The organism is Streptomyces sp. NPDC008150 (assembly GCF_042956945.1).
Classification (GTDB): Bacteria; Actinomycetota; Actinomycetes; order Streptomycetales; family Streptomycetaceae; genus Streptomyces.
The window spans coordinates 115,343-226,319 of record NZ_JBIBHJ010000014.1 but is presented as its reverse complement, the minus strand read 5'-3'; the positions used below and the strand labels follow the sequence as shown (position 1 = coordinate 226,319).

General features: G+C 71.8%; 105 protein-coding genes, 3 tRNA genes and 1 riboswitch (1 of these 109 only partly in view). Of the genes, 51 read left to right on the top strand and 57 right to left on the bottom strand.

The window, feature by feature from the left end; genetic code table 11:
- Both ACFZA0_RS29895 and ACFZA0_RS29890 read right to left on the bottom strand, forming a co-directional pair.
- Window positions 1–846 carry the 5' portion of an AarF/UbiB family protein gene (locus ACFZA0_RS29895; protein WP_391022681.1) on the bottom strand. The gene continues 657 nt to the left of window position 1, outside the view, so only the first 846 of its 1,503 coding nucleotides appear in the window; the start codon lies at window positions 844–846; the stop codon falls past the left edge of the window.
- The gene (locus ACFZA0_RS29890; protein WP_391022679.1) at window positions 839–2,062 is read right to left on the bottom strand and encodes a TOMM precursor leader peptide-binding protein; all 1,224 of its coding nucleotides are present in this window, start codon (window positions 2,060–2,062) and stop codon (window positions 839–841) included. Before ACFZA0_RS29890 ends, ACFZA0_RS29895 begins: the two co-directional genes overlap by 8 nt.
- 224 nt (window positions 2,063–2,286) lie before the next feature.
- On the opposite strand from ACFZA0_RS29890, the gene ACFZA0_RS29885 reads away from it, so the two are divergent.
- The 4 genes from ACFZA0_RS29885 (at window position 2,287) to ACFZA0_RS29870 (ending at window position 6,202) form a co-directional block, all read left to right on the top strand.
- Complete coding sequence (locus tag ACFZA0_RS29885; RefSeq protein WP_391022678.1) at window positions 2,287–2,883, top strand: SprT-like domain-containing protein; 597 nt, start codon at window positions 2,287–2,289, stop codon at window positions 2,881–2,883.
- A 200-nt stretch (window positions 2,884–3,083) separates the two neighbouring features.
- Complete coding sequence (locus ACFZA0_RS29880) at window positions 3,084–4,739, top strand: TerD family protein (protein WP_391022677.1); 1,656 nt, start codon at window positions 3,084–3,086, stop codon at window positions 4,737–4,739.
- An 11-nt stretch (window positions 4,740–4,750) separates the two neighbouring features.
- Window positions 4,751–5,431, top strand: coding sequence for an AIM24 family protein (locus ACFZA0_RS29875; protein ID WP_391022675.1), 681 nt, complete (start codon window positions 4,751–4,753; stop codon window positions 5,429–5,431).
- Window positions 5,432–5,446: 15 nt separating this feature from the next.
- Window positions 5,447–6,202 carry an AIM24 family protein gene (locus tag ACFZA0_RS29870; RefSeq protein WP_391022673.1) on the top strand — a complete coding sequence of 252 codons (756 nt, stop codon included), beginning with the start codon at window positions 5,447–5,449 and terminating at the stop codon, window positions 6,200–6,202.
- A gap of 118 nt (window positions 6,203–6,320) precedes the next feature.
- Here the strand turns inward: ACFZA0_RS29870 and ACFZA0_RS29865 are convergent, their stop codons facing one another.
- Window positions 6,321–6,848: an NUDIX domain-containing protein gene (locus tag ACFZA0_RS29865; RefSeq protein ID WP_391022671.1), complete on the bottom strand. Its 528-nt coding sequence runs from the start codon at window positions 6,846–6,848 to the stop codon at window positions 6,321–6,323.
- Complete coding sequence (locus tag ACFZA0_RS29860; RefSeq protein ID WP_391022670.1) at window positions 6,845–8,341, bottom strand: zinc-dependent metalloprotease; 1,497 nt, start codon at window positions 8,339–8,341, stop codon at window positions 6,845–6,847. The genes ACFZA0_RS29865 and ACFZA0_RS29860 overlap by 4 nt, the downstream gene beginning before the upstream one ends.
- A 192-nt stretch (window positions 8,342–8,533) precedes the next feature.
- Between ACFZA0_RS29860 and ACFZA0_RS29855 the strand changes: the two genes are divergently transcribed.
- The 4 genes from ACFZA0_RS29855 to ACFZA0_RS29840 all read left to right on the top strand — a co-directional run bounded on the left by ACFZA0_RS29855 (window position 8,534) and on the right by ACFZA0_RS29840 (window position 11,782).
- Complete coding sequence (locus tag ACFZA0_RS29855) at window positions 8,534–9,697, top strand: NAD-dependent epimerase/dehydratase family protein (protein ID WP_391022668.1); 1,164 nt, start codon at window positions 8,534–8,536, stop codon at window positions 9,695–9,697.
- A gap of 122 nt (window positions 9,698–9,819) precedes the next feature.
- The gene (locus ACFZA0_RS29850; protein WP_391022667.1) at window positions 9,820–10,278 is read left to right on the top strand and encodes a molybdenum cofactor biosynthesis protein MoaE; all 459 of its coding nucleotides are present in this window, start codon (window positions 9,820–9,822) and stop codon (window positions 10,276–10,278) included.
- Between the two features lie 158 nt (window positions 10,279–10,436).
- Window positions 10,437–10,589, top strand: a complete 153-nt coding sequence (locus ACFZA0_RS29845; RefSeq protein ID WP_391022808.1) for a hypothetical protein — start codon at window positions 10,437–10,439, stop codon at window positions 10,587–10,589.
- A gap of 98 nt (window positions 10,590–10,687) precedes the next feature.
- The gene (locus ACFZA0_RS29840) at window positions 10,688–11,782 is read left to right on the top strand and encodes a PDZ domain-containing protein (RefSeq protein WP_391022664.1); all 1,095 of its coding nucleotides are present in this window, start codon (window positions 10,688–10,690) and stop codon (window positions 11,780–11,782) included.
- Between the two features lie 76 nt (window positions 11,783–11,858).
- On the opposite strand, the gene ACFZA0_RS29835 is transcribed toward ACFZA0_RS29840, so the two are convergent.
- Window positions 11,859–12,398 carry a PPA1309 family protein gene (locus ACFZA0_RS29835; protein WP_391022662.1) on the bottom strand — a complete coding sequence of 180 codons (540 nt, stop codon included), beginning with the start codon at window positions 12,396–12,398 and terminating at the stop codon, window positions 11,859–11,861.
- 143 nt (window positions 12,399–12,541) lie between these two features.
- On the opposite strand from ACFZA0_RS29835, the gene ACFZA0_RS29830 reads away from it, so the two are divergent.
- The 4 genes from ACFZA0_RS29830 (at window position 12,542) to ACFZA0_RS29815 (ending at window position 17,947) form a co-directional block, all read left to right on the top strand.
- A complete protein-coding gene (locus ACFZA0_RS29830) occupies window positions 12,542–15,550 on the top strand; it encodes a UPF0182 family protein (protein ID WP_391022660.1) in 3,009 nt (1,002 codons plus the stop codon).
- A 117-nt stretch (window positions 15,551–15,667) separates the two neighbouring features.
- A tRNA-Met gene (locus ACFZA0_RS29825) sits at window positions 15,668–15,741 on the top strand.
- A 217-nt stretch (window positions 15,742–15,958) separates the two neighbouring features.
- Entirely contained in the window at window positions 15,959–17,743 is a 1,785-nt protein-coding gene (locus ACFZA0_RS29820) for a sel1 repeat family protein (protein ID WP_391022659.1), read from the top strand.
- A gap of 130 nt (window positions 17,744–17,873) precedes the next feature.
- Window positions 17,874–17,947 (top strand) — tRNA-Met (locus ACFZA0_RS29815).
- Window positions 17,948–18,084: 137 nt separating this feature from the next.
- Here the strand turns inward: ACFZA0_RS29815 and ACFZA0_RS29810 are convergent.
- The 3 genes from ACFZA0_RS29810 to hisN all read right to left on the bottom strand — a co-directional run bounded on the left by ACFZA0_RS29810 (window position 18,085) and on the right by hisN (window position 20,153).
- Window positions 18,085–18,513, bottom strand: a complete 429-nt coding sequence (locus tag ACFZA0_RS29810) for a transcriptional repressor (RefSeq protein ID WP_391022657.1) — start codon at window positions 18,511–18,513, stop codon at window positions 18,085–18,087.
- 140 nt (window positions 18,514–18,653) lie between these two features.
- Window positions 18,654–19,046, bottom strand: a complete 393-nt coding sequence (locus tag ACFZA0_RS29805) for a CBS domain-containing protein (protein WP_391022655.1) — start codon at window positions 19,044–19,046, stop codon at window positions 18,654–18,656.
- A gap of 306 nt (window positions 19,047–19,352) precedes the next feature.
- On the bottom strand, window positions 19,353–20,153 hold the full coding sequence (gene hisN, locus ACFZA0_RS29800) for a histidinol-phosphatase (RefSeq protein WP_391022653.1): 801 nt from the start codon (window positions 20,151–20,153) through the stop codon (window positions 19,353–19,355).
- Window positions 20,154–20,348: 195 nt separating this feature from the next.
- Here hisN and ACFZA0_RS29795 point away from each other — a divergent pair, with 195 nt between their 5' ends.
- Complete coding sequence (locus ACFZA0_RS29795; protein WP_391022651.1) at window positions 20,349–20,957, top strand: TetR family transcriptional regulator; 609 nt, start codon at window positions 20,349–20,351, stop codon at window positions 20,955–20,957.
- Between the two features lie 45 nt (window positions 20,958–21,002).
- On the opposite strand, the gene ACFZA0_RS29790 is transcribed toward ACFZA0_RS29795, so the two are convergent.
- From ACFZA0_RS29790 to ACFZA0_RS29775, 4 genes are all read right to left on the bottom strand, one after another.
- Window positions 21,003–21,326: an SMR family transporter gene (locus ACFZA0_RS29790; protein ID WP_391022649.1), complete on the bottom strand. Its 324-nt coding sequence runs from the start codon at window positions 21,324–21,326 to the stop codon at window positions 21,003–21,005.
- Window positions 21,327–21,547: 221 nt separating this feature from the next.
- Window positions 21,548–22,558 (bottom strand): ribosome small subunit-dependent GTPase A, encoded by a 1,011-nt coding sequence (gene rsgA / locus ACFZA0_RS29785; protein WP_391022647.1) that lies wholly within the window; start codon window positions 22,556–22,558, stop codon window positions 21,548–21,550.
- Window positions 22,559–22,568: 10 nt separating this feature from the next.
- Entirely contained in the window at window positions 22,569–23,885 is a 1,317-nt protein-coding gene (gene aroA / locus ACFZA0_RS29780; RefSeq protein ID WP_391022645.1) for a 3-phosphoshikimate 1-carboxyvinyltransferase, read from the bottom strand.
- Between the two features lie 204 nt (window positions 23,886–24,089).
- A complete protein-coding gene (locus tag ACFZA0_RS29775) occupies window positions 24,090–24,812 on the bottom strand; it encodes a M50 family metallopeptidase (RefSeq protein ID WP_391022643.1) in 723 nt (240 codons plus the stop codon).
- Between the two features lie 115 nt (window positions 24,813–24,927).
- Here ACFZA0_RS29775 and ACFZA0_RS29770 point away from each other — a divergent pair, with 115 nt between their 5' ends.
- The 8 genes from ACFZA0_RS29770 to ACFZA0_RS29735 all read left to right on the top strand — a co-directional run bounded on the left by ACFZA0_RS29770 (window position 24,928) and on the right by ACFZA0_RS29735 (window position 32,486).
- Window positions 24,928–25,743 carry an SOS response-associated peptidase family protein gene (locus ACFZA0_RS29770; RefSeq protein ID WP_391022641.1) on the top strand — a complete coding sequence of 272 codons (816 nt, stop codon included), beginning with the start codon at window positions 24,928–24,930 and terminating at the stop codon, window positions 25,741–25,743.
- 82 nt (window positions 25,744–25,825) lie between these two features.
- Window positions 25,826–26,482, top strand: coding sequence for an alpha/beta family hydrolase (locus ACFZA0_RS29765; protein WP_391022639.1), 657 nt, complete (start codon window positions 25,826–25,828; stop codon window positions 26,480–26,482).
- Window positions 26,483–26,761: 279 nt separating this feature from the next.
- The gene (sigR, locus tag ACFZA0_RS29760) at window positions 26,762–27,445 is read left to right on the top strand and encodes an RNA polymerase sigma factor SigR (RefSeq protein ID WP_391022795.1); all 684 of its coding nucleotides are present in this window, start codon (window positions 26,762–26,764) and stop codon (window positions 27,443–27,445) included.
- Entirely contained in the window at window positions 27,442–27,744 is a 303-nt protein-coding gene (gene rsrA, locus ACFZA0_RS29755; RefSeq protein WP_391022637.1) for a mycothiol system anti-sigma-R factor, read from the top strand. The genes sigR and rsrA overlap by 4 nt, the downstream gene beginning before the upstream one ends.
- Before the next feature lie 289 nt (window positions 27,745–28,033).
- The gene (locus tag ACFZA0_RS29750) at window positions 28,034–29,014 is read left to right on the top strand and encodes a tetratricopeptide repeat protein (RefSeq protein ID WP_391022636.1); all 981 of its coding nucleotides are present in this window, start codon (window positions 28,034–28,036) and stop codon (window positions 29,012–29,014) included.
- A 77-nt stretch (window positions 29,015–29,091) separates the two neighbouring features.
- Entirely contained in the window at window positions 29,092–29,742 is a 651-nt protein-coding gene (gene def / locus ACFZA0_RS29745) for a peptide deformylase (RefSeq protein ID WP_391022634.1), read from the top strand.
- A gap of 291 nt (window positions 29,743–30,033) precedes the next feature.
- On the top strand, window positions 30,034–31,119 hold the full coding sequence (gene cyc1 / locus ACFZA0_RS29740) for an epi-isozizaene synthase (protein WP_391022631.1): 1,086 nt from the start codon (window positions 30,034–30,036) through the stop codon (window positions 31,117–31,119).
- Window positions 31,116–32,486 carry a cytochrome P450 gene (locus tag ACFZA0_RS29735; RefSeq protein ID WP_391022629.1) on the top strand — a complete coding sequence of 457 codons (1,371 nt, stop codon included), beginning with the start codon at window positions 31,116–31,118 and terminating at the stop codon, window positions 32,484–32,486. The genes cyc1 and ACFZA0_RS29735 overlap by 4 nt, the downstream gene beginning before the upstream one ends.
- A gap of 24 nt (window positions 32,487–32,510) precedes the next feature.
- On the opposite strand, the gene ACFZA0_RS29730 is transcribed toward ACFZA0_RS29735, so the two are convergent.
- On the bottom strand, window positions 32,511–33,473 hold the full coding sequence (locus ACFZA0_RS29730; RefSeq protein ID WP_391022627.1) for a helix-turn-helix domain-containing protein: 963 nt from the start codon (window positions 33,471–33,473) through the stop codon (window positions 32,511–32,513).
- A gap of 93 nt (window positions 33,474–33,566) precedes the next feature.
- Here ACFZA0_RS29730 and ACFZA0_RS29725 point away from each other — a divergent pair, with 93 nt between their 5' ends.
- The gene (locus ACFZA0_RS29725) at window positions 33,567–33,854 is read left to right on the top strand and encodes a hypothetical protein (protein ID WP_391022625.1); all 288 of its coding nucleotides are present in this window, start codon (window positions 33,567–33,569) and stop codon (window positions 33,852–33,854) included.
- On the opposite strand, the gene ACFZA0_RS29720 is transcribed toward ACFZA0_RS29725, so the two are convergent.
- The 6 genes from ACFZA0_RS29720 to ACFZA0_RS29695 all read right to left on the bottom strand — a co-directional run bounded on the left by ACFZA0_RS29720 (window position 33,767) and on the right by ACFZA0_RS29695 (window position 41,167).
- Window positions 33,767–34,723, bottom strand: coding sequence for a ribonucleotide-diphosphate reductase subunit beta (locus tag ACFZA0_RS29720; protein ID WP_391022792.1), 957 nt, complete (start codon window positions 34,721–34,723; stop codon window positions 33,767–33,769). The two genes, ACFZA0_RS29725 and ACFZA0_RS29720, sit on opposite strands and share 88 nt — an antisense overlap.
- A gap of 110 nt (window positions 34,724–34,833) precedes the next feature.
- Window positions 34,834–37,215, bottom strand: a complete 2,382-nt coding sequence (locus ACFZA0_RS29715; RefSeq protein ID WP_391022623.1) for a ribonucleoside-diphosphate reductase subunit alpha — start codon at window positions 37,213–37,215, stop codon at window positions 34,834–34,836.
- A gap of 119 nt (window positions 37,216–37,334) precedes the next feature.
- Window positions 37,335–37,527: riboswitch (cobalamin riboswitch) on the bottom strand.
- 59 nt (window positions 37,528–37,586) lie between these two features.
- The gene (locus tag ACFZA0_RS29710; protein ID WP_391022622.1) at window positions 37,587–38,096 is read right to left on the bottom strand and encodes a GNAT family N-acetyltransferase; all 510 of its coding nucleotides are present in this window, start codon (window positions 38,094–38,096) and stop codon (window positions 37,587–37,589) included.
- A gap of 80 nt (window positions 38,097–38,176) precedes the next feature.
- Window positions 38,177–39,787, bottom strand: a complete 1,611-nt coding sequence (gene mctP / locus ACFZA0_RS29705; RefSeq protein ID WP_391022620.1) for a monocarboxylate uptake permease MctP — start codon at window positions 39,785–39,787, stop codon at window positions 38,177–38,179.
- Window positions 39,784–40,047, bottom strand: coding sequence for a DUF3311 domain-containing protein (locus ACFZA0_RS29700; RefSeq protein ID WP_391022619.1), 264 nt, complete (start codon window positions 40,045–40,047; stop codon window positions 39,784–39,786). Before ACFZA0_RS29700 ends, mctP begins: the two co-directional genes overlap by 4 nt.
- A 355-nt stretch (window positions 40,048–40,402) precedes the next feature.
- On the bottom strand, window positions 40,403–41,167 hold the full coding sequence (locus ACFZA0_RS29695; RefSeq protein WP_391022790.1) for a UTRA domain-containing protein: 765 nt from the start codon (window positions 41,165–41,167) through the stop codon (window positions 40,403–40,405).
- A gap of 410 nt (window positions 41,168–41,577) precedes the next feature.
- On the opposite strand from ACFZA0_RS29695, the gene ACFZA0_RS29690 reads away from it, so the two are divergent.
- From ACFZA0_RS29690 to ACFZA0_RS29675, 4 genes are all read left to right on the top strand, one after another.
- The gene (locus ACFZA0_RS29690) at window positions 41,578–42,864 is read left to right on the top strand and encodes an extracellular solute-binding protein (protein WP_391022617.1); all 1,287 of its coding nucleotides are present in this window, start codon (window positions 41,578–41,580) and stop codon (window positions 42,862–42,864) included.
- A gap of 117 nt (window positions 42,865–42,981) precedes the next feature.
- Window positions 42,982–43,971 carry an ABC transporter permease subunit gene (locus ACFZA0_RS29685; protein WP_391022616.1) on the top strand — a complete coding sequence of 330 codons (990 nt, stop codon included), beginning with the start codon at window positions 42,982–42,984 and terminating at the stop codon, window positions 43,969–43,971.
- Complete coding sequence (locus ACFZA0_RS29680; RefSeq protein ID WP_391022614.1) at window positions 43,968–44,813, top strand: ABC transporter permease subunit; 846 nt, start codon at window positions 43,968–43,970, stop codon at window positions 44,811–44,813. The genes ACFZA0_RS29685 and ACFZA0_RS29680 overlap by 4 nt, the downstream gene beginning before the upstream one ends.
- A gap of 9 nt (window positions 44,814–44,822) precedes the next feature.
- Complete coding sequence (locus ACFZA0_RS29675; RefSeq protein ID WP_391022613.1) at window positions 44,823–46,334, top strand: glycoside hydrolase family 3 N-terminal domain-containing protein; 1,512 nt, start codon at window positions 44,823–44,825, stop codon at window positions 46,332–46,334.
- A gap of 846 nt (window positions 46,335–47,180) precedes the next feature.
- Here ACFZA0_RS29675 and ACFZA0_RS29670 read toward each other — a convergent pair.
- Window positions 47,181–47,543 (bottom strand): hypothetical protein, encoded by a 363-nt coding sequence (locus tag ACFZA0_RS29670; RefSeq protein ID WP_391022611.1) that lies wholly within the window; start codon window positions 47,541–47,543, stop codon window positions 47,181–47,183.
- 120 nt (window positions 47,544–47,663) lie between these two features.
- Window positions 47,664–48,449: a glucosamine-6-phosphate deaminase gene (gene nagB / locus ACFZA0_RS29665; RefSeq protein ID WP_391022609.1), complete on the bottom strand. Its 786-nt coding sequence runs from the start codon at window positions 48,447–48,449 to the stop codon at window positions 47,664–47,666.
- A 406-nt stretch (window positions 48,450–48,855) separates the two neighbouring features.
- On the opposite strand from nagB, the gene ACFZA0_RS29660 reads away from it, so the two are divergent.
- Window positions 48,856–49,509, top strand: coding sequence for a TetR family transcriptional regulator (locus ACFZA0_RS29660; RefSeq protein WP_391022608.1), 654 nt, complete (start codon window positions 48,856–48,858; stop codon window positions 49,507–49,509).
- A gap of 460 nt (window positions 49,510–49,969) precedes the next feature.
- Window positions 49,970–51,445 carry a histidine kinase N-terminal domain-containing protein gene (locus ACFZA0_RS29655; RefSeq protein WP_391022606.1) on the top strand — a complete coding sequence of 492 codons (1,476 nt, stop codon included), beginning with the start codon at window positions 49,970–49,972 and terminating at the stop codon, window positions 51,443–51,445.
- Between the two features lie 251 nt (window positions 51,446–51,696).
- On the opposite strand, the gene ACFZA0_RS29650 is transcribed toward ACFZA0_RS29655, so the two are convergent.
- Window positions 51,697–51,954: a WhiB family transcriptional regulator gene (locus ACFZA0_RS29650; protein ID WP_016639615.1), complete on the bottom strand. Its 258-nt coding sequence runs from the start codon at window positions 51,952–51,954 to the stop codon at window positions 51,697–51,699.
- 319 nt (window positions 51,955–52,273) lie between these two features.
- Window positions 52,274–53,242, bottom strand: a complete 969-nt coding sequence (locus ACFZA0_RS29645; RefSeq protein WP_391022605.1) for a diacylglycerol kinase family protein — start codon at window positions 53,240–53,242, stop codon at window positions 52,274–52,276.
- Between the two features lie 116 nt (window positions 53,243–53,358).
- Between ACFZA0_RS29645 and ACFZA0_RS29640 the strand changes: the two genes are divergently transcribed.
- Complete coding sequence (locus ACFZA0_RS29640; protein WP_391022604.1) at window positions 53,359–53,829, top strand: hypothetical protein; 471 nt, start codon at window positions 53,359–53,361, stop codon at window positions 53,827–53,829.
- Window positions 53,830–53,865: 36 nt separating this feature from the next.
- Here ACFZA0_RS29640 and ACFZA0_RS29635 read toward each other — a convergent pair whose 3' ends face one another.
- From ACFZA0_RS29635 to ACFZA0_RS29625, 3 genes are all read right to left on the bottom strand, one after another.
- Window positions 53,866–55,032, bottom strand: coding sequence for a SigB/SigF/SigG family RNA polymerase sigma factor (locus ACFZA0_RS29635; protein ID WP_391022602.1), 1,167 nt, complete (start codon window positions 55,030–55,032; stop codon window positions 53,866–53,868).
- The gene (locus tag ACFZA0_RS29630) at window positions 55,029–55,442 is read right to left on the bottom strand and encodes an anti-sigma regulatory factor (RefSeq protein ID WP_391022601.1); all 414 of its coding nucleotides are present in this window, start codon (window positions 55,440–55,442) and stop codon (window positions 55,029–55,031) included. Before ACFZA0_RS29630 ends, ACFZA0_RS29635 begins: the two co-directional genes overlap by 4 nt.
- 252 nt (window positions 55,443–55,694) lie before the next feature.
- Window positions 55,695–55,955 (bottom strand): UBP-type zinc finger domain-containing protein, encoded by a 261-nt coding sequence (locus ACFZA0_RS29625; protein WP_391022600.1) that lies wholly within the window; start codon window positions 55,953–55,955, stop codon window positions 55,695–55,697.
- Window positions 55,956–56,016: 61 nt separating this feature from the next.
- Here ACFZA0_RS29625 and ACFZA0_RS29620 point away from each other — a divergent pair, with 61 nt between their 5' ends.
- Window positions 56,017–57,612 carry a Na+/H+ antiporter gene (locus tag ACFZA0_RS29620; protein WP_391022599.1) on the top strand — a complete coding sequence of 532 codons (1,596 nt, stop codon included), beginning with the start codon at window positions 56,017–56,019 and terminating at the stop codon, window positions 57,610–57,612.
- A 76-nt stretch (window positions 57,613–57,688) separates the two neighbouring features.
- Here the strand turns inward: ACFZA0_RS29620 and ACFZA0_RS29615 are convergent, their stop codons facing one another.
- Entirely contained in the window at window positions 57,689–58,597 is a 909-nt protein-coding gene (locus tag ACFZA0_RS29615; protein WP_391022598.1) for a pyridoxal-phosphate dependent enzyme, read from the bottom strand.
- 263 nt (window positions 58,598–58,860) lie between these two features.
- Here ACFZA0_RS29615 and ACFZA0_RS29610 point away from each other — a divergent pair, with 263 nt between their 5' ends.
- From ACFZA0_RS29610 to ACFZA0_RS29595, 4 genes are all read left to right on the top strand, one after another.
- A complete protein-coding gene (locus ACFZA0_RS29610) occupies window positions 58,861–60,267 on the top strand; it encodes a family 2B encapsulin nanocompartment shell protein (protein ID WP_391022596.1) in 1,407 nt (468 codons plus the stop codon).
- Between the two features lie 112 nt (window positions 60,268–60,379).
- Window positions 60,380–61,555, top strand: a complete 1,176-nt coding sequence (locus tag ACFZA0_RS29605; protein WP_391022788.1) for a family 2 encapsulin nanocompartment cargo protein polyprenyl transferase — start codon at window positions 60,380–60,382, stop codon at window positions 61,553–61,555.
- 145 nt (window positions 61,556–61,700) lie between these two features.
- Window positions 61,701–62,855: an inorganic phosphate transporter gene (locus ACFZA0_RS29600; RefSeq protein ID WP_391022595.1), complete on the top strand. Its 1,155-nt coding sequence runs from the start codon at window positions 61,701–61,703 to the stop codon at window positions 62,853–62,855.
- Window positions 62,856–62,876: 21 nt separating this feature from the next.
- Window positions 62,877–63,110, top strand: a complete 234-nt coding sequence (locus tag ACFZA0_RS29595) for a hypothetical protein (RefSeq protein ID WP_391022593.1) — start codon at window positions 62,877–62,879, stop codon at window positions 63,108–63,110.
- On the opposite strand, the gene ACFZA0_RS29590 is transcribed toward ACFZA0_RS29595, so the two are convergent.
- Window positions 63,088–63,561, bottom strand: coding sequence for a GNAT family N-acetyltransferase (locus tag ACFZA0_RS29590; RefSeq protein WP_391022591.1), 474 nt, complete (start codon window positions 63,559–63,561; stop codon window positions 63,088–63,090). The two genes, ACFZA0_RS29595 and ACFZA0_RS29590, sit on opposite strands and share 23 nt — an antisense overlap.
- Window positions 63,562–63,803: 242 nt before the next feature.
- Window positions 63,804–64,199: a superoxide dismutase, Ni gene (gene sodN / locus ACFZA0_RS29585; protein ID WP_391022590.1), complete on the bottom strand. Its 396-nt coding sequence runs from the start codon at window positions 64,197–64,199 to the stop codon at window positions 63,804–63,806.
- Window positions 64,200–64,344: 145 nt separating this feature from the next.
- Here sodN and sodX point away from each other — a divergent pair, with 145 nt between their 5' ends.
- Entirely contained in the window at window positions 64,345–64,779 is a 435-nt protein-coding gene (gene sodX, locus ACFZA0_RS29580; RefSeq protein WP_391022787.1) for a nickel-type superoxide dismutase maturation protease, read from the top strand.
- On the opposite strand, the gene ACFZA0_RS29575 is transcribed toward sodX, so the two are convergent.
- A complete protein-coding gene (locus ACFZA0_RS29575) occupies window positions 64,683–65,312 on the bottom strand; it encodes an ABATE domain-containing protein (protein ID WP_391022588.1) in 630 nt (209 codons plus the stop codon). The genes sodX and ACFZA0_RS29575 overlap by 97 nt on opposite strands.
- Before the next feature lie 159 nt (window positions 65,313–65,471).
- On the opposite strand from ACFZA0_RS29575, the gene ACFZA0_RS29570 reads away from it, so the two are divergent.
- Window positions 65,472–66,254, top strand: a complete 783-nt coding sequence (locus ACFZA0_RS29570) for a methyltransferase (RefSeq protein WP_391022586.1) — start codon at window positions 65,472–65,474, stop codon at window positions 66,252–66,254.
- Window positions 66,255–66,346: 92 nt separating this feature from the next.
- On the opposite strand, the gene ACFZA0_RS29565 is transcribed toward ACFZA0_RS29570, so the two are convergent.
- Genes ACFZA0_RS29565 through ACFZA0_RS29555 form a run of 3 tightly spaced genes read right to left on the bottom strand, consistent with a single transcriptional unit; the run spans window position 66,347 to window position 69,080 of the window.
- Window positions 66,347–67,099 carry an ATP-binding cassette domain-containing protein gene (locus tag ACFZA0_RS29565; RefSeq protein WP_391022786.1) on the bottom strand — a complete coding sequence of 251 codons (753 nt, stop codon included), beginning with the start codon at window positions 67,097–67,099 and terminating at the stop codon, window positions 66,347–66,349.
- 53 nt (window positions 67,100–67,152) lie between these two features.
- On the bottom strand, window positions 67,153–68,082 hold the full coding sequence (locus tag ACFZA0_RS29560; protein ID WP_391022584.1) for an ABC transporter permease subunit: 930 nt from the start codon (window positions 68,080–68,082) through the stop codon (window positions 67,153–67,155).
- A gap of 35 nt (window positions 68,083–68,117) precedes the next feature.
- Window positions 68,118–69,080 carry a transporter substrate-binding domain-containing protein gene (locus ACFZA0_RS29555; RefSeq protein ID WP_391022583.1) on the bottom strand — a complete coding sequence of 321 codons (963 nt, stop codon included), beginning with the start codon at window positions 69,078–69,080 and terminating at the stop codon, window positions 68,118–68,120.
- Window positions 69,081–69,632: 552 nt separating this feature from the next.
- Between ACFZA0_RS29555 and ACFZA0_RS29550 the strand changes: the two genes are divergently transcribed.
- Entirely contained in the window at window positions 69,633–70,856 is a 1,224-nt protein-coding gene (locus ACFZA0_RS29550) for a malic enzyme-like NAD(P)-binding protein (protein ID WP_391022582.1), read from the top strand.
- Window positions 70,857–70,972: 116 nt separating this feature from the next.
- Here ACFZA0_RS29550 and ACFZA0_RS29545 read toward each other — a convergent pair whose 3' ends face one another.
- Window positions 70,973–71,248 (bottom strand): hypothetical protein, encoded by a 276-nt coding sequence (locus tag ACFZA0_RS29545; RefSeq protein ID WP_391022580.1) that lies wholly within the window; start codon window positions 71,246–71,248, stop codon window positions 70,973–70,975.
- 409 nt (window positions 71,249–71,657) lie between these two features.
- Between ACFZA0_RS29545 and ACFZA0_RS29540 the strand changes: the two genes are divergently transcribed.
- Window positions 71,658–72,623: a zinc-binding dehydrogenase gene (locus tag ACFZA0_RS29540; protein ID WP_391022579.1), complete on the top strand. Its 966-nt coding sequence runs from the start codon at window positions 71,658–71,660 to the stop codon at window positions 72,621–72,623.
- A gap of 206 nt (window positions 72,624–72,829) precedes the next feature.
- A complete protein-coding gene (locus ACFZA0_RS29535) occupies window positions 72,830–73,330 on the top strand; it encodes a Clp protease N-terminal domain-containing protein (RefSeq protein WP_391022578.1) in 501 nt (166 codons plus the stop codon).
- A gap of 137 nt (window positions 73,331–73,467) precedes the next feature.
- Here the strand turns inward: ACFZA0_RS29535 and ACFZA0_RS29530 are convergent, their stop codons facing one another.
- Window positions 73,468–74,565 carry a helix-turn-helix transcriptional regulator gene (locus tag ACFZA0_RS29530; protein ID WP_391022577.1) on the bottom strand — a complete coding sequence of 366 codons (1,098 nt, stop codon included), beginning with the start codon at window positions 74,563–74,565 and terminating at the stop codon, window positions 73,468–73,470.
- 1 nt (window position 74,566) lies between these two features.
- Window positions 74,567–75,628 carry a DUF4097 domain-containing protein gene (locus ACFZA0_RS29525; RefSeq protein WP_391022576.1) on the bottom strand — a complete coding sequence of 354 codons (1,062 nt, stop codon included), beginning with the start codon at window positions 75,626–75,628 and terminating at the stop codon, window positions 74,567–74,569.
- 233 nt (window positions 75,629–75,861) lie between these two features.
- Here ACFZA0_RS29525 and ACFZA0_RS29520 point away from each other — a divergent pair, with 233 nt between their 5' ends.
- A complete protein-coding gene (locus ACFZA0_RS29520) occupies window positions 75,862–76,719 on the top strand; it encodes a hypothetical protein (RefSeq protein ID WP_391022575.1) in 858 nt (285 codons plus the stop codon).
- A gap of 55 nt (window positions 76,720–76,774) precedes the next feature.
- Here ACFZA0_RS29520 and ACFZA0_RS29515 read toward each other — a convergent pair whose 3' ends face one another.
- The 5 genes from ACFZA0_RS29515 to ACFZA0_RS29495 all read right to left on the bottom strand — a co-directional run bounded on the left by ACFZA0_RS29515 (window position 76,775) and on the right by ACFZA0_RS29495 (window position 83,884).
- A complete protein-coding gene (locus tag ACFZA0_RS29515) occupies window positions 76,775–76,954 on the bottom strand; it encodes a DUF6104 family protein (RefSeq protein WP_046418474.1) in 180 nt (59 codons plus the stop codon).
- 152 nt (window positions 76,955–77,106) lie between these two features.
- The gene (locus tag ACFZA0_RS29510) at window positions 77,107–80,925 is read right to left on the bottom strand and encodes a multifunctional oxoglutarate decarboxylase/oxoglutarate dehydrogenase thiamine pyrophosphate-binding subunit/dihydrolipoyllysine-residue succinyltransferase subunit (RefSeq protein WP_391022574.1); all 3,819 of its coding nucleotides are present in this window, start codon (window positions 80,923–80,925) and stop codon (window positions 77,107–77,109) included.
- Window positions 80,926–81,251: 326 nt separating this feature from the next.
- A complete protein-coding gene (locus ACFZA0_RS29505) occupies window positions 81,252–82,358 on the bottom strand; it encodes an ATP-binding protein (RefSeq protein ID WP_391022573.1) in 1,107 nt (368 codons plus the stop codon).
- Entirely contained in the window at window positions 82,355–83,092 is a 738-nt protein-coding gene (locus ACFZA0_RS29500; RefSeq protein ID WP_391022571.1) for a response regulator, read from the bottom strand. The genes ACFZA0_RS29505 and ACFZA0_RS29500 overlap by 4 nt, the downstream gene beginning before the upstream one ends.
- 114 nt (window positions 83,093–83,206) lie before the next feature.
- On the bottom strand, window positions 83,207–83,884 hold the full coding sequence (locus ACFZA0_RS29495) for a spermidine synthase (protein WP_391022569.1): 678 nt from the start codon (window positions 83,882–83,884) through the stop codon (window positions 83,207–83,209).
- 498 nt (window positions 83,885–84,382) lie between these two features.
- On the opposite strand from ACFZA0_RS29495, the gene lon reads away from it, so the two are divergent.
- The gene (lon, locus tag ACFZA0_RS29490) at window positions 84,383–86,797 is read left to right on the top strand and encodes an endopeptidase La (protein ID WP_391022567.1); all 2,415 of its coding nucleotides are present in this window, start codon (window positions 84,383–84,385) and stop codon (window positions 86,795–86,797) included.
- 116 nt (window positions 86,798–86,913) lie between these two features.
- Here the strand turns inward: lon and ACFZA0_RS29485 are convergent, their stop codons facing one another.
- The gene (locus ACFZA0_RS29485; RefSeq protein ID WP_391022565.1) at window positions 86,914–87,771 is read right to left on the bottom strand and encodes a GH25 family lysozyme; all 858 of its coding nucleotides are present in this window, start codon (window positions 87,769–87,771) and stop codon (window positions 86,914–86,916) included.
- A gap of 294 nt (window positions 87,772–88,065) precedes the next feature.
- Between ACFZA0_RS29485 and ACFZA0_RS29480 the strand changes: the two genes are divergently transcribed.
- Entirely contained in the window at window positions 88,066–88,548 is a 483-nt protein-coding gene (locus ACFZA0_RS29480) for a MarR family transcriptional regulator (protein ID WP_391022564.1), read from the top strand.
- 70 nt (window positions 88,549–88,618) lie between these two features.
- On the opposite strand, the gene ACFZA0_RS29475 is transcribed toward ACFZA0_RS29480, so the two are convergent.
- Window positions 88,619–89,407, bottom strand: a complete 789-nt coding sequence (locus ACFZA0_RS29475; RefSeq protein WP_391022562.1) for a protein phosphatase 2C domain-containing protein — start codon at window positions 89,405–89,407, stop codon at window positions 88,619–88,621.
- 359 nt (window positions 89,408–89,766) lie between these two features.
- On the opposite strand from ACFZA0_RS29475, the gene ACFZA0_RS29470 reads away from it, so the two are divergent.
- Genes ACFZA0_RS29470 through ACFZA0_RS29450 form a run of 5 tightly spaced genes read left to right on the top strand, consistent with a single transcriptional unit; the run spans window position 89,767 to window position 95,606 of the window.
- A complete protein-coding gene (locus ACFZA0_RS29470) occupies window positions 89,767–92,787 on the top strand; it encodes a nitrate- and nitrite sensing domain-containing protein (RefSeq protein ID WP_391022560.1) in 3,021 nt (1,006 codons plus the stop codon).
- A complete protein-coding gene (locus ACFZA0_RS29465; RefSeq protein WP_391022558.1) occupies window positions 92,784–93,287 on the top strand; it encodes a roadblock/LC7 domain-containing protein in 504 nt (167 codons plus the stop codon). Before ACFZA0_RS29470 ends, ACFZA0_RS29465 begins: the two co-directional genes overlap by 4 nt.
- On the top strand, window positions 93,284–93,703 hold the full coding sequence (locus tag ACFZA0_RS29460; RefSeq protein ID WP_391022556.1) for a DUF742 domain-containing protein: 420 nt from the start codon (window positions 93,284–93,286) through the stop codon (window positions 93,701–93,703). Before ACFZA0_RS29465 ends, ACFZA0_RS29460 begins: the two co-directional genes overlap by 4 nt.
- Entirely contained in the window at window positions 93,684–94,325 is a 642-nt protein-coding gene (locus tag ACFZA0_RS29455) for an ATP/GTP-binding protein (protein ID WP_391022555.1), read from the top strand. The genes ACFZA0_RS29460 and ACFZA0_RS29455 overlap by 20 nt, the downstream gene beginning before the upstream one ends.
- Before the next feature lie 15 nt (window positions 94,326–94,340).
- A complete protein-coding gene (locus tag ACFZA0_RS29450; RefSeq protein WP_391022554.1) occupies window positions 94,341–95,606 on the top strand; it encodes a styrene monooxygenase/indole monooxygenase family protein in 1,266 nt (421 codons plus the stop codon).
- Between the two features lie 19 nt (window positions 95,607–95,625).
- On the opposite strand, the gene ACFZA0_RS29445 is transcribed toward ACFZA0_RS29450, so the two are convergent.
- From ACFZA0_RS29445 to ACFZA0_RS29405, 9 genes are all read right to left on the bottom strand, one after another.
- A complete protein-coding gene (locus tag ACFZA0_RS29445; RefSeq protein ID WP_391022552.1) occupies window positions 95,626–96,774 on the bottom strand; it encodes an NlpC/P60 family protein in 1,149 nt (382 codons plus the stop codon).
- Window positions 96,775–96,876: 102 nt separating this feature from the next.
- Window positions 96,877–97,206 carry a hypothetical protein gene (locus tag ACFZA0_RS29440; protein ID WP_391022551.1) on the bottom strand — a complete coding sequence of 110 codons (330 nt, stop codon included), beginning with the start codon at window positions 97,204–97,206 and terminating at the stop codon, window positions 96,877–96,879.
- An 89-nt stretch (window positions 97,207–97,295) separates the two neighbouring features.
- On the bottom strand, window positions 97,296–97,970 hold the full coding sequence (locus ACFZA0_RS29435) for a TetR family transcriptional regulator (RefSeq protein WP_391022550.1): 675 nt from the start codon (window positions 97,968–97,970) through the stop codon (window positions 97,296–97,298).
- A 116-nt stretch (window positions 97,971–98,086) separates the two neighbouring features.
- Window positions 98,087–99,025: a diiron oxygenase gene (locus tag ACFZA0_RS29430; RefSeq protein WP_391022548.1), complete on the bottom strand. Its 939-nt coding sequence runs from the start codon at window positions 99,023–99,025 to the stop codon at window positions 98,087–98,089.
- Between the two features lie 223 nt (window positions 99,026–99,248).
- Window positions 99,249–99,785 carry a DUF3291 domain-containing protein gene (locus ACFZA0_RS29425; protein WP_391022546.1) on the bottom strand — a complete coding sequence of 179 codons (537 nt, stop codon included), beginning with the start codon at window positions 99,783–99,785 and terminating at the stop codon, window positions 99,249–99,251.
- 76 nt (window positions 99,786–99,861) lie between these two features.
- Complete coding sequence (locus ACFZA0_RS29420) at window positions 99,862–101,328, bottom strand: penicillin-binding transpeptidase domain-containing protein (protein WP_391022544.1); 1,467 nt, start codon at window positions 101,326–101,328, stop codon at window positions 99,862–99,864.
- A complete protein-coding gene (locus ACFZA0_RS29415) occupies window positions 101,325–102,884 on the bottom strand; it encodes an FtsW/RodA/SpoVE family cell cycle protein (RefSeq protein ID WP_391022542.1) in 1,560 nt (519 codons plus the stop codon). The genes ACFZA0_RS29420 and ACFZA0_RS29415 overlap by 4 nt, the downstream gene beginning before the upstream one ends.
- Before the next feature lie 46 nt (window positions 102,885–102,930).
- Window positions 102,931–103,368, bottom strand: a complete 438-nt coding sequence (locus ACFZA0_RS29410) for an SH3 domain-containing protein (protein ID WP_391022540.1) — start codon at window positions 103,366–103,368, stop codon at window positions 102,931–102,933.
- A 265-nt stretch (window positions 103,369–103,633) separates the two neighbouring features.
- Window positions 103,634–104,065 (bottom strand): dual specificity protein phosphatase family protein, encoded by a 432-nt coding sequence (locus tag ACFZA0_RS29405; RefSeq protein ID WP_391022784.1) that lies wholly within the window; start codon window positions 104,063–104,065, stop codon window positions 103,634–103,636.
- Between the two features lie 176 nt (window positions 104,066–104,241).
- Here ACFZA0_RS29405 and ACFZA0_RS29400 point away from each other — a divergent pair, with 176 nt between their 5' ends.
- On the top strand, window positions 104,242–105,048 hold the full coding sequence (locus ACFZA0_RS29400; RefSeq protein WP_391022538.1) for a nuclease-related domain-containing protein: 807 nt from the start codon (window positions 104,242–104,244) through the stop codon (window positions 105,046–105,048).
- A gap of 383 nt (window positions 105,049–105,431) precedes the next feature.
- Here ACFZA0_RS29400 and ligD read toward each other — a convergent pair whose 3' ends face one another.
- On the bottom strand, window positions 105,432–106,316 hold the full coding sequence (gene ligD, locus ACFZA0_RS29395; RefSeq protein ID WP_391022536.1) for a non-homologous end-joining DNA ligase: 885 nt from the start codon (window positions 106,314–106,316) through the stop codon (window positions 105,432–105,434).
- Window positions 106,317–106,370: 54 nt separating this feature from the next.
- Between ligD and ACFZA0_RS29390 the strand changes: the two genes are divergently transcribed.
- The 3 genes from ACFZA0_RS29390 to ACFZA0_RS29380 all read left to right on the top strand — a co-directional run bounded on the left by ACFZA0_RS29390 (window position 106,371) and on the right by ACFZA0_RS29380 (window position 108,355).
- Complete coding sequence (locus tag ACFZA0_RS29390; RefSeq protein WP_391022534.1) at window positions 106,371–107,363, top strand: Ku protein; 993 nt, start codon at window positions 106,371–106,373, stop codon at window positions 107,361–107,363.
- A 141-nt stretch (window positions 107,364–107,504) separates the two neighbouring features.
- Entirely contained in the window at window positions 107,505–108,020 is a 516-nt protein-coding gene (locus ACFZA0_RS29385; RefSeq protein WP_391022532.1) for a DUF6232 family protein, read from the top strand.
- A complete protein-coding gene (locus tag ACFZA0_RS29380) occupies window positions 108,017–108,355 on the top strand; it encodes a hypothetical protein (protein ID WP_391022530.1) in 339 nt (112 codons plus the stop codon). Before ACFZA0_RS29385 ends, ACFZA0_RS29380 begins: the two co-directional genes overlap by 4 nt.
- A gap of 237 nt (window positions 108,356–108,592) precedes the next feature.
- Here ACFZA0_RS29380 and ACFZA0_RS29375 read toward each other — a convergent pair whose 3' ends face one another.
- From ACFZA0_RS29375 to ACFZA0_RS29360, 4 genes are all read right to left on the bottom strand, one after another.
- Complete coding sequence (locus tag ACFZA0_RS29375; RefSeq protein WP_391022528.1) at window positions 108,593–109,342, bottom strand: hypothetical protein; 750 nt, start codon at window positions 109,340–109,342, stop codon at window positions 108,593–108,595.
- A 42-nt stretch (window positions 109,343–109,384) separates the two neighbouring features.
- A complete protein-coding gene (locus ACFZA0_RS29370; RefSeq protein WP_391022782.1) occupies window positions 109,385–109,915 on the bottom strand; it encodes a transposase in 531 nt (176 codons plus the stop codon).
- Window positions 109,912–110,451 (bottom strand): winged helix-turn-helix domain-containing protein, encoded by a 540-nt coding sequence (locus tag ACFZA0_RS29365; RefSeq protein WP_391022526.1) that lies wholly within the window; start codon window positions 110,449–110,451, stop codon window positions 109,912–109,914. The genes ACFZA0_RS29370 and ACFZA0_RS29365 overlap by 4 nt, the downstream gene beginning before the upstream one ends.
- 225 nt (window positions 110,452–110,676) lie before the next feature.
- Window positions 110,677–110,740, bottom strand: a tRNA-Arg gene (locus ACFZA0_RS29360).
- Window positions 110,741–110,977 lie beyond the last annotated feature (237 nt).

The window sequence follows — 110,977 nt, the reverse complement described above, 5'->3', positions numbered from 1 at the left end:
GGGGTCGGCGTGCAGCAGCCCGGTCCGGGCCGGGCCCGAGAAGAGGAACCGGGTCAGCAACTGCCCGGCGCGGTCGCGTTGTTCGGGGGTGCCGTCGGCGATCACCTCCGACAGCGGGATGCCGTCGATCCACTCCGTGACCAGAACCTGCTCGGACTGGTGGACCACGTCGGGCACCAGCACGTCGGGGTCGTCCGCGAAGTCCTCGGCGTGAACGCGCTGCGCCTCGGCCTCCAGGCCGTAGTCCAGCTCCTCCGAGACCCGGTCCCGCAACTCCGTGATCAGGGGCTTGATGTCCACCCCCGGGATCAGTGGCCCCAACAGCCGGGCGAAGCGGCTCAGTTGGCTCAGGTCCGAGAGCAGTGCGTCGCCCGCACCCGGGTACTGCACCTTGACCGCGACCGCCCGGCCGTCGTGCCACACCGCGCGGTGCACCTGGCCGATGGAGGCCGCCGCCGCGGGCTTCTCGTCGAACTCCAGGAACAGGTCGCGCCAGCCCGTGCCGAGCCGTTCCTCCAGCACGGCGTGCACCGTGCGGGTGGGCATCGGCGGCGCCGCCTCCTGGAGCTTGGTCAGCGCCGCGCGGTAGGGGCCCGCGATCTCCTCCGGCAGGGCCGCCTCGAAGACGGACAGCGCCTGCCCGAACTTCATCGCCCCGCCCTTCAGTTCGCCGAGCGTCTTGAACAGCTGGTCGGCGGTGCGCTGTTGCAGCTCACGGCCGACGATCTCCGCCGACTCGCCGACGATCCGTTTGCCGAGGCCCCAGGTCGCCCGCCCGGCGAAGCCGAGTGGCAGCGCGGCCAGCTTGGCGGTGCGGGTGACCGCTTTGCGCGGAAGATCAGACATGCGCCCTCCAGGTCCCGGCAAGCCGCGTCGTGCGGGCCTCGCGGCCCGTCGGCGACGGCTGTTGCTCCGCCATTGTCTCGTGCGCTTCCCCGTCCGCGGCGGTGTGTCCGCCCTCACCTTTCCTACCCACCCGGGCGGCACCGCACGGGCAGGCGGGATGAGCCCGTACCGCCCGCGCGTGCCAGTGCAGGGCGGGCACCGCGACCTCCCAGCGCGCACCGGCACTGGACGGCGTGTCCCCGTCGAGGAAGGTGAGGGCGTGCGCGGCGGCCAGCCCCGCGACCGTCGTGGCGAGCGTCAGGTCGCACGGCCGTACGTGACCGGACCGCCCCGAACGCCACTGCGCGACCAGCCGGGGCCAGGTCGGATCGCGGTCGCCGCGCGTCGCGTCGAGACAGCCGGCGCAGCCCGTCGCGCCGGGGAGCACGAAGGGGCCGACGACGCCCGTGCCCTCCACCACCCCCGCGTACAGGTGCGGAACGCCGGACGCGACCAGGCCGGCCGCCGACGACGGGTCCGGCGCGTGCACGGCGACGTCGTCCCGCGGGGCGAGGACCACCAGCGAGAACCCCGGACTTCCCTCGTCCGACGGGGGCCGGCCGCCCGCCCGCCGCACGGGCCGGTCGGGAGCCGCGCACCGGACGACACGGCGCGCCGCGACGTCACGCCGCTCGCCGATCGCGTCGGCGGGCATGCCGCCCGGTGCGACGTCGCCCGGTTCGACCCGTCCCGTGTCGCGGACGTCGACCTCGCCGATCCCGGCACCCGACAGCAGCGCCGCCACGAGGGCGCCGACCCGCCCCGCGCCCCGCACCTGGACCCGGAGTCCCCGGCGGGCGGCCAGGCGGCCGACCGCCTCTCCCGGTTCGCGGGCGACGAGGCTGAGAGAGGCGAGGTCGGGGCGCAGCCGGTCCAGCACGTCCCCCTTCTGGCGCAGCGCCTCACCGGCGGTTCCGCCGCCGCGCGCGTCGTCGAGCAGCCCGGCCCTGCTCAGGCGGTCCACGAGGGCGTCGACGTGCCCCTCGGGAAGGTCCATCCGCCGGGCCTCCTCGCGCAGGAGGCCGAGCCCGCGAGTGCCGTTGAGCAGGTCCAGGAAGCTGCCCGTCGCCAGGTCCACCGGACCCAGCGTCATGGCGTGCGCCGGAGCCATCCCGAACTGCACGGTGTTGAGATCGCGCCAGCCGCGCCGGAGCGCGGTCTTCACCATCGGATGCATCACTGGCCCCCGTAGAGCGTCTAGAGCGAGAACGACAGAGCGACGTGCGGCAGGCCGTGGAGCCGCCGACGAGTGACAGCATGCGGGCGCCCCGGCCGGCCGTGCCGAAAGTTGTCCACAGGTGGGCGCATTGGTCATACAAATCAAACGCGCGGCCGAACGGATCGGCGCTGAACCGCCCCGGAGGCGGGACTTCCCCCCTGCGAAACGGGTAACGTCGGGGCGTGCCCGCCGACCCACTGCACCGTGCCGGAAAGCCAGAGCGCAGCACGACGAGCCCGCCGCCGAGCGGCCCGGGGGCGAGCGCGATCGAGGTACGCAGGAGCTCCCGCCGCCGGCGGACCGTCTCCGCGTACCGCGAGGGCGATCGCACCGTCGTGCTCATCCCCGCCCGCATGTCCGAGGCGGAGGAGCAACGCTGGGTGGGCGTCATGCTCGACAAGCTGGCCGCGCAGGAGAGCAAGCGGGTCCTCGGCGACACCGAACTCACCGAACGGGCCGCGCGGCTGTCCGAGCAGTACTTCGACGGACGGGCGCGCCCCGCCTCGGTCCGCTGGGTCACCAACCAGAACACGCGCTGGGGTTCGTGCACGCCCGCGGAAGGCAGCATCCGCCTGTCGCACCGCCTTCAGGGCATGCCCGAGTACGTGGTCGACTACGTGCTCGTCCACGAACTGGCCCACCTGCTCGTGCCCGGCCACGGCCCCCGCTTCTGGCGGCTGCTGGAGGCGTACCCGCGTACCGAACGGGCCCGCGGCTATCTGGAGGGCGTCGTCGCGGCCGACCGGCTGCCGCACCTGCCGGGCGCCCGCAGCGAGTGATCCCGCGGCCGAGCGGGACCGCCCGAGGCGGGTACCCGCGGGACGGCCGGGGCACGCGCGTACCGGCCCGTTGTCCGAAGCGGGCGGGTACCGCCGGGCGTGGGTTGTGTACCGGGTGTGTACCGGCATCTTCCGTTGCCGGGGTTTGCCGTTAGCCTGACGCGACGCACTCGCTTCGGGATGGGGGACGGTCGTTACGCATGGCCAGGGAATTCCAACGCGGCCACAAGGCCAGGATCAGTGACCTCACCGCGGGCACCGATCTGTACGTAGGCGTGCAGATCACGGGTCCCGGACTGACCTTCGACATCAGCTGCTTCGGGCTCGACGCCGACGAACGGCTCTCGGACGACCGGTACTTCGTCTTCTTCAACCAGCCCAAGTCGCCCGAGGAGTCGATCCAGCTCCTGGGCGCCCAGGCCGGCGACACCGAGTCGTTCCGCGTCACCCTCGACCGCATTCCGCCGCAGATCCACAAGCTGGCCTTCACGGCGACCCTCGACGGCGCGGGTTCGATGGCGCAGATCGCCCCGGGCTACCTGCGCATCGTGGCGGGCGGCGAGGAAGTGGCCCGGTACCCGTTCACGGGCGCCGAGTTCACGACCGAACGGGCGGTGATGCTCGGCGACTTCTACCTCAAGGACGTCTGGCGGTTCGCCGCCGTGGGCCAGGGTTTCGACGGCGGCCTCGACGCGCTGCTGAAGAACTTCGGCGGCGAGGTCCTGGAGGAGGAGGCGCTGGAGGCACCGCAGCAGCCGCAGACCGGCGGCGCGGCGCCCGGCTTCGCACCGCCGCCGCAGGCACCGGGCCAGGCACCCGCGCAGCCCGCACCCGCGTTCGGCGCGCCGCCGGCCCCGGCCCCCGCCCCGCAGGGTTTCGCCGCGCCGCACGCGCCGGCCCCCGCTCCCGCGCCCTCGGTGCACCACGCGCCGACCATAGTGGCGCCGTTGACACCGCCGGGCGGCACCGTCCCGCCGCCGCCCGCTCCGTACGGGCAGCCCGGCCCGCAGGCTCCGTCCCCGTACGGGCAGGCACCGGGCCAGACCGCACCGCTGCCGCCGGGCTACGGCCAGCCACCGCAGGGACCGCCTCAGCCGCCCGGGTACGGGCAGCCGCCGCAGTTCGGGCAGGTCCCCGGGCAGGGCACGCCGCCCGGCGCGGCGCCCCAGGGCATCCCGCAGGGCTCGCCGGAGAGCGCCGGGGTGGGCGCCGCGCTCCAGAAGTACCGCGAGACGCCCACCGGGCAGCGCTGGACGCTGCAGAACGGCAAGCTCGTCCGCGTCGACCTGGGCGTCGGCGGCCAGCCGGTGCTGGCGCGGCAGGGCAGCATGGTGCTCTACCAGGGCAAGGTCGACTTCGGCTACAAGGGCGCCGGCTTCGCGGGCCGCATCACGGGCAACGCCACCGGGCAGGAGATGCAGCTCATGCGCTGCACCGGCCAGGGCCAGGTGTTCCTCGCCGACGGCGCGTCCCACCTGCACCCCGTCGAACTCCAGGGCGACGCGATCTGCGTCTCCGCGGAGAACGTCCTCGCCTTCGACGAGAGCCTCCAGTACGAGGTCCGCCGCATCGAGGGCCACGGCATTCCGGGCGGCGCGCTGTTCACCATGCAGTTCCAGGGCACCGGCACCATCGTCGTCAAGACGCACGGCACGCCCGTGGTGCTGCCGGTCACCCCGACCACGTTCGCGGACTGCAACGCGGTGGTCGCGTGGTCCGCGGCCTCCCAGGTGATCGTCTCCAGCCAGGTGCGGATGCGGCGCAACGCCTATCCGGGCGACACGGGGGAGAGCGTCAACCTCCAGTTCCGGGGCGCCCCCGGCAACTTCATCGTCGTCCAGCCGTACGAGGTCTGAGGGAGCCCGTCATGAACCAGCCGCTCGCGGGCTACGCCCCCGCACCTGTCAGTGCCCGCATGGAGAACCACGGCAGCCACATGCTGAAGGTCGCCATGCAGACCGGGAACGACCTCCTCGCGCGCGTGGGCTCGATGGTCGCCTACGAGGGCTTCGTCCAGTACGAGCCCAACCCGCCCGCCGTGCGCCAGATCGCCCGCGACTGGGCGACCGGCGAGGGCGCGCCCCTGATGAAGTGCACGGGCGACGGCCTGCTGTACCTCGCCGACTACGGCGCCAACGTCGTCGTGATCAACCTCAACGGCGACGCGATCTCCGTGAACGCCACCAATCTGCTCGCCTTCGACGCGCAGCTCACCTGGGGCGTCGAACGGGTCAAGGGACTCGCCAAGTTCGCCGGCCAGGGGCTCTGGAACACCAAGATCTCCGGCCAGGGCTGGGTCGCGCTGACCTCCCGCGGCGAGCCCATCGTCGTCGACTGCGGCGGCGGCGAGGACGAGACGTACGTCGACCCGGACGCGCTCGTCGCCTGGTCGCCGCACCTGAAGGTCAAGGGCAAGCGCAGCTTCAAGGCGCAGTCGCTGATCGGCCGGGGCAGCGGCGAGGCGTTCCAGATGGCGTTCTCCGGGCAGGGCATCGTCGTCGTCCAGCCCAGCGAGGACAGCACCGACCGCCTCCGGTTCCGGGGCTGAGGGGAGACCGACACCATGCAGAGCCCGCTTTTCGCCTTCAACGACTCCCAGGCCCGGGACCGCTACACCCTCCAGAACAAGCAGATGCTGCGCGTCGTCCTGGAGGGCCACGACGACATCCTCGCCCGCAAGGGCACCATGGTCGCCTACCAGGGACTCGTCGAGTTCGACGCCGAGTACCAGAACCGCAACCAGCAGCGCTCGCGCGCGTACACGGGCGAGGGCCTCGACCTGATGCGCTGCCACGGGCAGGGCACGGTCTACCTCGCCAACCTCGCGCAGTACGTCCATGTCGTCGACGTGGAGCGCGACGGGCTGACGGTCGACAGCGGCTACGTGCTCGCGATGGACTCGTCGCTGCACCACGAGGTCATCGCCGTCGACAGCCAGTACGGGATCTCCGGCTCCGGGAAGTACCAGCTCAACATCACCGGGCAGGGCAAGGTCGCCCTGATGACCTCGGGGGCGCCGCTGATGCTCCAGGTCACGCCGGACAAGTACGTCAACTGCGACGCCGACGCGATCGTCGCCTGGTCGACCGGGCTGCGCGTGCAGATGCAGGCCCAGACGCACTCCTCGGGCGTGTGGCGGCGGCGCGGCAGCACCGGTGAGGGCTGGGAGCTCAGCTTCATGGGCAGCGGCTACGCGCTCGTGCAGCCCAGCGAGCTGCTGCCGCCGCAGAACGCGGTGATCGGCGGGGGTCTCGCCGCCCAGTTCGGCATGGGCCAGCAGGGCGCCCGCGGCCAGAACCAGGGCAACGTCTGGAGCTGATCCGCCGCTAAGTGTCCGGTGTGTGCCGCCCGCCCGTACGGGTGACGGACGCCGACGGGTGAGGGGCGGCCGGGAAATCCCGGCCGCCCCTCACCCGTCGGCGCGTACGCCCGACCGCTCAGCCCCGGAGACGCTCCAGGGTCGCCTCGAAGAGGTGCCGGACGGAACCGTCGGCCACCTCGGCGACCTCGTCGTACCGGAACCAGCGCAGGTCGAGCGACTCGTCGCTGATCTGCTGGACGGCCCCGGGGGGCGCCAGCACGGCGTACTGGACGTCGAGGTGCCAGTTGCAGGGCGCCGGGATCGGATGCCGGTCCAGGCGGACCGGACCGCCGGGCACCAGCGTCAGCCCGGCGATGCCCGACTCCTCGGTCGCCTCGCGGAGGGCGGCAGCGGCCACCGTCTCGTCCTGCGGTTCGCAGTGGCCGCCCATCTGGAGCCACATCCGCAGCTTGCGGTGCAGCGTGAGCAGCACGCGCCCCGCCTCCGGGTCGATCACCAGGCCGCTCGCCGTGAGGTGACCCGCCTCGCACGCCTTCCACATGCCGTCCGGACGGGCGGCCAGGTGGTCGAGATAGGCGTCGCGCAGTTCGTCCTGGCCGTGAACGTCCTTGAGCACCAGGATCGCGTCGTCGTGAAGGCTCACTTGGTGTCGTCGTCCTCGCTGTCGCCGTCCTCGCCCTTCGCGTCGCCCGGACCCTTCGCGTCGCCGTCCGCCGCGGTGCCGCCCCCGGGGGCGTCCTTGCGGAGGTCGGGGCCCGCTCCGGCCGCCTCGCCGAGCATCTTGTCCAGCTCGGAGAAGTCCAGGTGCTCGCGGTGCACGAAGCCGTCGGGGTCGTCCAGGTCGGACGCCGTCGGCAGCATGTCCGGGTGCGCCCACAGCGCGTCCCGGCCGTCGGTGCCGCGCGCGTCGGCCAGCGAGGCCCACAGCCGGGAGGCGTCCCGCAGCCGGCGCGGCCGCAGTTCGAGCCCGATCAGCGTGGCGAACGTCTGCTCGGCCGGTCCGCCGGAGGCCCGGCGGCGGCGCAGCGTCTCGCGCAGCGCGTCGGCGGACGACAGACGCGGCTTGGCCGCCGTGTGCACCACCGCGTCGACCCAGCCCTCGACGAGCGCGAGCGCCGTCTCCAGCCTGGCCAGCGCGGCCTTCTGCTGCGGGGTGTCCTCCGGCTGGAACATGCCCTGCTGGAGCGCGTCCTGGAGCTGCTCCGGGTTCTGCGGGTCGAACTGGCCGACCACGTCCTCCAGCTTCGCGGTGTCGACCGCGATCCCGCGCGCGTACCCCTCGACGGCGCCGAACAGGTGCGAGCGCAGCCACGGCACGTGCGCGAAGAGGCGCTGGTGGGCCGCCTCGCGCAGGGCGAGGTACAGCCGCACCTCGTCCTTCGGGACGCCCAGGTCCTTGCCGAACGCCTCGATGTTCAGCGGCAGCAGCGCGGCCTTGCCGGCCGGCCCGAGCGGGAGCCCGACGTCGGTGGAACCGACGACCTCGCCCGCGAGCACGCCCACGGCCTGCCCGATCTGCGTGCCGAACATGGCGCCGCCCATGGAGCGCATCATGCCGATCAGCGGGCCGGCCATGGCCTGCATCTCCTCCGGCAGGACGTCGCCCATGGCGGCACCGACGCGCTCGGCGACCGGGTCGACGAGTTCCTTCCAGGCCGGCAGCGTCGCCTCGACCCACTCCGCGCGGCTCCACGCCACGGCGGAACCGGCGCCCGAGGGCAGGGACGTCACGTCGTCGAGCCAGTGGTCCGCGAGGCGCACGGCCTCCTGGACCGCCGAGCGCTCGGCGGGACCGACGCTGGCGTCCTTGGTGCCGTCGGAGGTGCCCTGCGCGACCGTCTGGCGGGCGATCTGCTTGGCCATGTCCCAGTTCACCGGGCCGCCCTCGTACGAGAGCATCTGGCCGAGCTGCTGGAACGCGGCGCCCAGGTCGCCCGGGTTCAGCGAACCGAACATGGCTGCGAGGGGATTGTCCGCACCGGGTCCGCCGAAGCCTCCGGCCCCGGGCAGCTGCCCGAATCCGAACGGGTTGGCCGGTCCCTGACCACCACCGCTCTCCTGGTCCTTCTTCTTGCCCTCGTCGCCGTCCTCCGGCTCCTCCGGCGGAAGGCCGAATCCGAATGGGGTGTCACTCACGGGATTCCTCGGCTGGTAAGGCCACCGGTTCTCTCCGGCGGCGCGGTTGCCCGACGTCACCTCCCAGCGTAGACACCTGGGCGCGATCGGGCCTCGGTGCTTCGCCGACAGTCGGCCTGCGGCAGGATGGATGCCACCTGGTACGTACGCGTCACTCGCGCCCGTATGGAAGACAACCGCTGGAGACGCCCGGTGAGTTCCCCAGATCCGCAGGTTCGCGCAGCGCGAAACCACTCAACCCGACCATCGCCCGACCACACCCCGGAAACGTCCGCCCCGCGCACGGGGGGAGCGCGCACCGGACGCGGACCGGTCGTCGCCGTCACCGGCGCCGCGACGGGCGTGGGCGCCCTGCTCACCGAGCGGCTGGCCGCCTCGGACGAGATCAAGCAGGTCGTCGCCATCGACGAGCGGCGCGGGGAGTGCGCCGACGCGCAGTGGCACATCCTCGACGTCCGCGACCCGGCCGTCGCCGAGAAGCTGCGCGGCGCGGACGTGGTCGTGCACCTGGCGCTCGACCTGGACCTGGAGACCGACCCGGCGGCCCGCACCGCGTACAACGTGCGCGGCACCCAGACCGTGCTGACCGCCGCCGCCGCGGCCGGTGTGCACCGGGTGGTGCTGTGCACGTCCGCGATGGTCTACGGGGCGCTCGCCGACAACGAGCTGCCGCTGTCCGAGGACGCCGAGCTGCGCGCCACGGCGGAGGCCACCGGTGTCGGCGACCTCCTGGAGATCGAGCGGCTGGCCCGCCGGGCACCCCGCGCGCACCCCGGCCTCAACGTCACGGTGGTCCGCCCCGCGGTGCTGGTCGGCGGCACGGACACCGCGCTGACCCGCTACTTCGAGTCGCCGCGGCTGCTCGTGGTCGCCGGTTCCCGCCCGGCCTGGCAGTTCTGCCACGTCGAGGACCTGTGCGGCGCCCTGGAGTACGCGGTACTGGAGAAGGCCGAGGGGGAGCTCGCGGTCGGCTGCGAGGGCTGGCTGGAGCAGGAGGAGGTCGAGGAGCTCAGCGGCATCCGGCGCATGGAGCTGCCCTCGGCCGTCGCCCTCGGAGCCGCCGCCCGGCTGCACCGCATCGGCCTCACCCCCTCCCCGGCGGGCGACCTGGCGTACACGATGTACCCGTGGGTGGTGAGCGGGAGCCGGCTGCACGAGGCGGGCTGGCGGCCCCGCTGGACCAACGAGGAGGTGCTGGCCGAGCTGCTGGAGGAGGTCTCCGGCAGGCGCACGGTCGCCGGTCGGCGGCTCGGGCGCAAGGACGCCACGGCGGCCGGTGCCGCGGGCGCGACGGTCGCGCTGCTGGGCGCGGCGGCCGTGGTGCGCCGGGCCCGCAAGGCGCGGCGCAGGATCTGAGCGCCGTCCTCCGGGAAACGTCCTCCTGGAGCCCCGTCCGTAGAAGGCTCCAAAGGCGTACGCGTGCGTACCGGGTGAAAGTCGTATTCCGCGCGGTCCGGCCGGTGCGGCACGATGGAGGCATGTCTTCCCTCCAGGACCATCCCGACGCCCCGCCCGTGCCGGCCCCGGTCCGGCTGATCGCCGTCCGGGAGACGCCGCTCTCCCTGGACGAGGTCTTCCGCGCGCTCGGGGACGACGCGGCCGGCGGCCTGGCCCTGTTCGTGGGGACCGTGCGCAACCACGACGGCGGTGCCGGGGTCGACGCGTTGGGCTATTCGTGTCACCCGAGCGCCGAGGCGGAGATGCGGCGCGTCGCGGAGAAGATCGCCGCGGACCACCCGGTACGCGCGATGGCGGCCGTGCACCGTGTGGGCGAACTGGCCGTCGGTGACGTCGCGGTCGTCGTCGGAGTGTCGTGCGCGCACCGGGGCGACGCGTTCGAGGCGTGCCGGCGGCTGATCGACGACATCAAGCGCGAGGTGCCGATCTGGAAGCACCAGACGTTCTCCGACGGCACCGAGGAGTGGGTCGGCGCCTAGCCGCGTTCGGTTTTTCCCGTCTCATCGCACACGAGTTCCTCCGGTTGCGTAACCCCACCCCGGGCACGAGCGTTGTCAGTGCTGATAGTTAATCTGCTGATCAGTCAGCTGGGAACGCTTGTTGGGGTTGGGAGGTCGGCGTGGGGGCACTTGCCTGGTTGCTCATTCCGCTTGTGGCCGCGATCGGTGCCGGTCTGTGGGGAAGTTGGGCCGGGCGGACCCGCCGGGCCCGCAGCGACGGTCCGGAACTCGACGGGTACGCGCGCTTCCGCGAGGCGATGGAGAGGGAGAAGTCGTCCACCGGAAGCTGACGCGGGCACGCGTCCGCCCCTGTCGGCACATCGTCAGGGCCGCCCCGTACGGACGGCCCTGACGGCGCGCTGACAGGGGCGTCACGTACTGTCGTGGCATGCCACGCCGCACCGCGACGATGCTCGCCTCCACCCTGATGCTGATCGCGCTCCTGTGCGCGGGAGTCTTCATCACCGTGCCGTACTCGGAGATGTCACCGGGGCCGACGGTGAACACGCTCGGGGAGCACAACGGCGAGCCGGTGCTGCAGATCTCGGGCCGCAAGACGTACCCGGCCGACGGCAACCTCAACATGACGACCGTCCGGGTCACGAGCGCCGACTACAACATGAACCTCGTCGAGGCGGTCTACGGCTGGCTCGCCCACGACAACAAGGTCGTCCCGCACGACACGCTCTACCCGGAGGGCACCACCGAGGAGCAGTCCACCCAGGAGAACGCCGAGGAGTTCAGCCAGTCCCAGGAGAGCGCCAAGGTCGCCGCCCTGAAGGAGCTGAAGATCCCGGTGCAGTCCTGGGTGATCGTCTCGACGGTCGTCAAGGGGTCCCCGGCGGAGGGCAGGCTGCACGCCGGCGACGTGATCAAGGCGGTGGACGGGACGGCGATCAAGGCACCCGCCGACGTGGCCAAGGCCGTCACCAAGCACAAGGCCGGGCAGAAGGTCGTCTTCACCATCGTGCCGGCCAAGGACCAGGCCGCCGCCGAGAAGGACCACACGACGGCGACGACGACCAAGGACGTCACGATCACCACCGCGCAGTCCGACGACACGGGCGCCAAGCGGGCCATCGTCGGCATCTCCGCGGGAACCGACCACACGTTCCCGTTCACGATCGACATCAAGCTCGCCGACGTCGGCGGCCCCAGCGCCGGCCTCATGTTCGCGCTCGGCATCTACGACAAGCTCACCCCCGGCGACCTCACGGGCGGGGCGTTCGTCGCGGGCACCGGCACGATCGACGACGACGGCAAGGTCGGGCCCATCGGCGGCATCGAGATGAAGACCGTGGGCGCGCGCGACAAGGGCGCCAAGTACTTCCTGACGCCGGCGGACAACTGCGCGGCCGCCGCGAAGGACACCCCCGGCGGGCTCACCCTCGTCAAGGTGAAGACCATGGACGACGCGCTCGACGCCCTCAAGGACATCCGCACCGGCAAGACCGCGGACCTGCCGAGCTGCTCCAAGAGCTGACGGCCGGCCCACGGCGAAGGGCGCCCTCCCCGCGGGGAGGGCGCCCTTCGCCGTACGCCGGGGGCTTTCCGGGGGCTCAGTCCTCGAACGTGGCGGACAGCGCCTCCGCGAGGCCGGGCACCAGGCCCGCGCCGGTCAGCACCTCGGTGGCCGCGTCCTTCTCGCGCAGCCGCAGGGCCGACTCGCGGGAGCCGTCGCGCAGCACCGCGACCGTCATGCGGACCTCCTGGCGGTTGGGGTGCTCGGCCACCCATCGCGCCAGCTCGGCCTCGTCGAGGTCGTCGGGCACCTGGGCCTCGGCGGCCGGCGGCAGCACCAGCCGTTCCACGGTGAGCGCGCAGCCGACCACGGAATCGGGCCAGGCGATCGTGCCGAGGAACTCGTCGAGCGCCTTGCCGGCCGGGACCTCCTCCTGCTCGATGGGGGTGAGACCGGCGCTCTCGTCGTGCCCCAGACCGAGGCGGTCCGCGAGGGAGGGCTGTTCGGCCCGCAGCCGGGCGGTGTCTACGAGGGCGAAGAGGCGGGCGGGCTGGTCCCAGCCGAGGCCGGAGACGTACTCGTCGATCTCGAGTACGGCCCGGGTGAGGGGGCTCGCTGCCATGGGAGTGTTGGACATGGTCACAATCCTGCCTCGTTCCTCGCCCGAACCGGGAACCGCGTAAGCCGTGAGTAAGTTGCATAGGTGTGCGCCCGCAGTCACGGGGGCGCACGGACGGTCCACGAACACGGGGGCCTGACGGATCAACAGCGAACTTCGAGGTGCGCACCTTGGCTTTCCAGATGCCGGACCGCGGCGGGGGCCCGACGGGACCGCGGATCAGAGGCGGCCGCCCCTCCAGGCGTATCCGGACCCTGCTCATGACACTGGGCGTCCTGGCCGTTCTCTGCATGGCGTTCACCATGTTCGCGGGCTTCTGGACGAACTGGCTGTGGTACCGGTCGGTCGACTACTCGTCCGTCTTCACCACCACCCTGTGGACGAAGATCGGTCTGTTCTGCGTCTTCGGGCTGCTCATGGCGGCCTCGGTCGGGCTCAACATCTGGCTGGCGCACCGGCTGCGCCCGCCGCTGAGCGCGATGTCGATGGAGCAGCAGAACCTCGACCGGTACCGGATGGGGATCGCGCCCTACAAGAAGTGGCTGCTGCTCGGCATCACCGCGCTCGTCGGCCTGATCGCCGGCGCGTCCGCCTCCAGCCAGTGGCGCACCTGGCTGATGTGGGTCAACGGCGTCTCCTTCCACCAGAAGGACCCCCAGTTCCACCTGGACGTCTCCTTCTACGCGTTCGACCTGCCCTGGTACCGCTTCCTGCTGGGCTTCGGCTTCGCGACCGTGATCCTGTCGGTGATCGCCGCGGCGGTCACCCACTACCTCTACGGCGGGCTGCGCGTGACGAGCCCGGGGGCCCGCACCACGGCCGCCGCGACGGGGCATCTGTCGGTGCTCATCGGCATCTTCGTCGCGCTGAAGGCGGTCGCGTACTGGCTCGACCGGTACGGACTCGCGGTCAAGTCCAGTGACTTCAAGGCCACCGGCAACTGGACCGGCCTGCGGTACGTCGACGCCAACGCCTACCTGCCGGCGAAGACCATCCTGTTCTGCATCGCCGTCATCTGCGCCCTGCTGTTCTTCGCCACCCTCTGGCGGCGGACCTGGCAGCTGCCGGTGATCGGCCTGGGGCTGATGGTGCTCTCCGCCATCCTCATCGGCGGCCTTTACCCGGCGATCGTGCAGAAGTTCCAGGTGCAGCCCAACGAGCAGGCGAAGGAAGCGCCGTACGTCCAGCGCAACATCAAGGCCACGCGCGAGGCGTACGGGATCGACGACGCCAAGGTCAGCGAGTACGCGGGGACGAGCGACACCAAGGACAAGACGAAGCTGCGCAAGGACGTCGACAGCACGGCGAGCGTCCGCATCCTCGACCCCAACGTCGTCTCGCCCACGTTCCAGCAGCTCCAGCAGATGCGGAACTACTACGCGTTCCCGACCAACCTCGACGTCGACCGCTACGAGGTGGACGGCCAGGAGCAGGACACCGTCATCGGTCTGCGCGAGCTGAACCTGAACGGCATCCCGAAGAACAACTGGATCAACGACCACTTCCGGTACACGCACGGGTACGGCGTCGTGGCGGCCAAGGGCACCACGGCCGACTCCGAGGGCCGGCCGGTGTTCACCGAGTCGGACCTGCCCTCCACGGGCAGCCTGGGCACGTACCAACAGCGGATCTACTACGGCGAGAAGACCACCCAGTACTCGATCGTCGGCGGCCCCCAGAAGGAGGTCGACTACTCCGACGACGACGGTGAGAAGAACACGAGCTACACCGGCAACAGCGGCGTCAACCTCGACAACACGCTCAACCGGGCGGCGTACGCGGTGACACTGGGCGAGCCGCAGATCCTCTACTCCGGTGCCATCGGCAAGGGTTCGCGGATCCTGTACAACCGCACTCCCAAGGAGCGCGTCGAGGCGGTCGCCCCGTGGCTGACCATCGACGGCGACGCCTACCCGGCGGTGGTGGACGGCAGCATCCAGTGGGTCGTCGACGCCTACACGACGACCAACGGCTATCCGTACGCGTCCCGTACGACGCTCGGCGACACCACGGCCGACTCGCTGACCGCCACCAACAACCAGCGGGCGGTGGTGGCCCAGCAGAACCAGGTCAACTACATCCGCAACTCGGTGAAGGCGACGGTCGACGCGTACACCGGCAAGGTCAAGCTCTACCAGTGGGACACCGAGGACCCCGTCCTCAAGACGTGGATGAAGGCGTTCCCCGGCACGGTCCAGCCCAAGAGCGCGATCCCGTCCGCGCTACTCGACCATCTCCGGTACCCGCAGGACCTGTTCAAGGTCCAGCGCGAGCTGCTCACCCGCTACCACGTGACGAACCCGCAGACCTTCCTCAGCGGCAGCGAGGTGTGGCAGGTCCCCGACGACCCGACCAACGACTCGGGCAGCGCGGTGCCGCCGTACTACCTGAGCATGAAGATGCCGGACCAGACGGCGCGCACGTTCTCGCTGACGACGACGTTCACGCCGAACGGCAGGGACAACCTCAGCGCCTTCATGTCCGTTGACGCGCAAGCGGGTTCGAAGGACTACGGCAAGATCAGAATCCTGAAACTGCCGACGAACACCACCGTCAACGGGCCCAAACAGGTGCAGAGCCAGTTCAACTCCGAACAGGACATCGCCGAGACGATCAGCCTCCTCAACAGAGGCCATTCGAACGTCGAGTACGGCAACCTGCTCGCGGTGCCGCTGGACGGCGGACTGCTCTACGTCGAACCCGTCTACGTGCGCGGCGGCGGTCTCAAGTACCCGTTGCTGCGCAAGGTGTTGGTCACCTACGGAGGCAACACCGCCTTCGAGGACACCCTCGACGAGGCGCTCGACAAGGTCTTCTCCGGGGACGGTTCCTCGACGACGAAGCCACCGGACGAGAGCACCTCGCCGCCGACGACGTCGACCGACCCGACGGTCCAACAGGCCCTGAACGACGCCCAGAAGGCCTTCGACGCGGGCCAGACCGCGCTGAAGAAGGGCGACTGGCAGGCGTACGGCGAGGCCCAGAAGGACCTCCAGGACGCCCTGTCGAGAGCCGAGGAGGCGCAGTCGAAGGCCGACAAGGCCGACAAGGCCGGCGGCTCGGGCGGCAAGAACGGTGACGGGAAGGCGAGTTCGACCAGCAGTCCGAGCCCGTCGGCCGGCACCGGCGCGTCGGCCGCCGCGAGCCCGTCGAGCAGCCCGAGCGGCTAGGCCGCTCCGCGGCCCGTGACCGACCGGACGCCTCCCGCCCCGCGCGGGAGGCGTCCGCCGTTCCTCCCGGCCGGTCGGGAGGCCCCTCCGTACCGTGGTACGGTTTGAACACAACGGCGCGGGGTGGAGCAGCTCGGTAGCTCGCTGGGCTCATAACCCAGAGGTCGCAGGTTCAAATCCTGTCCCCGCTACTGATACGAAGGCCCGGATCCTTAAACGGATCCGGGCCTTCGTTTTGTGCGTTTGACGTGCGAACTCCTGTGCAGACGAAGGGATATGGCCGCGTCGCCGTGGAGGAAGCGAGAGCCCGTGTTTCACTTGTCGCCCTGTGGGCATGTCGACAAAACGCTGAAGTGACCTCACTGGCTGCGGTATACCGGGTGTATCCGGGTGTCGGGTGGTGCGACGATGGACGTTATGGGGGACAAGGTAACTCTGTTCGAGACAGGGCGAATTGTGCAGCCCTCCGGCCGCGACGAGGCCGGTGAGGCTGCCGAAGAGGCACGCCGTCGCCAGGCCGCCGAGGCGGGGGACGTCGAGGCCATGAGCGTGCTCGGCAGCCTCCTCCTGCGGCGCGGTGATCTCGACAGCGCCGAACCCCACCTGCGGGCAGCCACGGTCGCCGGCGACCGCGCCGCGGCCAACAACCTGGGCGTCCTGCTCCACCAGCGCGGCTACACCGAGGAGGCCGCCGGCTGGTGGCGGGTGGCCGCCGTCGCCGGTTCCGCCGCCGCCGCGCACGCCCTGGGCCGCCACCACCGCGACCACGGCGACGAGCCGGCCGCCGAGTACTGGCTGCGCCAGTCCGCCGAGCAGGGGCACATCCTCGGCGCCTACGCCCTGGCCGACCTCCTCGAACACCGTGGCGACCCCGGCGCCGAACGCTGGATGCGCTCCGCCGCCGAACGCGGGCACCGCGAGGCCGCGTACCGGCTCGCGCGCGCCCTCGACCGGCAGCACGCGCGCGACGCGGACGGCGCCGACGCGGGCGAGGGCGCCGAGCAGTGGTACCGGCAGGCCGCCGCCCGCGGCCACCGCCGGGCCGCGCTGCGCCTCGGCGCGATCCTGGAGGGCCGCGGCGACCTCAAGGAGGCCGGCCGCTGGTACCTGACGTCCGCCAAGGACGGCGAGGCGCGCGCCGCCTGCGCGCTCGGCTTCCTGCTGCGCGACGCGGGCGACACCGAGAGCGCCGCCGTGTGGTGGCTGCGCGCCGCCCAGGAGGGCGACGGCAACGCCGCCAACGCGCTGGGCGCCCTGCACGCGCAGCGGGGCGAGACGCAGACCGCCGAGCGCTGGTACCGGGCGGCCATGGACGCCGGCGACGTGAACGGCGCCTACAACCTCGCGTTGCTGTGCGCGGGGCAGGGGCAGCGCGCCCAGGCCGAGCAGTGGTACCGGCGTGCCGCGTACGCGGGGCACCGGGAGGCCGCGAACGCCCTCGCGATCCTGCTGCTGCGGGGCGGGGACGCGGCGGGCGCCGAACCGTGGTTCTCCAAGGCGGCCGAGGCGGGCAGCGTGGACGCCGCCTTCAACCTCGGCATTCTCTACGCGGGGCGCGGCGAGGACGCGAGCGCGCTGGGCTGGTACGAGCGGGCCGCCGCCGCCGGGCACACCGAGGCCGCCCTCCAGGTCGGCATCGCCCGGCTGCGGCAGGGCGACGAGCCGGAGGCGGAACGGCACCTGCGGTGCGCGGCCGGCGGCGGCAGTCCCGAGGCCGCCTACCGGCTGGCCGCGCTGCTCGACGCCCGCCGTCCGCCGCCGCCCGCGCACGAACTGGGTGAGCAGGTGCACGAGCGCACCGAGTGCGAGGAATGGTACGAGCGGGCTGCCTCGCAGGGGCACCGCAGGGCCATGGTCCGGGCCGGGATGCTCGCCGCGGCGCGCGGTGACATCGTCGAGGCGGCGCGCTGGTACCGCGAGGCGGCGGAGGCCGGGTCCCGCAACGGTGCGTTCAACCTCGGCCTGCTGCTGGCCAGGGAGGGCAGCGAGCCGGAGGCCGTCGTCTGGTGGAAGCGGGCCGCCGAGGCGGGGCACGGCCGTGCGGCGCTGCGGCTGGCCCTGGTCTGCGCGCGGCGCGGTGAGCTGACCGAGGGGCAGGACTGGGCGGAGCGGGCCGTGGAGCTGGGCCCCGCCGAGGTGTCCGAGCGGGCGGCCCGGCTGCGGGACGCGCTGCGCCAGGAGCTGTCCGCCTGAGACCGGTGGGCGGCCGATCGGTGCGGGCCTGCCCCGGGGCCGCGAATCGCGCAGGTAAGCGGCTGTGGGGCGGCAGCGGAAAGATGATTTGCCTCCGTCCGTGTGGGTGACGTAGTGTTCAACTCATCGACGCGGGGTGGAGCAGCTCGGTAGCTCGCTGGGCTCATAACCCAGAGGTCGCAGGTTCAAATCCTGTCCCCGCTACTTGAGGCCGAGGGCCGGAATCCGATCAGGATTCCGGCCCTCGGTGCGTTCACGGGGTGCGGTGGTGGTGCCGTACGCGAAAGGGCCCCGCTCCGGGTGACCGGAGCGGGGCCCTTGTGTACGGGCGGGGCTGTCGCTCAGGCGGTCGCGGCCTGGGCCGCGCAGTCCGGGCAGAGTCCGCGGTAGGTGACCTCGACGTCCGACACCGCGAAGCCGAAGCGCTCCGAGTCGGGGAGGTCCGCCAGCGGATTGCCGAGCGGGTGCACGTCGCGGATGGCGCCGCAGCGCGCGCAGACCAGGTGGTGGTGGGGCTCGTGGGCGTTCGGGTCGTAGCGCTTGGCGCGCTTGTCCGTGCTGACTTCGAGGACCTCGCCGAGGGTGACCAGCTCGCCGAGCGTGTTGTACACGGTGGCCCGGGAGATCTCGGGCAGCCGTACGACGGCCCTCGCGTGGACCTCGTCGGCCGTCAGGTGGACGTGTTCGCCGTCGAGCACCTCGGCGACGACACGGCGCTGTGCGGTCATGCGCCATCCGCGCCCGCGCAGCCGTTCCAGAAGGTCACTCATGCAGACCAGCGTAACAGCGGACCGCACCAGGTCCTGAACGAGTGTGAAACTGGAACTGAGCCGAAATTGGATGTTGTCCAACGAGGCGTCAGGTGACGGCGGCCGGGGGAGGGCCCGCCCCCGGCCGCCCGGAGGGACGGTCAGGCCGGTACCTGCGCCTCCGCGGGAGCCCAGCAGCGGATGATGTCGCGGACCGAGACGATGCCCGCGACGTCCCCCCGGTCCAGGACGACGAGGTGGCGGAAGCCGCCGCGGGCCATGGCCCGCGCGGCCTCGGTGAGGGTCCAGGACGGCGTGGCGAACACGACGTCGGTGGTGGTGTGGTCGTACGCCCGTTCGGCGTCGGGGCTCTGGCCCAGGCCGACGGAGTTGAGGACGTCGCGTTCGGTCAGGATGCCGATGCCGCCGGCCTCGGGGTCGAGGACCACGGCCGCGCCCACTCGGCGCGCGGACATCAGGGCTGCTGCTTGGCGGAGGGTGTGTGCGGGGCCGATGGTGAGGACCATCGCTGTCATGGCGTCGCGGACCAGCATGAGCCGGGTCCACCTCCTTCGTGACGTCGGGGCGGTGCGTGCCCGGCGCGGGGCGCGCGTGAACTCCTTCACATGTTCACAAGGGGGCTCGTCCTCAGGGTGGCAGGTAAAGGACGGGTCAACAAGGGGGCGTGCGCGGCCGGTTGGGGGCGCGCGGTGGTCATTCCGGATTCCGTGACACCGGTCGCCGCGCGAGGCGCGGACGCGCGGACGGGGCCGAACCGCCCGGTCGCACGGACGCCGTACGGGGGGGGCGCACCCCCGTACGGCGTCGGTCGCGGCACCGCCGGTGCCGCCCGGTACGGCTCAGTACCGCTGGTTCAGATACCCCAGCATCTCGTCGTGCAGGTGCCCGTTCGACGCCGCCGCGTTGCCGCTGTGCGGTCCCGGGCGGCCGTCCAGGCCGGTGAAGGTGCCGCCCGCCTCGGTGACGATGATCGCGTTCGCGGCCATGTCCCACAGCGACAGCTCGGGCTCGGCGCAGCAGTCGATCGAGCCCTCGGCGACCATCATGTACGGCCAGAAGTCGCCGTACGCGCGCGTGCGCCACACCTCGCGGGTCAGGTCGAGGAAGCCGTTCAGGCGGCCCTGCTCCTCCCAGCCGGTGAGCGACGAGTACGCGAACGAGGCGTCGGGCAGCCGGGAGACGTCGGAGACGCGCAGCCGGCTCGCGGACGACAGGCTGCGGCCGGAGAACGCGCCGTGCCCCTTCGCCGCCCACCAGCGGCGGCCCAGCGCGGGTGCGGAGACCAGGCCGACGACCGGCTGGTAGCCGCCCTCGCCCGCCTCCGTCAGGGAGATGAGCGTGGCCCAGACGGGGACCCCGCGGACGTAGTTCTTGGTGCCGTCGATCGGGTCGACGACCCAGCGGCGCGGGCCGGTGCCCTCGATGCCGTACTCCTCGCCGAGGACCGCGTCACGCGGGCGGGCGCGCTGGAGCTGACCGCGGATCAGCTCCTCGGCCGCCTTGTCCGCCTCGCTGACCGGCGTCATGTCCGGCTTGGTCTCGACCTTGAGGTCGAGGGCCTTGAACCGGGCCATCGTCGCATTGTCCGCGGCGTCGGCGAGGACGTGGGCGAGACGCAGGTCATCGTGATAGTCGGCCATGTGATGCACCGTATCTGTCCCCTGTCGGGCCGGGCCACAGGGGCCCGAGGGCCGGACACCGGCGCCGCGGGGCGGACCGTCCGGACCTCGTGCGGGGCAGTACGCATGTGTACGCGGGTGCACGCGAACCCTTGACAGTGCCGCCGGGCGCGTCAACTCTGTGCGGCACAGCCGCTCTCGTCCCGGGAGGCGCCGATGCCCGCAGCACGGGAATCCCTGCTCGACGCCGCCTGCGCCGCCCTGGTGCGCCGCCCCTGGGCGGCCGTGCGGATGGTGGACGTCGCGATGGACGCCGGGGTGTCCCGGCAGACCCTCTACAACGAGTTCGGCAGCAAGGACGGACTCGCCCGCGCCCTGGTCAGGCGGGAGGCGGACGGTTACCTGGCCGGGGTGGAACGGGCGCTGACGACCCCCGCCGACGCCCGCGAGCGGCTGACCGCGACCGCGGAGTGGACCGCCTCGGCCGCCCGGGACAGTGCCCTGGTCCGCGCCATGCTCACCGGCTGCTGGACGGAACGCCTGCCCGCGCCGACGCTCGCCGGGGTCGCCTCGGGGTCGGCGGTGCCCGCCCAGCGCCGGGCGGACGGACCGCTGCCGTCACCCGGCGACTTCGTCACCCTCGTCCGCGACCGCGCGCTCGCCGCCCTCTCGGCACCCGGCGGACCCGCCGCCCCCGAGACGTCGGAACTCGCCCGCTCCTGCGAACTCGCCGTACGCGTCGCCCTCTCCTGCGTCGCGGCCCCGCCCGCCGACGGCGGCGTGGCCGAACTCATGCACAGGGTGCTGCCGCGCCAACTCGGCTGACAGCGGGGCGAGTCGAGGGTGGCGGGCGCCGGGGTGCGCGGGGACTCAGTGCGCCGAGCCCGAGAGCTGGAGGCCGATCACGCCCGCGATCACCAGGCTGATCGAGACGATCTTCAGGCCGGACACCAGGTCCCCGAGGAAGATCATCCCGTAGATCGCCGTGCCCGCCGCGCCGATGCCCGTCCACACCGCGTACGCCGGACCCACGTCGAGCTTGCGCAGCGAGACGGTCAGCAGGCCGAAGCTGCCGAGCGCGAAGGCGGAGAAGGCCACGGTGGGCCAGAGCCGGGTGAAGCCGTGGGACAGCTTCAGACAGACCGCGAAACCGGTCTCCAGGAACCCGGCCACGATGACCAGCAGCCACGCCATGTGCTGTCCTCCCGCATCTCCACGTCCGTGACCGCTGTCGCCGGGCGGGGGCGCCGGTGCGCCCGGTGCCCGGCTGCCGCGCCGCCGGGTGCGGCGCACCCGGCGCCGTGGCCCGCTCCCGGTCGAACGTGTCGGTCGGGCGGGTATCGGCTCGGTGCGATTATGCCTTTACCTGGAGCCGACACGGACGAACACCCCCGGCGCTCCCGGGCCGGTCGCCGTCAGTCGCCCTCCGTGCGCTCCCGCGTGGCCAGCAGGCGCCGCAGCGAGTAGAGCCGCGCCGGATCGGCGTGGCCCTCCGCGACCCAGGCGTCCAGCGCGCACTCCGGCTCGTCGTGGCTGCACGCGCGGGGGCAGCCCTCCGTGCCCGGCTCCAGGTCGGGGAAGGCATGGATGACGCGGGACGGGTCGACGTGCGCCAGCCCGAAGGACCGCACGCCGGGAGTGTCGATGACCCAGCCGTCGGCGCCCTCCAGGGGCAGCGCGAGCGCGGAGGTCGTGGTGTGCCGGCCGCGGCCCGTCACCGCGTTGACGTGACCGGTGATCCGTCGGCGTTCCTCCGGTACGAGCGCGTTGACCAGCGTGGTCTTGCCCACCCCGGAGTGCCCGACGAACGCGGTCGCCTTGCCGGCGAGGTGCTCGCGCACCAGGTCGGCTGCCTCGCCCTTCGCGAGCTGGTCGCGGCTGGTGACGATGTGCGGGACGTCGAGCGCGCCGTACAGGTCCAGGAGCTCCTCGGCGGAGGCCAGGTCGGCCTTGGTGAGCACCAGCAGCGGGGTCAGACCGCCGTCGAAGGCGGCCACCAGGCAGCGGTCGATCAGGCGCGGCCGGGGCTCGGGGTCGGCGAGCGCGGTGACGATGGCGAGCTGGTCGGCGTTGGCGACGACCACGCGCTCGTACGGGTCGTCGTCGTCGGCGGTGCGGCGCAGCACCGACGTGCGCTCCCCGATGCGGACGATCCGCGCGAGGGTGTCCTTGCGGCCCGAGAGGTCCCCCACGAGGGCGACCCGGTCGCCCACCACGGCGGCCTTGCGGCCCAGCTCGCGGGCCTTCATGGCCAGCACCGGGGTGCCGTCGACGAGGCAGGTGAGGCGGCCCCGGTCGACAGTGAGGACCATGCCCTCGGCGGCGTCCTCGTGCTTGGGGCGGATGTGCGTGCGCGGCCGGTTGCCCTTGCGGTTCGGCCGGGAGCGGATGTCGTCCTCGTCGGTGTTCTTGCCGTAGCGGCGCATGGCGTGGTTCCTAGGCCCCGAGCATCCCGGTCCACAGCTCGGGGAAGTCCGGCAGGGTCTTCGCCGTGGTCGCCACGTTCTCGATCTGGACGCCCTCGACCGCGAGGCCGAGGATCGCGCCGGCGGTCGCCATGCGGTGGTCCTCGTAGGTGTGGAAGACGCCGCCGTGCAGCCGGCGCGGGCGGATGTGCAGGCCGTCGGCCGTCTCGGTGACGTCGCCGCCGAGTTCGTTGATCTCCTTGGTGAGCGCGGCCAGCCGGTCCGTCTCGTGCATCCGCAGGTGCGCGACACCGCGCAGGGTCGACGGGGAGTCCGCGAGGGCCGCGACGGCGGCGATGCCGGGGGTCAGCTCGCCGACCTCGCCGAGGTCGACGTCGATGCCGTGGATGGCACCCGAACCGGTGAACTGGAGCCCGTACTCGGTGAGTTCGCAGGAACCACCCATCTCGGTGAAGATCTCCCGCAGCCGGTCACCGGGCTGCGTGGTGCGGGCCGGCCAGGACGGCACGACGACCTTGCCGCCGGTCACCAGGGCCGCCGCCAGGAAGGGCTGGGCGTTCGACAGGTCGGGTTCGACGACCAGGTCGCGCCCGAGCAGCGCCCCCGCCGTGACCCGCCAGACGTTCGGCTCGCCGCCCGACTCGGGGGTGTCCACCTGGGCGCCGACCGCGCGCAGCATGTCGACCGTCATCCGGATGTGCGGCATGGAGGGGAGCGCGGTGCCGGTGTGCCGGACCTCGACGCCCTGGTTGAAGCGCGGGCCCGACAGCAGCAGCGCGGAGACGAACTGGGACGAGGAGGAGGCGTCGACCTCGACCGTCCCGCCGTCCAGGGCGCCGCCGCCGTGCACGGTGAGCGGCAGCGCGCCGCGTCCCTCGTCCTCGATCCGGGCGCCCAGCACCCGCAGGGCGTCGATCACGCCGTGCAGGGGGCGCTCGTGGGAGCGGGGGTCGCCGTCGAAGTGGACCGGGCCGTCGGCGAGGGCGGCGACCGGCGGCAGGAAACGCATGACCGTGCCCGCGTTGCCGACGTCGACGGTGGCCGGGCCGCGCAGGGCCGCGGGGATGACACGCCAGAACTCGCCGGAACCGTCGGGCCCGACGCCCTCCTCGATGCCGACGCCCATGGTGCGCAGCGCGTTCGCCATCAGCAGGGTGTCGCGCGAGCGCAGGGGGCGGCGCAGCCAGCCCGGCTCGGAGGCCAGCGCGGCGAGCACGAGAGCACGGTTGGTGACCGATTTGGACCCGGGCACGTGAACGGTCGCTTCGACTGCTCCGCTCGCGTGCGGCGCGGGCCAGAGGGCGGTGTGTGCTGGGTTAACGGTCATGTGCCCACTTTAGAGGCTCCCGGCGACCGGGGATCTTGATCAAAAGCAACGAAAGCGACCCGAAACCACGGCATGGGAAGTGCCTCGCATATATGCGCCTGTAGGCCGTCGACAGGTGCCCACAGGTGCGCACAGGCACTTACAGGTGGCCACAGGTACCGACAGATGCCGACAGTGTGTGACAGCCGCCCGTCCGTCCCGGCCTCACCCCTCCAGCAGCCAGCGCCCCCCGCCGATCAGCGCGCACAGCGACACCGCGTGGAACAGGAACAGCCACAGCCCCGCCGGGACGTGGGTGAGCCGGGAGAGCTGGTCCGCGTCCGAGTCGCCCGCGTTGCCCCGGGCCCGCTTGGCCTGGAGCTCGAAGGCCGGCCGGACACCGCCGACGAGCAGGAACCACACCGCCGTGTACGCGAACGCCGCCTGCACCTGGGGGCCCGCCAGCCACGACACCAGGACGAACGCGCCGCCGGTGACGACCACGGTCAGCACCCCGTACGCGTTGCGGATCATGACGAGCATCGCGAGCAGCAGCACGGTGGCCATCCACAGCAGCAGCGTGATGCGGCCGCCCGCGAGCAGGGCGGCACCGCCGAGGCCGATCAGCGGGGGAGCGGTGTACCCGGCGGCCGCGGTGAGGATCATGCCGATGCCGTGCGGCTTGCCGCGGCTCACGGTCAGGCCGCTGGTGTCGGAGTGCAGGCGGATGCCGGTGAGGGTGCGGCCGGTGAGCAGCGCGACGAGGCCGTGGCCGCCCTCGTGCGCGATGGTCACGGCGTTCCGCGAGACGCGCCACACGCTGTGCGGGATGACCGCGGCGAACGCCACGACGAGGGTCGCCACGACCACCCAGAGGTCGGGGTCGGACTGGGTGCCGACGACGCGGTCCCACAGGTCGGGCAGCGCGACGGCTGCGATGCTTTCCATGGTCCGGGGAGGCTCCCTCGAGGTGCGGTGTACGGACGGCGTCCGCGCCCGTCGCCGGCCCCCGATGTCCGGAGTCGGTGGCCGGACGGCCGGTCGGCCTGGCAGTGTGACACGTATGTGCGGACGGTATGCGGCGAGTCGTGGACCCGAGGATCTCGCAGGAATCTTTGAGATCGACAAGTGGGAGCCGGAGGAGACCCTGGCCCCCGACTACAACGTGGCCCCGACCAAGGAGGTCCACGTGATCCTGGACCGTCCTGTGAAGGACGCGGACGACCCGCGCCCGGTTCGCCAGCTGCGCAAGCTCCGCTGGGGACTGGTCCCGTCCTGGTCGAAGACGCCCGAGGGCGCGGCCCGCATGATCAACGCGCGCGCGGAGACCGTGCACGAGAAGCCGTCGTACCGCCGCGCCTTCGCCGCCCGCCGCTGCGTGATCCCCGCCGACGGCTACTACGAGTGGGTCACCGGCGCGCAGGAGCGCGACCTGGAGGTCGAGGGCAGGAAGAAGCGCCCCCGCAAGCAGCCCTACTTCGTGACCCCCGCCGACGGCTCGGTCTTCGCGATGGCCGGGCTCTACGAGTTCTGGCGGGACCGCACGCTGCCCGACGACCACCCGCGGGCGTGGTGGGTGACCTGCTCGGTGATCACCACGGAGGCCGAGACGACCCCGCTCGCCGTCGCGCCCGCCGAGGGACCGCACGCGCTGGCCGACATCCACCCCCGGATGCCGCTGATGCTCACCCCGGACCGCTGGGACGACTGGCTCGACCCCTCCCGCACCGACCCGGACGCCCTGCGCGAGCTGCTCGCGCCGCCGCCCGCCGGCCTGATGCGCGCGTACCCCGTGTCCACGGCGGTCAGCAACGTCCGCAACAACGGGCCGGAGCTGCTGAAGGAGCTGGAGGGGCCCGAGGAGGGCACACTCTTCTGACACCGGGGCGGAACGCGTCTCTCCGGTACGGCGGACCGCGTGCGGGCACCCACGCGCGCGCAGAGACGGAAGAAGAGCTGACGTGGCCGAGAACACCGGGGCCGGGAGTACGGCCGTCGAGCAGGTCGAGACCCCGGCCGGCACCGCCCGCGTCACCTGGCACCGCGCCCCGCGCCCCCGCCTCCTGCTCGCCCTCGGGCACGGCGCCGGCGGCGGCATCGACGCGCGGGACCTGGTCGCCCTCGCGGCGGCACTGCCCGCGCACGGCGTGAGCGTCGCCCTGGTCGAGCAGCCCTGGCGAGTGGCGGGGCGCAAGGTCGCCCCGGCCCCGCGCACCCTGGACACCGGCTGGCGGGGGCTGTGGCCGGCGCTGGCCGCCGAGGGCCCGCCGGTGGTCGCGGGCGGGCGCAGCGCCGGTGCCCGCGTCGCCTGCCGCACCGCGACGGAACTGGGCGCCGCCGCCGTGCTCGCGCTCAGCTTCCCGCTGCACCCGCCGGGCCGCCCCGAGAAGTCCCGCGCGGACGAACTCCTCGGGGCCGGGGTGCCCACCCTCGTCGTGCAGGGCGGCAACGACCCCTTCGGACGCCCGGCGGAGTTCCCGGAGGGTGAGCATCGTCTCGTCGAGGTGCCGGCGGCCGACCACGGGTTCGCCGTGCCGAAACGCTCGGCGACGACCCCCGGGCGGGTGCTGGAGATCATCACCGAGGCCGTTGTGACATGGACCGGTTCACTTCACTGAGCGCCCGGGAATGCCGCAACCCGCCCCCTGGTTGACCACTACAGAGCCGCCCGGTGTTGTCAACAGCGCACGGTGGCGGTTGGTAGCGACGTCGTACGAGAGGAAGTCCGCCGCATGGGTTCGACCATCTGCCCGACCCGCCGCAGCGCCCCTGACCTGGAGTGGTCGGTGCTGCACGCGGCGCGTACCGCCCCACTTCGGGCGGCGGGCGGACCGGATCGTCGTCTATCCTCCGACTCGGGTGGGACCGGTTTCGGTCCCGCGACGACGCTGGAGGAGGTGGGTCCGGTCACCGGTACCGACGCAGGGACCGAACACGGCCAGGCGGAGCAGCCCGAGGGCCGCGGAACGGACACGGAGTCGACCGCGGAGCGCAGTGCGCGCTTCGAGCGGGACGCCCTGGAGTTCCTCGACCAGATGTACTCGGCCGCGCTGCGCATGACCCGCAACCCGGCGGACGCGGAGGACCTGGTCCAGGAGACGTACGCGAAGGCCTACGCGTCCTTCCACCAGTTCCGCGAAGGCACCAACCTCAAGGCGTGGCTGTACCGGATCCTCACCAACACCTTCATCAACTCGTACCGCAAGAAGCAGCGCGAACCCCAGCGCAGCGCGGCCGAGGAGATCGAGGACTGGCAGCTGGCACGCGCCGAGTCGCACATGTCGACCGGTCTGCGCTCCGCCGAGTCCCAGGCGCTCGACCACCTGCCGGACTCCGACGTGAAGTCGGCCCTGCAGGCGATCCCCGAGGAATTCCGTATCGCCGTGTATCTCGCGGACGTAGAAGGCTTTGCGTACAAGGAGATCGCGGACATCATGGGGACACCCATCGGTACGGTCATGTCCCGGCTGCACCGGGGCCGCCGTCAACTGCGCGGCATGCTGGAGGACTACGCGCGCGAGCGTGGTCTCGTCCCGGCCGGCGCCGGAGAGTCGAACGAAGCGAAAGGCTCGGGCTCATGAGCTGCGGAGAGCCGCACGAGACGGATTGCAGCGAGATCCTCGATCATCTCTACGAGTTCCTGGACCACGAGATGCCGGACTCCGACTGCACCAAGTTCGAGCACCACTTCGAGGAATGCTCGCCGTGCCTGGAGAAGTACGGCCTGGAGCAGGCCGTGAAGAAGCTGGTCAAGCGGTGCTGCGGCCAGGACGACGTGCCGAGTGACCTGCGCGCCAAGGTCATGGGACGCCTCGACCTGATCCGGTCGGGCCAGGCCGTCCCCGACCACGACGTGGCGGCCACCCGCACGGAGTCCTGAGCGGGCGTCCCGCCCGGCGGGACAACAGGCGGCACACGGCGGCCTGTTCGGGGTGGACGCAACGCGTCTGTTCACTCGAAAGTGCTAATCCGCGGGCTCACGGGCCCGCGGATTTCTTTCTGCCCCGGCGACGGACCGCCCCGGTGCCGGGCGGGGCGGTCTGCTCCCGGGCCCGGCTGGGTAACCCATGGGTAATGAGCGGCCCTCCTGTCCTCCGTGGTTGGATGCGATGGAGAGGGTGTCCGGGGGCACAAGCCAGCCCACAGAACGGAACTGGCAGGCGGGAATCGTGAGGATCTTCGGCAAGGGACGGCACCGGCCCTCCGCCTCCTGGCGGCAGGCCACCGACCGCGCGTTCACCCTGATCGGCGACGGCCGGTACGAGGACGCGGGCGCGCTGCTGACGCGGGCGGCCGATCTGGAGCCCTGGCTGTCCGAGTCCTGGTTCAACCTCGCCCTGCTGCACAAGTTCCGCCACGACTGGGAGCAGGCGCGCGCCGCGGGCCTGCGGGCCGTCGCGCTGCTCGACCGGGAGACCGGCGCCCCCGACTGGTGGAACGTCGGCATCGCCGCCACCGCCCTCCAGGACTGGCCGCTGGCCCGCCGCGCCTGGCAGGCGTACGGGCTGCGGGTGCCCGGCGGCTCGGCCGTCGCCGAGGAGCCGCTCGGCATGGAGCTGGGCAGCGCGGCCGTGCGGCTGTCGCCCGAGGGCGAGGCGGAGGTCGTGTGGGGCCGCCGTCTGGACCCCGCCCGCGTGGAGGTGCTGTCGATCCCGCTGCCGTCCTCCGGGCGCCGCTGGGGCGAGGTCGTGCTGCACGACGGTGTGCCCAACGGCGAGCGGACCACCGCGGCCGGCGGTTCCTACCCGGTCTTCGACGAGATTGAGCTCTGGGCGCCCTCGCCGGTGCCCACCTGGGTCGTGCTCCTGGAGGCCGCCACCGAGGCCGACCGGGACGCCCTGGAGCGGCTCGCCGCCGACGCCGGGTTCGCCGCCGAGGACTGGTCGTCGTCGGTGCGGCTGCTGTGCCGGATGTGTTCGGAGTCCCGCATGCCCTCCGACGAGGGCGACGGCACGACCCTCGACCCGCACGACCACAGCGAGCCGGGCCACCCCGGGCCGCTTGGCCACCGCACCGAGGGGCAGCTCTGGGCCCCCGAGCGCGAGTGCGGCATCGCGGCGCCCGCGGCCCTGGTGCGGGGCCTGCTCGACGGATGGGTCGCCGACAGCCCCGACTCCCGGGACTGGCGGGACCTGGAAGAGGTCTGCTGAGCGACGGGCGCTCCGCCGTTCCCCGTACCCTGTACCAGCATCACACCCAGGTTTTACGAGGAAGGCGTACGTCGGTCATGGCGCAGCAGGACACCGATCAGCAGCACGCGGGCGTGCTCCCCGTCGACGACGACGGATTCGTCGTCGACACCGAGGACTGCGACGAGCGCGAGGCCGCCTGGCGGGAGCGCGGTACGTCGCGGCCGATCACGGTCGTCGGCAACCCGGTGCTGCACCGGGAGTGCCGGGACGTCACCGAGTTCGGCGCCGAACTCGACCAGCTGATCGCGGACATGTTCGCCAGCCAGCGCACCGCCGAGGGCGTGGGCCTGGCCGCGAACCAGATCGGCGTCGACCTCAAGGTGTTCGTCTACGACTGCCAGGACGACGACGGCGCCCGCCACGTGGGCGTCGTGTGCAACCCGAAGGTCGTCGACCTGCCGGCCGAGTCGCGCCGCCTCGACGACAGCAACGAGGGCTGCCTGTCCGTGCCGACCGCGTACGCCGCGCTGGCCCGCCCCGACTACGCCGAGGTGACCGGGCAGGACGAGAAGGGCAACCCGCTCAAGGTGCGCGGCACCGGGTACTTCTCCCGCTGCCTCCAGCACGAGACGGACCACCTCTACGGGCGCCTCTACATCGACCGGCTGTCCAAGCGCGAACGCAAGGACGCCCTGCGGCAGATGGCCGAGAACGAGCCCCGCTACCCCGTGGTGGCCAACGACTAGGCACGGCAGGAGCGGACCTCCCGACCTCCGACACGGCGCCCCGCCGGGACAACTCCCGGCGGGGCGCCGTGCGTTCTGTCAGTGGCATATCCAGTCGTTCTCGCACTCGGGATGATCCATAACCAGTCACACAAGGGGGGAATCTCGGCACTATGGGGTAGTGAAGGGAGCAAATCCGTTCCCAGAACGGTCAGTTGTGGTGCTGAATGGGAAGTGCGGGGATACGCGACGGCGCACGCCCGGCACCGCGGGAGGGGTTGTGCGCACACCGGCGGCGAGAGGGGTTTGTCCGTGCCAGCTTTCCCACACAGCACCACGACGGCATCGTCAGTGATCGCAGTTCCACCGTCGCTCTCCCTACCGAGGATCGAGGAGGAGTTTCCCCGGCGGCTGCACCCCTATTGGCCCCGGCTCCAGGAGAACACCCGGGCCTGGCTGCTGGAAAAGCGGCTCATGCCGGCGGAGAAGGTGCGCGAGCACGCCGACGCGCTCTGCTACACGGACCTCATGGCGGGCTACTACATCGGCGCCCCCGACGAGGTGCTCCAGGCGATAGCGGACTACAGCGCGTGGTTCTTCGTCTGGGACGACCGCCACGACCGCGACATCGTGCACGGCCGGCCGCTCGCCTGGCGCCGGCTGCGCGACCTGCTCCACGAGGCACTCGACTCCCCCCGGGAACACCTGTACCACCCGGATCCGCTGGTGGCGGGGTTCGCGGACAGTGTGCTGCGGCTCTACTCGTTCCTCCCGGACACCTGGAACGCGCGCTTCGCGCGGCACTTCCACGAGGTGATCGGTGCGTACGACCGGGAGTTCCACAACAGGAGCGCCGCCGTTGTCCCGACGGTGTCCGAATACCTCGAACTGCGCCGCCTCACCTTCGCCCACTGGATATGGACGGACCTCCTCGAACCGAGTGCGGGACGTGAACTCCCGGACGCGGTGCGGAAACACCCGGCATTCCGCAGGGCGGCCCTGCTGAGTCAGGAATTCGCCGCCTGGTACAACGACCTCTGCTCGCTTCCGAAGGAAATAGCGGGCGACGAGGTGCACAATCTCGGAATCAGTCTCATTCAACACGAGCGCCTGACGCTCGAAGAGGCCGTGGGAGAACTCGGACGACGCGTCGAGGACTGCGTCAGCGAATTCATCGAAGCCGAACGTGAGGCGCTCCGCCTCGCCGACGACCTCACCGACGGAACACCGGACGGAAATGAACTCGGTGCCGCCGTGAGGGCCTGTGTGGGCAATATGCGGAACTGGTTCAGTTCCGTCTACTGGTTCCACCACGAGTCCGGCCGCTACATGGTCGACGACTGGGACGACCGGTCCACACCCCCGTACGTCAACAACGAACCGGTAGGTGAGAAATGACCGTCGACTCGGTGGAACCCGGCACCGCGGTGGCACCCGGGCCGGCCGAGCCGCCCGTCGCGGGCGGTGGTGTGCCCGGTCTCGGCCACGGCTGGAAACTCGTGCGCGACCCGCTGGGCTTCCTGGCCCGGCTGCGCGACCACGGCGACATCGTGCGGCTCAAACTCGGCCCCAAGACGGTGTACGCCGTCACCGCGCCCGACCTCGCCGGGGCCCTCGCGCTCAACCCCGCCTTCGAGATCGGCGGCCCGCTGTGGGAGTCCCTGGAGGGGCTGCTCGGCGAGCACGGCGTGGCCACCGCCAACGGCCCCGTCCACCGGCGCCAGCGCCGCACCATCCAGCCCGCGTTCAGGCTCGACGCCATCCCCGCCTACGCCCCCGTCATGGAGGAGGAGGCGCACGCGCTGATCGGGCGCTGGGCGTCCGGGGCGGTCATCGACGCGACGTCCGAGGCATTCCGCCTCGCGGTCCGCGTCTCGGCACGCTGCCTGCTGCGCGGCCGGTTCATGGACGAGGGCGCCGAACGCCTCAGCACCGCGCTCGCGACCGTCTTCCGCGGCATGTACCGCCGCATGGTGGTGCCCGCGGGACCGCTGTACCGGCTGCCCACCCCGGGCAATCGGGAATTCAACCGGGCACTGGCCGATTTGCATCTCCTGGTGGACGAGATCGTGGCCGAACGTCGTGCATCCGGAGAGCGCCCCGAGGATTTGCTGACGACATTGCTGGAGGCGAAGGACGAGAATGGCGCCCCCATCACCGAGCAGGAGATCCACGACCAGGTCGTCGCGATACTGACCCCGGGCAGCGAGACGATCGCGTCCACCGTCATGTGGCTGCTCCAGGTTCTCGCGGAACACCCGGAACACTGCGACAGGATCCGGGCGGAGACCGAGTCCGTCACCGGCGGCGCTCCGGTCGGATTCAAGGACGTGCGTCGGCTCACCCACACGAACAATGTCGTCCTGGAGGCAATGCGTTTGCGTCCCGCCGTCTGGATATTGACCCGGCGTGCGGTGGCCGACGCCGAACTCGGTGGCTATCGCATTCCGGCCGGGGCCGACATCGTCTACAGCCCGTACGCCATCCAGCGGGACGCGCGTTCCTACGCGCACAACCTGGAGTTCGACCCCGACCGGTGGCTTCCGGAACGGGCGAAGGACGTACCGAAATTCGCCATGAGCCCGTTCAGCGTGGGCAATCGGAAGTGCCCGAGCGACCACTTCTCGATGGCACTGCTGTCCCTCGTGACGGCGGCCGTGGCGAGCGCGTACCGCTTCGAGCAGGTGCCCGGTTCCGACGACAGGCCGCACGTCGGCATCACGCTGCGTCCGCACCGGCTGCTGGTCCGGCCCGTCCCTCGGTGACGGACGCCCCGTACCGGCGCACGGTCAGGCGGCCACCGGGCCCCTGAACGTGCGCCGGTAGGCGTTCGGCGTGGTGCCCAGGGTGCGCACGAAGTGGTGGCGCAGGGCCGCCGCCGTGCCGAACCCGGAGCGCCCGGCGACCGCGTCGACGGTTTCGTCGGTCGCCTCCAGCAAGTGCTGGGCCAGCAGCACCCGTTGGCGCAGGATCCAGCGGTAGGGCGTGGTGCCCGTCTCCTGCTGGAAGCGGCGGGCGAAGGTGCGCGGGGACATGTGGGCGCGGGCCGCGAGCTGCTCGACGGTGACGTCCCGGTCGAGGTGGCGCTCCATCCACACCAGCACCTCGCCGACCGTGTCGCACGTCGAGCGCGGCAGCGGGCGTTCGATGAACTGCGCCTGGCCGCCGTCCCGGTGGGGCGGCACGATCATGCGCCGGGCGATCTTGTTGGCCACCTCCGGCCCCTGTTCCTTGCGCACCAGGTGCAGACAGGCGTCGATGCCCGCCGCGGTGCCCGCCGAGGTGATCACCGGGTCCTCGTCGACGTACAGGACGTCGGGTTCGACGACCGCCCGCGGGTGCAGGAGGCTCAGTTCGCGCGCGTGCCGCCAGTGCACCGCGCAGCGCCGGCCGTCGAGCAGTCCGGCCGCGCCGAGCACGAACACCCCGGAGCAGACGCTCAGTACGCGCGTACCGCGGTCCGCGGCCCGGCGCAGGCCGGTCAGCAGCTCCGGCGGATAGCTGCGGGTCGCGAACTCCGAGCCCGCCGGCACGGCTATCAGGTCGGCGTCCTCCAGCAGTTCGAGCCCGTGCGGGGTGGAGATGGTGAACCCGCCCTGGGCACGCAGGGTCGGGCCCTCGGCGGACACCACCGTGAAGTCGTAGGCGGGCAGGCCCTCGTCGGTGCGGTCGATGCCGAACACCTCGCAGACCACGCCGAGTTCGAAGGCGTGCACGCCGTCCAGGAGGACCGTCACCACTTTTTTCAGCATGCCAGCAGTGTGCACCCGCACTGGCAGGAAATCGAGGGTGTGCGGCAGTACTGCCACTGCCGGTAAGGCGCGTCGGGCAGGACAGTGGTGTCCATGAACACGACACACACGCAAGCAGTCGTCGAAGGACTCCTCGGCACGGCCGCGGTTCTCGGGATCCTGGCCCTCGTGATCCTCCCGTCCCTGATCGGCATCGCGCACGAGCGGCGCGTGGACCGTCAGATCCGGGAGGCGCGGGCGGCCCGGCAGGCGGACGCCGGCCAGGACCCCGACAGCACCGGACGGGAACGGACTCAGAAGTCCTCGTCCAGGTCCACGGTCCCCTCGACCGCGACCTGGTACGCCGAGGGGCGGCGCTCGAAGAAGTTGGTCAGCTCCTGAACCCCCTGGAGCTCCATGAAGGAGAAGGGGTTCTCCGCCCCGTAGACCGGCTCGAAGCCCAGGCGCGCCAGCCGCTGGTCGGCGACGCACTCCAGGTACTGCCGCATCGAACCGGTGTTCATGCCGGGGAGGCCGTCCCCGCACAGGTCGCGCGCGAACTGCAGCTCGGCCTCGACGGCCTCCTCCAGCATGGCGGTGACCTGCCGGCGCAGTTCGTCGTCGAACAGCTCCGGCTCCTCCTTGCGGACCGTGTCCACCACGTCGAACGCGAACGACATGTGCATCGTCTCGTCGCGGAAGACCCAGTTGGTGCCGGTCGCCAGCCCGTGCAGCAGGCCGCGGCTGCGGAACCAGTAGACGTAGGCGAACGCTCCGTAGAAGAACAGGCCCTCGATGCAGGCCGCGAAGCAGATCAGGTTCAGCAGGAAGCGGCGCCGGTCGGCGGCCGACTCCAGCCGGTCCATCTCCTCCACCGAGTCCATCCAGCGGAAGCAGAACTCCGCCTTCTCCCGGATCGACGGGATGCTCTCCACGGCGTCGAACGCCGCCGCCCGGTCCTCGGGATCGGGCAGGTAGGTGTCCAGCAGCGTCAGATAGAACTGGACGTGCACGGCCTCCTCGAAGAGCTGCCGCGACAGGTACAGCCGCGCCTCGGGGGAGTTGATGTGCTTGTAGAGCGTCAGCACCAGGTTGTTCGCGACGATGGAGTCGCCCGTCGCGAAGAACGCGATGAGCCGTCCGATCAGGTGCTGCTCGTCGGCCGTCAGCTTCGCGAGGTCGGCGACATCGGAGTGGAGGTCCACCTCCTCCACGGTCCAGGTGTTCTTGATCGCGTCCCGGTAGCGCTCGTAGAAGTCGGGGTAGCGCATCGGCCGCAGCGTCAGCTCGAAGCCGGGGTCGAGCAGGCGGGCCTGCGAGCGGTCCCTGCGCGAGGCGGGCACGGCGGAGGCGGCCGGGACGGTCGTCGGGTCGGTGGTGGTCACTGGCAGGCCTCGCAGGTCTCGGGGTTTTCGAGGGAACAGGCGACGGCGTCCGCGGGAGCCGTCTGCTGGGCGGGAACCGCGGCACGGGCCTCGGTCCGGCCGGCCGCGCGGGCGATCCGGGTCGCCGGACGCGAGCGCAGGTAGTACGTCGTCTTCAGCCCCTGCTTCCAGGCGTACGCGTACATCGAGGAGAGCTTGCCGATCGTCGGCGTCTCCAGGAACAGGTTGAGGGACTGCGCCTGGTCCAGGTACGGCGTACGGGCCGCGGCCAGGTCGATCAGCGCGCGCTGCGGGATCTCCCACGCGGTGCGGTACAGGCCGCGCACCTCCTCGGGGATCCAACCGAAGCCCTGCACCGAGCCGTTGGCCTCGCGCAGCGCCTCGCGGGTACGGGCGTCCCAGACGCCCAGCGCCTTCAGGTCCCGCACCAGGTACGAGTTGACCTGGAGGAACTCCCCGGACAGCGTCTCGCGCTTGAACAGGTTGGAGACCTGCGGCTCGATGCACTCGTACGCACCCGCGATCGACGCGATGGTCGCGGTCGGCGCGATCGCCAGCAGCAGCGCGTTGCGCAGCCCGGTCACCGCGATCCGCTCCCGCAGGGCCGCCCAGCGCTCGGGCCACACCGGCTCGACGCCGTAGTGGTCGGGGTGCAGCACACCGCGCGCGGTACGGGTCGACTCCCAGGCGGGCAGCGGTCCGTGGCGCTCGGCGAGGTCGGCGGACGCCTCGTACGCGGCGAGCATCACGCGCTCCGCGAGCCGCGTCGACAGCGCCTTCGCGGCCGGCGAGTCGAAGGGCATCCGCAGCTGGAAGAACACGTCCTGGAGGCCCATGACACCCAGACCGACCGGCCGCCAGCGGGAGTTGGAGCGCCCGGCCTGCTCGGTCGGGTAGAAGTTCACGTCGACCACGCGGTCCAGGAAGGTCACGGCGGTACGGACCGTGCTGTCCAGCCGCTCCCAGTCGATGCCGTCGGCGTCGGCGCCGTCGCCCCCGACGAACGTGCCCAGGTTGACCGACCCGAGGTTGCAGACGGCGGTCTCGCCGTCGTCCGTGACCTCCAGGATCTCGGTGCACAGGTTCGAGGAGTGGACGACGCTGCCCGGCTCCGCGGTCTGGTTGGCGGTGCGGTTCGCGGCGTCCTTGAAGGTCATCCAGCCGTTGCCGGTCTGCGCGAGGGTGCGCATCATGCGCCCGTACAGCTCGCGTGCCGGCAGGGTGCGCCGGGCGAGCCCCGCCGCCTCGGCGGCCCGGTAGGCGGTGTCGAACGCGTCGCCCCACAGGTCGGTCAGCTCGGGCACGTCGGACGGGGAGAACAGCGACCACTCGGCGTCGGCGTCCACGCGGCGCATGAACTCGTCCGGGATCCAGTGCGCCAGGTTCAGGTTGTGCGTACGGCGGGCGTCCTCACCGGTGTTGTCGCGCAGTTCGAGGAACTCCTCGACGTCCAGGTGCCACGTCTCCAGGTAGACCGCGGCCGCGCCCTTGCGCCGGCCGCCCTGGTTCACGGCGGCGACCGAGGCGTCCAGCGTCTTCAGGAACGGGACGATGCCGTTGGAGTGCCCGTTGGTGCCGCGGATCAGCGAGCCGCGCGCCCGCACCCGGGAGAACGCGAGGCCGATGCCGCCCGCGTGCTTCGACAGGCGGGCGACCTGGTGGTAGCGCTCGTAGAGGGAGTCCAGCTCGTCGGCGGGGGAGTCGAGGAGGTAGCACGAGGACATCTGGGGGTGCCGCGTACCGGAGTTGAAGAGGGTGGGGGAGGAGGGCAGGTACTCCAGGCGGCTCATCAGCCGGTACAGCGAGGCGACTTCGTCGACGGCGGCGGTGCTCTCGTCGGCCGCCAGACCGCAGGCGACCCGCAGCAGGAAGTGCTGCGGCGTCTCGATCACCTTGCGGGTGAGGGGGTGCCGCAGCAGGTAGCGGCTGTGCAGCGTGCGCAGCCCGAAGTAGCCGAACCGGTCGTCGGCCGCCGGGTCCACCAGCGCGTCGAGCCGCGCGCCGTGCAGCCGTACGAACGCGGCGGTCCGTTCGGCGAGCAGTTCCTCGCGGTCGCCCACCGCGACGGACCGGGTGAAGGAGGTGACGCCCTGCGAGGCGGCCTCGGCGGCGATCGTGATGGTCAGCAGCCGGGCGGCGAGCCGCGCGTAGGCGGGGTCCTCGGAGATCAGGCCGGCGGCGGCCTCGGTGGCGAGCTCCCGCAGCTCCGCCTCGTCGGCGCGGGCGGACCGGCCGCGCAGCGCGGCGGCGGCGACCCGGCCGGGGTCGGCGTCGGGGAGGTCGGCGGTCAGGTCGGCCAGGGTGCGCAGCAGAGCGGCACCGGGTCCGTCCTCGTCCACCTGGGTCGCGGTCGCCGGACCGGCTGGCGCGATGGTCACGTGGGATCTCCCTCGCTCGGCACGGGGCCCGGCGGGGAGAAGGCAGTTCACGAGCGCGCGGCGGCGTCGCGTCCACCGGCCCATTCCGCGAGGCCCGGACGTCAGGCGCCCTGGCCGGACGGCCGGGGCGCGCTGCCGGCAGGTAGTCGGACTGACCTCGGGGAGCGCGGGCCCGTGAAACAGCGTGCGGGCATACGTGTACGAGGTACACCGTTGCGGGACAGTTCCGGATTCACACCGGATTCCCCTGCGACGACAGCGAGCACGAGCATACATCTTGTGCCGGGGCAGGCCGCCACCACCAGATGTTGTGTCGTCCGCCCTCGATCCAGGGCGGCGCCGGAAGCCTGTGCGCCCGGTACCGCCGGGCGTCAGAGGTCCAGTTCGTACGCCAGCAGCACCAGGTCCGGCAGGTCGGGCCGCGGGCGCCAGTCGCGGTGCGGGGCGCGCCGGAAGCCGAGCCGCTCGTAGATCCGGTGGGCGGTCCGCATCCCGTCCTGGGTCGACAGCACGACGCGCCGGCTGCCCCCGGCGCGCGCCCGCTCCAGGCAGGCGCGCACGAGCGCCTCGCCCACGCCGCGGCGGCGGGCGTCCCGCGCCACGGCGAGCATGCGGATCTCCGCCTCGCCGGGACCGGCCAGGTCGGCGAGCGGGCCGGGGCCGCCGACGTAGGTGACGCCCCCGAGCAGGACCGCCCCCCGCGGCTCGGCGGCGACGAGCACCTCGGCCCGCGCCGCGCGTCCGGCCACGTCCCTGAGGACGCGCAGATACGGGTCGTCCTCGGCGAAGTCGAGCAGCCCGTCCCCGAGGTAGGCCTGCGCGGTGATCTCGCCGAGGACCGTGTGCTCGCCGGGTACGACCGGCCGGATGACGATGTCCATGGTCGACGAGTGTGCCTCCCGGTACGGCGACGGGCCACCGGGTATCGACCGGTGGCCCGTCGCCGTACGAACTCGCCTGTCTAGTGCGCCGGTTCGGCGGTGGCGGGCGGGAGTTCCGGCTCGACGCCCGGGTCGCCCACGTCGGCCGTGTAGTCGTCGGCGCGGGTCTCGTCGACGCCGGCCGGTGCCTTGAACGCGTTGAACACGAAGGTGAGCACCACGGTCACGACCACGTTCGCCACGAACGCGGTCAGCCCGATGTAGCCGATCTCGCCGATCCCCGGGATCTCCTTCGACGACCCGCCGAAGTGGTCCTGGGTCGGCGAGGCCACCCCGTACGCGGCGAGCGTGCCGTAGACCATGCCGACCGCCCAGCCCGCCAGCAGCGCCCAGCGGTGGAACCATCGGGTGAACAGGCCGCCGACCAGTGCCGGGAAGGTCTGGAGGATCCAGATGCCGCCGAGCAGCTGGAAGTTGATGGCGACCGTCTTGTCCATGGTGAGGACGAAGATCAGGGCGCCGACCTTCACGACCAGCGAGGCGAGCTTGGAGACGCGGGTCTCCTGCTGCGGCGTCGCGTCGGGCTTGATGAAGTCCTTGTAGATGTTGCGGGTGAACAGGTTGGCCGCCGCGATCGACATGATGGCCGCCGGGACCAGCGCGCCGATGGCGATCGCCGCGAAGGCGACACCGGCGAACCAGTCGGGGAACATGTTCTCGAAGAGCTGCGGGATCGCCAACTGGCCGTTGGCCACGGTGATTCCGTCCGCGATCGCCATGAAACCGAGCAGCGCGAGCAGGCCCAGCATCAGCGAGTACAGCGGCAGGATCGTGGTGTTGCGCCGGATCACCTCGCGGCTGCGCGAGGACAGCGTCGCCGTGATCGAGTGCGGATACATGAACAGCGCGAGCGCCGAGCCCAGCGCGAGCGTCGCGTACGTCCACTGCCCTCCCGCCGCCGGCACCACCCCGCCGGCACCGACCTTCGCGAACTTGTCGCCGGCCTTGGCGAAGATGTCGTCGAACCCGCCGAGCTTGATGGGGATGTAGATGATGGCGACGGCGATGACGATGTAGATCAACGCGTCCTTCACGAACGCGATGAGCGCGGGCGCGCGCAGACCGGACGAGTAGGTGTACGCGGCGAGCACGCCGAAGGCGATCAGCAGCGGCAGGTCCTTCAGGAACCAGTTCGTGCCGTCGCCCCCGCCGACGCCCATGACGTCCAGCACGGCCTGGATGCCCACGAGTTGGAGCGCGATGTAGGGCATCGTGGCGAGGATGCCGGTGAGCGCCACGGCGAGCGAGAGGCCCTTCGAGCCGAAGCGTCCGCGCACGAAGTCCGACGTGGTCACGTAACCGTGCCGGTGCGAGACGGACCACAGGCGGGGCAGGAACGTGAAGACCAGCGGGTAGACCAGGATCGTGTAGGGCACCGCGAAGAAGCCCGCCGCGCCGGCCGCGTAGACGGCCGCCGGAACGGCCACGAAGGTGTAGGCGGTGTAGAGGTCGCCGCCGAGCAGGAACCAGGTGACCCAGGTGCCGAACGACCGTCCGCCCAGGCCCCATTCGTCGAGGCTGTGCTCGTTCTCGGCCTTGCGCCAGCGTGCGGCGAGGAAGCCCATCACGGTGACGAGCACGAAGAAGAAGATGCAGACGCCGAGCGCGACGCCGTTGACGCCGTCCTTCATCGCGACGCACCCCCGTCCCGGTTCGCCCGGGAGCGCTGGTCGAGCGTCCACAGCCGGTAGGCGGTCACCGTCAGCACCGTGGAGATCAGCACCCACATCATCTGGTACCAGTAGAAGAACGGGATGCCGATGAACGTCGGGTCGGTCTTCGCGTACGAGCCGACCCACAGCATCGCCACGAACGGTGCGGCGAGGCACAGGGCGATGGCGACCCGCAGGGGCGTCACCACCGGCCGGCTCGGTTGTGGGGCATCTGACATGGGCGGCTCCATCCCCTCGCTGTTCAGCTTCGCTGCTGTTCACCCGGGTAACGCGCAGGCAATCTAGGTCACCCGGTCGCGGGAAAGGAACCCCTCGTCCGGATGACGGATCGCGGAAGCGAACGAAAGCGGCCCGTAAGGGAATTCGGCGGGCGAGGACGTTGCGGGGGCCTGCGGCGGCTTGTCCGCAGCCCGGCGGGTTCGCCCGGAAAAACGCGAACCCGGCCCGGTCCGGGCCGAGTTGGCCGGAGCCGGGCCGGGCCCGGGGCGAAGAGGGGGGCGGCCGCCGCGTCAACACCCGCCGTACTGAGGCGATGTGCCGGAGAGCGGGGGTGCGGGCGCGGGTGCCGCGGGGTCAGTCGAGCGGACGCTTCAGACGGGCGACGAACTTGTACCGGTCGCCGCGGTACACCGAGCGCACCCACTCCACCGGCTTGCCGTCCTTGTCCTGCGAGTGGCGGGACAGCATCAGCATCGGCAGGCCGACGTCGGTGCCGAGCAGCCCGGCCTCGCGCGGGGTGGCCAGCGACGTCTCGATGGTCTCCTCGGCCTGGGCCAGGTGCACGTCGTACACCTCGGCGAGCGCCGTGTAGAGGGAGGTGTACTTGACCAGCGAGCGCCGCAGCGCGGGGAAGCGCTTCGCGGACAGGTGGGTGGTCTCTATGGCCATCGGCTCCGCGTTGGCCATGCGCAGGCGCTCGATGCGCAGGATCCGGCCACCGGTGGTGATGTCGAGGAGGTCGGCGAGCCGGTCGTCGGCCGTGATGTAGCCGATGTCCAGGAGCTGCGAGGTGGGTTCGAGACCCTGCGCCCTCATGTCCTCGGTGTAGGAGGTGAGTTGGAGCGCCTGGGACACCTTCGGCTTGGCGACGAACGTGCCCTTGCCCTGGATGCGTTCGAGCCGGCCCTCGACGACGAGTTCCTGGAGGGCCTGGCGGACGGTGGTGCGCGAGGTGTCGAACTCGGCGGCCAGCGTGCGTTCGGGCGGCACCGGCGTGCCCGGCGGCAGCGTCTGCGTCATGTCCAGCAGATGCTTTTTCAGGTGGTAGTACTTGGGCACGCGCGCGGTACGGACGGTCGCCCCACCCTCGTTCTCCGCACTGCTGACGTCGGTGCTCATGTTCTGCCTTCCCGGCTCCGGTGCCGAAGCGGCCGACTCGTCGTCTGCCACGGCTCACATCGTGGCACGGCTTCGCACGCGGGTGCCCTCTCCCGCACGCTCCGTGATCCCCTCTGTATACCGCCGGGGCCCCGGATGGTCTAGTCCAGCCCCGAGGTCGGCGGCCGGTGGTACGGGCGAACAGCCGTGCCCCGAGAGCCGTTTCCACCCCGCGCGGAATGAAAGGTCCCTTCATATCGCGGTCCAATAACGGACGGTTGGAGGGGCCCTGAACACCCTTGACAGTCCTATTGGTCTAAGCCAAGCTCCCGGTACTGGTCTACACCATTGGTCCAGGTCCCGGTCCCACAGGCAGACCCAGGTCACCGGCGGGGACAAGGGGGGTTTGTGGCATCCCTGAGGAGGATGGCGTGAAGCGCAAGCTGATAGCCGCGATCGGTATCGCGGGCATGATGGTCTCCATCGCGGCGTGCGGGGACAGTGACAAGGACAGCGGGGGCTCCAACAAGAGCGCTGACGTCAAGGAACTGACGGTCTGGCTCACGGTGGACGCACAGAACAACTGGCCGGACCTGGTCAAGGCGGCCGACGCCGCGATCGTCAAGAAGCACCCCGGCATCAAGATCAACCACGAGTACTACGGCTGGCCGGACAAGAACGCCAAGCTGGACGCGGTCCTCGCCACGGACAAGGCCCCCGACGTCGTCGAGATGGGCAACACCGAGATGCTGAGCTACGAGGTCAAGGGCGCCTTCGCGCCCGTCGACGCCTCGAAGTTCACCAACTCCGGCACCTGGCTCGACGGCCTCAAGCAGTCGGTGACCTACCAGGGCAAGACGTACGGCGTGCCCTACTACGCCGGTGGCCGTGTCGCCAACTGGCGCAAGGACATCGCCGCGGACGCCGGCATCAAGAAGACGCCGACCACGTACGCCGAGCTCACCTCCGACCTGGACAAGATCCAGAAGAAGGAGGGCGACAAGTTCAGCGCCTGGTACCAGCCCACCCGCGACTGGTACGCCGCGATGTCCTACGTCTACGACGCCGGCGGCGCCATCGCCACCGAGTCGGGCGGCCAGTGGAAGGGCAGCCTCTCCTCGCCCGAGTCCATCAAGGGCCTCACCGAGTTCAAGAACGTCATCGACAAGTACATGCACGGTGACAAGACCAAGGACGAGTCCGACCGTTACATCGTCTACGGCCAGGGCAAGTCCGGCATGATCTTCGGTGCGGCCTGGGAGGGCGCGACCGCCGCCGACCCGAAGAACGACAAGACCGGCAAGCTCAAGGACAACCTCGAGAACTTCGTGATGCCCGGCCCGTCGGGCAAGAACATGCCCGTCTTCCTGGGCGGTTCGGACCTCGCCATCCCGGTGAAGTCCGACGCGCAGGCCGTCGCCGCCGAGTGGATCAACGCCTTCACCGGTCCGTCCGGCCAGAAGGGCCTGATGGCCAAGGGCAACCTGCCGAACAACACGACCGACCTCGCCACGCTGAAGAGCGACCCGGCGACGGCCGTTCCCGCCACCGCGGCGGAGTCGAGCTGGTTCGTCCCGATGGCGCCGGGCTGGGGCCAGGTCGAGAAGGCCCAGGTGCTGCAGACGATGCTCCAGGCCATCGGCACCGGCAAGAAGTCGGTCGCGGACGCCGCCAAGGACGCGGACGCAGCGATCGACAAGGTCATCAACACCAAGTGACCTGAGTGCGGGGCCCCGTCACACCTCCGGGGGGACACGGAGGACGGGGCCCCGCGTCTCGTACGACTTGTGCGGGGGCCCGCCCTCGTACGCCGAGGGACCGCCAAGGAGCGCGCGATGAACGCCGCAGACACGACCACCCCCGCCAAGGTGCCGCCACCGCGGCAGGCACCGCCGCCCGCCCCCGAGAAGCCGCGCAGACAGAGCACGTCGCGCAACGGCGGGGCCGCCGTGCCCTGGGCACTGCTCGCGCCCTGTCTGCTGATCCTGGCGCTCGTCATGGGCTATCCGCTCGTGCGTCTGGTCACCCTGTCCTTCCAGCAGTTCGGCCAGTCCCAGCTCTGGGGCTTCCAGCCCGCCGACTGGGTCGGGTTCGACAACTTCACCAAGGTGCTCGACGACGGCGAGTTCTGGGCCGTCGTCCTGCGCACGATCATCTTCGCGGCCGGCTCGGTGATCTTCACCATGGTCATCGGCATGCTGATCGCCCTCCTGCTCCAGCGCGTCTCCGGCTGGGTCAAGACCCTCGTCAACGTCGCGCTCGTGGCGAGCTGGGGCATGCCGATCGTCGTCGCCACCACCGTCTTCAAGTGGCTCTTCGACGCCGACTACGGCGTCCTCAACGCCATGCTGAGCAAGCTGCCCGGCGTCGACCTCATCGGCCACAACTGGTTCGCCAGCGGTCCGCAGGGCCTCGCCGTGATCATGCTGCTCGTGGTGTGGGGCGCGATCCCGTTCGTCGTCATCACGCTCAGCGCCGGTCTCACCCAGGTCCCCAAGGAGATGGAAGAGGCCGCCCGGCTGGACGGCGCGGGCGCCTGGGGCGTCTTCCGGTACGTCACCGTGCCGATCCTCAAGCCGATCATCGTGATGCTCACGACGCTGTCGGTCATCTGGGACATGGGCGTCTTCCCGCAGGTGTTCGTCATGCGCAACGGCCACCCCGAGGCCGAGTTCCAGCTCCTGACCACCTACTCCTACGACCGCGCCTTCGTGGTCAACGACTATGCGCAGGGATCGGCCATCGCCCTGCTCACCGTGGCGCTCCTGCTCGGCGTGGTCGCCGTGTACATGCGTCAGATGCTGAAGATCGGAGAGGTCGAATGAGCACCGTCGCGACGACCGGACGACGGCGCGGGTCCCGGTTCGGCTGGAACCTGCTCGGCGTCCTCGTCTTCCTCAGCGTGGGCTTCCCGGTCTACTGGATGCTCAACACGGCCATCAAGCCCGCCAAGGACGCCATCGACCCGGACCCGAGTCTCTTCCCGACCGGGTTCACTCTCGACAACTTCAAGCGCGCCCTCGACATCGCCGACTTCTGGGGCCCGGTGGGCCGCAGCCTGATCGTGTCGCTCTCGGTCGTCGTCATCGGCATCATCGTCGGCATGCTGGCGGCGCTCGCCATCTCCCGCTTCGCCTTCCGGGGCCGGAAGATCGTGATCGTCGGCATCCTCGCGGTGCAGATGATCCCGCTGGTCGCCATGATCATCCCGGTCTTCCTGCTCCTCAACGACCTGGACCAGTACGACAAGCTCTCCGGTCTGGTCATCACCTACCTCACCTTCATCCTCCCGTTCACGGTGTGGACCCTGCGCGGCTTCATCGTCAACATCCCGCGCGAGCTGGAGGAGGCCGCGATGGTCGACGGCTGCTCGCGCACCGGCGCCTTCGTCCGCGTCGTCTTCCCCCTGCTGGCCCCCGGCCTGGTCGCCACCTCGGTCTACGCCTTCATCCAGGCCTGGAACGAGTACCTCTACGCCCTGATGCTGCTCAGCCAGAAGAACCAGACCGCGACCGTCTGGCTCGGCAACTTCACCACCAAGCACGGCACCGAGTACGCCCCGATGATGGCCGGCGCCACCATGATGGCCGTGCCGATCGTCGTGCTGTTCCTCCTCGTCCAGCGGAAGATGGCCGCGGGCCTGACCGCGGGCGCCGTGAAGGGATGACCCCACCCGATGACGACATTCGCCAGCGGCACCGACACCCTCACGCGCGACGCGCTGACGGTGCTCCAGCCCGGCTTCACCGGCACCACGGCCCCCGACTGGCTGCTGCGCCGCCTCGGTGAGGGACTGGCCTCCGTGGGCCTGTTCGGCCGCAACATCGCCACCGCCGAACAACTCGCGTCCCTCACCGCCCAGTTGCGCGCCGAACGTGACGACATCCTGGTCGCGATCGACGAGGAGGGCGGCGACGTCACCCGCCTCGAAGTGCGCACCGGCTCCTCCTTCCCGGGCAACCACGCGCTCGGCGCGGTCGACGACGTCGACCTCACCCGGCAGGTCGCCCGTGAACTCGGCCGCCGCCTGGCCGCCTGCGGCGTCAACCTCAACTGGGCGCCCTCCGCGGACGTCAACTCCAACCCCTCCAACCCGGTCATCGGCGTGCGCTCCTTCGGCGCCGACACCGGCCTCGTCGCCCGGCACACCGCCGCGTACGTCACCGGACTCCAGTCCGTCGGCGTCGCCGCCTGCACCAAGCACTTCCCCGGGCACGGCGACACCGCCGTCGACTCCCACCACGCGCTGCCCCGCATCGACGCGGACCTGCCGGTCCTGGAGGAACGCGAACTCGCGCCGTTCCGCGCCGCCATCGCCGCCGGCTCCCGCGCGGTGATGAGCGCCCACATCCTGGTGCCGTCCCTCGACCCGGACCATCCGGCCACCCTCTCCGCGCGCATCCTCACCGGACTGCTGCGCGGCGAACTCGGCTACGACGGCCTGATCGTCACCGACGGCATGGAGATGCAGGCCATCGCCGGCACCTACGGCATCGAGCGCGGCAGCGTCCTCGCCATCGCCGCCGGCGCCGACGCGATCTGCGTGGGCGGCGGGCTCGCCGACGACGAGACCGTACGGCGCCTGCGCGACGCCCTGGTCACGGCCGTCCGCAGCGGCGACCTCCCCGAGGAACGCCTGGCCGACGCGGCGCAACGCGTCCGCGCCCTCGCGAAGTGGGCGGCGAACGCGGCCACCGCGGCGGCGGCCGACGGGCCCGACGCGCCGTCCGACGGCGGTGTCCGCACCGACGTCGGTCTCGTCGCCGCCCGCAGGGCGCTGACCGTCACCGGCGCGGCGGACTTCGTCCCGCTCACCGAACCGCCCTACGTCGCCGCCTTCACCCCGACCGCGAACATCGCGGTCGGCGACGAGACCCCCTGGGGCGTGGCCGCCGAGCTGCTGCGCCTCCTCCCCGGCACCACGACCGGCAGCCTCACGGGCGACGACGCCGGCCGCACCGCCCTGGCGGAGTCCGCCGGACGCCGCGTCGTCGCCGTGGTCCGCGACGAGCACCGCCACCCCTGGATGGCGAACGCCCTCGACACCCTGCTCGCCGCCCGCCCCGACACGATCGTCGTCGAGATGGGCATCCCTCAGGCAACCCCCCGCGGCGCCCTGCACATCGCCACCCACGGCGCGGCCCGCGTCTGCGGCCTCGCGGCGGCGGAGGTCATCGCGGGCGCCTGACCCCGCCCACCCCACCTCGGCCGAACCGGCGCCGGTCACCCCCTACGGGGCGACCGGCGCTTCGGGCTGCGCGCCGAGGGGGTGGCGGAGACCGGGTACGGCGGCCGCCGGGGGTGCGCCAGGCGGGGGGGCAACGCGGTTGTTTTGACAGGGGGTTGTGGGTGAGGCCTGGCGTGCGCCGTGTCCGTCGTCGGCTGCCTGTGGCTCGGCTTCCGCCAAGTGCCGACGGCCCGTCACGACCTGCGGCTCCGGCGCCTGTGCGTCGGCCCGCGGTCTGGGCGGCGATCGGCGTCCGCGACTTCGCGGGCCCCTGTCCCCGCTCGCTCCACCTTGGTGGAACCGGCGCCGGTCACCTCCTACGGGGCGGCTGTTTGAGCGTGCCGAGTGGTCGGCGCCCGGGTCGCCATCGGGGCGGAACGGAGCGCCGGGGGTGCGAGCCAGGCCGGGTTGCGGGGGTCAACGCGGTGATGTTGTAGGGGAGTTGCGGGCGAGGCCGCGTGGGTGGCCGGGCGGGCGCCGTACGCCGTGTCCGTCGTCACCCCGTTGGCTGCCCGTGGCTCGTGCGGACGGCCCGCGAGGGCCCACAGCTCTTGTACATGCGCGCCGGCCCATGGTCCCGGGGGAGCGGGGTCTGCGGCTTCGCGGTGGCGGCGGTCGTTGAGGTGCCTGGCTCGGCCCGCCTCGCCTCGCCTCGGCCGGACCGGCGCCGGTCACCCGCTACGGAGCGGCTGTCGAGCGTGAGGAGCGGTCGGCACCCGCCGGGGGAGTGCCGCGATCACCACCGGGGCGGAGTGGAGGGTCGGGGGCGTGCGGGACAGCCGCGGACTCTCGCCTGTGGGCGGGCGCTCAGCCTTCGTCTTCAGCCTGCGACCACGCTTTCAGATCCGTGTTGCTACGACTGCGCTTCTCCTGCCAGCGGGCGAATCCGCCGGCGATGTCGTCGAGCGAGTGGACCCACTCACCCTCGCCCGTGCTGCCGTGCCAGACGACACCCGGTCGACGAGGATCCCGGCACAGGTCGAAGCCATGCAGATGCTGCAGGGCCCAGAAGACCAACGGCGGGACACGGATCGCTGCCGCGTCTTCGACCCACGAGGCTGCCCATGAATGGACCGCCTCGCGGGTCACGTCGCCCGCGAGAAGCGCCTGCCACTGAGCGGCCACTTCCTCGCTGCTGGGCGCGGGCGTCGGCGCTTTGAGATCGCTCACGCGTCCACAATTGCAGCCGCATGAGCCAGGAGACAGAGCTAATCCACTCCTTGATCGGCCGGACAGCTCCTCATCCGGAGCGAAGCCCGACTCAACCCGCGCGCCATCCCTGACGTCCCGTCAGATCCCCTGCCATTCCGGCTTGCTGGCGTAGGTGTGCCGGAAGTAGTCCGCGAGCTTCAGCTTCGAGGCGGCGGCCTCGTCCACGACGACCGTCGCGTGCCGGTGCAGTTGCAGTGCGGAGGCCGGGCAGACCGCGGCGACGGGCCCCTCGACCGTCGCGGCGACCGCGTCCGCCTTGCCCTCCCCGGTGGCGAGCAGCACCAGGTGCCGCGCCTCCAGGATCGTGCCGATGCCCTGCGTCATCACGTGGTGGGGCACCTGCTTGATGTCGCCGTCGAAGAAGCGCGCGTTGTCGACGCGGGTCTGCTCGGTCAGCGTCTTGATCCGCGTGCGCGACGCGAGGGACGAGCACGGTTCGTTGAAGCCGATGTGGCCGTCGGTGCCGATCCCGAGCAACTGGAGGTCCACTCCGCCGGCCGCGGCGAGCGCACGGTCGTACGCCTCGCAGGCCGCCAGGATGTCGTCCGCGGTCCCGTCGGGGCCCATGAACGCGTCCATGCCGATCCCCAGCGGCTCCAGCACCTCGCGGGCCAGCACCGAGCGATAGGACTCCGGGTGGTCGGCCGGAAGGCCCACGTATTCGTCGAGTTGGGCGATCCGTGCCCGGGAGGTGTCCACGGCGCCGGACCGCACCTTCGCCGCCAGCGCCTGGTAGATGGGCAGCGGGGTCGAGCCCGTGGCCACGCCGAGTACGGCGTCCGCCTTGCGTCGGAGCAACTGGGCCATGGCCTCGGCGATCAGCTCGCCGCCTGCCGTGGCGTCCGGAACGATGACAACTTCCACGCTGGCCTGCCGATCTGGAAGGAGGGCTTCACCACACCCGAGAGAAACACAGGTGGTTTAGACCAATCTAGCAGAGGCGTACCCGCGAGGTGCCCCGAGCGACCACTGTGCAGATCCCTCCCGGATTCGGGCGGGTGACGCGCCGTGACCAACCCCGTGCGGCGCGCCGGGTGCCACCCGGTGACGCCCCGTCCGATGCCCCTGCCCGCCCTCGTCGCGGCTGCCGCAGCCGCAGCCGCCGAGGCCGCCCCCGAACCTGCCGCCTGAGCCTGTGCCTCCCCGAACCCGCCGCCGGCCTGCCGTAACGCTCATGACGCCCCCTCCGCATTTACCTATCGATCGCTACAGAAAAGACCGTACCGCCCCCCTCGATCCTTTCTCTAGTGTTCGCTATAAAATCCACTCCATGGTGAAACCGCCGCAGCCGAACCCGCAGGTCGAGCCCGTGCAGGTCAACCCGCCGCAAGGGGCGAGGCGGCGCGGGCGACCCCGTTCCTTCGACCGCGAGACCGCGCTGGAGAAGGCGGTCCTCGCCTTCTGGGCGCACGGCTACGAAGGCACCTCCGTCTCCGACCTGACCCGCGCCATGGGCATCGGCGCCCCGAGCCTCTACGCGGCGTTCGGCGACAAGCAGGCCCTGTTCGCCGAGGTCGTCCACGCCTACGGCGAGCGCTACGCGACCTTCGGCGACCGAGCCATCGCGGAGGAGCCCACCGCCCGTGCCGCCGTCGCCCGCACCCTGCGCGAGGCGGCGGCCGCGTACACGACGGCCGGCCGTCCGGCGGGGTGCCTGATCGCGCACGCGGCCGCGAACTGCACGACACCCGCCGTGGAGGAGTCGCTGCGCACGCGGCGCGGGCAGGCGGTCGCCGCGTTCGAGCGCCGCATCCTGGACGCCGTCCGCGCCGGGGAGCTGCCGCCGGGCACCGACGCCGCGGCGCTCGCCCGGTTCACCGGGGCCGTGATCCAGGGCATGTCCCAGCAGGCGCGCGACGGCGCGAGCCGCGAGGAACTGGAGGCGGTCGGCGAAATTGCCCTGTCGGTCTGGCCCCAAGGGTGAGCCCCGCGGGCTAGGCTGCGGGGTGGATGCTGGGACGTCCGAGCAACTGGCGGATCCGCCCGGCGCGAGCGGTGCACAGCTGTGAAGAAAGAACAACGAACCTTCCGCGACGCATGGACACCCGAAGTGGTCTAGTCCACAATGCGAGGACGGGCCGTGACCGCGACGCGGTGACGGGTCGCACGCGTCCGGACCGCGCGTCCGCGCGACAAGTGAACGCACCAGCTCCGTCCTCCCCGCACAGGAGGTCGGTACCGAGGAACCGAGGCTCTCTGCCCTGACTGCCCCGGCTCCTCGTCCTTCGGCCGGACGGGACCGCACACCCCGCCGCCGATATTGCTCCGGGCTGCGGTGCCGGGAGGGCTGAGGGTCCCTCCCAGGCGCCGCGGCCCGCGGGTGTTTCCGGGGCCGCGACCGACTCGTTTCGAGTCCGGCCCCCGACCCGGGTTACGCTCGCCGGGTGCCCTCCATGAACGAACTCGTGCGCCAGCACACGGCCCTCGACGACTCCGACCTCGAATGGCTGCATCTGCTGGTCTCGGAGTGGCAGCTGCTCTCCGACCTGTCCTTCGCCGACCTGGTCCTGTGGGTCCCGACGAGTGACGGCACGCGCTACGTGTCCGTCGCCCAGATGCGCCCCAACACCGGCCCCACCTCGTACCAGGACGACATGGTCGGCCACCTGGTGCCGCGCGGCCGCCGCCCCATGCTGGACGCGGCGCTCGACGAGGGCCGGATCGTGCGCGAGGGCGACCCGGAGTGGCGCGAGGAGGTGCCCGTCCGCGTCGAGTCCATCCCCGTGCGCCGCGAGGGGCGGGTGCTCGGCGTGATCGCGCGCAACACCAACCTGCTCACCGTGCGCACCCCGAGCCGCCTCGAACTGACCTACCTGCAGAGCGCGTCCGACCTGGCGCAGATGATCGCGGCCGGCTCGTTCCCGTTCCCCGACCAGCAGGTCGACATGGACGCCTCGCCCCGCGTGGGCGACGGACTGCTGCGGCTGGACGCTGAGGGCACCGTCCAGTACGCGTCGCCGAACGCCCTTTCCGCGTACCACCGGCTGGGCCTGGCCACCGACCTCGTCGGTCAGCACCTGGGCCAGACGACCGCCGAACTCGCCCCGTCCCGCGGGCCGGTGGACGAGGCGCTGGCCAAGGTGGCGAGCGGCTGGGCGCCCCGTGAGTTCGAGATCGAGTCGGACGACGGCGTGATCCAGGTCCGGGCGATCCCGCTCAAGCCCAAGGGAACACGCGTCGGTTCGCTGGTCCTGCTCCGGGACGTCACCGAACTGCGGCGCCGCGAACGGGAACTGATTACCAAGGACGCGACCATCCGGGAGATCCACCACCGGGTGAAGAACAACCTCCAGACCGTGGCGGCCCTGTTGCGGCTCCAGGCCCGGCGCATCGAGTCCGAGCGCGGCCGGGAGGCCCTGGAGGAGGCGGTGCGCCGGGTCGGCTCGATCGCCATCGTGCACGAGACGCTGTCCCAGAACCTGGACGAGCGCGTGGAGTTCGACGACATCGCCGACCGGGTGCTCTCGATGGTCGCCGAGATCTCGCCGGGCAAGGTGACCGCCCGCCGCACCGGACGCTTCGGCATCCTCGACGCGGAGGTCGCGACGCCCCTGTCGATGGTCCTCACGGAAATCATCCAGAACGCGCTCGAACACGGCTTCCGCGACGGCGACACCGGCACGGTCGAGGTCAACGCGGTTCGCGGCGGCACCAGTCAGGAGGGCCGGCTCCTCGTCAGCGTCCAGGACGACGGCGTCGGTCTGCCCGAGGGATTCGACCCGCACCGCTCCGGGAACCTCGGTCTCCAGATCGTACGGACGCTGGTGGAAGGCGAGTTGGGCGGCACGTTCGACATGGTCGCCGCCCCCGAACGCGGTACGCAGGTGGTCCTCGACATCCCGGTGCGCACGCAGAAGTAACGCGGCGGAACGGCGCGGTCCCGCGCGGAGGCGCAACGGGGCAGCGGTGCGGGGGAGTTGGCCCCTGCGGAGGGCAAGCAGAAGGCCCCGGACCTTTTACGGTCCGGGGCCTTCTCTCGATCAGGTGTCCCTCACGGAAGACCGATCAACAGCTCTCAATGCGGCTGGGGTACTGCGCGCTGCGACTCGGGGGCGGGAGATGCGTACTCGCTGCACGCGCCGCCAAGCTCAGGCTGTTACGGGGTGGGGTGTCAGGCGGAGGCCTGACGAGCCCGGTTGCGGGCGGCGCGGCGCTTCATTGCGCGGCGCTCGTCCTCGCTGAGACCACCCCAGACGCCGGAGTCCTGGCCGGACTCGAGCGCCCACTGCAGGCACTGCTCCATTACCGGGCAGCGACGGCAGACGGCCTTGGCTTCCTCGATCTGCAGCAGCGCAGGACCGGTGTTGCCGATGGGGAAGAAGAGCTCAGGGTCTTCCTCGCGGCAAACGGCGTTGTGACGCCAGTCCATGGCTGCTACCTCTCCTTGGTATTACATGCAAGTTGCTTGTGAATGTGAACGCTTTCACGAATCCCTCAACAAGTGAAGGGGCGAACGTCCGGTTGCCCGGCGTCGTCCTGTGTTGTGGAGAGGGGTTCTGGAGATCTTGGGGGCCGGTGTTGCGGGGCCGTCCCGATCGCCACGTAGAGACTCGCAAACCTCGGCGACGGATACAACCCCTTCCGGAAAGTTTTTTTTGATTCCTCGGTGTCGGCTAGGTCACAGCCGTACTTCCAGGGGGTGGACCCTGGTCTAAACGTTCGAGTGAAAGGACTTTGGGCCCTTCCGCTCACACAATCACACGCAGTGCACGGCGTACGCCTGTGAACGTCACGCTCGTCCGGAGCCCCAGGTGGTCGCCGTCCATCTGAAGGGGGAGCGGCACCTTCGAATGCAAGGTGAACTCGGTCAGGTCGTGCAGGCCGAGGGCATGCCTGCCATGGGGTCCGCGCTCGGGGGACGAAGTGAGCAACTGGGTCGCATACCGGGCAACCGCGGCGGTGGACATGCGGCTGAGACCGAGTACGTCGAGGCCCGTGTCGAACGAGGCCTTAGGCGCCGCGTACACCGGGCGATTGGCCAGATAGGTCCACGGAGCGGTGTTACAGACTATGGACAGCACCAAATCCGTCACCGGGTCGGCGCCCGGCCGCTCCAGGGTGATGGTGCCGTGCCGGCGGTGCGGTTCCTGGAGGAATTGGCGCAGCACCTGCCGAAGGTAGAGAGCGTGTGTGGATTTCTTTCCCCGCTCCCGCTGTTGTTCGACCCGGCCGATGACTCCGGCGTCGAATCCGAGGCCCGCGCAGAACGTGAACCACCGTCCGGGAACCGACTCGTCCTCCGTGCCGGGCGTCCCGGAGGCCATGCCCAGGCCGACCGTGCGTTCACGGCTCTCGCGGAGGGCGTCGAGCAGGACGCCCGTGGACTCCACCGCGTCGTTGGGCAGCCCCAGGGCGCGGGCGAAGACGTTCGTCGAGCCGCCGGGGACCACGGCGAGCCGTGGGACGCCGTCCGGGTCGGGGCCGCGGTGCAGCAGGCCGTTGACGACCTCGTTGACCGTGCCGTCGCCGCCGAGGGCCACCACGAGGTCGATGTCGTCGCTGTCCGCCGCCTGCCGGCCGAGGTCCCGCGCGTGCCCCCGGTACTGGGTGGTCACCGCTTCGAGTTTCATCTCGCTCGCGAGCGCGTGGATCAGCACGTCGCGCGTACGTGCGCTGGTGGTGGTTGCCGCCGGGTTGACCACGAGTAGTGCACGCATGGCTTGCAGCGTACCTACTGATCGGTACTCGTCCCAGACGAAGCCGGGGAAAGGGCGGTCCCGCGGACGTGAGCCTGGACACGGGCCCCCGGAGGTGTGCGGGCTACCCTGCTGGGGTGAGCAGCGAGCAGAACCCCACCACGAACACCGCGGACGACACCGGGGCAGGGACCGCCGGACCCCGTCCGGGCCGGGTCACCGCAGCCGCGGCACTCGCCGCCCTCGAAGGAGTCGCCCTCGTGGTGGCGGGCGTCTGGCTGCTGGTCCTCGGTCTCACGAGCGACCCCTCCGACCGCAAGCAGGCCGTTACGGGCGGCATCACGCTGGCCGTCCTCGCCCTGCTGCCGCTGCTGGCAGCCCGCGGCCTGTACGGACTCCGCGGCTGGAGCCGCGGGCCCGCCGTCATCACGCAGATCATGGCGCTGCCGGTGGCCTACAACCTGCTCCAGGCCGACAGCGTGGCCATCCCGGCCGGCATCGCGATCGGTGTCGTGGCCGTGGCCTCCCTGGTGCTGCTGGTGCATCCGGCAACGACCAGGGCCCTCGGCATCCGCGGTCCGGGCCGGGCGGACGAGCCCGGCGCCTGACCTCCTCGGCGGCCTTCTTTCGGCCCTCCGGCGGGACTACTCCTCGACGAGGAGCCGTTCCCGGAGCTGCGCCAGCGTCCGCGCGAGCAGCCGCGACACGTGCATCTGGGAGATCCCGACCTCCTGCGCGATCTGCGACTGGGTCATGTTGCCGAAGAAGCGCAGCAGCAGGATCCGCTTCTCGCGCGGCGGGAGGTCCTCCAGAAGCGGCTTCAGCGACTCCCGGTACTCCACGCCCTCCAGCGCCTCGTCCTCCGCGCCGAGGGTGTCGGCGACCGCGGGGGACTCGTCGTCGGTGTCGGGGACGTCCAGCGAGAGCGTCGAGTACGCGTTGGCGGACTCCAGCCCCTCCAGGACCTCCTCCTCCGAGATGCCCAGCTTCTCGGCCAGCTCGTGGACGGTGGGGGACCGGCCGTTCTGCTGCGAGAGCTCAGCCGTGGCCGTCGTGAGGGACAGCCGCAGTTCCTGGAGGCGGCGCGGGACGCGCACGGCCCAGCCCTTGTCCCGGAAGTGCCGCTTGATCTCGCCGACGACCGTCGGGGTCGCGTACGTGGAGAACTCCACGCCGCGGTCCGGGTCGAAGCGGTCCACCGACTTGATCAGGCCGATCGTCGCGACCTGGGTCAGGTCGTCCAGCGGCTCACCGCGGTTGCGGAACCGCCGGGCGAGGTGCTCGACCAGCGGCAGGTGCATGCGGACCAGCCGGTTGCGCAGCTCCGCGTACTCCGGGCTGCCGTCCTTCAGGGTGCGCAGCTCGATGAACAGCGCGCGTGCGCCGCTCCGGTCCTGCGCGGTGTGCGCGCCGCCCGTACCGCTCCGCTCCCGTGCCGCGGGAGCGCCGTCCGGCTCCTGCTGCGCCGTGTGCTGCGCCGCCTGCGGCACGCTCTGCTGGGGGTCCCGCTGGTGCTCGCTCATCGTCCCGCCCGTCGCCCTTCCCTGAGCACTCGCCGGCGTCCGGACCGGACGAACCTCGATCCAGTCCCGGTCGGGCGCGCTCCGCACGGCGCTGTCCCGTTCCCGCTGCCCGTCGTCCAGGAAGGCGACGGCCGAAGTGGCGCCCTCCGGGTGCGGCCTGGCCTGATCGGGGATTCCGTCGATGCCGTCCGCCGTGCGACGGGATCCGCCGGGGCCGCTCGTGCCCCCGGCCGGCACTTCCCGCGCGCCGCGCTCTTCGTCCCGCACCGGTCCGCCCCCGTCCCTCACGCCGGCCCGGGTCCCGCGCCGCGCTGTTTGTAGAGGCTGATCGACACGGTGCGGTCGTCGTCCACGGCGGAGGAGACCTTGCCCGCGAGTGCCGACAGCACCGTCCAGGCGAAGGTGTCGCGCGAGGGGGCGTGACCGTCCGTGGTCGGTGCCGAGACGGTGACCTCCAACGAGTCGTCCACGAGCCGGAACACACAACTGAGCACCGAGCCGGGCACTGCCTGCTGGAGGAGGATCGCGCACGCCTCGTCGACGGCGATGCGCAGGTCCTCGATCTCGTCCAGGGTGAAGTCCAAGCGGGCCGCGAGCCCGGCCGTGGCCGTGCGCAGCACCGACAGGTAGGCACCCGCAGCCGGCAGCCGGACTTCCACGAAGTCCTGGGTCACGGGCTCGCCTGCGATCTGGGACACCCTCACCTCCAAGGTGGTACAAGCTTTTCGGGGCCCGGGGGTCGCCCCCGGGCGGCACGACACGGACTCGCGCCTCTGCGGTGACGCTATCGCGCTCCCCGCTTCTGTGTCTCCGGCACCCCAACCCCGCGCTGTCACTCATAGTAAACACGTCAATACGCACAGTGGCTAGGGTTCGGCGGCCCCAATTGGAAAGCGGGCGCGTCGGGTTGACGTACCCAGGCGCCGTACCGCCGAACCGTGCGGGGCCGGTCAGACGAGAACGTGGTCCACGAAGCACCAGCGCCAGTCCTCGCCGGGCTCGAAGGTCCGCATCACGGGATGGCCGGTGTCCTTGTAGTGCTTCGTGGCGTGCTGCCCGGGGGAGGAGTCGCAGCAGCCGACGTGGCCGCAGGCCAGGCACAGCCGCAGTTGAACGGGGTGCGTGCCGTCGGCCAGACACTCCAGGCAGGTGTCGCTCTGGGGTTCCGGGTCCGGGTGCGGCAGCGCGTCGGCGTGCGTGCACTGTTTCATGATTGCCAGATTACGACGGATGTGCGGGTGGCCGCGCGAAAAATGAGGGCGGGCGAGGACGATGGACGTGTTGCCGCTGCTGTTGCTGGTGGCGGGCAGTGCCGCTGTGGCCGGGGCGGCCCGGCGGACCCCGGTCCCGGCTCCGCTGCTGCTGGTCGCGGTGGGGCTCGTGGTGGCGTACGTGCCCGGGGTGCCGGACTACACCCTCGACCCGCACATCGTGCTGCCCCTGGTGCTGCCCCCGCTGCTGTACACCTCGGCGATCGACAGCTCCTACCTGGACCTCCGGGCGCAGTTGAGGCCCGTGGCGCTGCTCTCCGTCGGGTACGTGCTCTTCGCGACCGTCGCGGTGGGCTACGTCGCGTACCTGATCGTGCCGGGCATGTCGCTGACCGCCGCCCTGGTGCTCGGCGCGGTGGTCGCGCCGCCGGACGCCGTGGCCGCGACCGCGGTGGCCCGCCGGGTCGGACTGCCCTCGCGGCTCACCACCATCCTCCAGGGCGAGTCCCTGGTGAACGACGCGACGGCGATCACCGCCTACCGCGTCGCCCTGGCCGCGGCGGTGGGAGAGGGCGCCACCTGGGCGGGCGGCATCTGGGAGTTCCTGCTCGCGGCCGTCGGGGGCATCGGCATCGGCCTGGTCCTCATGGTGCCGCTGCACTGGCTGCGCACGCACCTCAAGGAGGCGCTGCTCCAGAACACGCTCTCCCTGCTGATCCCGTTCGTCGCCTACGGGGTCGCCGAACAGGTGCACGCCTCCGGTGTCCTCGCCGTCGTCGTCGTGGCGCTGTACCTCGGACACCGCGCGTGGGAGGTCGACTTCGCCACCCGCCTCCAGGAGGGCGCGGTGTGGAAGATGGTCGCCTTCCTGCTGGAGTCCGCCGTGTTCGCGCTGATCGGCCTCCAACTGCCCATCGTTCTCAAGGGACTCGGCGAGTACAAGGGCCTCACCGCCGCCTGGTACGCCCTCGCCGTGTTCCTCGTGGTCGTCGCCGCGCGGTTCGTGTGGGTCTACCCGGCGACGTTCCTGCCGCGGCTGCTGTCGGCGCGCATCAGGAGCCGTGAGAGCAACCCGACCTGGAAGGGCGCCTTCGTCATCGGCTGGGCGGGCATGCGCGGCGTGGTCTCGCTGGCCATCGCCTTCTCGATCCCGGTCACCATGCACGACGGCAGCGACTTCGGTGAGCGCAACCTGCTGCTGTTCCTCACGTTCACGACCGTCATCGGCACCCTGGTCGTCCAGGGCGTCACCCTGCCCACCCTGATCCGCCTGCTGAAGCTGCCGGGACGCGACGCGCAGGCCGAGACGCTCGCGGAGGCCAACGCCCAGGCGCAGGCGTCCAGAGCGGCCGACAAACTCCTGACGGACCTCCTGGAGGACGAGCGCAACGCCCTGCCCGAGCCCCTCGCCGACCGCCTGCGCACCGTCCTGGAGCGCCGCCGCAACGCGGTCTGGGAGCGGCTCGGCCAGGTCAACCCCGTCACCGGGGAGTCCCACGACGACACCTACCGCCGGCTGTCCCGCGAGATGATCGGCGCCGAACGCGCGGTGTTCGTCCGGCTGCGCGACGGCCGCTACATCGACGACGAGATGCTGCGCGCCCTGCTGCGCCGCCTCGACCTGGAGGAGGCGGCGGTCTACCGCGAGGCGGCCTGAGCGGGGACTCCCGCGCGCGTGCGCACCGTCGCCCACGCGCGCGTGCGGGAGTTCCCGCGGAGCGCCCCCGCGTACGTCAGGGGAACGGGCGCCCGGTGACCACCGCGGCCACCGTGCTGCCCGCCGGGAAGGCGCCCTCGTCCAGCAGGGCGACAAGTCCCCATAGCAACTTGGCGACATAGAGGCGTTCGACCGGCAGGCCGTGCCGGTCCTCGAAGTCGCGGGCGAACGCGTCGAGAACGGGCGGTACGCGCGCGTAGCCGCCGTGGTGGAAGCGGTCCTCGACCCGCCAGCGGCCCCGCGGTCCGCCGAACGCCGCGCGCTGCAACTCCCGGACGTCGGCGGTCAGGAAGCCGCCCCCGAGCACCGCGACGCCCAGCGCGCGCTGGGCCGGGGCGAGCCCCGCGGCCAGGCCCGCCAGGGTGCCCCCGGTGCCGCAGGCGACGGCGGCCACGTCGGCGGCGCCGCGCAGTTCCCCGCCGAGCGCCCGCGCGCCGCGCACGGCGGCCGGGTTGCTGCCGCCCTCGGGCACCACGTACGCGTGCTCGACGTCCGCCGCGCGCAACAGGTCCGCGAGCACCGCCGGTTCGGCCTTGCGCCGGTACGTCGCGCGGTCCACGAAGCGCAGGCGCATCCCGTCGGCCACGCACCGCGCCAGCGACGGGTTGAGCGGCCGGCGGGCCAGTTCCTGGCCGCGCACCACGCCCACGGTGGCCAGCCCCAGGAGCCGGCCCGCCGCCGCGGTGGCCCGCAGGTGGTTGGAGTACGCGCCGCCGAAGGTGACGACGGTGCGGCCCCCGGCCGCCGCGAGGTTGGGCGCCAGCTTGCGCCACTTGTTGCCGACCAGCTCGGGATGGATCAGGTCGTCCCGCTTCAGCAGCAGCCGCACGCCCCGGCGGGCGAAACGGACGTCGTGGGCCTCCCGCAGCGGGGAGGGCAGCCGGGGGCGCAGCGTGTCCGGCAGGGAGGCGTCGGGGCTGGTCACGCCCCCATTGTCGCGTGCGGTCGCGAGGCGAGGCGAGCCCGGCGGGGCCCGCGCCGGACCGTGCCGCGCGGGGCCTCGACGTCCGTTCGCCGGGCAGCACTTCGGATCATGGGACAGAAATGACATACGTGCCCCGGTCCACCGTGATCCAACCCCCCTCTTTCGTGTAATAGCACCAGCACTCTCCGTGATGGAAGGGTTGGTCCCGCAGATGGATGCCCGGTGCGGAACCGCGTCGGGCAGGAGCGGGAGGGCAATTCTCTATGTCGGTAGGCGAAGAGGTCCGCACGGAGCAGGGCAAGCCGCAGCAGAGCCTCGGCACCGCAGCCGCGCGGAACCTGGCCACGACCACCAAGTCCGCACCCCAGATGCAGGAGATCAGCTCGCGCTGGCTGCTGCGGATGCTGCCGTGGGTGAACGTGCAGGGTGGTACGTACCGGGTCAACCGCCGGTTGACATACGCGGTGGGTGACGGCCGGGTCACGTTCGTGAAGACCGGTGACCGGGTCGAGGTCATCCCCGCGGAGCTGGGCGAACTGCCCGCGCTCCGCACGTACGAGGACGAGGACGTGCTCTCCGAACTGGCCTCCCGCTGCGAGCAGCGGGAGTTCGCGCCGGGCGAGGTGATCAGTTCCTTCGGCGGCCGGGCGGAGGAGGTCTACCTGCTGGCGCACGGCAGGGTCGAGAAGGTCGGCACCGGTCCGTACGGCGACGACGCGGTCCTCGGCGTCCTGGCCGACGGCGCGTACTTCGGTGAGCACGCGCTGATCGATCCGGACGCGATCTGGGAGTACACGGCCCGTGCGGTCACGGCGTGCACGGTCCTCGTGCTGACCCGCTCGCACGTCGACCAGGTCGCCGAGCGCTCCGAGTCCCTGGGCGCGCACCTGGAGGAACTGCGGGCGGAACCCGACCGGCGCACCAACAAGTACGGCGAGCGGGAGATCGACCTGGCGGCGGGCCACTCCGGCGAGCCGGACATCCCGCACACGTTCGTCGACTACGAGGGCCGGCCCCGCGAGTACGAACTGAGCGTCGCGCAGACCGTCCTGCGCATCCACACGCGCGTGGCGGACCTGTACAACCAGCCGATGAACCAGACCGAGCAGCAACTGCGGCTCACCGTCGAGGCGTTGAAGGAGCGCCAGGAGCACGAGCTGATCAACAACCGGGAGTTCGGCCTGCTCAACAACTGCGAGTACGACCAGCGGCTCCAGCCGCACGACGGCGTCCCCTCCCCGGACGACATGGACGAACTGCTCAGCAGGCGCCGCGGCACCAAGCTCCTGCTGGCCCACCCGCGGGCGATCTCCGCCTTCGGCCGCGAACTGAACAAGCGCGGCCTCGTCCCGGAGACCATCGACGTGGGCGGCAACCGCATCCCCACCTGGCGCGGCGTGCCGATCTACCCGTGCAACAAGATCCCGGTGACCGAGGCGCGCACCACCTCGATCCTCGCCCTGCGTACCGGCGAGGACGACCAGGGTGTCATCGGCCTGCGCCAGGCCGGCATCCCCGACGAGATCGAGCCGAGCATCTCCGTCCGCTTCATGGGAATCAACGAGCAGGCGATCATCAACTACCTGGTCACCGCCTACTACTCGGCGGCCGTCCTGGTGCCGGACGCCCTCGGTGTCCTGGAGAACGTCGAGATCGGCCGCTGGCGTTGACACCCGCCCCCCGCACCCGGTGCCCCCGCTCCTCCTGGCGGGGGCACCGCGGGGGCACCACCCCGGCGGCAGCGTCTGCGCCACCGTCCACGCAGTGTCCGAGAGGGACGCCATGGCCGAGTACCTGACGGAGACCAAGGAACGCCCCGACGGGACACCACGCCCGCAGCGGCCGGACCGTACGACCGCGGGGCTGCCGCACCCCGCGGGCACACCCGACCGCATCAGGCGGTCCGAACAGACCGAGGGCGGGCCCACCGTGTCCGACGGGTCCGAGGCGGCGGCGATCCTGGAGCGCTGCCGTGCCCTCGTCGACCCCGCGCTGAAGGCGGCCGTCGAGTCGCTGCCCGGCTCCATGCGCCGCGTCGCGCGCTACCACTTCGGGTGGGAACACGCGGACGGCCGACCGGCGGCGGCCAACGCGGGCAAGGCGCTGCGCCCCGCTCTCGTCCTCACCGCCGCAGCCGCCCTCGGGGGCACCCGGGCGCAGGAGGCCGCCGTCCGGGCGGCGGCCGCCGTGGAACTCGTCCACAACTTCACGCTGCTGCACGACGACGTGATGGACCGGGACGCCACCCGCAGGCACCGGCCCACCGCCTGGGCGGTGTTCGGGGACGCCGACGCGATCCTGGCGGGCGACGCCCTCCAGGCACTGGCGCTCGGACTGCTCGCGGAGGACCCGCACCCGGCGTCCGCCGCGGCCGTGGCCCGACTGACCGCCTGCGTGGTCGAGTTGTGCGAGGGACAGCAGATCGACACGGCCATGGAGAAGCGCGCTCCCACCGAGGTCACCCTCGACGAGGTGCTGCTCATGGCGGAGGCCAAGACGGGCGCGCTGCTCGGCGCCGCCTGCGCGATCGGCGGCCTCTACGCGGGTGCCGATCCCCAACAGGTGGACGCCCTCGACGCGTTCGGCCGCGAGGGCGGGCTCGCCTTCCAGCTCATCGACGACATCATCGGTACCTGGGGGGACCCGAGCCACACCGGCAAACCGGCCGGCGCGGACCTGGCGGCCCGCAAGAAGTCCCTTCCGGTGGTCGCGGCCCTCACCGCGGGCAACCCCGCGGCGGCCGAACTCGCGGCCCTGTACGCGCGTCCGTACGACGAGGCGGACCTGGAACGCACGGTCCTGGCCGTAGAGAGCGCGGGAGGCCGTGACTGGGCGCAGGCCGAGGCGGCCGACCGGATGGGCAGGGCGGTACAGGAACTGGCCCGCGCGGTACCGGAGCCGGAGGCGGCGGGCGGCCTGCTGGCACTCGCCGAATTCGTGACCCGGCGCAGCAACTGAGCCATGGGGCGGGGCCGTTGTGCCAGCACGGCCCCGCCCGCACCGGGTGGCGCCGGGCGTGAACCGGGGCAACGCGCACGGGGTCAACAGCGAGGCTTTGCCTCGGGTTCTCACCGAGTTGGCCCGCGCTTGCTTCCATCGAGGGATGGATCACATCACGTTCCTCGTGGCGGTCGTGATCGTCACAGCACTGGCCTTCGACTTCACCAACGGCTTCCACGACACCGCGAACGCGATGGCCACGTCCATCGCCACGGGAGCCCTCACCCCCAAGGTCGCCGTCCTCGTGAGCGGCGTCCTGAACATCGTCGGAGCGTTCCTGTCCACGGAGGTGGCCCGGACGATCTCCGGCGGCATCGTCGAGGACTCCCTGGTCACCCCGTGGATGATCTTCGCCGGACTGGTCGGCGCCATCCTCTGGAACCTGCTGACATGGCTGGCCGGGCTGCCCTCCAGTTCGTCCCACGCCCTGTTCGGCGGTCTCATCGGGGCGGTGTGGGTCGGAGCGGGCGCGCACGGCGTGCACGGAGACAAGGTCGTCGAGAAGATCCTGATCCCCGCGGTGGCCTCGCCGGTCGTCGCGGGAGCGGCGGCCCTGATGGCGACCTACCTCGCGTACCGCGTCACGGCCCGGGTCCGGAAGGGGTCGGTGACCAAGGGCTTCCGCCTCGGCCAGATCGCCTCCGCGTCCCTGGTCTCGCTGGCCCACGGCACGAACGACGCCCAGAAGACCATGGGTGTCATCACGCTGACCCTGATCTCCGCGGGTGCCCTCGGCGACGGCGCGGGCCCGCCGGTGTGGGTGATCGCGTCGGCCGGCCTGGCCATCGGCCTCGGCACCTACATCGGCGGCTGGCGGATCATCCGCACGATGGGCAAGGGCCTCACGGAGATCCAGTCGCCCCAGGGCTTCGCCGCGGAGACCGCGTCGACTGCGGTCATCCTGACCTCGGCCCACCTGGGCTTCGCGCTGTCCACCACGCAGGTCGCCTCGGGCAGCATCCTCGGCGCGGGCCTCGGCAGGCGGCTGGCGGAGGTGCGGTGGGGTGTCGCGGGACGGATGCTCGTCGCCTGGCTGATCACGCTGCCCTCCGCAGCCCTGGTGGGCGGTCTGGCCGCCGCCGTGGTCAAGCACGGGGGCAACGCGGGCACCGTGGTGATCGCGCTGCTCGCCGCCGCGGTGGCCGCCGTGATCGTGGTGCTCTCGCGCCGCGACCCGGTGCACGCGCACAACGTCAACGACCGTCACGAGGTCACCGTCCGCGGCTCCGCGCCGGCCCCCGCCGGCACCGGCGCCTGAACCCCGAGGAGCTGAATTCCGATGGACATCGACTGGACCGCACTCGGCCAGGTCGCCGGTGTGAGCGTCGGGGTGACCGTCGCCGTGGTGGTCGTCTTCGCCCTCGGGGTGCTCGGCCTCGGACGGCACGAGGACGCCCGCGAGCAGCACGGCACCGCCCACGCCCTCGGCGTCGCCCAGGCCGGGATCTGCTTCCTGGCCTGCGCGGCGGTGGTGGTGTACGGGATCTACCTCATCGTTCCGCAGTTCCACTGAGGGACGGGTCGCCCGCGCCCGCACGCTCCGGACGGGGCGCGGGCGACCTCATCGCGACGGTGTGGGCCTCGAACCCCAGGGAGTGCCAGAAGGCGGCGCCCCGGTGGTTGCCGACGAGCACGTCGAGCATGATCACGCGTCCCGGCCAGTACGCGTCCCGGAGGGCGGCGATCGCCCGGCGCCCCACACCGCGCCGGCGGAACTCGCGGGCGACGAAGAACTGGCGCAGGTGGATGCCGCCGCCCTCGGCCGGCCGCCAGAGGGCGTAGCAGGCCGGAGCGCCGTCCAGGATGCCCAGCGCGGCCGTGTACTCGCCTGCGAGCCAGCCCTGCATCCGGTCGGCCAACTCCCGTCCCCGCATCGGGTTCTCGTGGCCCTGATCCACGATCAGCTGCTCGTTGAGGGCGGCCAGTACGGGAACGTCCTCCGGGCCTGCCAGGCGAAGGTGCACCGCGTCCCCCTGCGATCGGTCGGCATCGAAGAGGCGGGACCGGCCGGACCGGCGGGCGCCGGGGAGAAAACGATCACAGCGGGCCGGCCCCGCCTCCGTACATGTTGATGCAGTGGTGCCGTAGTTGCAAGTAGCTCGCATTAAAGGCGGGGGGTGTGTCCCGGGCACAAAAAACCGCACCCGCTCCGCCGGAGGCGCCGTGCTCGGCGCCAGTGGCGGAACGGGTGCGGGGTGACCTGGGGTCAGGCCTTCTTGGTCTCCCAGAAGATCTTGTCGATCTGGGCGATGTAGTCCAGCGCCTTCTGGCCGGTGGCCGGGTCGGTCGACGCCTTGGCGGCCGAGAGGGCCTTCAGGGTGTCGTTGACCAGCTGGTGCAGCTCCGGGTACTTCTCGAAGTGCGGCGGCTTGAAGTAGTCGCTCCACAGGACGGAGACGTGGTGCTTGGCGAGCTCGGCTCGCTGCTCCTTGATGACGGTGGCACGCGCCAGGAAGTGCGGGTCGTCGTTGCCGGCCATCTTTTCCTGGACGGCCTTGACCGACTCCGCCTCGATGCGGGCCTGGGCAGGGTCGTACACACCGCAGGGCAGGTCGCAGTGGGCGCTGACCTTGACCTTGGGGGCAAACAGGCGGGAAAGCATGGAGCGTTCCTTCCTCGTGATCGTCTTCTCAGGTGGGACATTACTCCCTGCAAGGCGTGATTTCCCGGGTGCCCCCATGGGCTTAGGACAAAAGTCCGGGGTCAGACTGAGACTGGTGGAGGACGAACCGGGGAGGAGCCGGGTGATGCCGGAGGTGTCGCAGGAGACCGAGCGCAGGACGTGGGTGGTCCCCCTCGGGCTCGCCGAGGTCAACGGGGCCTCGATGGTGCCCACGTTCCAGCACGGGGACCAACTGGTGGTGCAGTGGGGGGCGCGGGTCCGTCCCGGGGACGTGATCGTGCTGCGCCATCCCTTCCAGCAGGACCTGCTGGTGGTCAAGCGCGCGGTCGAGCGGCGCGGGGACGGCTGGTGGGTGCTCGGGGACAACGCGTTCGCGGGCGGCGACAGCACCGACTACGGGATCGTCCCCGAGGAACTGGTGCTGGGCCGGGCCCGGTTCAGGTTCCGGCCCCCGGGGTCGGGTCAGCGCTCGCCGCTGGCGCTCGCCCGCTGGGCCGTGTCGGCGGCCAGGCCGGTGCTGGGGGACCGGTCGGCCTCCAGGCGTTTGCGGGCCCGGTAGGCGGCCACGTTGGCGCGGGTCGCGCAGCGGTCCGAGCAGTAGCGCCGGGACCTGTTGGTCGAGGTGTCGAGGTAGGCGTTGCGGCAGGGCGCCGCCTCGCACAGGCCGAGCCGGTCCACGCCGTGCGAGGTGAGGTGGAAGGCCAGGCCCATCGCCGCGATGGCCGCGTAGCCGGCGGTGGCGTTGGACGGATGGTCCGCCAGATGCATGTGCCACAGCGGACGGCCGTCGTCGTCGCGGTGGTCGTGGCCGGAGATTTGCGGGCTCACCGGGAACTCCAGGAGCAGTGAGTTCAGCAGGTCCACCGCGAGCGTCTCGTCGCCGCCGTCGGCCGCCTCGAACACCGCGCGGAGCCGGCCGCGCACCGAGCGGAAGCGCGTGACGTCGGCCTCGGTGGCGCGCCGGGCGGCGGACTGGTTGCCGGCGAACAGGTCGCGGACGGCCTCGACCGAGGTCAGCGAGTCCTTGCCGCGAGCCGGTTCCTCGCTGTTGACGAGCCGTACGGCGTAATCCGAGTAATAGGCCAGTTCCACTTGTAGTCCTTACGGAGGCGCTCTATGGTCGTGGATGCGGTCGCGTAACGGCTGATCGTGCTTCCAGGGTATTACGTCGAAGGCGTCGCGCACGGATCCCGCACACGGTTCCCGCGTGCGCGCGACGGCCCGGCGTACCGGATCGAGCGGAGGGTGGCGATGACGGAGACCGGCACGGGGGCGGACGCCGCGGCGGCGGGTACGGACTGGGCGGCCTGGCAGCGGAGCTGGGACCGCCAGCAGGAGTGGTACATGCCGGACCGCGAGGACCGGTTCCGGATCATGCTCGACATGGTCGAGGCGCTGACCGGCCCCGCGCCGCGCGTGCTCGACCTCGCGTGCGGCACGGGCACCATCACCGCCCGGCTGCTCGACCGGTTCCCCGGGGCGACCAGCACGGGCGTGGACCTCGACCCCGCGCTCCTGGCCATCGCGGAGGGCACCTTCGCCGGGGACGACCGGGTCTCGTTCGTCAGGGCCGACCTCACCGATCCCGACTGGCGCGCGCGGCTGCCGTACGACGCGTACGACGCGGTGCTGACGGCGACGGCACTGCACTGGCTGCACAGCGGTCCCCTCGCGGAACTCTACGGCCGGATCGCCGAACTCGTGCGCGACGGCGGGGTGTTCATGAACGCCGACCACATGATCGACGACTCCACGCCGCGCATCAACGCCGCCGAGCGCGCGCAGCGGCACGCCCGCATGGAGGACGCCCGTACGGCCGGCGCCCTCGACTGGGCCGAGTGGTGGCGGCTGGCCGCCGCGGACCCGGTGCTCGCCGGGCCGACCGCCAGGCGCTTCGAGATCTACGGCGAGCACGCCGAGGGCGACACCCCGTCGGCCGCCTGGCACGCGCGCGTACTGCGCGAGCGCGGCTTCGGCGAGGCCCGCCCGGTGTGGTGCTCCCCGGCGGACACCCTCGTCCTCGCGGTGAAGTGAACGGCGTTCGCAAAACCGGGAGTTGACGCGCGGCGGGGCGGTACGGCAGTGCCGTACCGCCCCGGGTCGCGCGCCCCGCGGGGCGGCTTCTTTCAGAGCACCTTCGACAGGAACGAGCGGGTGCGTTCGTGCTGCGGGTCCGTCAGGACGTCGCGCGGGTTGCCGGACTCGACCACCACACCGCCGTCCATGAAGACCAGGCTGTCGCCCACCTCGCGCGCGAAGCCCATCTCGTGCGTGACGACGATCATCGTCATGCCGGACTCGGCGAGGTCGCGCATGACGTCCAGGACGTCACCCACCAGCTCCGGGTCCAGGGCCGACGTCGGCTCGTCGAACAGCATCAGCTTCGGGTCCATCGCCAGCGCCCGCGCGATGGCCACCCGCTGCTGCTGGCCGCCGGAGAGCTGGGACGGGTAGCTGGCCGCCTTGTCGGCGAGACCCACCCGCTCCAGGAGCTGCGTCGCGCGCTCCCGGGCCGCCTGCTTGCCGACGCCCTTGACCTGGACGGGCGCCTCCATGACGTTCTCGACGGCCGTCATGTGCGGGAACAGGTTGAAGCGCTGGAAGACCATGCCGATGTCCCGGCGCTTCAGCGCGACCTCGCGGTCCCGCAACTCGTAGAGTTTCCCGCCCTGTTCGCGGTACCCGACCAGCTCACCGTCGACGTACAGCCGTCCGGCGTTGATCTGTTCCAGGTGGTTGATGCAGCGCAGGAACGTCGACTTGCCGGAGCCGGACGGGCCGATGAGGCAGAACACCTCGCCCGACTTCACCTCCAGGTCGATGCCGCGGAGCACCTGGAGCTGGCCGAAGTACTTGTGGACGCCCTCGGCGCGCACCATCGGGACGGCATCCCGCGGCGGGACCGCGTCCGCCGCATCCGTCGCCCTGCCGGTCATGCCGCCACCTTCCTGCTGGAGAAGGACGTCAGGTGCGCCCTGACCTTCTGCCACGGTGTCGACGGCAGTTGACGGCTGGAACCGCGCGCGTAGTACCGCTCGACGTAGAACTGGCCCACGCTCAGGACCGACGTCATGACCAGGTACCAGGCCGCCGCGAGGAAGTACATCTCCACGGGGGCGCCGGAGTTCTGGCCGATGTCCTGGGCGTAGCGGAAGAGTTCGGGGTACTGGACGGCCGCCACGAGGGAGGTCGTCTTCAGCATGTTGATGACCTCGTTGCCGGTGGGCGGCACGATCACCCGCATCGCCTGCGGCACGACGATCCTGCGCAGCGTCCGGCCGTGGCTCATGCCGAGCGCGTGCGCCGCCTCCGTCTGCCCCTCGTCGACGGCGAGCAGGCCGGCCCGGCAGATCTCCGCCATGTACGCGGCCTCGTTGAGGCCGAGACCCAGGAGCGCCGTCAGCAGCGGCGTCATGAAGTCCGACCAGTAGTCCTTGTAGATCGGACCGAGGTTGATGTACTCGAAGACCAGGCCCAGGTTGAACCAGAGGAACAGCTGGACCAGCACCGGGGTGCCGCGGAAGAACCAGATGTAGAACCAGGAGATGGACGACGTCACCGGGTTCTTCGACAGGCGCATCACCGCGAGGACGATGCCGCCGACGATGCCGATGAGCATCGAGAGCACCGTCAGCAGCAGCGTCTTGCCGACACCGGTGAGGATGCGGTGGTCGAAGAAGTAGTCGGGCACCGCATGCCAGTTGATCTTTCCCTGGCTGAACGCGTAGACGATCGCGACGAGGATCGCTATCGCGACGAGGGCGGACACGTATCGCCCGTAGTGCCGGACAGGGATCGCCCTGACGGCCTGCGGGCCGGCCGGGGAGGTGTGGTCCCCGGCCGTCTGCTGTATGTCTGTCACAGGTACTGCCTCTCAGCGGTCGCGCGGTCCGCGCGTCACTTGCCGCCGTTGATCGCGGACGCGGTGACGGCGCCGTCCTCGGCACCCCACTTGTTGAGGATCTTGGCGTACTCGCCGCTCTTGATGACCGCGTCCATCGCGGCCTGGAGCGCGTCACGGAGCTGGGTGTCGTCCTTGGCGACCGCGATGCCGTACGGGGCCGCCTCGACCTGGTCGCCGACCAGCTGGAAGTCCTTGCCACCGCCGGACGTCTTCACCGCGTACGCGGCGACCGGGAAGTCCGAGGAGGCCGCGTCGGCACCGCCGGAACGCAGCCGGGTCTGGGCCTGCTGGTCGTCGTCGAAGGCCTCGATGGTGATCTTCTTGCCACCCGTACACTTCTTCGTCTCCGCCTTGGCGAGGTCCTCGGAGACCGTGCCGCGCTCGACGGCGATCTTCTTGCCGCACAGGTCGGACCACGCGGCGATCGACTCGGTGTCGCCCTTGCGCGTGTAGATCGAGACACCGGCGGTCAGGTAGTCGACGAAGTCGACGCCCTCACCGACCTTCTTGCCGGTGTCCGGGTCCACGCCGTCCTGGCGGTTCTTGTTGTCCGTCATCGCGGACATGGCGATGTCGTAGCGGTTGGAACGCAGACCCGTCAGCAGCGCGTCGAACGTGCCGTTCTCGAACTGGAACTTCACGCCGAGCTGCTTGCCCATCGCCGCGGCGAGGTCGGGGTCGAGACCGGCGACCTTGCCCGAGTCGTCCTTGAACTCGACGGGCGCGTACGCGATGTCCGAACCGACCTTGACGACGCCCTTGTCGCGTATCGCCTGGGGCAGCTTCGACGCGAGCGGGGCGGTGCTCGCCGAGCTCTTGGAGCCGCCGTCGCTGTCGTTGTCCTTGGTCTGGTCACCGCAGGCGGTGAGCAGCAGGGCGCCCGCGACCGCGACCGCACCGACCGCAGCGAGCCGGGTGTGTGCGGCGGTCGAACGAGGGGTGAAACGTGCGGTCATGGTGGGTTCCTCCGGCGTATGGGTGGAGATGCCGACGGGTCGTCGAGCACACACACCTTCGGGTGTCGCGACCTCGTGTGATGACGGCATCTTGCCATTCGGGATCGGGCATTCAGGTGATGCGCCATGTCAAAATCGGATAACGGGTGAACACCGAAAGCGCACGAAGCCGGTCCATCGCGACCGGATCTTCCGCCGGAGTTCACTTGCTCCGCCGGAGATTCTTCGGCTTGTCGCACGATGCGTTCCGTGCGGACATAGCTTGCGTGATTGCAGCCCCGACTGTCCGGTTTCGTCCGTGACTTGTCCGCATAATCGGGCGGGAGTCGAGGCTCCGTCATGTGACCTTCGCAGTATGGACTCGTCGCAGGCCGCGTTCGTCCGGTAAGAAGGTTCTTTACACCCCTCATCCGGGGCTTCAGGGCGCGTGTGCGGCGCGCCCGTCGCGTATGTGCCCGTACGCATCACCTGACCTGGGCCGTGCGCGGTGCCCGCCCACCCCTCACCAGGAGTGGCCACCCTCAACCAAGCAGACCTAAGGGGTAAGACAAAGTGGCAGCGGAGATCGTCAATCCTCGCAGCGACAGCAGTGCCGGTCCGGACGCGGGGGCCGAGCCCCTCGACGCCTTCGATCCGGTCTTCGCACTGCACCGCGGCGGCAAGATGGCCGTGCAGGCCACCGTTCCCGTCCGCGACAGGGAAGACCTGTCCCTCGCCTACACGCCCGGCGTCGCCCGCGTGTGCACGGCCATCGCGGAACAGCCCGAGCTGGTCGACGAGTACACCTGGAAGTCGTCCGTCGTCGCCGTCGTCACCGACGGCACGGCCGTGCTCGGCCTCGGCGACATCGGCCCCCGGGCGTCCCTCCCCGTGATGGAGGGCAAGGCCATCCTCTTCAAGCAGTTCGGCGGGGTCGACGCGGTGCCGATCGCGCTCGACTGCACCGACGTCGACGACATCGTCGAGACCGTCGTCCGGCTCGCCCCGTCCTTCGGCGGCATCAACCTGGAGGACATCTCGGCGCCGCGCTGCTTCGAGATCGAGCGCCGGCTCCAGGAACGCCTGGACATCCCGGTCTTCCACGACGACCAGCACGGCACGGCGGTCGTCACGCTCGCGGCGCTGCGCAACTCCGCGCGGCTGACCGGGCGGGCCGTCGGCGACCTGCGCGCCGTCATCTCCGGCGCGGGCGCGGCCGGGGTCGCCATCGCGAAGATGCTGGTCGAGGCCGGCATCGGGGACGTCGCGGTCACCGACCGCAAGGGCGTCGTCTCCGCCGACCGCGAGGACCTCACGCAGGTCAAGCGCGACCTGGCCGGCTTCACCAACAAGGCGGGCATCAGCGGTTCGCTGGAGGACGCGCTGGCAGGCGCGGACGTCTTCATCGGCGTCTCCGGCGGCACGGTGCCCGAGGCCGCGGTCGCCTCGATGGCCGAGGGCGCGTTCGTCTTCGCCATGGCCAACCCCACCCCCGAGGTGCACCCGGACGTCGCGCACAAGTACGCGGCGGTCGTCGCGACCGGGCGCTCCGACTTCCCCAACCAGATCAACAACGTGCTCGCGTTCCCCGGCATCTTCGCGGGGGCGCTCCAGGTGCGGGCGTCGCGCATCACCGAGGGCATGAAGCTCGCGGCCGCGGAGGCGCTGGCGGCCGTGGTCGGCGACGACCTGTCCGCCGACAACGTCATCCCGTCCCCCTTCGACGAGCGCGTGGCCCCCGCGGTCACGGCCGCGGTCGCTGCGGCGGCGCGCGCGGAGGGCGTGGCACGCCGGTAGGTAGGGCGCCCGTCGCCCGTCGCCCGCCGCCGAGTCGGTGACGGGCGTTCGGTGACGGCGGTACGTGGAGCGAACAGGGCCTCGCCTTCGCGCGGGGCCCTTTCCGCCGCCGGGCGTCAGCCGTCCCTCTCGGGCGGGACGAGGGTGCCCGGGTGGTGGGGCGCCCGCCGGTCGGTGCCCTCGTCCGGCTTCCGCCGGGTCGAACCGCGGTGTGCCCGCCGGTCGCGCGGGGTGGCCTCGTACGGGACGGGCACGAGGTGCGGCGCGAGCGCGGTCCCGGACGGCCCGCCGGGCTCGCGACGCGGGCGGTCCGCGAACGCGCCCGGTTTCGAGGGGAGTTCGGCGAACGTCGCCCGCCGGTCCCGGCGGCGCCCGGAGGCTCCGGCCGCCACGAAGCCCGGATCCGGAAGGCTTTCCGCTACTTCTGCGGACCCCCGCACCCGAGGCGTCATCGGGCTGGTTGACCCGTGACTGCCGTGACTGCCGTGACTGCCGTGACTGCCGTGACTGCCGTGACTGCCGTGACTGCCGTGACTGCCGTGGTCGCCGTGACCGCACCGTCTTGCCGTCCCGTGTCCCCGTTCGTGGGTCATCCTGTGCGGCTCGGGGAGCGGTTCGGGGAGCGGTTCCGCGACCGGATCGCGGCGCGGCGGCGAGCCGTCGCCGTGGACCGCGTTCGGCTTCGGGTTCGCGGCAGGGCCGTGCCGGGGCCGGGTGCCGGGCTGCCGCGTGTGGCAAGAGGGTGTGTGTCACAGGGCGCGCTGGTTCCGTGTGCCGGGCGCGGAGCCTATCGTCGCAGGCATGTTCGCTGCCTACGCCGCCCGAATCGACCCCGACCAGCCTCTCTCCGGACTTGAGTTGGGGGAGCGCCCGGCGCCCGAGCCGCGTGCCGGCTGGAGCACCGTAGACGTCAGGGCCGCCTCCCTCAACCATCACGACCTCTGGTCGCTGCGGGGCGTCGGTCTGCCCGAGGAGCGGCTGCCGATGATCCTCGGCTGCGACGCCGCCGGTGTCGACCAGGACGGCAACGAGGTCGTCCTGCACTCGGTCGTCGGCCAGACCGGCCACGGTGTCGGCCCAGGGGAGAAGCGCTCCATCCTGACCGAGCGCTACCCCGGCACCTTCGCCGAGCAGGTCGCCGTGCCGACCTGGAACATCCTGCCCAAGCCCCGGGAGCTCTCCTTCGAGGAGGCCGCCTGCCTGCCCACCGCCTGGCTGACCGCCTACCGGATGCTGTTCACCAACGCCAACGTCCGGCCCGGCGACTCGGTACTCGTCCAGGGGGCCGGCGGCGGTGTCGCCACCGCCGCGATCGTCCTCGCCAAGGCCGCCGGTCTGCGCGTCTTCGCGACCAGCCGGGACGAGGCCAAGCGCAGGCGCGCGGTCGAACTCGGCGCCGTCGACGCGCTGGAGCCCGGCGCCCGGCTGCCGCAGCGGGTGGACGCCGTCATCGAGACCGTCGGCGCGGCCACCTGGTCCCACTCCGTCAAGTCGCTGCGGCCGGGCGGCACCCTCGTCATCTCCGGTGCCACCAGCGGAGACCGGCCCTCGCACGCCGAACTGACCCGCGTCTTCTTCCTGGAGCTCAGGATCGTCGGCTCGACGATGGGCACCAAGGACGAGCTGGAGGACCTCCTCTCCTTCTGCGCCGCCACGGGTGTGCGGCCGGTCGTCGACGAGGTGCTGCCGCTCGACCGGGCCCGCGAGGGCTTCGAACGCCTGGAGGCGGGCGACCACTTCGGGAAGATCGTGCTCACGACCGGCTGACCCGGAGACCGGGGAACCCTCGTTCGAGAGCGGGCGGGGCGGCGGGGCGGTGGGGTGAGCAGGGCGGGTCCGGATCTACGGGCCCGCCCTTTCGCTTCCCACCCCCCAGGAAGTCAACTTTGGTTGACTCCGCTCAGCGGTCAATGTAGGTTGACTTCGGGGGCGGGGCGTCGGCTCTGCCCACGGTGCCTACCAGGGAGGTCGCGATGTTCGAACGGTTCACCAAGGACGCCCGTGACGTCGTCGACGGTGCGGTGAAGCACGCCGAGCGGACGGGGTCCGAACGGGTCGAGGAGGTGCACGTACTGCTCTCCGTGCTCGACCGGAAGGGCAGCCGCGGCTCGTTCGCGCTGAGTGCCCTCGGGCTGCCGCCCGACTCCGGCCGTCGCGACGACCTCGTCCGCGCACTGCCCGGCGGTACGGGAACCGGCGCCGGTGCCGCCGTGCCGGGAGGCCGGCGGCGGGCGGGGCGCCGGCCGTTCGGCAAGGACACCAAGTCCCTGCTCGCCGACTCCCTGCGGATCGCGGTGGGCCACCACGACCGGCACATCGGCGACGAGCACCTGCTGCTCGCCCTCACCGGCCGGCACGGCGCGCTCGCCGGTGTCCTCGCCGGCCACGGCGTCACCCACGACTCCGTGAACCGGGTCCTGTACGGGGGCGACGGCCCGGCGGCGGGCGGCGCCGCGGGCGGACCGGGCAAGTAGGGCCGCCACCGAACGGGCGGCGCCGGAAAGGCAGTTGCCCGACGAGGCGACGAGGCGACGAGGTGACGAGGTGAGGGGGCCGGAGGCGCGGATGCGGTCCACTCGGGACCGCACCGCGTGCTTCCGCTCCCGGCGCCTCAGACCTTCGGCGCGCGCAGGGCCGCACCGATACGGGCCGCCGCCGTCGACAAGTGGCTCCGCGTGTCGCGCAGTTGCTCGGCGGTGACGCCGTGGTCCCGGGCGGCGTCGCGGATGTCGTCCCGGAACCGGTCCAGCAACCGGTCCAGGTCGCGCGACGGATCGCCGGTGGGAGCCTCGTGGGCCCACGTCGGCTCGTACTCCGCCGGGAAGTCCTCCGGCGTCTGGGAGTACTCCGGCTGCGGGCCCGGTGCCCCGGCTTCCGGCGGTCCGCCGGCGGGTGCCGATGCCGAGCCCTGGCGGCCGAAGCCCAGGTCCTTGCCGAACTCCTTGCCGAAGTCCTTCCCGAACTCGCCGAATTCCTTGGCCAGTTCGGTCAGGCCCTCGCGGACCCCGGTCGGCCAGTCGCCGCGCGCGAAGTGGTTCTGCACCTGGTCCTGGACCCGGTGAGCTATGCGCTGGATCTCCTCCTGCGCCTGCGCGCGCGCCCGTTCCTGGGCGTCACGTGCCTGGCGGCGCGCCCGCACCGCCTCCTCGCGGGCCCGCCGGCTCTCGTCCTTCGCGCGCCGGGCCTGCTCCTTCCACTCCTGCTTCGCCTTGCGCATCTCCTCCTTGGCGACGCGCCACGACTCCTTCTCGGCGGAGTCGCCGTGCTCCTCGGTCGGGCCGCCCTCCGGGGCGCCGAAGCCACCGCCCGCACGGGAGCCGCGGCGGGCCTCGGACGCGGCCGCCCGGACCTCGCGGCGCAGGTCGCCCGCGGCCCCGCGGACGTCCGCCTGGATCTCCGCGGCGAGTTCCGCGACCGACTCGCGGATCTCCAGTTCCAGATCGGCGAGTTCACCGCTGCGGTCGGCCAGTTCGGCGCGGCCCGCGTCCGTGATGGAGTAGACCTTGCGGCCGCCCTCGGTGGTGTGCCGGACCAGGCCCTCGGTCTCCAACTTGGCCAGCCTCGGGTACACGGTGCCGGCCGACGGCGCGTAGAGCCCCTGGAAGCGCTCCTCCAGCAGCCGGATGACCTCGTAGCCGTGGCGGGGAGCCTCGTCCAGCAGCTTCAGCAGGTAGAGACGCAGGCGTCCGTGGGCGAAGACGGGAGACATGTCAGAGCACCTTCTTGTCGGTCGTGCCGTCGGCCGGAGGGTCGCTCGGGGCGTCACCGGGGCCGGAAGCGGAATTGTCCCCCGAAACGTCCTCCGCCTCGTCCTGCGGTTCGGCCTCCGGACGCACGGCCTCGGACCACGCGTCCTTCGACGGGGGCTCCGGAGCCGGTGCCGGTGCCGGAGCCGGGACCGGGGCAGGCGGGAGGGCGGGCTCGGCCGCCGGGACCGCCGGCTCGTGCGGGCCCTCGGTGTCGTCCTTCGCCGGGCGGCGCAGCAGGGCGATCGAACCGGAGACGGTCGTCGCGCGTACCTTCCCGGCGCCCTTGCCGAGGCGGCCGGTGATCTTGTGGGCGCCCCACTGGCCGTTCACCCGCAGGTCGTTGAAGTCGTTGGCGATGGTGCCGCTCGCCGTGTTCGCCTCGATGTCGGTGTCCACGGGCTGCGGCAGGCGGATGGCGATCTCGCCGGAGACGCTGACGAGGCCGACGTCCGTGGGCCCCTCCGGGTCGAGGTCGACGATCATCGAGCCGCTGACCGAGTCGGCGCGCACCGAGGAACCGGAGCCGTCGACCACGGTGAGGTCGCCGGAGACCGAGTGGAACTTGAGGTCCCCTGCGAGCGACTGCGCCTCCAGGTTGCCGGAGACCGTCTGCGTGCGGACGGGACCGGACAGGCCGACGAGGGTGGTGTCGCCGGACATGCCCCTGACCTCGGTGGGGCCGTCGATCCCGGAGACGAACGCCTCGGCGCCGATCACGCCCACCTGGACGCGGGTGCCGGCGGGGACGGCCAGCGAGACCACGGCACTGCGCTGACGGCCCTTGCGGTCGAGCCACTTGAGGAAGCCGCGCCAGGAGTCCATGTCCTCGTACCCCACAGTGAGGGTGCCGCCCTCCAGACCGACCTGTAGCGGGGGGCCCTCGATCGAGGTGACTTCCAGGCGGGCGGAACTCTCGTCGGTGCCCACCACGTTGACGGTTCCGTCGACGATGCGGACCTGAAGCGTGTCGACGGGCTCTTCGAAACTGAGTTTCCGGGGTTCCCCGACGGACCACTCGGACATGGCACAGACCTCCTGGGCTGACCGGACCGCAGGGGACCGGATGCGATGCGAAGACGAGTGTGGGTGTGGGCGCGGCACGGCCTCGACGCCGGGCGTCGCGCCATATCGCGTCTCACGAGAAACACGATATATCGCGCACACGGAAAGTCAAGACACCCATTTCGGCGACTCGGCGACCGTTGACTCGGCGGCCTCGAACGGCCGGTCCGGGCGGATTGTCCTAGCGTGTGACCATGTCGACGGAAGAGTCCCGGACCGGTGGTGGCGGCGGAGGCGGCGGCGCCGACGGCCGCACCGGCGCCCTGCTGCTGTGCCGGGCGGAGCAGGGCACCGTCGCCCCCGCGGCCCGGCTGCTGCGGTCCCGCATGGTTCTCGCCGGGGCGGGGGACGGCTGGAGCGTGCTCGTCCCCGAGGGGCGGCCCTGGTCGCGGGACGGTGAACCCGTCGAACGCGTCCTCGTCGGCTGGGCCTCGGCTCTCGGCGTGGGAGCCCCCTGGCCGGTGCTGGCCCTGTGGTGGGACGCGGACCGGGCGGGCTGCGCGCTCGCGTCGGGGTTCCGCCGGCCCGTCGGGTACGTGTGGCTCGCCGACGGCACGCCGGCCGGCGAGGAGGACGCCATGGAGGCGTTCGCGGCGCGGCTCGGGCTGGACCCCGTCCTCGACATGCAGTCCCTGGACCGGCTCACCCGGCGCGATCCGGCGGCCGACGCGCGCGCCCGCCTCCTCGGCGTGCTCGCGGTGCTCACGCGCGCGGGCGCGGACGTGCCGCCGGGCCTCGCTCCCGGTACGGGTGCGCGCGTCCTGTGCGACACCGCCCTCGCCCTGCCGGGTGCCGAGCGGATCGAGTGGCCCGGCTGGCGCGAGGCGGTGCGGCCGCCCGCGTCGGCGGACAGCAGCAGGCTGGGGCCGTGGATGCCGTGGGCGGGAGGTCCGCGCGCGCGGACGCTCGCCCTCGCCCAGGTCGCGGCGGGCGTCCCGCTCGCGGGCTGGGGGATGCGGCGGCGCGGCGGCGGCTGGGCCGCGGCCGGCGCGCTGCTGGTGGCGCACGGCGCGCTGGGCCTCGCGTACGACTACGCGCGCACGCGCACCTGACGCGTGCAGCGCGCCGCGCCGAGTGCACCGGTGCCGAGTGCGCCGGTGCCGAGTGCTACTCGTCGTCCTCGTCGTCCAGCCGGGCCAGCCAGGTCGCCAGCCGCTCCACCGGGACCTCGAAGTCCGGGTTCAGGTCGACGAACGTCCGCAGCTGCTCGGCGAGCCACTCGAAGGTGACCTCCTGCTCGCCCCGGCGCTTCTCCAGCTCCTCGATGCCGCGGTCGGTGAAGTACATGGGTGGCGCTCCGTTGGTTCGATGGGGACTGTGGCCCGGACAGGGACGGGAAAAAGCATAGGCGGGAAGGCCGAGGGGCCCGGTCCCGGGAAGCCGCAGCTCCCGGGACCGGGCCCCTCGCACAGCACCCGGCGGACCGGGCACCCGGGCACTTACGCCTCGAACACCTCGCGCACGAGCTGCTCCTGCTCCGCCTGGTGCCGCTTCGCGGAACCGACGGCCGGGGAGGAGCTGTGCGGACGCGAGATGCGACGCAGGCGCTCGCCGTGCGGCACGTCCGCGCCGACCGCGAGGTCGAGGTGGTCGATCAGGTTCAGCGCGATGAACGGCCACGCGCCCTGGTTCGCCGGCTCCTCCTGCGCCCACAGGTACTTCTCGGCGTTCGGGTACTTGGCGATCTCCGCCTGGAGCTCGGCACCCGGCAGCGGGTACAGGCGCTCGACGCGGATGATCGCGGTGTCGCCGGTGCCGCGCTTCTTCTGCTCGGCCTCCAGGTCGTAGTACAGCTTGCCGGAGCAGAACACGACCTTGCGGACCGCGCTCGCCTCGACCGAGTCGTCGCCGATGACCGGGCGGAAGCCGCCCGACGTGAACTCCTCCGTCTTCGACGCGGCGGCCTTGAGGCGCAGCATCGACTTCGGGGTGAAGACCACCAGCGGCTTGTGGTGCGGGTTGTGCACCTGCCACCGCAGGAGGTGGAAGTAGTTCGACGGCAGGGTCGGCATCGCGACCGTCATGTTGTTCTGCGCGCACAGCGTGAGGAAGCGCTCGATGCGGGCCGAGGAGTGGTCCGGCCCCTGTCCCTCGTAGCCGTGCGGCAGCAGCAGCGTGACGCCGGAGGTCTGGCCCCACTTCTGCTCGGCGGCCGAGATGTACTCGTCGATCACGGACTGGGCGCCGTTGGCGAAGTCGCCGAACTGGGCCTCCCACATGACCAGCGACTCGGGCCGGGCCAGCGAGTAGCCGTACTCGAAGCCCATGACCGCGTACTCGGAGAGCAGCGAGTCGTAGACGTTGTAGCGGGCCTGGTCCTCGGACAGGTACAGCAGCGGCGTGAAGTCCTCGCCGGTGGCCCGGTCGATCAGCACCGCGTGGCGCTGGCCGAACGTGCCGCGGCGCGAGTCCTGGCCGGACAGCCGCACCGGGGTGCCCTCCAGCAGGAGCGAGCCGATGGCGAGGGTCTCGCCCATGCCCCAGTCGATCGTGCCGTCCTCGACCATGGCCGCGCGGCGCTGGAGCTGCGGCAGCAGACGCGGGTGCACGGTGACCCGGTCGGGGATGTTGACCTGGGACTCGGCGATGCGCTTGACGACCTCGGCGGAGACCGACGTGTCGACCGCGACCGGGAACTCGGGCCGCGAGTCGGGCGACTGCGGGGCGGAGGGCTGCGCCGTGGCCTCGCGGACCTCGGTGAAGACCTTCTCCAGCTGGCCCTGGTAGTCCTGGAGGGCCTGCTCGGCCTCTTCCAGCGTGATGTCGCCGCGACCGATGAGGGACTCGGTGTAGAGCTTGCGCACCGAGCGCTTCTTGTCGATCAGGTCGTACATCAGCGGCTGCGTGAACGCCGGGTTGTCCGACTCGTTGTGACCGCGGCGGCGGTAGCAGATGAGGTCGATGACGACGTCCTTGTTGAACGCCTGGCGGAACTCGAAGGCCAGCCGGGCGACGCGGACGACGGCCTCGGGGTCGTCACCGTTCACGTGGAAGATCGGCGCCTCGATCATGCGGGCCACGTCGGTGGCGTACATGGAGGAGCGCGACGACTCCGGGGCGGCGGTGAAGCCGACCTGGTTGTTGATGACGACGTGCACGGTGCCGCCGGTGCGGTAGCCGCGCAGCTGCGACATGTTCAGGGTCTCGGCCACCACGCCCTGGCCCGCGAAGGCCGCGTCGCCGTGGATCGCGACCGGCAGGACCGTGAAGTCCGTGCCGCCCTTGTTGATGATGTCCTGGCGGGCGCGGACGATGCCCTCGATGATCGGGTCGACCGTCTCCAGGTGGGACGGGTTCGCCGCGAGGGTGACCTTGATCTGCTCGCCGTCCAGGCCGGTGAACGTGCCGGTGGCGCCCAGGTGGTACTTCACGTCGCCGGAGCCGTGCATCGACTTCGGGTCGAGGTTGCCCTCGAACTCGCGGAAGATCTGCGCGTACGACTTGCCGCAGATGTTGGCGAGGACGTTCAGCCGGCCGCGGTGGGCCATGCCGATGACGACCTCGTCGAGCCGGGACTCGGCGGCCGAGTCGAGGACCGCGTCGAGCAGCGGGATGACGGACTCGCCGCCCTCCAGGGAGAACCGCTTCTGGCCGACGTACTTGGTCTGAAGGAAGGTCTCGAAGGCCTCCGCCGCGTTCAGGCGGCGCAGGATGCGCAGCTGCTCCTCGCGCTCCGGCTTGGAGTGCGCGCGCTCGACCCGCTCCTGGATCCACTTGCGCTGCTTGGGGTCCTGGATGTGCATGTACTCGATGCCGGTGGTGCGGCAGTACGAGTCGCGCAGCACGCCGAGGATGTCGCGCAGCTTCATCATCGTCTTGTTGGCGAAGCCGCCGACGGCGAACTCGCGCTCCAGGTCCCACAGGGTGAGGCCGTGCTCGATGATGTCGAGGTCGGGGTGCTTGCGCTGGCGGTACTCCAGCGGGTCGGTGTCGGCCATGACGTGGCCGCGGACCCGGTAGGAGTGGATCAGCTCGAAGACGCGCGCGGCCTTGGTGACGTCGTCGTCGTGCGAGGCGTCGATGTCCTTGAGCCAGCGGACCGGCTCGTAGGGGATGCGCAGCGCCTCGAAGATCTCGTCGTAGAAGCCGTTCTCGCCGAGCAGCAGGTTCGCGACGATGCGCAGGAACTCGCCGGAGGCGGCGCCCTGGATGACGCGGTGGTCGTAGGTCGACGTGAGCGTCATGACCTTCGAGATGCCCAGCTTGTTCAGGGTGTCCTGCGAGGTGCCCTGGAACTCGGCGGGGTAGTCCATCGAGCCGACGCCCATGATGACCGACTGGCCGGGCATCAGGCGCGGCACGGAGTGCACGGTGCCGAGGCCGCCCGGGTTGGTCAGGGAGACCGTGACGCCGGAGAAGTCGTCCATCGTCAGCTTGCCGTCGCGGGCGCGGCGGACGATGTCCTCGTAGGCCTGCCAGAACTCGAAGAAGTTCAGCGTCTCGGCCTTCTTGATGCCGGCCACCACGAGCTGGCGGTCGCCGTTCGGCTTCACCAGGTCGATGGCCAGGCCGAAGGTGACGTGCTCCGGCTTGACCAGGGTGGGCTTGCCGTCCTTCTCGGCGAAGTGCCAGTTCATGGACGGCATGGCCTTGATGGCCTGCACCATCGCGTACCCGATGAGGTGCGTGAAGGAGATCTTCCCGCCGCGGGCGCGCTTGAGGTGGTTGTTGATGACGATGCGGTTGTCGAACAGCAGCTTCACCGGGACCGCGCGGACCGAAGTGGCCGTCGGCACCTCCAGCGAGGCGTTCATGTTCTTCGCCACGGCGGCGGCGGGACCGCGCAGGGTCACGAAGTCCGGGCCCGCGGGCGCCTCGGCGGCGGGCGCGGCCTTCGGCTGCGCGGGCTGCGCCGCCTGGGCGGCCGGCTTCGCGGCCGGAGCGGCGGCGGGCCGGGCGGGCGCCGGGGCGGGAGCGGCCTTGGCGGCCGGCTGCGCCGGGGCGGCGGCCTGCTGCGGAGCCGCGGGCGCCTGGGCGGGCGTCTGGGCCGGCGCCGCCTGGGCGGGCGCGGCCGCCTGGCCGGCCGCTGCGGCGGTGGCCGCGGTCCCCGCCGCAGCCGGCGCGGCGGCGGCCGCTCCCGGCTTGTAGTCGGCGAAGAAGTCCCACCAGGCGCGGTCTACCGAATTCGGGTCCTGGAGGTACTGCTGATAGATCTCGTCGACGAGCCACTCGTTCGCACCGAACGCGGCAGCGGGATTCTTCTTCCCGGCTTGGTCGTCGGTCGAGATGCTCGAGTTACTGGGGGACTGTGGCGACACGGCGGTAACCGCCCTCTTCCGCTTCTCACAAGGTGATGGACAGCGGGAATAAAGGCTACGCCTCCCGGACCGCGATGGTCAGGTCGGGCAGGTGCAACGTCGCCTAAGTCACATCGCGAAGAGCGTTTCGGGGCTGGAATTGGCGGGAAACAAGCGTGGTTCGACTGCGGAACGGGGGCCGCGCGGACGATCTCCCCACCACCTCTGCGGCGGGCCGCGGCACGCACTGTCGTCCCAGCACAGACAGGGTGCGGGGGACGTTCCGGTCACACGTGTCCGCCCAGGGGGACAACTGTGGATCTTGGCGTTCCGCTCCGCACTTTACGTCAACTTGAGGCGCGCGAGGCCCCCGGGAGAGTGACGATAATCCTGCATCCTCGGTCCGATTCGGCCACACCGATCCGGCCGCCGTGCAGATCCACCGCCCACCGGGCGATCGCGAGCCCGAGGCCCGTGCCGCCGTCACTGCCGGGGCCGTGCGGGGCGGCCACGCTGCCGCGGTTGAAGCGGTCGAAGACGCGCCGCCACTCGGAGCGCGGGATGCCCGGCCCCTCGTCGAGGATCTCCAGTTCCAGCGACTCCGGCTGCGGGCCGCCGCGCGCCTTCACGGTGACCCGGCCGTGCGGGGGGCTGTGCTTGACCGCGTTGTCGATGAGGTTGGCGACGACCTGGTGGATGCGCTCCGGGTCCGCGTGCGCGGTCAGCTCCGGCGGCGTCACGTCGAGGTGCAGATGGACGTCGGTGCGGGTGTGGCTGCCGGAGCCGGAGGCGATGCCGGCGCGGGCCGAGGCGACCATGTTGGCCTCCTTCAGCACGCCCGACAGGTACGGCCACACCTCGAAGCGGCGCATCCGCAGCGGGACGACGCCGTTGTCGAGGCGGGACAGGTCCAGCAGCGTCTCGACGAGGCGGCCGAGCCGCTCCGTCTGCTTCAGGGCCGTCCGCATGGTCTCCGGGTCGGCGGCGGAGACACCGTCGACCACGTTCTCCAGCACCGCGCGCAGCCCGGCGATGGGGGTGCGCAGCTCGTGGGAGACGTTCGCGACGAGCTCCTTGCGCTGGCGGTCCTGCGCCTCCAGGTCGTCCGCCATGCGGTTGATGGTCTGCGCCAGGTCGCCCAGCTCGTCCCACCGGTTCTCGCGCACCCGCCGGGTGTAGTCGCCGTGCGAGATCGAGCGGGCCACCGTGTTCATCTCGTCCAGCGGCGCGGTCAGCGAGTGCGCCACGAACTGGGTGATCAGCAGCGTGGCGATCATGGAGAAGACCGTGATGAAGCGCAGCTCCGTCTCGGTGCGCACCGCGATCATCAGCAGACCGGTGGTGATGAGCACCGAGATGACGACCAGCGCCTGGAGCTTGGTCTTGATCGAGAACGGGCGAACGCCACCCCAGGGTCTGCCCGGGTTCCTCCGTGCGGCCGGCCCGTCGCTCATGGGGTCGGCGTTTCCAGGGCGTAACCCACACCGTGCACGGTGCGGATGCGTTCCGCGCCGATCTTCCGGCGCAGCGCCTTGATGTGGCTGTCGACGGTCCGGGTGCCGGAGGCGTCCGCCCAGTCCCACACCTCCGCGAGCAGCTGCTCGCGGGAGAGGACCGCGCGGGGCGTGTTCGCCAGGCACACCAGGAGGTCGAACTCCGTGGGCGTCAGGTGCACGTCCTCGCTGCGCACCCGGACGCGGCGCTGCGCGTGGTCGATCTCCAGCTCGCCGAGGCGCAGGATGCCGGAGCGCGGCGTCGTGGCGGCCAGTGCGGCCCGCTCGACGCGGCGCAGCAACACGTGCACGCGGGCGGCCAGTTCGCGCATCGAGAACGGCTTCGTCATGTAGTCGTCGGCACCGACGCCGAGGCCCACCAGCATGTCCGTCTCGTCGTCCCGCGCGGTGAGCATCATCACCGGCACCGGGCGCTGGGCCTGCACGCGGCGGCAGACCTCCAGCCCGTCGAAGCCGGGCAGCATGATGTCGAGGATGAGCAGGTCGGGCTGCCAGGCCTCCGCTGTGTCGACCGCCGCCGGACCGTCGCCCGCCGTTTGCACGAGGAATCCCTCGGCGCGCAGGCGGGTCGCGATGGCGTCCACGATCGTCGGGTCGTCCTCGACCACCAGGACGCGGCGTTGTGCGCCGGTGGTGGCCGTCGTGCCGTTGTGGGAGGTCTGTGTCTGCTCCATCGCCCGCCCCTGCTGTGTGCTTTCCGGAACCCGTGGGGTGATCCCTTTGACTGCAATTGACGCTTGAATGATCGGCGCCAGGTGAGCAGCGTACGGGGAGTAACACCCTCACGGCTATCCAGGTCGTACGCCGAGATGCACGACGTCCGGTACGCCCCGGGCAACACGGATCTCTTCGGTACGCACGTGTTGGAACCCGGCATTCCGCAAGGTTCCTTCAAATTCCGGCGAGGGTTGCGCGGACCACACCGCGAGGACCCCTCCGGGCGTCAACGCCCCGGCGCAGAGGGTCAGTCCGGCGGGGGAGTAGAGGCCCTCGTTGTCCTCGGTCACGGTCCAGCCGGGGCCGTTGTCGATGTCCAGGCACAGCGCGTCGTACGTGGTGGATCTCTCACCCAGATGTGCGAGGAGGTCCGCCTCGGCGATCTCGGTGCGGGGATCGGCGAGCGCGCCCGCGGAGAGTTCGCGCAGCGGGCCGTCCCGGTGCCAGTCCACGACCGCGTGTTCGCGCTCGACCACCGTGATCCGGCCCCAGCGCGGGTCCGCCGCGGCGTGGGCGAGCGAGAACCCGACGCCGAGGCCGCCGATCAGCAGGTGCGGCGCGGGACGCGCGTCGAGGGCGTCGCGGGCGGCGTCCACCAGGAGGCGTTCCGAGCGGCCGTCCGAAGTGTCCATCAGGAAGCACCCGTTGGCGATGATCTGCAACAGCGCGCCGTGGCGCCGCAGCACGACCTCGCCGTACGGACCCTGCCGACGGTCCAGCACAACCGGGGTGTCGTACGAGGCGGTCATCCGTCCATCCTGCCAAAGGGGGCCGCGGGCCGGGTGGTTGTTTTCCCGCCGCGGGCTTCTGCCGCGCCGGTACGGCGGGGCGTGCGCGGCGCCCCGGTGGTCCAGGAGGGTGCCGGGTGCGGCGGTGCGGTGGCCGCCAGGTGCAACTCCCGTTGCGCGATGCCGTGTTGATCCGGCCACCGGCCCGAATGGCGGGTGGCGGGACGCCGTGACCGCGGGGCGCCCGCCCGAAGGGGGCGCCGCCGCGCGCCCTGCGGGGCCCGGCCGCCGCCTCCCCGGGATGACTTCGGCGCCCGGCGTGGTTGTCGTCCCAGGCAGGGCGCCGGCAGCGCGGCACCGTCCCGGACGGCACCGCGCGACGGCGCTCGTACCGTCGCCGACCTGCCCTTTCCGGGTGGCCTCACGGTGATCGCTCACAGCGAACGCCCGGTGGGGAACATTCGGCCCTCCCCGAGCATTGAGTCGGCATAGCTCAACTTGACTGCCAAAGGGGAGATCATGGCATCGACGTCCACACCGCTCACCCTGCCCGTGCTGCCGCTCGACGACGAGGTCGTGCTGCCCGGAATGGTGGTCCCGCTGGACCTGAGTGATTCCGAGGTACGGGCCGCGGTGGAGGCCGCACAGGCCGCCGCCCGTTCCGAGCCCGGCAAGCCACGCGTCCTGCTGGTGCCACGCATCGACGGGAGCCACGCGGGCACCGGCGTGCTCGGCACCGTCGAGCAGGTCGGCCGCCTCGCCGACGGCGACCCCGGCGCGCTGATCCGCGCGCGCGGCCGCGTCCGCGTCGGCGCCGGTACGAGCGGGCCGGGTGCCGCGCTGTGGGTGGAGGGCACCCTCGTGGAGGAGACCCTGCCCGACCCGCTGCCCGGCTCGGTGACCGAACTGGTGAAGGAGTACAAGGCCCTCGCCACCGCCTGGCTGCGCAAGCGCGGCGCCTGGCAGGTGGTCGACCGTGTGCAGGCCATCGACGACGTCTCCACGCTCGCCGACAACTCGGGCTACTCGCCCTTCCTCACCACCGAACAGAAGATCGAGCTGCTGGAGACCACCGACCCGGTGGCCCGGCTGAAGCTCGCCACCCAGCAGCTGCGCGACCACCTCGCCGAGCAGGACGTGGCCGAGACGATCGCCAAGGACGTCCAGGAGGGCGTCGACAAGCAGCAGCGCGAGTTCCTGCTGCGCCGCCAGCTCGAAGCCGTCCGCAAGGAGCTGCGCGACCTCAACGGCGAGCAGGAGGGCGACGAGTCCGACGACTACCGCGCCCGCGTGGAGTCCGCCGACCTGCCCGAGAAGGTCCGCGAGGCGGCCCTCAAGGAGGTCGAGAAGCTGGAGCGGTCCAGCGACCAGTCCCCCGAGGGCTCCTGGATCCGCACCTGGCTCGACACCGTGCTCGAACTCCCGTGGAACGAGCGCACCGAGGACGCGTACGACATCCAGGGCGCCAAGCAGGTCCTGGACGCCGAGCACGCCGGACTCCAGGACGTGAAGGAGCGGATCACCGAGTACCTGGCGGTGCGCAAGCGCCGCAGCGACCGCGGTCTCGGCGTCGTCGGCGGACGCCGCGGCGGCGCGGTGCTGGCCCTCGTCGGACCTCCCGGCGTCGGCAAGACCTCGCTCGGCGAGTCCGTCGCCCACGCCATGGGCCGCAAGTTCGTCCGTGTCGCCCTCGGCGGCGTGCGCGACGAGGCGGAGATCCGCGGGCACCGGCGCACCTACGTCGGCGCGCTGCCCGGCCGCATCGTCCGCGCGATCAAGGAGGCCGGTTCGATGAACCCGGTCGTCCTGCTCGACGAGATCGACAAGGTCGGCTCCGACTACCGCGGCGACCCGGCCGCGGCCCTGCTCGAAGTCCTCGACCCGGCGCAGAACCACACCTTCCGCGACCACTACCTGGAGGTCGAACTCGACCTGTCCGACGTCGTGTTCCTCGCGACGGCGAACGTCCTGGAGGCCATCCCGGAGGCGCTGCTCGACCGTATGGAGCTGGTCCGTCTGGACGGCTACACCGAGGACGAGAAGGTCGTCATCGCCCGCGACCACCTGCTTCCGCGCCAGCTGGAGCGGGCGGGTCTGAAGGCGGACGAGGTCACCATCGACGACGGGGCGCTGCGCAAGCTGGCCGGCGAGTACACGCGCGAGGCCGGCGTGCGCACCCTGGAGCGGTCGGTCGCCCGGCTGCTGCGCAAGATCGCGGCGCAGCACGAACTGGGCGAGCGGGAACTGCCGTTCACCGTCACCGACGGCGACCTGCGGGACCTGATCGGCCGGCCGCACCACGTGCCCGAGTCCGCGCAGGACCCCTCCGAGCGCCGCACGTCGGTGCCCGGCGTGGCCACCGGTCTCGCGGTCACGGGCGCCGGCGGCGACGTCCTCTACGTCGAGGCGTCGCTGGCCGACCCGGAGACGGGTGCGGCGGGTCTGACCCTCACCGGCCAGCTCGGCGACGTGATGAAGGAGTCGGCGCAGATCGCGCTGAGCTTCCTGCGCTCGCACGGCGCCGAACTGGAGCTCCCGGTGGGCGACCTGAAGGACCGGGGCGTGCACATCCACTTCCCGGCGGGCGCGGTCCCCAAGGACGGCCCGAGCGCCGGCGTCACCATGACGACCGCGCTGGCGTCGCTGCTCTCCGGCCGGCTCGTCCGCACGGACGTGGCCATGACCGGCGAGGTGTCGCTGACCGGCCGGGTGCTGCCGATCGGCGGGGTGAAGCAGAAGCTGCTCGCCGCGCACCAGGCGGGCATCACCACGGTGATCGTCCCCAAGCGCAACGAGCCCGACCTGGACGACGTCCCCGCGGAGGTGCTGGACAAGCTCGACGTCCACGCCGTGACGGACGTCCGGCAGGTGCTGGAACTGGCGCTCGCGCCCGCCACGAACGGCGCGAGCACCGAGGTGCCGGTGGCCGCGTGACGCGGCCGCCCGTGGGACGCCGGTGGCGGCGTGACGGACGCGACCGGTGAGAAGGCGGCCCCCGCCGCGGAGTTGAAGGCTCCGCGGCGGGGGCCGCGCCGTGTCCGGGATGGGTGTCAGCCGTTGGCGAGCGCGACGACGCGGTCCAGCGCGCCGTTGAACTTGTCGTGGTCGCCGACCGTGGCGCCCGTCGAGGTGTACTGCCACATCGTCTGGACGGACCAGCCGGCCGGCAGGGTGCCCGGGGCGGAGGCGTACCGGGCGATCCACAGCGGGTTGGTGCCGGCGAAACCGGCGTAGTTCCCGGTGCACTGCGTCCACCAGCTGGTGGCGGTGTAGATCACCGCGTCCCGGCCGGTGAGCGCCTTGTACTGGTTCAGGAAGGAGCTGATCCAGCTGACCATCCCGCTCGCGGACAGGCCGTAGCAGGACGCGCCGTACGGGTTCCACTCGATGTCGAGCACCCCGGGCAGCGTCCGGCCGTCCTTGGACCAGCCGCCGCCGTGCGCGACGAAATAACTGGCCTGCGTTGCGCCGGTCGAGGTGTCCGGGGTGGCGAAGTGGTAGGCGCCGCGGATCATCCCGGTGTTGTAGGCGCCGCTGTACTGCGAGGAGAAGTAGGGGTTCGTGTAGGTCGTGCCCTCGGTGGCCTTGGTGTAGGCCCACTTGGTGCCGGCGCTCCAGAGGGTGGGCCAGGCGACGGAGCTCTGGTAGCTCGCGACGTCCACCCCCTCCGTCTGGGTGGCGTCCTGGCCGACGGGCGCGCCGCTGCGGCCGTCGTGCGCCGAGACGCCGATGCCCATGTAGGCGGAGCCCCGGGCCGGTACGTCGGCCGTGCCGCGCGCCGGGCCGTCGGCGCCCGTGGGGGTGAGGGCGGCGGAGGGGAGGACGGTGAGTAGGGAGAAGGCGGTGAGCAGGATTCCCGCGACGGTGAGGCGTCGGATTCGGGCCGGTCCGGATCTGTGCACGGGCATATCGTGCCTCCGAAGACTCGGTGGTGCTCGGTGGAGATCGGTGGGGGGACGTGCCCGGCGGGCCGGCCGCGGAGCCGCGCGACGGGCGCGGCGATCCCCGGCCCCGCCCTTGGCGTCGTTGTCATGGGCACGGCATTTCGGTCGAGCGGCGTCGACGCTACGCACGTAGACCCCGGGTCGGAAGGGGGTCCGGGGTCTGCCGTTGGTCTACTCCTGCGAAATACTGACCGAGCTGCGTCTATCGAGGTGCGTGGCGGAAACTTTCAGCACAGCGAAACCGAGGCAGGGGCCGACGTGCACGAAGACGCAGACGGCGCGGAGCGGGACGGTGCGGCGCGGGGCGGGCCGGATCAGGAGTTCCTCTCGCTGGAACGCGAACTGACGCTGTTCCTGCGCCGCGCCCGCGCCAGCCAGGGCGAGATGGCCCGCGAGGTCCACCCGGACCTGGAGTCGGCGGCGTACGGCCTGCTGGTCCGCCTCGACGAGTGCGGCGGCGTACGCGCGACCGACCTCGCCGCGTACGTCGGCGTCGGCCGCGCCACCATGTCCCGCCAGCTCCGCGCCCTGGAGGACCTGGGCCTGGTCGCCCGCGAGCCCGACCCGGCGGACGGCCGCGCCTGGCTGGTCCGCCTCACCGACGAGGGCCGGCGCAGGGTCGGCAGCGTCCGCGACGCCCGCCGCGCCCGCTACGTCAGCATGCTCTCCCACTGGGACCGCCCGGAGGTCGCCGAACTGGCGCGTCTGCTGGGGCAGTTGAACCAGGGGATGGAGAAGTAGGCCGCGGTCCGGTCCGCGGCTTCCGCTCGTACCCCGGGGCGTCCCGACCGGGGACCGCCCCCCGCCCCCCTCACAGTTCCGCCAGTACCACCGTCGCGTCGTCGTGTGTCTTGCTGCGGCGCAGGTACGTGCGGCGGGTCGCGTCGGCGCGCTCCAGGTGGCGGACGCGGTCCACCAGGGCCTGCGGGCCCTCCTCGCGGACCACCGAGAAGCAGTCCGCCCAGTCGCCCGCCCCGAACTTGTCCACCCACCGGGTCGCGCCGTCCGTCAGCGCCGCCAGGGCCCGCACCCGGGAGCGCGGCAGCGTGCCGGTGACCGCGCGGGCCGCCACGGACGGGTCCGCCGCCGCGGTGAAGAAGCCGCCCTCCTTGTTGCGGACCGTCGCGTCCGCCACCCTGTCGCTCACCAGCGAGCCGCGCGGCACGCGTGCGAGGCGGTCGTCGAGGAGCGCCGTCACCTTGCCGTCGGGCGCCTCGACCAGCAGCACCGAGTCGGACAGCACGAGATACGCGACCTGCTGGGGCGTCCAGCGCGCCAGCACGACCGTCGCCTGCGGCGTGCGCGGGTGAGAAAGGTCACAAATGTGGGCGTGCGCATCCGCCGTCCGCCCGATGGCCTCGCTCAGCACGGCGGCCAGCGGCGCATCCGGGAGGGAAACGGTCAGTTCGGTCAGCGCGCCGCCCAGCCGGGCCGTGAACCAGGGCACCGAGTGCCGGCAGCCCGTGCCGTCCCGGGGCGGTGTCACACCGTCCAGGAGCACGAGGGCGCCACCCTGGCCGGACGCGGGGAGCGCGAGACTCGCGAAGTCCTCGTTCGGGCGGGTGGGTTCACCGGGTTCCGACACAAGTTCTGTACGCATCCGGCCAGTCTGCACGAGCCTTTCACGAGCCGCGTCAAAGCCCGCCGCCGGCCCGCGCATTGACGCAGTTTCGCAGGTCAGCGGACGGATATGCGGTGGAATGATTCGGTCCGGGAAAGCGTGGCGGCGAATCTTGCCAAAGCATGACCACGACGTCCAACCGGCATGCCGCGACACGTCCCGGGCAGGCGCCGGAGGAACTTGCCCGCCAACTCCCGGACGGGGTTCACTCCTTCGGGTGGCGGGCCGGATGATGCGCGACCACTGCCCACCGGCACTGGAAGGGTCGGAAACCCGTACCGGGTGCGCACACCCGCTGACGCAACGTCACCCGATCCCTCGGGTACACGAACACAGGAATGCGAGCACCGGTGCAGAAGACGCGGCTTCGGCGCACAGGCAAGCGCACGGCGGCCTCCCCCGGAGGACCCGGAAGCGGGCCCGGCACCCCGCCCGGCACGCCCGGCGCCTCCCCCGAAGGGCCCCCTGTCGGCAAGGGGCGCCCCAAGCACGTGCGCAACCGGCTCTTCGTGGCCGTCGCCGTGGTGGCCGCCGCGGTCGCCGGAGCGGGCGCCCCGTCGGTCCTCGCCGCCTCGGACCAACTCAGCGACTCCCAGCACCTCGTGACGCTCGGTCAGCAGACCGAGGACGCCCTGACGCTGTCCCACTCGCTCGCCGACGAACGCGACGAGGTCACCTCGTACATCGCCGCCGGACGCCCCAAGTCCCAGGCGCCGTCGGAGCAGCGCAGCGCGCGCGTCGACCGGCAGGTCGAGGAGATGCGGGCCGACACGGACACCTCCGCCGGGGTCCGCGCCGACCTGACGCAGATCGCCTCCGTCCGGCGTGCCGCCCTCACGGGCAAGAGCACCGCGCTGGAGGCGCACGACGCCTACTCGGCGATCATCACCGAACTGCACAAGGTGGCCGAGGACCTCGCCGAGCGGACCCCGCCCCGCGCGGGCTCCGGCGCGCACGCCCTCGCCGAGCTGGACAGCGCGGTGCAGCAGGCCGCCGCCGCCCGGGGCCTGCTGCTCGCCGCGCTCAGCGTCCCGCACGCCACGCAGAGCGTGATGGACCCGATGACCGGCATCTGGTCCACCGAGCCCGCCTCCACGGCCGCCCAGACCAAGCAGCGCGACGCGCTCAGCGCCGCCGCCCAGCAGGCCCGGCTGCGCTCCGACGCCGCCCTGGCCGACTTCCGCGACACGGCGCCCGAAGCGGCCCGCGACGACTACGACTCCACGGTCACCGGGTCCGACGCGGACGCCGCCGACAAGTACCTCGCCGCCCTCACCGACGAGCCCAAGCTGTCCGAGGACGACCTCGCCACCAGCCTCAAGAAGGCGAGCGCCGCGCTGACCGGGCGCGTGGACCTGATGAGCGGCGTCGAGTCCTCCCTCTACCACCACCGCACCGCGGACCTCGCGAAGCTGCGCGACGACGACGTCACCGCGCTGGAGATCCGCATCGCGGTCCTCGGCGCCCTCGTGCTCGTCGCCGTCGGCATCGCCACCGGCCTCGCCCGCAGCCTCACCCGGCCGCTCGCCGTCGTGCGCATCGGTTCCGCACGGCTGGCCGGGGCCGAGGACGCCGCGGCCGAGGAGCCGATCCGGTTCACCGGCCGCAACGACGAGTTCGCCCAGGTCGTCCGCTCGGTCAACGCACTGCACGCGCACGCCGTCGCGCTCCAGGAACGCGTCACCACCCTGGAGGGCGACCGCAAGCACCTGGTCGGGCAGCGCCAGAGCATGGCCGACGCCCGCGAGGGACTGCGCGCCGAACTCAGCTCCTCCGCGCAGGAGTTGGCACGGCTGCGAAGCAGCATCGGCTCCACCTTCGTCAACCTCGCGCTGCGCACCCTGGGCCTGGTCGAACGGCAGCTCGCCGTGATCGAGTCCATGGAGGAGCGCGAGCAGGACCCGGACCGGCTGGCCACCCTCTTCAAGCTCGACCACTTCGCCACCGTCATGCGCCGTCACAGCGAGAACCTGCTCGTCCTCGCCGGCACCGAGCACGGCCACCAGCACGCGGGCGCCGTCCCGCTCGTCGACGTCGTACGCGCGGCCGTCAGCGAGATCGAGCGGTACGAGCGGGTACGCATCGCCGCGCTGCCGCCGCACGCCCACATCGCCGGGTTCGCCGCCGACGACCTCAGCCACCTGCTGGCCGAACTCATGGAGAACGCGACGGCGTTCTCGCCCCCCGACCTCCCGGTCGAGGTCTCCGGCTGGCTGCTCCAGAACGGCGAGGTGATGCTCTCCGTCCAGGACGAGGGCATCGGCACGACCCCCGAGCGGATGGACCGGCTCAACACCCGCCTCGCCGAGTTCGAGCCGGACGCCGGGTACGAGAAGGAGGACGAGGACGGCCTCGGCCTCGGCCTGTACGTGGTCGCCCGACTCGCCCACCGGCACGGTGCGCGCGTGCAGTTGCGCGAGCAGCGGCAGGGCGGGGTGGCCGCGGTCGTCGTCCTGCCGACGTCCCTGCTCGCCGCCGCGCCCGCGTCCGCGGTCCCCGGCACCGAGCACCTCGCGGGCGGTCCGCCGACCGCCCTGCCGGGCGCGGACGCCGAGGCCAACTCCAATGTGCTGAGCGGCCGTTCGGGCAAGGGTGATCCGCTGGTCGCCCTCGCGGAGCAGGCCGTACGCCGGTCCGGCGCCGACGGCGCGACCGGTCCCGACGGCGCGACCGGTCCCGACGGCGCGACCGGTCCCGATGGCGACGCCCCCGCGGGCACCGCGGCGCCGGACGCGACCTCCGGTCCGGCCGACTCCCGTACGGACAAGGCGACTTCGGAAGCCGCCGCGCCGGACAAGGCGGCTTCGGCAGCCGCCGCGCCGGAGCGGCCCGCCGAGACCACGATGGAACTCCTGCTCCCGGGCCCGACGCCCGAGGACAGCGCCGGGGCGCCGACCGCGCCCCGGCCCGCGGCGGACCCGTCCGGACGGCCCCCCGCCCCCGGTCCCGCCGCACCCGCCGCCGACCCCTACGCCATCGGTCCCGACGCGCACGAGCGGGTTCCCGACCCGCGCGGGCCCGTCGCCGACGAGCCGCGGGAGCAGATCACCGGAAAGGGCCTGCCCAAGCGCACCCCGAAGATCACCGCGCCCACCGAGGCACCGCGCCCGCGCACCGGGTCCGTCGACGCCGCCGCCCTGCGGCGCCGGCTGGGCGGCTTCCGGAGCGGTGCGGAGGCCGGCCGCCGCGAGGTGGAGGCCGAGATCGCCGACCGCACCGCGCCGGAAGCCGGTCCCGCCGGGCCGGCCGCCGACGCCGGCGCGGACGCCGGTGCGCGGGCCGAGGCCCGGGTGCCGCGCGCACGAACAGCACAAGCCGATGAAGCCACGGGGGGCACAGTCGAGGAGGCAAGCAGTTGACCGCGCCCAGTACCTTCGGTCTGAGCAGGGAAGCCCGCAATCTGCACTGGCTGCTGACCAACCTGGTCGAGGAGGTGCCCGGCATCCACGCGGTCGCCGTGGTCTCCTCCGACGGCCTCCTGCTCCTGTCCTCCGACGCCGGCCACCACGCCGACGCGCGGGAGACGAGCACGGAGCGCCCCCGCGGCCCGCGCGGCTCCGCCGCCGACCTCGCCACCCTCGTCTCCGGGATCGGCAGCCTCACCGTCGGCGCCGCGAAGCTGATGGAGTTCGGCGGGGTCAGGCACACCATGGTCGCCATGGAGGAGGGCAGCCTCTTCGTCATGTCGATCAGTGACGGCTCCCTGCTCGGCGTGCACGGAACGGCGGACTGCGACATGAGCGTCGTCGCGTACCACATGTCGCTCTTCGTGGGCCGCGCCGGCCACGTCCTGACCCCCGAACTCCGCAGCGAACTGCGGCAGTCGCTGGAGTCCGACGCGGCGGAGGCCACCCGATGAGCGCCGGCGGCGAGGCCAGGCAGCAGCTCCCGGTCCGCGGCGGCGAACGCCGGGCCGCCCGGGTGCGCCCCTACTCGCTCACCGGCGGCCGGACGCGCTTCGGCCACGTGCTGCTGGTGGAGACGTTCGTCGCCGCCCTCGAAGCACCCGAGGAGCGGAAGGAACTCCCCAACGGCTCGCTCACCACGCGGGTCATGCCGGAGATGCGGGCCATCGTCGAACTGTGCCGCCGCATGCGCACGGTGGCCGAGATCGCCGCGCTGCTGAGGATGCCGCTCGGCGTGGTCCGGGTCCTCCTCAGCGACCTCGCGGACCAGGGAAAGATCCGTGTGTACGGAACCGGTACGGGGCATGGCACGGGCCGCCCCGAACGCGCACTGCTGGAAAGGGTGCTGAGTGGACTCCGCCGTCTCTGACGCCGCCGCCTACGGCGTCTCCCCGCTCCTCGACGAGGAGGAGCACCTGCGGCCCTGGCAGACGGACCGCACCCGCGCGCCGATCGCCACGAAGATCGTCGTGGCGGGCGGCTTCGGCGTCGGCAAGACGACGCTGGTCACCACGGCCTCCGAGATCACGCCTCTGGAGACCGAGGCGATGATGACGCAGGCCAGCGAGGGCACCGACGACCTCACGTCGACGCCGGACAAGACGACCACCACGGTCGCCATGGACTTCGGGCGCATCACGCTCGACGACGACCTGGTGCTGTACCTGTTCGGCACACCGGGCCAGCAGCGGTTCTGGTTCATGTGGGACGACCTGACCCGGGGCGCGATAGGCGCCGTCGTGCTGGCCGACACCCGCCGGCTGAAGGACTGCTTCCCGGCGCTCGACTACTTCGAGAGCTGCGGCCTGCCGTACGTGGTGGCGGTCAACCACTTCGACGGCAGCGAGAAGTTCGACGAGGAGGACGTGCGGGACGCGCTGACGGTCTCCCCGCACATACCTGTAATGATCATGGACGCGCGCCGGAAGATCTCGGTGGTCGAGACCCTCCTGGCCCTCGTCGGCCACGCGCTCGACGTCACACCCGAGTAGGAGAGCAGCCCCCGCATGCGGAAGATACTCGTCGTCGGAGCCGGCCAGTCCGGACTCCAGCTCGCGCTAGGCCTCCAGTCGAACGGCTACGAGGTCACCCTCATGTCCAACCGCACGGCGGACGAGATCCGTTCGGGCCGGGTCATGTCGACGCAGTGCATGTTCCACACCGCCCTCCAGCACGAGCGCGACCTCCAGCTCAACTTCTGGGAGTCGCAGGCCCCGCGCATCGAGGGCCTCGGCGTCTCCGTCGCCGCCCCGGGCTCCTTCGACCCGGGCCCCTCGCAGCGCGCCATCGACTGGGTGGGCCGGCTCGACGGGTACGCGCAGTCCGTGGACCAGCGCGTGAAGATGGCCGGCTGGATGGAGACGTTCGCCCAGCGCGGCGGACAGCTCGTCATCCACGGCGCCGCCGTCTCCGACCTGGACTACTTCTCCCGCACCTACGACCTGGTGCTGGTCTCGGCCGGCAAGGGCGAACTCGTCTCCATGTTCGGCCGCGACGCCGCGCGCTCCCCGTACAGCGAGCCGCAGCGCGCGCTCGCCGTCTCCTACGTGCACGGCCTGGGCCCGCGCCCCGAGCACCCCGACTTCGACGCGGTGCGCTGCAACCTGGTCCCCGGCGTCGGCGAGCTGTTCGTCATGCCGACGCTGACCACCTCGGGCCGCGCCGACATCCTGTTCTGGGAGGGCGTGCCCGGCGGCCCGCTGGACGCCTTCCAGGGCGTCAAGGACCCGGCGCGGCACCTGGCGCTCACGCTGGAGCTGATGGAGAAGTTCGTGCCGTGGGAGTACGCGCGGGCCACGAAGGTGGAGCTGACCGACGCCGGCGGCACCCTCGCCGGGCGGTACGCGCCCACCGTGCGCAACCCCGTCGGCAGGCTGCCCGGCGGCGGCCTGGTCCTCGGTGTCGCCGACGTCGTCGTCGCCAACGACCCGATCACCGGCCAGGGTTCGAACTCCGCGTCCAAGTGCGCGGCGGCCTATCTCGCCTCCATCGTCGAGCGGGGCGAGCAGCCCTTCGACGAGGAGTGGATGCGGGGCACCTTCGAGCGCTACTGGAACACCGCGCAGCACGTCACCAAGTGGACCAACGCGATGCTGGGCCCGCCGCCGGAGCACGTGCTGAACCTGATCGGCGCGGCCGGCCAACTCCAGCCCGTCGCCGACCGGTTCGCCAACGGCTTCGACAACCCCGCCGACTTCGAGAACTTCTTCTTCGAGCCGGAGAAGGCCGAGGCCTACCTCGCGGAGGTCGCGGGCGCGGCCGGCGCGGCCTGAGCCGCACCGGACCACCCGCTCACAGGCTGGTCGGCGGGGGGCCGGACGGGGACGCGTAGCCCTCGTCCGGCCCCTGTGCCGCTTCCGGCGGCAACCGGGGCGGCGAGTACCGCGCCAGCGGTTCCCCGCCGGGGTCCGGGCGCACCGCGCCCAGCACCGGGTTCGCCGCGATCGGCGACACCTTCACCCTCGCCCCGGGCCGCGGCGCCTGCACCACCTTGCCGTCGCCCAGGTAGAGGGCGACGTGCGTGGCGTCCGGGAAGTACACCACCAGGTCGCCGGGGCGCAGTTCGTCCAGCGGGACGTGCGGCAGCCGGGCCCACTGCTCCTGGCTGGTGCGGGGGATCGGCGTGCCCGCCCTGTCCCACGCCTGCGAGGTCAGCCCCGAGCAGTCGTAGGCGGCGGGCCCCGCGGCGCCCCACTCGTACGGCTTGCCGAGCTGGCGCACCGCGTAGCGCACCGCGCGGTCGCCCTCCCCGGTGGGCGTCCGGGCATCGCCGAGGGCACCGGAGTCCTCGAACTCCCGTTGCGCGCCCGCCGTTCGGTCCTCCTCCAGGGCGGCGAGCGCGGCGAGCCGGTCGGCGCTCAGCGAGGCGAGCAGTTCCTCGACCTCGGCCAGCCGGCCCTCGACGTCGTCGCGTTCCTTCTTCTGCCGCGCGGAGAGCGCGAGTTGGGCGTTCAGGGCCTTGCGGGCGGCGCGGGCGAGCCCGTCCGCCCGGTGCTCGCTGCCGGTGAGCCGGTCCACCGTCCCGGCGGCGTCGCGCGCCAGCCGTCCGATCACGTGCCCCTGGTCGAGCGCGTGCTGCGGGTCACGGGCCAGCAGCAGCCGTACGTAGGGGGAGAGGCCGGAGCTGCTCTGGTACTGGCGGCGGGCCAGCCGCCCGGCGTCGCCCCTGCTGGCGTGCAGGTCCAGCCGGGCGCGGGCCAGTCCGGCGTTCAGCCGGGCGGTCTCGGCGCGCCCCTCCCTGAGCTTCTCCGCCGTGGCGTTGAACGTCTCCGTGGACCGTTCGGCCTCCCGGTACAGCTTCTGAAGGTCCGTCAGCAAAGCTGCCACGGAACGGTCCTGGGCGGCGGGCGGTTCGGGCGCCGCCGTCGCGGGGGCCGGGACCAGCAGCACCTGGGCCGCGACCGCGGCCGTGCAGACCAGACGCAACAGGGTTCCTGACACGTCATCACCTCCGGTGCGCGACGGTCCCTCCGCCACGCACCGCGAGCATCGGGCGCCGGGCCGCACTCCGCGCGCGGGAGGTGCGCGGCCGGCCCAGCGGCGTCACTCGTCGGTGGCATCCGCCGGACGGTCCGGCGCGGCGGCTTCCCCCGCGTCCGCGGTGCCGCGCGGCTTGGACCAGGGCCAGCGGGGGCCGGAGCGGCCGGTGCCCGGGGCGGGGTCGTGGACGTACTTCCAGCCCTGCGGGATGCCGAGCCGCGCGCTGTGGCCGCGCGGCTCCCGGCGGTAGACGAGCACGTGGGCCGGACCGCCCGGCCCGTCGGGCACCGGCACGCGGTAGGTCTTGGGCGGCTGCCCGGTCGGGCCCAGCAGCACGGGCAGCACCCGGCCGTCCAGCGGGCCGCCCTCGAACACGGTGTCTTCGCTCTTCACGGGACCAGTGTCGGGCATCGCGGGCGGCGGGCCGGTCGCGGGGCGCGGGGGCGCCTCGGCCCGGCCGCCGCCCGGGGGAGGGGGCGCCGTCAGCCGTCGGCCGCGAGGGGGCCGTCCGCCGCCAGCGCGTCCGCGACCACCGCCGCCGTTTGCGGGTCACGGCCCGCGGTGACCGTGATCACCGCCACGAACTGCTCCACCAGCCAGTCCCGCAGCTCCCCGACGTCGGGTTCCTTGCCCTCGTCGAGCCAGATCAGGGAGGCCGCCTCCACCGCCGTGATCCACACCCGGACGGTCATCCGCAGCCGGGGCCCCGGGTCGGCGGCCCCCAGGTGGCGCAGCACGTGGTCGGCGGCGGCCCTGCGCACCCCGTCCACGATGGCGCCGGTGCGGGACGTCTCCACCACGCTGCCGCCCTGGAGCAGCGCGCTGAACCCGGCGTCGTGCTCGTCGACGAACGCGAGGTAGCGGTCCAGGGCGCGGCCGAGGCGGGCGAGGAGCGGGCCCTGGCGCGGCTCGTCGAAGCACTCGCGCAGCGCGTCGGCGGCGGTGCGCAGCGCGGCCTCGTACAACTGCTGCTTGCCGCCGGGGAAGTAGCGGTAGACCAGCGGCCGCGAGACGCCCGCGGCCTCCGCCACGTCGTCGAGGGAGACCTCGTCGGGCGCGCGGTGCGCGAAGAGGCCCAGGGCTGCTTCGAGGAGCTGTGCGCGCCGCTCCTCGACACTGAGCCGCCGGTACGCGCGGACGGGGGCCTGCGGGGTCATGCCCGGAGCGTAACCCGGCACGGGCCGGGCGGGACCGGGCGGCGGTCTCCCGGCGCCCGCGGGACCGGCCGCGAACGGTCCCCGGCCGGGCGCCCGGCCCGGTGCCCCGGTCCCGGTCAGGCCAGCAGCCCGGACGACTTCCACAGCCGCCGGCCGACCCCGCGCAGCACGCCGATGTCGTCCAGGAAGTCCGTCAGCTTCTTCGAGCCGGTCTGCATGACCTCGCGGCGGTGGCCGCTGGCCCGCACCTGCGCCAGCGCCTCGCGCTTGTCGAGGCCGACGTTGGTGTAGACGTCCGGGTTGATGAAGGCCTCGGAGAAGACACGGGCGAACTCGCCGGAGGTGACCCGGGTGAACTCCTGCGACCAGCGCGGCGCCGTCATCATCTGGCGCCGCAACTCCTCGCGCGCGTAACGGACATGGCGGGCCTCCTCGACGACGTGGATGCGCGTCACGCCGCGGATCAGTGTCTGCACCCGCTCGTCCGGGAACGTCAACCGCTGCATCCAGTCGAGGACTTCCTCGCCGAGCAGCGTCGCGGTGAACGAACCGGGCGTCGTCGAGATCGTCTTGAAGAGCCGGCCCAGGTTCTGGTGCATCCGGCTCACCGGGTACCAGGGCGTGTCACCGCGGGAGATGACCCGGGCGAACATCTTCGAGTGCCGGCACTCGTCCTCGATCTCGGTGAGCGCGTACCGCACGTGCGCGCTCGTGACAGCCTTGTCGTAGATGTGCCGCACCAGGAGCTGCATCAGGATCAGTTCGAACCAGATGCCCAGGGAGGCGAGGGCCGCGGCCTCGTGCTGGGAGAGCGCGATGCGCTGCTCCTCGCTCATCCGCTTCCACATCGGGGTGCCGTAGAGCGAGACCAGCTCCGGCGGCCAGAACCACTTGCCCTCCTCGAAGGGCGCCTCCCAGTCCAGTTCCTTGTCCGGGTCGAAGGAGTGCTTGGCCGACGAGTCGAGCAGCCGCTCGGCCACCTGCTCGCGGTCCTTGAGCAGTCCGAGCGCGTCGCGCAGACCGTCGAGCGCGTCGGATTCCGTCAGGGTCGTCATGGCTGTTCCACCTCGTCGTACGGGACGGCAACGGGGACGCGGAAGTACCCGGCGAGCGGCGACCCGAAGGAGCACCGGCCGAGTTACCAGCGGTCACCCCTTATGAGACTGCCTGTCAGCAAGACCGTCAATCCCTCCCGCACGACTTGTTGGCACCGCCTCCGGCCGAGGGGGGTGCGGCCCGGCCGGACCGCACCCCCTTCCCCGGGCGGCCCCGGCGAGGTCAGGCCGGGCACCCCAGGCCCTCGGCGGCCGCCGGAAGCGCCGACTCCGTCGCGGGCCCGGGAATCCCCGGCAGCGCCGGCCCCGCCGGGAACGACGCGCGCAGCGTGAACGCGTACGGCGTCGGCCCGTGCGCGCGCAGGTGCAGCAGCCGCTCCTCCGCCTCGGCGACGCTCGGGCGGTGCCCCGCGGGCACCCACCACAGGGCGACCACGACCTCCCGCAACGGCTCGAAGAACTCCCGGCGGCGCGCCAGCAACTCCCGGTGCCGGCCCTGGTACATGTACGCGGTCAACGCGTTCGCGTCCCGCCACACCGACATGTTGATCAGCATCGACGCGTCACCGAGGACCCGGATGTCCGTCGCGTTGCCCGTGTCGCCCACCAGCCGCCACACGAACCCGTCGGCCGCGTCCGCGTCCGCGTTCACGACGTCGAGGTTGTCGACGAAGTCCTTCAGCCGGGCCGAGTCCAGGGGCGCGGCGGTGCGCCCGATGTTGACCTCTGCCAGTTCGTATCCGTTCGAGGAGTCAGTCATGGTTCGCGAACGTAGCGGGCGCGGGCCGCGCGGGAGCGCCGTTTCACCCACTGGACGTCCGCCGCCCCGGCCCTGCTCAGTCCCGCCCGCCGCCGAGCACCGTCGTCATGACCGCCCGCGCGATCGGCGCCGCCACCCCGCCGCCGGTGATGTCCCCGCGGTTCGCGGACGCGTCCTCGACCACCACCGCCACCGCGACCTTCGGCTCGAAGTCGTGCTCGCCCTGCGCCCAGGACACGAACCACGCGTACGGCGTCCCCGTGTTCCCGATGCCGTGCTGGGCCGTGCCGGTCTTGCCGCCCACGGTCGCGCCGGGGATCGCGGCGTTCTTGCCGGTGCCCTCGGTGACCACGTCGGTCATCAGTTCCTTCATGCGCATCGCGGTCGCCGGGTTCATCGCGCGCCGCGTCTCGCGCGGGCCGCCCGAGGAGACCGTGTCGCCGTCCGAGGTGGTCGTCCGCTCCACGAGGTAGGGCGGCCGCACCTGCCCGCCGTTCGCCACCGCCGCCGCGACCTCGGCCATCTGGAGCGGGGTCGCCCGCGTGTTGTACTGCCCGATCGACGACAGCGCGAGCTGCGCCCGGTCCACGTTCGTGTCGAAGGTGCTCGTCGCCACCGGGTACGGGATGCGCAGCCCGGCGTCGTTGAAGCCGAACCCGTCGGCCGTCGCGCCCATGTCCGCCTTGCCGACGTCCGCGCCGAGCTTCGCGAACACCGTGTTGCACGACCACGCGAAGGCGTACCGGAGCGAGGCGTTCTCGCACCCCTCCACCTCGTTGCTCAGCGTCGTCGTGGTGCCCGGCAGGGTGTACGGGTCGGGGGAGACGGTCGGCTCGTCCACGTCCCGCACGACCCCGGCGTCCAGCGCCGCCGCCGCGGTGACCACCTTGAACGTCGAGCCCGGGGGATACGTCTGGCGGGCCGCCCGGTTCAGCATCGGCTGGTCCGGGTCGGCGTTCAGCGCCTTCCACGCCCGGGTCGCCGCCGCCCCGTTGCCGGCCAGCGACTGCGGGTCGTACGACGGGGTGGACACCAGCGCCAGGATCTTCCCCGTCGACGGCTCGATCGCCGCCACCGCGCCCTTGCGCCCGCCCAGCCCCCGGAACGCGGCCCGCTGCGCGTCCGCGTCGAGGGTCGTCACCACGTGGCCGCCCGCGCTGCGCGCCCGGGTCAGGTCGTTGCCGAGCGGGAACAGCGAGAGCGCGGGGTCGGTGCCCGACAGCACGCCGTCCTCGCTGTTCTCCAGCAGCGCCGTGCCGTACCCCTGCGAGGCGAAGCCGGTCACCGGCGCGTACAACGGCCCCTCCCGGTACGTCCGTTCGTACCGCAACTGCTCGCCGCTGTCCCGCGACCCGGTGACCGCGCGCCCGCCGACCAGGATGTCGCCGCGCACCTGGCCGTAACGGGCGATCGTGGCACGGCGGTTGGCCGGACTGTCGTCGTAACGGCCCGCCTGCACGACCTGGATGCGCGCCGCGTTCACGAGCAGCGCCACCAGCAGCAGCCCGCAGAACACGGCGGTGTGGCGGATGTAGCGCGTCACCGGGCGCCCTCCTCGGCGGGTGCGGTGCCGGGGTCGTCGCCCGTACGGTCCGGGCGGGTGGGCGCCCTGTGACCGGCTACGGGATACCTGCGCACCTGCGCGCGGTAGGCGGCGCGGGCGGCGGCCTGCCTGCCGGAGGCGGCCGCCTCCGCGTCCGGCGCCCGCGCACGGTCACCGGCCGCCCTGCCCGGGTCCGGGTCGGGGTCCGGTTCCGCGTCCTGCCGTCGGGCCCGGTCGCTCAGGCGGATCAGCAGGGCCACGATCGCCCAGTTGGTCACCACCGACGAGCCGCCCTGCGCGAGGAACGGCATCGCCATGCCGGTCAGCGGGATCAGCCCGGTGACACCGCCCGCGATCACGAACACCTGGAGGGCGACGATCGAGGCGAGCCCCACCGCCAGCAGCCTCCCGAACGGGTCGCGCAGCGCCAGGCCCGCCCGGAAGCCGCGCTCCACCAGCAGCCCGTACAGCAGGAACACCGCGGAGAGCCCGGCGAGCCCCAGTTCCTCGCCCGCCGTCGCGAGGATGAAGTCCGACTTCGCCGCGAAGCCGATCAGCACCGAATGCCCGAGCCCGAGACCGGTCCCCAGGACGCCGCCGGCCGCGAACGCGAAGAGTGACTGGGCGAGTTGGTTGGCCCCGAGGCCCGCGTCGATCGACGCGAAGGGGTGCAGCCAGTCCTCCACCCGGGTGTGCACGTGCGGTTCGAGCCGGCCCACGGCCACCGCGCCGAGTCCCGCGAGCAGCAGCCCCAGGGCGATCCAGCCGGTGAGCCCCGTGGCCGCGTAGAGCAGCACGACGAACAGCCCGAAGAACAACAGCGAGGTCCCCAGGTCCCGTTCGAGCACCAGCACACCGACACTCAGCAGCCACACCGCGAGGACCGGCCCCAGCACCCGCCCCGTGGGCAGTTGCACCCCCCACACGCGGCGGCCCGGGTGCGACAGCGCCCGGTGGTTGGTGGCGAGGTACGCCGCGAAGAACACCGCGAGCAGCACCTTCGCGAACTCGCCCGGCTGGATGGAGAATCCGGCGATCCTGATCCAGATGCGGGCGCCGTTCACCGCCGGGAACAGGATCGGCAGCGTCAGCAGCGCGAGAGCCGCGGCCACGCACACGTAGGCGTAGCGCTGGAGCACCCGGTGGTCGCGCAGCGCCAGCACCACCACGATGAAGAGGGTCACCCCCAGCGTGGACCAGACGAGTTGGGCGGGCGCGGCCGGGTCTCCCGGTGTCTCCAGGTCGAGCCGGTAGATCAGCACCAGCCCAAGTCCGTTGAGCAGCACGCCGATCGGCAGCAGCAGCGGGTCCGCACACGGGGCGCGCAGCCGCACCGCGAGATGTGCCAGCAGGGCGAGCACGCCGAGCCCGGCGCCGTAACCTGCGGCGCCGGGCGGGACGTTGCCGTTCTTCGCGAGGCCGACGTCGCAGTAGCCGAAGACGGACAGCAGCACCGCGAGCGCGAGCAGCGCGAGTTCGGTGCCGCGGCGTCCGGGCGGGCGGACGGCGGGGGTGGGCGCCTCCGCCGTCCGCGGGGCGGTCCCGGCGGTGTTCATGTCCGGGACCCGCCCGCCCGTGCCGCCGCACCGGCGGCGCCGGCGCTCAGCACCATCGAGGCGCGGGCCCGATGTTGTCGATGTAGTACGCCGCGCCCCACGCCCAGGTGCCGTCCGTGAGCAGGTACCAGAGCCGGTTGCCCTGCACGTTGTCGCCGGACGTCTTGCAGTAGATCGAGACGATCTCACCCTGGCGTGCGACACGGATGATCCGGGCGCCGCGGTTCGGCGCGCTGCGCAGGGTCAGCCCGCCGTTGGCGGTGATCCGGCCCTTGTAGCGGCGCGGGTTGTCCCGGCCGTGGTCGCCGCGGTCGCCACCCACCTGCTGCCCGTCGTCGTAGCGGCCGTGGCCGCTGTCGGAGCCGCCCCAGCCGTCGTCGGCGACGGCGGGCGTCACGGCGGCGCCGGCCGCGAGGGCGCCTGCGGCGGTCACTATGGCCAGACGGGTGAGAGCGGAACGCAGGGAGGAGGAACGCAGGGACATGGGGGACACCTCCGTGTCGCGGTCGGAGCCCTGGAACGGGACTCCCGAAAGGGGGTGAAGCGGACTCACCGCCACATTAGGAGTGTCCGGGGGCCGACGCCCGGCAGGCTGCGCCATCGGGGAGACCGGGTCGCGGCGAGGGACCCGCGGGGGCGCCTGAGACGCCTGAGACGCCGTCAACCGGGTCCCGGCGGCACAGCGTGCGCTCCGGGCGTCCCCGCGCCCGTCCGCCCGCCAGTCCGTCCGCTCGCCCGTCCGCCGCGGCCTACTCGGCCAGGTCCTCCAGCAGCCGCGCCGTGGACAGCCCCACCCGCAGGTACTCGACGAACCGCTCGTTGTGCAGCGCCCACGGCGAGCGCCGCGCCCGTACGATCCGGATCGCGTCGTCCGCCGAGTGCCCCTGCCCCACCAGCACCTGCGCGACCACGAGCCCCGAGCGGTTGTAGCCGTGGTAGCACCGCACGAGCACCTTGCGGCCCTCGTCCACCGCGTCGCCGGCCGCCCGCGCCAGCCGGATGACGCCCGCGAGCTGCGTACCGTCGAGGGGCCCGTCCGGAATCGGCCACACCTGGTGCTCCACGCCCGGGTCGGGCCCGTGCCCCGGCAGCCGCAGCAGCGTATGCACCAGGTCGAACTCGCCGTGCACCACGGCGAACCTCAACTGCCCCGCCCCGGAACGGAATTCGTGGCCGCCCATCCACAGGCCCGGCACGATCTCGCTCCACGGACGCTCCGGAGCCGGAACGTCGGGACGTCTCTCACTGGTCCGCACCCGTGCCTCCCCCAACCCGCCGGCACCCAACTCCCCTCAAAGGTAACCGGGTTATTGCCCCGCGAGCACCTGCCTGGTCCCATGGTCGAGGGGTGAGGTGCATGAGCGGACTGCGCGTCGTACCGACCAGGCGTCACGGACAGGAGCGGCTGTACGTCTGTCTCGCCGACGGACGCAACGTGGCCTGGTACGACAGGGAGGCGGGCCGGGTCAACCTGCTGAGCGAGGACCACAGGCAGGGCGTGCTCGACGCCCTCCGCCCCTTCCTGACCGGCGGCCCGGTCTCCGTCGGCCCGCCCCCGGTGCCGACCCCGGCCGAGCTGGCGCAGCTCAGCCTGCACCCGGACGACGACCTGGCGCCCAACCGCCCCGGCGAGGCGCTGCTGACGGCCCTGGACCGCGACGGCACGCCCACGTCGCGGCTGCGCCCGGACCCGCGCCGCCGGGCACTGGCGGCGGAACAGTGCGTGGGCGACGCCCTGGACCGCCTCGAAGGCGCCGGCTGGCACGTCGTGCACTCCGTGCCGCTGCCCGGCGGAGACCGCCTGCACCACCTGCTGATCGGCCCCGGCGGCCTGTTCGCCGTGCACGCCCTGTACGCCCGCAAGCAGCGGGTGCACGTCGCCGACCCGATGGTCGCCCTCGGCCACCGCGAACCCCACCCGCTGCTGCGCCGCGTACGCTCCGACGCCGACCGCGCCTCGTACGCGCTGACGGCGGAGGTCCACCCGGTACTGGCGCTGGCGTCCCCGGCCCGTCTCTCGGTGGCGGCACCACTGCGGGAGGTGCGCGTGGTGACCGACGCGGACCTGTCGGGCCTGTCCCGCCTGGGCGGCGTCCTGAAACCGGCGGACGCGCAGTCGCTGTACGCACTGGCCCGGGACCGGCACACGTGGGGGCGGGTGTAGAGCGGGGCGGGGCCCGGTGGCTGGGGGTGCCTGCGGGGCGGGGCGGTGGTTGAGCGGGACGGTGCCTGTGGGGCGGGGTGGCCCGGGGCCGGGGGTGCTTCGTGGCGGCGGTGCCCGATGGGTCGGGGTGCCCCTGCGGGGCTGGGCGGGGCGAGACGGCCTGGAGGCGGGGGGCTTGAGGGCCGGTGCCCCCAGGCCCCGCGGTCCCTGCGGGGCGGGGCGGCTGGGAGACCGGGGTGTTCGCGGGGCGGCTGGGAGACCGGGGGTGTCCGCAAGGCGGGTCCGGCGGCCGGGAGGCATGGGTGCCCGCAGGGCAGGCCGGGGCGTGCTCGTGCCCGGAGGACGGGGGCTTGCCGACGCCGCCCGGGGCGGCGGCCCTTGGCTCAGTCGGGCAGTTCCCCGCGCGCCGAGGCGTCGAGGAGCGGCGCGAGCAGGTCCCCGTCCCGCTCCACGCGCCCCGCGACCGCGTCCGCGCGCAGGACCAGGTCCTCGGGACGGCCGCACGCCTCGACCTCGTCCCAGGTCACGGGCGCCGACACGGTCGGTTCGGTACGGGCGCGCAGCGTGTAGGGCGCGGCGGTGGTCTTGCGGGCGGCGTTCTGGCTCCAGTCGACGAACACCTTCCCGGGCCGCAGGCTCCGGGTCATCAGATGCAGTGCCAGCCCCGGCAACGCCTGCTCCGCCTCCACCGCGAGCTGCTTCGCGTACTCCGTGGTCCGCGCGGCCGATGTCGGGCGCACCGCCGCCAGCAGGTGCAGCCCCTTCGACCCGGACGTCTTCGCGTACGCCGCGATCCCGTCCGCCGCGAGCCGTTCCCGCAGCCACAGGGCGACCTCGCAGCACTCCACGACGCTCGCGGGGGCGCCGGGGTCGAGGTCGAACACGATGCGGTCGGCCTGCCCGGGGTCCTGGACCACCCACTGGGGAGTGTGGAACTCGGTCACCAGGTTCGCCGCCCACATCAGCGTCGGCAGGTCCTGCACGAGCACCATCCGCGCGGGTCCCTCGTTGCGCGGCACCTCGGCGGTGGTGACCCAGTCGGGCGTACCCGGGGGCACGTTCTTGGCGAAGAAGACCTGTCCGTCGGGCCCGTCGGGGTAGCGCAGGAAGGAGAGCGGCCGGTCGTGCAGGTGCGGCAGCAGCACCTCCGCGACGCTCGCGTAGTAGTGCAGCGCCTCACCCTTCGTGAACCCGGTCGCGGGATGCAGCACCTTGTCCAGGTTGCTGAGCGTGATCCTCCGCCCAGCCACTTCAGCGATCGGCGTCATACGATGACAATCGCACACAAACCTGGCGAATCCGGATCCGGAAAGGAGCGGCCCGTGCGCTCCATTTGGAACGGCGCGATCGCGTTCGGCCTGGTCAGCATCCCGGTCAAGCTGATGAACGCCACCGAGAACCACACGATCTCGTTCCGCCAGATCCACACGGAGGACGGCGGCCGCATCCGCTACCGCAAGGTCTGCGAACTCGACGACCAGGAGGTCGACAGCGCGGAGATCGGCAAGGCCTACGAGGACGCCGACGGCACGATGATCCCGATCACCGACGAGGACCTGGCCCACCTGCCGCCCCCCACCGCCAAGACGATCGACATCGTGGCCTTCGTACCGTCCGACAGCGTCGACCCCCTCCAGATGGAAACGGCGTACTACCTCTCCGCGAACGGCGCCCCGGCGACGAAGCCGTACACGTTGCTGCGCGAGGCGCTGAAGCGCACGGAGAAGGTCGCCATCGCCCGCTTCGCCCTGCGCGGCCGCGAGCGCCTCGGCATGCTGCGCGTGACGGACGACGTCATCGCCCTGCACGGCCTGCTCTGGCCGGACGAGATCCGCACCCCCGAGGACGTCGCCCCCGGCACCGCGGACGTCAAGGTCCGCGACAAGGAACTCGACCTGGCGGACGCCCTGATGGACACCCTCGGCGAGGTCGACCTGGCGGACCTGCACGACGAGTACCGGGAGGCCCTGGAGGAGGTCGTGGCGGCCAAGGCGTCGGGCGAGGCGGTACCCCACGCGGACTCCCCGAAGGAGGACGGCAAGGTACTGGACCTGATGGCCGCCCTGGAGAACAGCGTGAAGGCGGCGCGGAAGTCGCGGGGCGGGGACGGGGGTTCGGCGGAAGTGCGGCACATCAACGCGGGGGCGAAGAAGAAGCCGGCCAAGAAGGCCGCAGTCGAGCCGCGCAAATCATCGAAACGGACAACTGGCAGCAAGAGTGCGACAAAAAAGAGCACGAGTAAGAAAGCCACGAAGAAATCCGCAACAAAAACATCGGCGAGCGGGAGTTCGAATTCGGGCAACAAGACGGCCTAGAGGGAGGTCCGAGAAACTCGATCGAAAGTAGAACGGAAGCAGAGCCGATGATCTCTTCCGCAACTGCCGAAAACCCTGCGCGATTTGACACGGCTCGGCTAGCGTCTTAACCAACATCGGCCATGTCGGGGGGCGGCGAACGTGACATTGGATCGGCTAGCCGTACAAGTCGTAGTCAGGGAGGGTGTTTTGTGGGTGGGCGGCGAAGCCTATCCATTGCGCAACATCTCCCACGTCGGGCAACGCACGCTGGAGGTCAACCAGGGTGCGGTATGGAAGAAATTCATCGTGCGCAGTATCGTCTGGCTCCTCTTCGGCGGCATCTTCGCAAGTGTCGCCGGTAAGGGGGGAGTTCTGGTTCTCATCGCGGTGGAGGCCCTGTTCGTCTGGCGGCTCGTCGCAGCCCTGAGCAGGCCGCCGTTGTACGGCCTCGTGCTCAATACGGCCGGCACGCAACGCCACGCGGTGTGGTCCACGTCGCTGCGCGAGATCCAGGACCTGGTTTTCGAGATCACCAGGGCGATCGGTCACCCGGAAACCGCGAACGTGATCTACAACCTCACTCATGCAGTGAACGGCGACATCATCAACCAGTACGGCGCCGGCAGTATCGGCAAGGCCCAGCACGGCGGCTCGGGAAACATCGTGGCGTCATGAACGGGGACTCCTTCCACCAGCACGGTGCCGGCAGTATCGGCAAGGCGGAACACAGCGGCTCCGGCGATATCGTGGCGGCGGCGAACTACACCGCAGGCCCGGAATCCGCGGAAGCCGCCCTGAAGAACCTGCTCCTGGAGCTACAGAAACTGCGCCAACACCTGGACGCGCAGGATCAGTTCCGCGTGGATGCGGCCGCCGGGGAAATCACTGCGAACCCGCGAGGCGAGCGTCTGAAAGAACTGCTCCGAACGATCTCAGGGATTGCGGTCCTGGTCGGCGATGTGGGAGCCCCGGTGATCAACGCCGTCAAGGCGGTCCTCGGGACGGTGTAGTCACCGAAAGGATGGGGAGCCCCGGGCCCTGTGGGTCCCGGGGCTCCGCACTGCGACCTTGGAGGTCGTACAAGAGCAGTCGGGCCTTCGGGGTCCGAGGCGAAACTCGGCGCTGTCGCGTGACTCAACGCCGGCGTCGACCCCACGGAGGTGGCCGAGCGTCGGCAACAGCGTTGAGGGCCTACTGAACCGCTACGAGAAGTGGACCTTGGCAGGCAGCAGGACGAGGCAGTGTCGTCAGCCCCACCGGGACGCGATGGCTTCGGCGACGCTGAAGACGGCATCGCACTCGGCGCACAGCGCGTCACCGAAGACGTAGGTCAACTTGCGCGCGATGTCCGGCTGGCTGTCGGCGAGTGCGCGGGAGTGGAGCCTTTGGGCCAGCCCTGCCAAAGCCGCGGGTGCCTGCGGTCGCAGCGGCACCTGCCTCGCCGTGGTGGAGGCCTTCATGTACATGCTGTCGGTCGTCGAGAAGAAGCCGTACTCGCCGAAAGCTATGAAGTTCTCCGCGCTGCACGAGGGGCAGGGGACCTCGTACTCCTCGTCGTTCAGCCCGCCGAGCTGCTCGCCCCAGATCTCGACGCCCTCGAAACTCAGCAGTGCGCCCAGCAGGTCGACGTAGTTCGTGGGGTCGTCGGCAAGTCCCGGGTCCCGCAGGGCTTCCTCGGTGAGTTGCGCCAGGTCGGACATCTGGGAGGCGTAGGCGACTTGGGGATCCTCGTGGCCGTGGGGCCGATCTGTACTGGCCACGATGGAGCCGGCCAGACTGAGGGGCGCCCTCCGGTCCGCCGCTGACCACCGACGCGCCATGCCCGTCAGGGCGGGCAGGGCCGCGTAGCTCGCCGGATAGACGGTGCCCTGATGACACAGCCGGGACCAGAGGTCGTCCCAGCCGGGGTCCTCCGCGTCCGACCCCACCGCGTCAAGCAGGCCGGAGATGTCTTCTGCCGTTCCGTAGGCGTGGTGGAGCCGAGACCAGTCCGTCATGCCGCCGATCTACTGAGATTGAACTCGTGATGTCGTGTTGGTTCAGTCGGTTCTGATGGCGAGGCCGGTCTCGGTGAGGCAGCCGTCGATGAGGTGGCTGCGGTACTGGATGTGTCGCAGGCCGCGGCGGACGGTCTGGATGAGATGGTCCGGGGTGTGGAAGGCGACGTTGGAGAGCCAGCCGCGTCGCAGGAGCGACCAGATTCCTTCGACGGGGTTGAGGTCGGGTGCGTAGGGCGGCAGGTAGTAAATGGTCAGCCAGTCGCGGTTCTCGGCGAACTCGCGCAGGCCGGCGGCCTTGTGGACGTTGAGGTTGTCCCTGACCAGGACGATGGGGCCGCCGAGCTGCTGGTGGGCGGCGGTCAGCAGGTCGCGGTAGTCGCGCCAGGAGAAGCTCTTGCGTCCGTCGCGCCGGCCGTCGTCTGGTCGGGGCCGGTAGATCAGCCGTGATCTGTGGCCGGGTTTGTAGCAGGTCAGGGCGGCGATGGAAACGCGTCTGCGGGACCGGCCGCGAACGCGGACCACCGGGGTCCGGCCGCGTTGCGACCAGGTCTTCACCTGCGGCGGCGTCATGGAGAAGCCGGCCTCGTCCTCGAAGACGAGCCAGGCTCCACGGGCCGCTGCGAGCCTTCCGCGCACGGCCACACCACCTTCACCCATCCCGTGACGGCATCGTCGTCACGCTCGAGAGCACGGCGGGCCGGGACCTGGCAGGACCAGCCGTTGCGGACCAGGAGCTTGCGTACGCCCTGGATCGTGTAGGTCAGGTGGAAGCGCCGACCGATCAGCGTCTTGATACGGGCCAAAGTCCAGCGCTGGTCCTCCCAGCCGTGCGCGGCCGGCCCCTTGGCCAACTCCGCCTCCAGGGAGGCGAACTGGGCATCACTCAGCCTGGGCAGCGACGCCGGTCCCTGCGAACGCAGAGCCCGCGGGCCGCCTTCCTCCCAGGCCAGCCGCCACCGCTGCACGGAGCGGACGCTGACCCGCAGATCCCTGGCAATCGCCGAACTCGCCTCACCACCCGCGAACCGCTCGGCTGCCCGGACCCGTAACTCCTCGCGGAAACGCTGCCGTTCGGCAGTCAGCCCGCCACCCTGTGGATACCGCATACAACGGTCATACCGCACCAGCCAGACTCTCAACAGCCCCTACGACACTACGAGTTCAATCTCAGTAAGCAGCCGAGCACGGCACGACACCGGGGAGGTCGCCTCGTTGTTGGTCTCTGAAACCCGACAGCGGCACGCGCCAATGGACCGCCTGCACATACGCGAAGACCCCGTCCTCAGCGAAACCGCTGATGGCGGGGTCTTGGGCACACTTGCACAGTGTGCCCACGGCAGGATTCGAACCTGCGCACTCGGCTCCGGAGGCCCTGTGGGAGTCTGCTATGGCAGCAGGTCAGTGCCTTGCGGCGTACGGATAGGCCGAGCTCGGTCCACAGATGGTCCACGGTTCCGCAAGTGTCTATCTGACAGTGCGCCGTGTAGACATCGATGAAGGTTCTAAGCCCGGGGTGACCAGTCAAGAGAGCGCGGTACTGAGGGAAGCGCGTCGGCGGATCAAGCTGCTGGAGCAGGAGAACGAGATTCTGCGCCGGGCGGCGGCCTATTTGTCGCAGGAGCATCTGTTGGG

What these genes read in the sequence shown, in the direction of transcription:
- ACFZA0_RS29450 (WP_391022554.1), top strand. Translation starts at nt 94,341, where the DNA reads ATGCGGAAGATACTCGTCGTCGGAGCCGGCCAGTCCGGACTCCAGCTC.
- ACFZA0_RS29400 (WP_391022538.1), top strand. Translation starts at nt 104,242, where the DNA reads ATGAGCGGACTGCGCGTCGTACCGACCAGGCGTCACGGACAGGAGCGG.
- ACFZA0_RS29645 (WP_391022605.1), bottom strand. Translation starts at nt 53,242, where the DNA reads ATGCGTGCACTACTCGTGGTCAACCCGGCGGCAACCACCACCAGCGCA.
- ACFZA0_RS29675 (WP_391022613.1), top strand. Translation starts at nt 44,823, where the DNA reads ATGACGACATTCGCCAGCGGCACCGACACCCTCACGCGCGACGCGCTG.
- ACFZA0_RS29535 (WP_391022578.1), top strand. Translation starts at nt 72,830, where the DNA reads ATGTTCGAACGGTTCACCAAGGACGCCCGTGACGTCGTCGACGGTGCG.
- ACFZA0_RS29850 (WP_391022667.1), top strand. Translation starts at nt 9,820, where the DNA reads ATGTCTTCCCTCCAGGACCATCCCGACGCCCCGCCCGTGCCGGCCCCG.
- ACFZA0_RS29870 (WP_391022673.1), top strand. Translation starts at nt 5,447, where the DNA reads ATGCAGAGCCCGCTTTTCGCCTTCAACGACTCCCAGGCCCGGGACCGC.
- ACFZA0_RS29795 (WP_391022651.1), top strand. Translation starts at nt 20,349, where the DNA reads ATGCCCGCAGCACGGGAATCCCTGCTCGACGCCGCCTGCGCCGCCCTG.
- ACFZA0_RS29485 (WP_391022565.1), bottom strand. Translation starts at nt 87,771, where the DNA reads ATGCCCGTGCACAGATCCGGACCGGCCCGAATCCGACGCCTCACCGTC.
- ACFZA0_RS29605 (WP_391022788.1), top strand. Translation starts at nt 60,380, where the DNA reads ATGGCCGAGTACCTGACGGAGACCAAGGAACGCCCCGACGGGACACCA.
- ACFZA0_RS29770 (WP_391022641.1), top strand. Translation starts at nt 24,928, where the DNA reads ATGTGCGGACGGTATGCGGCGAGTCGTGGACCCGAGGATCTCGCAGGA.
- ACFZA0_RS29410 (WP_391022540.1), bottom strand. Translation starts at nt 103,368, where the DNA reads ATGTCCCTGCGTTCCTCCTCCCTGCGTTCCGCTCTCACCCGTCTGGCC.
- ACFZA0_RS29840 (WP_391022664.1), top strand. Translation starts at nt 10,688, where the DNA reads ATGCCACGCCGCACCGCGACGATGCTCGCCTCCACCCTGATGCTGATC.
- ACFZA0_RS29415 (WP_391022542.1), bottom strand. Translation starts at nt 102,884, where the DNA reads ATGAACACCGCCGGGACCGCCCCGCGGACGGCGGAGGCGCCCACCCCC.
- ACFZA0_RS29570 (WP_391022586.1), top strand. Translation starts at nt 65,472, where the DNA reads ATGACGGAGACCGGCACGGGGGCGGACGCCGCGGCGGCGGGTACGGAC.
- ACFZA0_RS29500 (WP_391022571.1), bottom strand. Translation starts at nt 83,092, where the DNA reads ATGGAGCAGACACAGACCTCCCACAACGGCACGACGGCCACCACCGGC.
- ACFZA0_RS29600 (WP_391022595.1), top strand. Translation starts at nt 61,701, where the DNA reads ATGGATCACATCACGTTCCTCGTGGCGGTCGTGATCGTCACAGCACTG.
- ACFZA0_RS29430 (WP_391022548.1), bottom strand. Translation starts at nt 99,025, where the DNA reads ATGACGACCCTGACGGAATCCGACGCGCTCGACGGTCTGCGCGACGCG.
- ACFZA0_RS29520 (WP_391022575.1), top strand. Translation starts at nt 75,862, where the DNA reads ATGTCGACGGAAGAGTCCCGGACCGGTGGTGGCGGCGGAGGCGGCGGC.
- ACFZA0_RS29775 (WP_391022643.1), bottom strand. Translation starts at nt 24,812, where the DNA reads ATGGAAAGCATCGCAGCCGTCGCGCTGCCCGACCTGTGGGACCGCGTC.
- ACFZA0_RS29495 (WP_391022569.1), bottom strand. Translation starts at nt 83,884, where the DNA reads ATGACCGCCTCGTACGACACCCCGGTTGTGCTGGACCGTCGGCAGGGT.
- ACFZA0_RS29720 (WP_391022792.1), bottom strand. Translation starts at nt 34,723, where the DNA reads ATGCGCTACCCCGACTTCTACGAGCGCTACCGGGACGCGATCAAGAAC.
- ACFZA0_RS29650 (WP_016639615.1), bottom strand. Translation starts at nt 51,954, where the DNA reads ATGGACTGGCGTCACAACGCCGTTTGCCGCGAGGAAGACCCTGAGCTC.
- ACFZA0_RS29365 (WP_391022526.1), bottom strand. Translation starts at nt 110,451, where the DNA reads ATGCGGTATCCACAGGGTGGCGGGCTGACTGCCGAACGGCAGCGTTTC.
- ACFZA0_RS29660 (WP_391022608.1), top strand. Translation starts at nt 48,856, where the DNA reads ATGGTGAAACCGCCGCAGCCGAACCCGCAGGTCGAGCCCGTGCAGGTC.
- ACFZA0_RS29435 (WP_391022550.1), bottom strand. Translation starts at nt 97,970, where the DNA reads ATGACCCCGCAGGCCCCCGTCCGCGCGTACCGGCGGCTCAGTGTCGAG.
- rsrA (WP_391022637.1), top strand. Translation starts at nt 27,442, where the DNA reads ATGAGCTGCGGAGAGCCGCACGAGACGGATTGCAGCGAGATCCTCGAT.
- ACFZA0_RS29565 (WP_391022786.1), bottom strand. Translation starts at nt 67,099, where the DNA reads ATGGTGCGCGCCGAGGGCGTCCACAAGTACTTCGGCCAGCTCCAGGTG.
- ACFZA0_RS29710 (WP_391022622.1), bottom strand. Translation starts at nt 38,096, where the DNA reads ATGGACATCGTCATCCGGCCGGTCGTACCCGGCGAGCACACGGTCCTC.
- ACFZA0_RS29460 (WP_391022556.1), top strand. Translation starts at nt 93,284, where the DNA reads ATGAGCGCCGGCGGCGAGGCCAGGCAGCAGCTCCCGGTCCGCGGCGGC.
- ACFZA0_RS29820 (WP_391022659.1), top strand. Translation starts at nt 15,959, where the DNA reads ATGGACGTTATGGGGGACAAGGTAACTCTGTTCGAGACAGGGCGAATT.
- ACFZA0_RS29700 (WP_391022619.1), bottom strand. Translation starts at nt 40,047, where the DNA reads ATGTCAGATGCCCCACAACCGAGCCGGCCGGTGGTGACGCCCCTGCGG.
- ACFZA0_RS29835 (WP_391022662.1), bottom strand. Translation starts at nt 12,398, where the DNA reads ATGTCCAACACTCCCATGGCAGCGAGCCCCCTCACCCGGGCCGTACTC.
- ACFZA0_RS29475 (WP_391022562.1), bottom strand. Translation starts at nt 89,407, where the DNA reads ATGCGTACAGAACTTGTGTCGGAACCCGGTGAACCCACCCGCCCGAAC.
- hisN (WP_391022653.1), bottom strand. Translation starts at nt 20,153, where the DNA reads ATGGCCGACTATCACGATGACCTGCGTCTCGCCCACGTCCTCGCCGAC.
- ACFZA0_RS29625 (WP_391022600.1), bottom strand. Translation starts at nt 55,955, where the DNA reads ATGAAACAGTGCACGCACGCCGACGCGCTGCCGCACCCGGACCCGGAA.
- ACFZA0_RS29525 (WP_391022576.1), bottom strand. Translation starts at nt 75,628, where the DNA reads ATGTCCGAGTGGTCCGTCGGGGAACCCCGGAAACTCAGTTTCGAAGAG.
- ACFZA0_RS29530 (WP_391022577.1), bottom strand. Translation starts at nt 74,565, where the DNA reads ATGTCTCCCGTCTTCGCCCACGGACGCCTGCGTCTCTACCTGCTGAAG.
- aroA (WP_391022645.1), bottom strand. Translation starts at nt 23,885, where the DNA reads ATGACCGTTAACCCAGCACACACCGCCCTCTGGCCCGCGCCGCACGCG.
- ACFZA0_RS29470 (WP_391022560.1), top strand. Translation starts at nt 89,767, where the DNA reads ATGCGAGCACCGGTGCAGAAGACGCGGCTTCGGCGCACAGGCAAGCGC.
- ligD (WP_391022536.1), bottom strand. Translation starts at nt 106,316, where the DNA reads ATGACGCCGATCGCTGAAGTGGCTGGGCGGAGGATCACGCTCAGCAAC.
- ACFZA0_RS29380 (WP_391022530.1), top strand. Translation starts at nt 108,017, where the DNA reads ATGAACGGGGACTCCTTCCACCAGCACGGTGCCGGCAGTATCGGCAAG.
- ACFZA0_RS29540 (WP_391022579.1), top strand. Translation starts at nt 71,658, where the DNA reads ATGTTCGCTGCCTACGCCGCCCGAATCGACCCCGACCAGCCTCTCTCC.
- ACFZA0_RS29725 (WP_391022625.1), top strand. Translation starts at nt 33,567, where the DNA reads ATGAACACGACACACACGCAAGCAGTCGTCGAAGGACTCCTCGGCACG.
- ACFZA0_RS29790 (WP_391022649.1), bottom strand. Translation starts at nt 21,326, where the DNA reads ATGGCGTGGCTGCTGGTCATCGTGGCCGGGTTCCTGGAGACCGGTTTC.
- ACFZA0_RS29425 (WP_391022546.1), bottom strand. Translation starts at nt 99,785, where the DNA reads ATGACTGACTCCTCGAACGGATACGAACTGGCAGAGGTCAACATCGGG.
- sodN (WP_391022590.1), bottom strand. Translation starts at nt 64,199, where the DNA reads ATGCTTTCCCGCCTGTTTGCCCCCAAGGTCAAGGTCAGCGCCCACTGC.
- ACFZA0_RS29805 (WP_391022655.1), bottom strand. Translation starts at nt 19,046, where the DNA reads ATGCTGGTCCGCGACGCCATGACAGCGATGGTCCTCACCATCGGCCCC.
- lon (WP_391022567.1), top strand. Translation starts at nt 84,383, where the DNA reads ATGGCATCGACGTCCACACCGCTCACCCTGCCCGTGCTGCCGCTCGAC.
- ACFZA0_RS29405 (WP_391022784.1), bottom strand. Translation starts at nt 104,065, where the DNA reads ATGGGCGGCCACGAATTCCGTTCCGGGGCGGGGCAGTTGAGGTTCGCC.
- ACFZA0_RS29890 (WP_391022679.1), bottom strand. Translation starts at nt 2,062, where the DNA reads ATGCATCCGATGGTGAAGACCGCGCTCCGGCGCGGCTGGCGCGATCTC.
- mctP (WP_391022620.1), bottom strand. Translation starts at nt 39,787, where the DNA reads ATGAAGGACGGCGTCAACGGCGTCGCGCTCGGCGTCTGCATCTTCTTC.
- ACFZA0_RS29695 (WP_391022790.1), bottom strand. Translation starts at nt 41,167, where the DNA reads ATGAGCACCGACGTCAGCAGTGCGGAGAACGAGGGTGGGGCGACCGTC.
- sodX (WP_391022787.1), top strand. Translation starts at nt 64,345, where the DNA reads ATGCCGGAGGTGTCGCAGGAGACCGAGCGCAGGACGTGGGTGGTCCCC.
- ACFZA0_RS29505 (WP_391022573.1), bottom strand. Translation starts at nt 82,358, where the DNA reads ATGAGCGACGGGCCGGCCGCACGGAGGAACCCGGGCAGACCCTGGGGT.
- def (WP_391022634.1), top strand. Translation starts at nt 29,092, where the DNA reads ATGGCGCAGCAGGACACCGATCAGCAGCACGCGGGCGTGCTCCCCGTC.
- ACFZA0_RS29685 (WP_391022616.1), top strand. Translation starts at nt 42,982, where the DNA reads ATGAACGCCGCAGACACGACCACCCCCGCCAAGGTGCCGCCACCGCGG.
- ACFZA0_RS29810 (WP_391022657.1), bottom strand. Translation starts at nt 18,513, where the DNA reads ATGAGTGACCTTCTGGAACGGCTGCGCGGGCGCGGATGGCGCATGACC.
- ACFZA0_RS29880 (WP_391022677.1), top strand. Translation starts at nt 3,084, where the DNA reads ATGGCCAGGGAATTCCAACGCGGCCACAAGGCCAGGATCAGTGACCTC.
- ACFZA0_RS29680 (WP_391022614.1), top strand. Translation starts at nt 43,968, where the DNA reads ATGAGCACCGTCGCGACGACCGGACGACGGCGCGGGTCCCGGTTCGGC.
- ACFZA0_RS29610 (WP_391022596.1), top strand. Translation starts at nt 58,861, where the DNA reads ATGTCGGTAGGCGAAGAGGTCCGCACGGAGCAGGGCAAGCCGCAGCAG.
- ACFZA0_RS29375 (WP_391022528.1), bottom strand. Translation starts at nt 109,342, where the DNA reads ATGACGGACTGGTCTCGGCTCCACCACGCCTACGGAACGGCAGAAGAC.
- ACFZA0_RS29370 (WP_391022782.1), bottom strand. Translation starts at nt 109,915, where the DNA reads ATGACGCCGCCGCAGGTGAAGACCTGGTCGCAACGCGGCCGGACCCCG.
- ACFZA0_RS29515 (WP_046418474.1), bottom strand. Translation starts at nt 76,954, where the DNA reads ATGTACTTCACCGACCGCGGCATCGAGGAGCTGGAGAAGCGCCGGGGC.
- ACFZA0_RS29620 (WP_391022599.1), top strand. Translation starts at nt 56,017, where the DNA reads ATGGACGTGTTGCCGCTGCTGTTGCTGGTGGCGGGCAGTGCCGCTGTG.
- ACFZA0_RS29595 (WP_391022593.1), top strand. Translation starts at nt 62,877, where the DNA reads ATGGACATCGACTGGACCGCACTCGGCCAGGTCGCCGGTGTGAGCGTC.
- ACFZA0_RS29555 (WP_391022583.1), bottom strand. Translation starts at nt 69,080, where the DNA reads ATGACCGCACGTTTCACCCCTCGTTCGACCGCCGCACACACCCGGCTC.
- ACFZA0_RS29730 (WP_391022627.1), bottom strand. Translation starts at nt 33,473, where the DNA reads ATGCTGAAAAAAGTGGTGACGGTCCTCCTGGACGGCGTGCACGCCTTC.
- rsgA (WP_391022647.1), bottom strand. Translation starts at nt 22,558, where the DNA reads ATGCGCCGCTACGGCAAGAACACCGACGAGGACGACATCCGCTCCCGG.
- ACFZA0_RS29735 (WP_391022629.1), top strand. Translation starts at nt 31,116, where the DNA reads ATGACCGTCGACTCGGTGGAACCCGGCACCGCGGTGGCACCCGGGCCG.
- ACFZA0_RS29875 (WP_391022675.1), top strand. Translation starts at nt 4,751, where the DNA reads ATGAACCAGCCGCTCGCGGGCTACGCCCCCGCACCTGTCAGTGCCCGC.